Source organism: Streptomyces djakartensis (assembly GCF_014651075.1).
GTDB lineage: Bacteria > Actinomycetota > Actinomycetes > Streptomycetales > Streptomycetaceae > Streptomyces > Streptomyces djakartensis.
The window spans coordinates 1-114,546 of record NZ_BMWE01000010.1 but is presented as its reverse complement, the minus strand read 5'-3'; the positions used below and the strand labels follow the sequence as shown (position 1 = coordinate 114,546).

Genomic DNA, 114,546 nt, shown 5'->3' with positions numbered 1-114,546 from the left:
CCCGACCAGGGTAGTTCCCACCGCGAAGAACAACCGGGTGACGTCTTGTCACCGGCTGCAAGAGCATTAGCCTTGGTACCGGCGGGTCCGTACGACCCGCCCGAGTGCTATCAAGAGCCGTTTCCAGAAGCAGTTTTCCGACGAGTACGAGGACGAGGACAGACGTGCCTACCGGCAAGGTCAAGTGGTTCAACAGCGAGAAGGGCTTCGGCTTTCTCTCCCGCGACGACGGCGGTGACGTCTTCGTCCATTCCTCCGTCCTGCCCGCCGGAGTCGACACGCTCAAGCCGGGTCAGCGCGTGGAGTTCGGTGTCGTCGCCGGACAGCGCGGCGACCAGGCGCTGTCCCTGGCGATCCTGGATCCGACCCCATCGGTCGCCGCCGCGACCCGCAAGAAGCCGGACGAGCTGGCCTCCATCGTCCAGGACCTGACGACCCTCCTCGAGAACATCACCCCGATGCTGGAGCGGGGCCGCTACCCCGAGAAGACCGCCGGCAAGAAGATCGCCGGCCTGCTGCGCGCGGTCGCCGACCAGCTGGACGTGTAGGGCCCGTCCGGCGGACAGGCCCTGCCGCCGCTCAGGGAAAAGCGAGCGCGTTCGGGCCGAGGGGCGGCACGAGCCCCTCGGCCGCGGCACGGGTCAGCAGGCCGCGTACGGCGGCGTAGCCGTCCTCGCCGAGACCGGCGGTGAACTCGTTGACGTACAGCCCGATGTGCTGGTCGGCGACGGCCGGATCCATCTCCTGGGCGTGCTCCATGACGTACGGCCGGGACGCCTCCGGGTCGTCCCAGGCGGCGCGCACGGACGCCCGCACGGAGTCGGCCAGCAGCCGCAGCCTCTGCTCGCCCAACGACCGCTTGGCGATGATCGCGCCCAGCGGGATCGGCAGCCCGGTGGTGTTCTCCCAGTGCTCGCCCATGTCGGCGAGCTTGTGCAGGCCGTAGTCGCGGTACGTGAAGCGCGCCTCGTGGATCACGAGCCCCGCGTCGACCTTCCCGTCCCGCACGGCCGGCATGATCTCGTGGAACGGCATGACGACGATCTCGCCGACCCCGCTGCCCAGCGTGTCCGCGGCCCACAGCCGGAACAGCAGATACGCGGTCGACTTCTCACTCGGCACGGCCACGGTCCGCCCGGCGAGGTCGGCCCCCGCCTCCCGCGTCAGCACCAGCGGCCCGCACCCCCGCCCCAGCGCACCCCCGCAGGGCAGCAGGGCGTACTGCTCCAGGACGTACGGCAGCACGGCGTACGACACCTTCAGCACGTCGTACTCGCCGCGCTCGGCCATGCCGTTGGTGACGTCGATGTCGGCGAAGGTCACGTCCAGCGCGGGGGCGCCGGGGACGCGGCCGTGGGCCAGGGCGTCGAAGACGAAGGTGTCGTTCGGGCAGGAGGAGTACGCGATCCGCAGCTGCTCAACTGTCATGCCTGTTCCAACTCTCCAGTACGGGCACGAGCTTCCCGAAGCCCTCGGTCAGAGCCGCCAGGGCGTCGGGGATGCGCCAGGCGGCACGGTCCCGCGGGCCGACCGGGTTGGAGATCGCCCGCACCTCCAGCACGGGCACCCCGTGCGCGACGGCGGCCTCGGCGACCCCGAAGCCCTCCATGGCCTCGGCGAGGGCGGTGGGATGCCGTTCACGGAGCACGGCGGCACGTTCGGCGGTCCCGGTGACCGTGGAGACGGTGAGGACGGCACCGGCCCGGGCCCCGACCGCCGCGGCGGCCCGCCGCACCAGCTCCTCGGGCGGCCGATGCCTGACCGTCCCGAACCCGAGCTCGGTGACCGACAGAAACCCGTCCGGGGTCTCGGCCCCGAGATCCGCCGCGACGATCTCATCAGCGACGACGACCGACCCGACCGGCGCGTCCGGCTGGAACCCCCCGCCGATCCCGGCGGAGACGACGAGGCCGTAGGGGGCGCCCTGAAGGGCGGCCGCGGTGAGAGCGGCAGCGGCAGAAGCAGCCGCCAGCCCTGGCCCCACACCCGCGGCGATCACATCGATACCACCAAAACCGGCACGCCCAGCCGCCCCGCCGCCACCGCCGTGGGCAGCCGCGCCGCTACCGCCGTAGGCAGTCGTTCCGCTACCGCCGTGGGCAGTGGCTCCGTCACCGCCGCGGTCAGCCGCTCCGCTACCGCCGTAGGCAGTCGTTCCGCTACCGCCGTGGGCAGTCGTTCCGCCAGGGCGGAACGGGTGGGCACGGCCCGCAACGCCGAGCACCGATCCATCGGACCCCGGGGCCAGCGCCCCAAAGGCCCGTACCACCGCGTCCCTCTCCACAGGAACCGCGGTGGCGACAAGCACCCGGCCAAGCCCAGCGGCAGCGATCAGGCGTCCTTCTCGAGCTTGAAGTTCCAGAGCCCCGACGCGTCCTTCTCGCCCTGCTTGATGGAGACCAGCGTCGAGTTCCCCTGCGCCCCGTACTGCGCGTTGAAGAACACGCTGCCCGGAATGGTGCGGTACGTCTTCGTGCTGGAGTCGGTCAGCGGCTGCCCGTTCATCAGGATCGTCCAGCCCTCGTCGGCGATCTCCGGGTCGACACCAAAGCGCACCGTCTCGTCCGGGTCGACGGAGATGCTGTTGATGCCCTTGTCCTTCAGGCACTTCGTGAGATCGGCCGACTTCAGGGCCTTGCCCTCACCGCCACAGGTGGCCTCGGAGTTCACCGAGTCCTTGCCCACGGTGACCGTGGCCATCGGGGTCGGCTTGTCGCAGGCGGACAGGACGAGCAGTCCGGCGGATACGACGCCGGCGGCGGCGACGGCGCGGCGGCGTCGCACGGCACGGAATCCATCAGCGGCTACGCCGCGGGGCAACCTGGTCATGGGCGAAGGCTATCGGGCACGCGGGTCGGACCGCCCACGCGGGGTACGGCTCCCACGGAGATCCCCCAAGAGATCCACATAAGGTGTCCACCGGAAGATCCCTGGAGGATCCATCGGAGGGCACTACGCGACGCGCGGCCGCGCCGCCCCACCACGCCGGGCCGAGTCGACCAGCCCCCGCACGGTCGCCAGCCAGCCCGTGCCGACGATCGCCGCCCCCACGGCCAGCCCGGCCGTGCCGTTGAGCGGCATCACGATGCCGACCGCCCCGCCCAGCACCCAGGACATCTGCAGCAGCGTCTCGGAACGGGCGAAGGCCGACGTGCGGACCGGCTCGGGAACGTCCCGCTGGATCAGCGCGTCGAGGGACAGCTTGGCCAGGGCCTGCGCGAACCCGGCCACCGCGGCGAGGCAGGCCACCATGACCGCGCCGAAGAACACCGCCGCCGTGATCGCCGCGCCCAGCACACACGCCACGACCGTCACGATGATGATCTCCGGTGCCCGGGAGCGGAGCCACGCCCCGACCGCCGTGCCGAGCGCGTTGCCGGCGCCCGCCGAGACGCCGACGATCGCCAGGGACACGGCCGCGCTCTGCCCGGAGACCGGGTGCTCGCGGAGCAGGAAGGCGAGGAAGAAGATCAGGAAGCCGGTGAGACAGCGGATGGAGGCGTTGGCGGCCAGCGCGTGGGTGACGGCCGGGCCGACCGTGCGCAGCCCGGGGCGCTTGACGGGCCGGCGGTGCGGCCCGTGCAAGTGCTGTTCGTCCGCGGCCAGCAGGGCGGTGTCCTCGCCCTTGGCGGAGTCGACCTTGGACGGCAGCGTGAACGACAGGACCGTCCCCGCGACGAAGAGGACGAAGGCGCCGTAGAGCGGCCAGCGCGGCCCGATCTGCTGGAGTCCGGCGCCGACCGGCGCGGCGATGCCGGTGGCGAGGAGCCCACCGAGGGTGACCCGCGAGTTGGCCTTCACCAGGGAGAAGCCGGGCGGCAGCAGCCGCGGCACGACGGCGCTTCTGACCACCCCGTACGCCTTCGACGCGACGAGGACGCCGAGGGCCGCCGGGTACAGCTCGATGCCGCCGCTGACGACCGCGCCGGCAAGCACGATCGCGAGCAGCGCCCGGGCGAGCATCGCGCCGGCCATCGCCGCGCGGCGTCCGTGCGGAATGCGGTCGAGGAGGGGGCCGACGACCGGCGCGAGGAGGGTGAAGGGCGCCATCGTGATGGCGAGGTACAGCGCGACGCGCCCGCGGGCCTCGTCGGTGGGCACCGAGAAGAAGACCGTGGAGGCGAGCGCGACGGTGATCATGACATCGCCGGCGCCGTTCACCCCGTGCAGTTCGATCAGCTTGCCGAGGCCGGACTCGCCGGCGCCGTGCGCGTGGGTGGCCTTGCGGATGCCGCGGGCGGTTCCGGTGACCGGGAAGTGCAGGGCGCGCCCGATCGCGCGGAGAGGGCCGCCCACACGGCCCGGTCCGCTCAGCCGGCTGTTTCCCCTGACCCCTTTCGACCCACCGGTCCCGGTGGCGCCCGGGGGTGTCTTCGCCGCTGCCACGTCGTCATAGTGCCCCGAGAACGCCGCGGGTAGTGCCATTACCGCTTGTATAGGGCCTGTGGGGTGACTGTCCGGGTTGTCGGGTCATGGCACCGTCGGTGTACGCGAAGTGGGGCGGAAGGGTAGCGTGCCTATCTCAGCCATCCCGCAGAATGGATGAAGGACGTCGACGCGGTCCCCTGGTCCGCTCCGTCCGCCTTGGCGCTGGGAGTGGCGCACTCGCTAGAGACGGCGTATGGAGAGAAGCGATACCTGTGAGCGCAGCGACAACGCGAAGCCGCACCCCTGACCGTCTGTGCGCCGAGGCCGTGGACCTCGCACGCGGCGCCGCCGAGGAGGCCGCCGCGCCCGGTGTCGTCGGCGAGCACGTGGGGCTGGTCTCCGAGGGGGATCGCGTTGTCACGCACTTCTTCGAGTGCCGTGAGCTCGGATACCGGGGCTGGCGCTGGGCCGTGACGGTGGCCCGCGCCTCCCGCGCGAAGATCGTCACGGTGGACGAGGCGGTGCTGCTGCCCGGCCCGGACGCGGTGCTCGCGCCCGAGTGGGTGCCGTGGAGCGAGCGGCTGCGGCCGGGCGACATGGGCCCCGGCGATCTGCTGCCCACCGACGCGGAGGACCTCCGGCTGGAGCCGGGCTTCTCCGGCGAGGACGAGCCGGCGCCCAACTCGGCCGTGTCGCACGAGATGGCCGACCTGGTGGAGGCGGAGGACGCGGACGTCACCGACGGTCCCCCGGCCCGTCTCCCGGTCGCCCCGTCCCGCGGCTCGATCGCGGCGGTGGCCGAGGAACTCGGCATGCGCCGGGCCCGGGTGCTCTCCCGGTACGGCCTGCACACCGCTGCCGACCGCTGGGAGGAGGCCTTCGGCGCCAAGACGCCCATGGCCCAGTCGGCCCCCGCGGCCTGCGTCTCCTGCGGCTTCCTCGTCCCCGTCGGCGGCTCCCTGGGCCAGGCCTTCGGCGTCTGTGCCAACGAGTTCTCCCCGGCCGACGGCCGCCTCGTCTCCCTGGCCTACGGCTGCGGCGGCCACTCCGAGGCGGCGGTCATGCCCCGTCCCCCGCAGCCGGCCCCGCCGGTCATCGACGAGACACGCGTGGACCCCTTCCCGCTGCGCCCGGCACCGGACGCCGGCTCGGTGCCGACGACGACGGACGAGGACACGGAGGAACTGGGCCACTCGTAGCGGCGCCGCGACTGCCGGGCACGCCCTGCGCGCTGACGCCGGGCGGGCGCACACCCTGCGCCCGCCAAGCGGTACCTTCGTCCTCACGCCGACGAGGAAGAGGACCGGAACGTGAGCAGCAAGTTCGTGCGGCCCGCCGCCGAGGGGGCCGACCCGTTCGGTACGGCCCGCCTGCGGCGCGGTGTCCTCGACGCCTGGGCCACCAGCCCCGCCCGGTTCCGTGAGGACGCCAACGCCGAGGAGGACCTGGTCCTCGGCGGGTACCGGGACCGGCTCGTCGTCGAACTCGCGCAGAACGCCGCCGACGCGGCCGCCCGGGCCGGGGTGCCGGGACGGCTGCGGCTGACCCTGCGGGACGGGGTGCTCGTCGCCGCGAACACCGGCGCCCGCCTGGACGCGGCCGGCGTCGAGTCGCTGTCCACCCTGCGGGCCTCCGCCAAGCGGGAGACCCACGAGCACGCCGTCGGGCGTTTCGGTGTCGGCTTCGCCGCCGTCCTGGCCGTCACCGACGAGCCCGCCGTGGTCGGCCGGCACGGCGGGGTCCGCTGGTCCCTCGCCGAGGCCCGGGAACGGGCCGCCGACACCGCCCGGCACAGCCCCGGCCTCGGAGACGAGATCAGGCGGCGCGACGGACACGTGCCGCTGCTGCGGCTGCCGTTCGCCGCCGAGGGCTCCGCCCCCGACCCGTACGACACCGCCGTCATCCTCCCCCTGCGCGACACCCCCGCCGCCGACCTCGCCGAACGCCTGCTGCGCGCCGTCGACGACTCCCTGCTGCTCACCCTCGCCGGTCTCGAAGAGGTCGTCGTGGAGATCCACGGCGAGAACCCCCGGACGATCTCCCGCCGCACCGACGGCCCCTTCACCGTCGTCGACGACTCCGAGGGCGGCGTCACCCACTGGCGCACCTCCGCCGCGCACGGCCCCCTCACCCCCGACCTGCTCGACGGCCGTCCCGTCGAGGAGCGGCTGCGGCCCCACTGGTCGGTCACCTGGGCCGTGCCCGTCGACGCCGACGGCAGCCCGGTCCGGCCCCGCACCAGCCCGGTCGTGCACGCCCCCACCCCCAGCGACGAGCCGCTCGGCGTCCCCGCCCTGCTCATCGCCTCGTTCCCGCTGGACTCCACCCGCCGGCACGCCGCGCCGGGCCCGCTCACCGACTTCCTCGTCCAGCGCGCGGCCGACGCCTACGCCGGACTCCTCGGCGACTGGCGCCCGGTGACCGCCGGACTCGTCGACCTCGTGCCCGGCCCGCTCGGCAAGGGCGAGCTGGACGGCGCCCTGCGGCAGGCCATCCTGGAGCGGCTGCCGCGCACTGCGTTTCTCCCCCCCGCCCACCCGGCGTTCTTGCCGCCCGCAACAGAGCCCCGCGAGCAGGACGGCGACGACCTCCCCGAGTCGCTGCGGCCCCGCGACGCCGAGATCGTCGAGGGCGCGGGGGCGGACACGGTGCGGGTACTGGCGGAAGTCCTCCCCACCCTGCTGCCCGCCGGGCTGGAACGACGCACCGAGCTGCGCACCCTGGGCGTCGCCCGGGTCCCGCTGACCGACGCGATCGACCGGCTGGCCGGCCTTGAGAAGGAGCCCGGCTGGTGGCGGCGCCTGTACGACAGCCTCGCCGGGGTGGACCCCGACCGGCTGTCGGGCCTGCCGGTGCCGCTGGCCGACGGCCGTACGACGATCGGGCCGCGGCAGGTGCTGCTGCCCAGCCCGGAGGCCGCCCGGATCGACCCGGAGGTCCTCGCCCGGCTCGGCCTGAAGGTCGCCCACCAGGACGCCGCGCACCCGATCCTGGAGAAGCTGGGCGCCCTGCCCGCGACCCCGCGCGCCGTCCTCACCACCCCGCAGGTGCGGGCCGCCGTGGCCGCGTCCCTCGACGACGAGGGCGGCATGAGCTGGGAGGAGGACTCCCTCGACGCCGAGGAGCTCGCCGACACCGTGCTCGCGCTGGTGCGGGACGCCGGACTGGAGCCCGGTGACGAGCCCTGGCTCGGTGCGCTCGCCCTGCCCGACGAGGACGGCGAACCGGCGCCGGCCTGCGAACTCGTCTTCCCCGGCGGGCCCTTCGCCCAGGTCATGCGCGAGGGCGAACTGGCCGCGGTGGACGCCGAGCTGGCCGGCAAGTGGGGTGAGCAGCCCCTGGCCGCCTGCGGAGTGCTGGTGGACTTCGCGCTCGTCCGGGCCACCGACGTCGTGCTCGACCCGGACGAACTGGAGCCCCGCGAGAGCGACTTCGCGGAGCCCGACGACCCCGGCCTGCTGGACGCGGTCGACGTGTGGGCGGAGGACATCCTCGACCGTTTCCCGGACAGCCCGGTGCCACCGGTGGCGACCGAGATCATCGCCGTCCGCGATCTGGACCTGGTCGACGAGGACAAGTGGCCCCAGGCCCTGTCCATGCTGTCGCGGCCGCCGCTCAGGGACGCGATCGTCCAGCCGGTGCGGATCCTGCTGCACGACGGCACACACGAGGCCGTACGCCCGTACACCGCCTGGTGGTTGCGCGGGAACCCCGTCCTCGACGGCCGCCGCCCCGCCGGCCTCCGCTCGGCAGGCGGTGACCCCCTCCTCCGAGGCCTGTACGACGAGGCCGACGCCACCGGCTTCGAGGACGAACAGGTGCTGCGGGCGCTGGGCGTGCGCACCTCGGTCGCCGCGCTGCTGGACGAGCCCGGCGGGGCCGCCGAACTCCTCGACCGGCTCGCCGACCCGGAGCGCCGGGTGACCGACGCGCAACTGCACGCCCTGTACGGCGCCCTGGCCGAACTGGACCCGGAGCAGGTGACCCTGCCGGACGAACTGCGCGCCGTCATCGACGGCCGGGTGGAGGTCGTGGACGCGGCCGAGGCCGTCGTCTGCGACTCCCCGGACCTGCTGCCCTTCACCGCGGGAGTGCCCCTCCTCCCGGTCCGGCCCTCCCGCGCCGCCGAACTGGCCGAACTGTTCCAGGTACGGCGGCTGAGCGAGTCCGTCACGGGGCAGGTCACCTCCGAGGGCACCGAGCACGACGTACCGGAGCCGGTCCGGGTGCTCCTGGGCGGGCTGACCCCGTCCCGCTACATCGAGCACGAGGAACTCGTCGTCGACGGCGTCGAGATCGACTGGCGCCTGACGGACGACGGAGCCCTGCACGCCGCCACCCTGGAGGGCGTGGCAGCGGGACTGGCCTGGGCGGCGGGACAGTGGCCGCGGCGGTTCGAGGTGGCGGCGCTGCTGGAGGACCCGTCACGGACGGAGGAACTGGCACGGGACCGGTGGTTCGACTGAGCGGATGGACGACACGCTTCGCCATGAAGGCGCCAGGCGTTGTCCATCCGTGAGTCAACAGTGGTCGCGTGCGATAAAAACCGGTCACCCGGCTACAACCATTCGCGGCGGTCGTGAATCTGATCATGCGAGTCAGTCAGACTCCTAGATCACTTCTCCCCATAGGGGACGCACATGCGTATTCGCGCCACCGTGGCCGCCGTCGTCGGCGCCCTGGCACTCTCCGCCTCCGTCGTTCCGGCCGCGCACGCCACCGACGCGCCGTCCGGTGCGGAGGCCTTCGGCTCCGCCACGGCCGGTCCCGACTCGGCCCCCACCACCGCGTCGACCCTCGACGTCACCTTCTCCGACGTGAAGGTCAACAGCGGCAAGAACATCGTCGTCGGCACGACCAGCGTGGTCAGCTTCCCGGTCACGTACACGGTGACGCACCCCGCGAGCATGGACACCGGCTCCGACAACTTCGCCACCGGCCCGCTGATCCACCACGGCTCCTCGCTCGACGACTCGGACAACGTGCTGATCAGCGACGACCCGGCCACCTGCACCGCCGCCTCGTCGACCATGCTCAACTGCAAGGGCGTCATCTACGTCCGCCCGGCCGACGGCGACCTGTTCAACTCCGACGCCGGCACCTGGGGCGCCGGCGCCCTGGCCGTCACCAGCGACGGGGACGAGAAGGTGCAGGGCGGCCTGGGCAGCACCAAGGTGCAGCGCTACTCCAAGCTGACCGTCAACGCCGGCCCCGAGCCCGTCTACAAGGGCAGGACGATCACGTCCACCGGCAAGCTGTCCCGCGCCAACTGGGAGGACAACGCCTACCACGGCTACACCAACCAGCCGGTCAAGCTCCAGTTCCGCAAGGCGGGCACCAGCACGTACACCACCGTCAAGACGGTGTACTCCGACCAGTACGGCAACGTGAAGGCCACCGCCACCGCCGCTTACGACGGCTACTGGCGCTTCAGCTTCGCGGGCACGAGCACCACCCCGGCCGTCAACGCCACGGGCGACTACGTCGACGTGCAGTAGTCCGGCCCGAACGCCATGAAGCGGAACGGCTGCCCACGGGATCTCTTCCCCTGGGCAGCCGTTCCTCACAGCCGGGCTACGACGCCATGGCCCGCCCCAGCGCCGACGCGGCCTCCCGCAGGGCGGTCGCGTCCTCGGGCCGCAGGGCGACGGCGCCACCGGCGCGGTCGAGCAGCACGAGCGAGGTGCCGAGCAGCCCCTGCGCCAGTCCCCGAAGGACCTCGTTGGACGTGGACGCGTACAGGTCGTACAGCTGCTGGACGAAAGCCTGGAACGCCTCGCGATCCACCGCGCAGCCGCCCTGCGGAGTCTGCGTCAGCCCGGACGGCACGTCCAGGAAGCCGGCCGCTCCCCGGACGAGGGACGCGTACAGCTGTCCGCTGTGGTACCCCGCGTCCCAGAGCGTCTCGTCGCCGTACTCGAAGGGGTAACTCAATCTGCGATCTCCAGTCTCAGGTCGAGGTCCGGATACGTCTGCCTGAGCTTCTCGAACCGCTCCTCCAGCGCCGCCCGGAAACGCGGGTCCATCCCTGACTTGGTGAACCGGAAGCCGATCGGGGCGTTCTCGTAGCCCGGGAGCAGCGCACGGCACTTCAGGTAGTTGGCCAGCTTCTTGCTGACGTGTTTGTCCAGCCAGGTGCTCTCAGCGTAGATGGCGCTCTTGAGCTCCCACATCACGCCGTTCTCGAAGAGATCGATGTCGGTGATGATCTCGCCCGAGTGGGGGTCGTAGACCTTGTGGTCGGTTGCGCCCTCCAGACACCGGGGGACACCGTCGTTCGCGCCACGCGCCGACACGGTGAACGCGGCGAACGACGCCACCGATGCCTTCTTGACCACCTTGCAGCCGCGCTTGAGCAGCTTCAGCTTGTCGTAGACCCGGTCCAGAGCCCTCAGCTTGCTGCCCAGGAGCACATCCCCCGCCAGGCCCCCGCAATGCTCGAAGTCCTTGCTGTCCAGGCACTGCTCGAGCTGACCGAGACCCAGGAGCTCCTTCTCGGCGTTCCAGATGCCCTCCATGGCCGCGGCGAACTCGTCGCTGTGCGCAAGGATGTCGCAGTAGATTTCGTTGTGCTGGCACCAGCGGGCGAAGCCCTGGGGGTCGCACGGGATGTACCCCTGTCCGCAGCGGTACATCTCACGGGCACGTGCCCCGGCCTCGTTCTCGGCCTTCTCCTTGGCCGTGACCGCGGCCTTGCGCCGGGCCTCTTCCTCCTCCCGGTACTTCTTCACCGTGACCTTGAAGGCGTCGGTCGCCTCCTTGAGCGCCGCGTCGGCGTCCTTGCCGGCCGCGACCGCCGACTTGTACGCCTGGTCCGCGTAGTACGAGGCGTTGGACGCGGCGGCCTGGGCGACCTCCGAGGACAGCGTGGCGTCGGCCGCAGACCTGGCCGCGTCCGCCGCGGAGGCGTCGGCGCGCTTCGCCGCGTCCCTGGCCGTTCTCGCGGAGGCGGCGGCGCTCGCCGCGGACGCCTCGGCGTCCTGGGCGTACTTCTCGGCCTTCTTGGCGTGCTCGCGTGCCTCGGCCGCCGACGCGTCGGCCTTCTTCGCCCACTCGATGGCCTTGTCGGCCGCCTTGCGGGCCGTCGCGGCGACCTTCTGGGCGGTGGCCGCGTTCTGCTGCGCGGTGGCCGCGACCTTCGCCGAGTCCGCGATCAGCTTCTGGACCCGGGCGACGTGCGTGGCGGTCAGGTGATCCTTGCGCAACGCCTTGTACTGACCGGAGACGATGAAGGCGTGCAGTGCCTGCGTCGGCCCCTCGAGCGCGATCCGGGCAGCCGCCTTCACCTCGGGGGTGCCGCTGTCGACCAGTTGCGCGGCCCTGACCCGCTCGTCCTGGGTGCGCGCGGTGTGCTGCGTCCTGATCAGGAACTCGCTGAATTTCTTCGGGTCGCCCGTGGCCAGGGCGTTGCGGCCCGCCTCGGTGAGGACGGGCCCGGCGTCCGAGATCACCTGGGCGATGGCGACCCGCATGCCCTCGGAGCCCGCCTTGTACTGGCCGCTGTCGATGAACTCGGTGATGGCGGCGGCGTCGCCGTCCAGGGCGGCCTCGGCGGCGTCACGCACCGCCTTGTCCTCGCTCTCCTCGGCGAGACGCTCGACGTAGGAACGGTCGTCCTGCTGCTGGGCGGTCCTCCAGCCGTTGCGCAGGTAGTCGATGACGGCCTCGTCGCTGCCGGCCAGGGCGGCCTCGGCCGCGGCGCGTCCCCACGCGGTGCCCGCCTTCATCACCCGCACGGCCAGCTCGCGGCCCTGGTCGGCGACCGAGGCCAGGTCGGCGCCGGGCCTGCCGGCCTCGGCCACGAGCCGGTCCCGCTCGGCCTCCCGGTCCTTCGCGGCCTTCACCTGCTGCGCCTGCGCGGCGGTTCGGGCCTCCTCCTGCTGCTTGTAGTCCCTGGCCAGTTCGATGCCCGCGTTGGTACGGCCGAGAAGTTCGGCGGCCTCGACCTCGCGGGCGAGGGTGAAGACCTCATGGGCCTTGGCCACGGCGGTGGTGGAGGCGTTCGCCGCCTCGGTGGCCGCGTTGGCGTGCTCCGTGGACTTGGCGGCGGCCTGCGCGGCCTGCCCGGCGTTCTTCGCCGCCTCCTCGGCGGCGTCGCCGGCCTTCTTGGCGTGGGTGGCCGCCGACTTCGCGGCGTCCCGGGCCTCACGGGCGGCCCTCGCCGCCTTGCGGGCCAGGGACTCGGCGGCGGCCGCGGCGCGGTTGGCCTCAGCGGCGTGCCGCTTGGTGGCCGCCGCGGCGGCGCGTGCCTCGGCGGCGGCCGCGCTCGACTGGCCGGCGTAGTTGCCGGCCTCGATCGCGGCGTTGGCGGCGATATTGGCGTTGGCACCGGCGCTCGCCGCCGAACTCGCGGCGTCACCCGCCGCGTCGGCCGCCTTGGCCGCCTGGTCGGCCGCGTCGGCGGCCAGGTTGGCGCCCTCGGCCGCCTTGCGGGCGTCCTTGGCCGCCTGACGCGCGGCCTCCGTGTTCTTGGCGTCCACCGCCGCGTCGGCGGCGGCACCCCGGGCACGGGAAGCAGCCTGAGAGGCGCCCGCCGCGGCGGCCGCCGCCTGGGAGGCCGCGTTGGCGGCGACACGGGCCGAGTTGTTGGCGGCGTCGGCCGCGTCGATCGCCCGCTGCGCGGAGGCGGCGGCCTGGGAGGCCGCCTTGGCGGCCCGCTTCGCGGCGCGTGCGGCCCTGTCGGTGTCGTTCTTGGCCGCCTTGGCCTCGGCCTCCGCCTCCAGCGCCGCCTCCTTGGCGAGCTGCGCCGCCTGCACCGCCTTGGCGGACTCGGTCTTGGCGGAGGCGGTCTCCTTGGCGGCTTGTCTGCCCGCTTCCTTCGCCTGCTCGGCGAGCTCGGCGACGGTGGCGTGCTCCTGGTCCTTGGCGCGGGCCACGAACTGGCCGACCTCCAGGAACTCCCGGATGTCCGCCGCGCTGCCGCTCAGCGCGATGCGGCCGGCCGCGCGCACGTTGGTGCCGCCCACACTGACGATCTGGACGAGTTGCACCCGCTCGTCCTGCTCGCGCTGGACGTACTGACCCTCGCTGAGGAACTTCCGGACGTCCTCGGAGGTGCCGGCGAGCGCGGCCCGTCCGGCGTTCTGCACGTTGGGGCCGCCCGTGTCGATGATCTGGGCGACCCGGACCCGGTTGTCCTGGGCCATCGGGTCTTCCCAGCCGTCGTCCAGGAAGTCGTGCAGCTCGGCACGGGTCCCGGCCAGGGCCGCGCGTGCCGCGGCCAGCAGTTCGGGGCCTCCCACCGAGGCGATCTGGGCGGCACTGACCCGCTCGTCCTGGAAGGACAGGTCGTCCACGGCCTTCAGAAACGCCTCGGCCTCGGCGTCCGTACCGGTCAGCGCCACCTCGGCCGCCGCCTTGACGCCGGGTCCCCCCTCCTTCCAGTGGTCGACGATCAGCCCACGGTCGGCCGCGGTGACGGCCGACGCGGTGGCGATGGCGCGAACCCGGTCCGGCGCGGGCGCGGCGACCGCGGCGGGCACCGAACCCAGCAGGCTGCCGGTCAGGGCCAAGGGCAACAAACCCAGTGCCGTTCTACGTAGCAAGCGTGCCACTTTTCCGGCGCTATCGAGCTGGTCAGTTCTTCGATTCACTGAGCACCTGTCTCGGTCATCGGCGACGATCCCCACAATGCGCGTCACCGAATAGTCGACGGGTAAGCATAGCCCTCGTTTTTTCAAGCTGCGGATGTTGTATTCGGCCGCGCACGGAACGGGCGTATCGCCACTTTTTGACCGGGGCGTGAAGTGCTCGGGAAGATGTCGCGGGATTAGTGTTGACGTTCGAACCTCCGCCTGCATACCCTGTGCCCTGACTTTGGCTTTGCGATGCCCGGCTTGACCAGCCGGGGCCGCTCCAGACTCATATCTGCAGGGGGTTGAACGGGGGGACTCGCTTCGCGCGGGTCAAATGAGGCGTATCCGACGACTGCACGGCGGTCGCGTATGCCCGTCTTTCATTTCCAGTTTCTTTTCATTCGCATCCTGGCGGGTTCTCGCAGTGCGAGCTGCCGCGCCTGAAGGGACGCTTCGGTGCCTTTTCGTGCCCGAAAACTTGCCGCTTCCGTAATCGCTGCCGCTTGCGTCACGCTCGCCGGAATTTCTGTTGCGTTCGCCGATGACCCGCCGCAGCCTCCGCCCGCCTCGATTCCACCCGTGGCGGTCGAAAACTACGAATACCCAGGTGCCGACCGCATCCTCGCGGAAAAGGGAATCAAGCTGAAGAGGGGCGACGGGCACATCGTGCTCGCCGAATGCGACCAGGCCGCCCAGCAGATCCGGGTCATGACCGTCGAGGACGCCTCGGCCGGCCGTCGGGGCACCTACTGCTTCAAGGCCGTGGGCAAGACCGGCCGCCTCACGCTGGAACTTCCCCGCGTCTTCGCCGTGGAGGCCCCCGATCACCCGGTGAGCGCGGACCTCACCGCCGACGGCAGGACCACGACGGTCAACGTCCCCAAGGGCGGCTTCGAGTCCGTCGGGGAAGGCACGGTCGGCGGCGCCAGGTCGGTGCTGGTCGAGCTGCGTGTGACCGGTTGATCCGCTGATGTCCCAGCCCGCGCGGCATGCCGCACGGGCCCGCATTGCTCTCTGCACCCGCAGAGCACGTCTTTGATTCGAGGAAACGTGACCTACCCCCGTTCGCGCGCGAAGCGCACGGCATGGACCGCCGGGGTCCTGGCGGCCGGCCTCGCGGCCGGTCTCCTGAGCTCATCTCCGGCACAGTCCATGGGCGGCGACGAGGTGACGGGCGGCGCCGACCCGTTCGCCGTGAAGCTTCACCTCACCATCGGCAAGGACAACGACCGCGCCTGCTCCGGGACCCTGGTCGACGAGCAGTGGGTGCTCACGGCCGCCAGCTGCTTCGCGGCCGACCCCCGGACCGCGACGAAGATCGCGGCTGGGGCGCCGCCGTATCCCACGGTGGTGACCGCCGACGGCAACCGGCCCGCCGCGGCGCCCGAGAAGCAGAAGGTGCTGGAGCTGCTCCCGCACCCCGATCGTGACCTGGTCATGGCGCGCGTCGACGACCCGAGCGTCGAGAACCCGCTGGACGGCCCGTTCCCCGACAGGAACAGGGCCGACGTCGCCACGGTGGCACCGGCTCAGGGCGACCAGCTCCGTGCGGTCGGCTTCGGCCGTACCGGGAGCGACTGGGTCCCGGGGAAGGCGCACACCGGTGACTTCCGTGTCGACACCGTCGACTCCGCGACCCTGGGGATCTCGCCCACCTCCGGTGGCGCCGTGTGCCCGGGCGACGCCGGAGGGCCGGTGCTCAACGCCCGCGGGAAGCTGGTCGGCATCGTCACGGCCTCCTGGGGCGGCGGCTGCTTCAACTCCGACGAGACGCGCACCGGGGCGCTCGCCACCCGGGTGGACGACATCGCCGACTGGGTCCAGCGGGTGCGTATGACACACCGCAGGAAGTTCATCAAGGACGCCATGACGACCGCCGACTTCAACGGTGACGGCCGTACCGACGTCGCCTCCCACATGGCGGACGGCACCATCCAGGTCTTCTACAGCCGGCCCGACGGCACCCTGCAGTTCGGCACCTACCTGCCGGCGCTCGGCAACTCCCGGGTGCAGCAGATCCTCGCGGGCGACTTCGACGACGCGCCGGGCGTCGAGGTGATCACCGTGTGGGACAGCGGTGACGTGTTCATCGGAAGCAAGCGTGAACCGAGCCCCTTCTGGATCGGGAAGAAGCTCTGGACGGACACCACCTGGAAGCAGCTGCTGCCCGCCGCTGTCCTGCACAGCGCCACTCCGGCCCGTGACACACCGCTGTTCCAGTGGCCCGACGGCTCCCTCTACACCTACAAGCGGGACGCGGGCGGCGACCTGGTCAACCAGAAGAAGTCCATGTGGCCGGACAAGACCTGGAAGAAGGAGCGCATCGCCACGGCGGACTTCAACGGAGACGGCCGCGAGGACATCGCCGCCGTGGCCGCCGACGGTGCCCTGCACCTTTATCCGGGCAAGGCCGACGGCACCTTCGACAAGGCCCGCTCGATGTGGTCCGGCAAGGACTGGACGAGCTACCGGCCGCTGCTGAGCGGCGACTTCAACGGTGACGGGAAGGCCGACCTGGCCTCTGTGGAGGTCAACGGCGAGCTGAGGTGGTTCGCGGGCGACGGCAAGGGCGCACTGGCGGCCGGGAAGAGCATGTGGCCCAAGGTCTGATCCGTCACGGCGGACCTCTCACACGCGGAAGCGGCGGTCCACCCACCTCCACAGGAGTTCCAGGGTGGCCGCCGCGATCACGGAGATGCCGACAGCGGCCCACGGCATCGTCATCCCGACCAGCCGCAGCGCGAAGAAGTGCTGGAGCCCCGGCACGGCGAGGACGAGCAGGAACGCCCCGCCCATCGAGGCGACCAGGGCGATCCGCCACCAGGTGTACGGGCGGGCGATGATCGCGAGCACCCACAGCGAGATCAGGAACAGCGTGAGCGTCGCGACACTGGTCTCCGCGTTCAGCTCGCCCGGGCCCGTGTAGTACGTCCGTGCGATCAGATACGTCGCGAAGGTCGCCGCCCCGCCCACCACCCCGCCCGGGATCGCGTACCGCATGACCCGCCGCACGAAGTTCGGCCGAGCGCGCTCCCTGTTGGGCGCGAGAGCCAGGAAGAACGCCGGGACGCCGATCGTCAGCGTCGACAGCAGGGTCAGGTGGCGCGGCAGGAACGGGTACTCCACCTGGGAGCAGACCACCAGGACCGCCAGCAGCACCGAGTAGACCGTCTTCACCAGGAACAGCGTCGCGACGCGCGTGATGTTGCCGATGACCCGGCGGCCCTCCGCCACCACCGACGGCAGCGTCGCGAAGCTGTTGTTCAGCAGCACGATCTGCGCCACCGCCCGGGTCGCCTCCGAACCGGAGCCCATCGCGACACCGATGTCGGCGTCCTTCAGGGCGAGGACGTCGTTCACACCGTCGCCCGTCATCGCGACCGTGTGCCCGCGGGACTGCAACGCGCCCACCATGTGCCGCTTCTGCTGCGGGGTGACCCGCCCGAACACCGTGCCGTCGTCGAGCGCCCCCGCCATCCCGTCCCGCTCGGCGGGCAGCCGGCGCGCGTCCACGGTGGTACCGGACAGCCCCAGCTTGGCGGCGACCGCACCGACCGACACCGCGTTGTCGCCGGAGATGACCTTCGCCCGGACGTTCTGGTCGGCGAAGTAACGCAGTGTTTCGGCCGCGTCCGGGCGCAGCCGCTGCTCCAGTACGACCAGGGCGGTGGGCCGCGCCCCCTTGGCCACCTCGGGGTCGTCGAGGTCCCGCGCGACCCGGGCCAGCAGGAGGACGCGCAGACCCTGCTCGTTCAGCCGCTCGGTCTCGGCGAGGGCCGGGTCGTCGTCGGGAAGCAGGACGTCCGGGGCGCCCAGCAGCCACGTGCTGGACTGCCCGTCGCCCTCGCTGAACGCGGCGCCGCTGTACTTGCGGGCCGAGGAGAACGGCAGGGCCCGGGTGCAGCGCCAGCCGTCCACGGCCGGGTAGGTGTCGATGATCGCCTTGAGGGACGCGTTCGGCCGCGGGTCGGACTCACCGAGCGCGCCGAGCACCTCACGCACGTAGGTCTCGTCGGCACCCCGCAGGGGCCGCAGCCCGGTGACGTCCATGCCGCCCTCGGTGAGGGTGCCGGTCTTGTCGAGGCAGACCGTGTCGACCCGGGCCAGCCCCTCGATCGCGGGCAGTTCCTGGACCAGGCACTGCTTGCGGCCCAGCCGGATGACGCCGATGGCGAAGGCGACCGAGGTCAGCAGGACCAGCCCCTCCGGGACCATCGGCACGATGCCGCCGACCGTGCGGACCACGGAGTCGTCGAAGCCGTTCTCCTTCACGAACAGCTGGCTGACGACCAGGCCGATCGCGGTCGGGATCATCATCCAGGTGACGTACTTCAGGATCGTCGAGATACCCGAGCGCAGCTCGGACTGGACGAGGGTGAACCGTGAGGCCTCCTCGGCGAGCTGTGCGGCGTAGGCCTCACGCCCGACCTTCGTGGCCTGGAACGCCCCGCCGCCCGCGACCACGAAGCTGCCGGACATCACCTGGTCGCCGGGGTGCTTGACGACCGGGTCGGCCTCGCCGGTGAGCAGCGACTCGTCGATCTCCAGCCCGTCGGCCTCGACGCAGAGACCGTCGACGACGACCTTGTCGCCGGGCCCGATCTCGAGCAGGTCGTCGAGGACGATCTCGGAGGTGCTGACCTGCGCGGAGGCGCCGTCCCTGCGGACGGTGGGCCGCACCTCGCCGATCAGGGCGAGCGAGTCCAGCGTCTTCTTCGCCCGCCACTCCTGGACGATGCCGATGCCGGTGTTGGCGAGGATCACGAACCCGAACAGGCTGTCCTGGATCGGCGCGACGACCAGCATGATCAGCCAGAGCACGCCGATGATCGCGTTGAAGCGGGTGAAGACGTTCGCGCGGACGATGTCGACGAGGGACCGGCTGCTGCGCACCGGCACGTTGTTGACCTGGCCGCGCTGTACGCGTTCGGCGACCTGAGCACGGGTCAGGCCGGTCTCGCGTGAGGTGACCGTCGCCGGCCGGGTGGAGTCGAGCCGGGCACCCGCGTCGAGATGCGTCATGCATTCGACGGTACGTGCGGAACTGGCGGATCACCTGCCGAATGCGGGGGAGATCCGACCTGGGAAGGAGGGGCGCCGTGCCGTGGTGGTACGGGAGTTGTACGGGCCCGTCGCATTGTCGGGCCTGACGCCGCTCCCGCGGTGTCAGGCCGCCCGGCGGGCGGTGAGCAGCAGGTACTCCCACTCCAGGACGGTCCTGCCGGCGCCGGTGCCCAGGTCGGCGTCGCGCGCGAGGTCCGCGAGGTCGCGGTCCAGGGCGGCGACGCGCTCGGGGTCGCCGGCGATGTTCCTGTAGACGGTGATCGTGGGGCCGTAGCGCTCCTTGAAGTAGTCGCGGAACGCCTCGGGCGTGCTGAAGAGGTCGACCCTGACGGTCCGGCGCTCGGTGCTCACGTCGGTGACCCGGTCTCCGAGGAGCTCGCGCACATGGCTTTCCTCTCCCCACAGCGGGGGCGGCTGCGCGCCCGGGGGAGGAGGGGGCGCGTACGGCTTCATCACGGCGAACATCCGGCCGATGAAGCCCTGGGGCGTCCAGTTCAGCAGCCCGATGGTGCCGCCAGGGCGGCAGACCCGGACGAGTTCGTCGGCGGCCCGCTGGTGGTGCGGGGCGAACATGACGCCGACGCAGGACAGCACGGTGTCGAACTCCGCGTCGCCGAAGGGGAGGGCCTCGGCGTCGGCCTCCTGCCAGGTGAGACGTGCCCCCTGCCGCTCCGCGAACCGTTGGCCGGCCTCGAACAGCTCCGGGGTGAGGTCGGAGGCGATCACGTCCGCGCCCGCCAGGGCCGCCGGGATGGCGGCGTTGCCGCTGCCGGCGCCCACGTCCAGCACCCGCCGGCCGGGGGTCACTCCGCATGCCTCGACCAGTTCCGCCCCGAGGCCGGGGATGAGCTCGACGGCCAGGGAGGGGTAGTCGCCCTGGGCCCACATCGCCCGGTGCTTGGCCTTCAGCGCCCGGTCGGCCTCGATCGCGCTGTGCTGCGTCGTCATGGCTGCGCTCCTCACCGCTCGCTCCTCTTGAGCGTAGAGAGGGGGCGGGTGGGTGTCTTGTCGGAGACGCGGGTGCGCGGGCGTGCGTGCCGCTGGGTGGGGGGTCGGGGACGTGCCGGGGGGTGTCCGTCCTCGGAACGGCGCGATGGAGTCGGATACCGAGTGACTGTCCGTTGACGCGCCAACCGCTGCGGGCGGACACCCCCCGACACGTCCCCTTCCGTACGTAGGCGGCTGCCGGCCGTCCCAGCTGCCGGCCGTCCCAGCTGCGGGCAGCCGCCCCACCCCCGCTGCGGGCAGTCGTGCCGCCGCTGCGCCCACCCGTGCCGCTTGGGCGGCACGGGTGGGCGCAGCGGCACCCCGCGACGCCGGGTTGCGCAACGCCCCGCCCCTCGCACCAAGGCCGAGTACCTGGAACCGGCCGCCGCCGCCGCTGCGGGCAGTTGTGCCGCCGCTGCGGGCAGTCGTGCCGCTTGGGCGGCACGGGTGGGCGCAGCGGCACCCCGCGACGCCGGGCTGCGCAACGCCCCGACCCCCGCACCAACGCCAGGCACCTGGAACCGGGCGCTGCGGCTGCGGCAGGTCTACTGGGCCGAGGGCGTCGAGCGGGTCGGGGGAGCGTCGGGGGTGTCCGGCTGGGCGGCGGCCCGCTTGAGCGCGGCGTCGCGCTTGCGGACGTACCAGATGCCGATCAGGCCGAGGCCACCGCCGGCCAGGCAGGTCCACAGCCACCAGGTGTGGCCGTGGTCGTCGAACCAGCCGTAGAAGGGGAGCTGGACCAGGAACAGGACGAACCACAGGATCGTGCCGCCGGTGATCGTCGCGACCACGGGGCCCTCCAGGGGCTCCGGCGCCTCGTGTCTGGGGGTCCACTTCGCCATGGGGACAGCTTACGAGGCGATCAGATCTACGCGCGGAGATGTGCGATACGGACTTTATATGTTCATACTGAAACGGTTTGTGTCTGACCACTTCTATTCGTAGGAAACACCAAACCTATGTCGTCCTCGGCTCCCACCAAGGCCCCCGCCCCTGAACAGCCGGGAGCCGGGCCTGCTCACGGCGCGCTCGACCGCTTCTTCCGGATCTCCGAGCGGGGCAGCACCCTGTCCCGCGAGGTCCGAGGCGGCCTCGCCACCTTCTTCGCGATGGCCTACATCATCGTGCTCAACCCGATCATCCTCGGCAGCGCGAAGGACATGTACGGTCACCAGCTCGACAATGGGCAGCTGGTCACCGCGACGGCCCTGACGGCGGCGCTCACCACGCTCCTCATGGGCGTCATCGGCAACGTGCCGATCGCGCTCGCCTCAGGTCTCGGCGTGAACTCCGTCGTCGCCCTCCAGCTGGCCCCGCGCATGTCCTGGCCGGACGCGATGGGCATGGTGGTCCTCGCCGGGTTCGTCGTGATGCTGCTGGTCGCCACCGGTCTGCGTGAGCGTGTCATGAACGCCGTACCCCAGGGGCTGCGCAAGGCCATCTCCATCGGGATCGGCCTGTTCATCATGCTGATCGGGCTGGTCGACGCCGGGTTCGTCTCCCGGATCCCGGACGCCGCCCACACCACCGTCCCGCTCCAGCTCGGCGGCGACGGCCATCTGGACGGCTGGCCGGTTCTGGTCTTCGTCGCGGGTGTGCTGCTGACCTTCGCCCTCATCGTGCGGAAGGTGTCCGGCGCGATCCTGATATCGATCGTCGTGATGACGATCGCCGCGGTGATCATCGAGGCGGTGGCGAAGGTGCCCAGCTGGGGTCTCACCGCCCCGAAGTGGCCCGGCAACCCGGTCGCGAGCCCCGACTTCGGGCTGGTCGGGCAGGTCAGCCTGTTCGGCGGGTTCGGGAAGGTCGGCCTGCTGACCGGTGTGCTCTTCGTCTTCACCGTGCTGCTGTCGTGCTTCTTCGACGCGATGGGCACGATCATGGGCGTCTCCGAGGAGGCGAAGCTGACCGACGGTGAGGGGCAGATGCCCGGCATCAACAAGGTGCTGTTCGTCGACGGCCTCGCGGTCGCCGCGGGTGGTGCCAGTTCCTCTTCGGCGACCACCGCGTTCGTCGAGTCCACGGCGGGCGTCGGCGAGGGGGCGCGTACCGGTCTCGCGAACGTCGTCACGGGCGGCCTGTTCGCCGCCGCCCTGTTCCTGACGCCGGTCGCCACGATGGTGCCGTCCCAGGCGGCCACGCCGGCCCTGGTCGCGGTCGGCTTCCTGATCCTGGCCGGCTCGGTCAAGGAGATCGACTGGGCGGACTACACGATCGCCATTCCGGCCTTCGTGACGATGCTGATGATGCCGTTCACCTATTCGATCACCAACGGCATCGGCATGGGCTTCGTCACCTTCGTGGTGCTGCGCCTGGCGGCCGGGCGTGGCCGGGAGGTGCCGGCGGCGCTGTACGCGGTGGCGGCGGTGTTCGCGTTCTACTACCTGATGCCTGCGCTGGGCCTGACCTGATCCTCGCCGGGGTCGGGTGACCCGTAGAACCGCTCCGTCTCCTCGACGGCGGTCTGGAACCGCTGGTCGAAGTCATCTCGAATGAGCGTCCGGACGACATAGTCCTGGACGCTCATTCCCCTTTTCGCGGCTTGGTTCCGGAGCCGTTCGAGCAGGTCGTGGTCTATGCGCAGGCTGAGCACACTGGTCCCCATGACCATGAGGGTCGCGGCACGCTTCGGCGTGGTGTGTCCCGTTCCACTGTCAGATCACCCATATGAGTGATGTCACGGTTCAGTGGCCAGGGTCACGGGCGTTCCTGCGCGCCCGAGTAGTCCTTAGTCAGGGTAATGAGTTACGCTAAAGAACATGCCGGACCTCAGCCATGGCGACGATGTAGCCGCCGTGAACTCCCTCCGCTCCGCCGTGATGCGGCTGTCCCGTCGGCTCAAGCACCAGCGGGTCGACGAGTCGCTCAGCCCCACCGAGATGTCGGTGCTCGGCACCCTGTCCCTGTGCGGCAGCGCCACACCGGGCGAGCTCGCCCGTAAGGAACACGTCCAGCCGCCGTCGATGACCCGCATCGTGGCGCTGCTGGAGTCCAAGGGGCTGGTCCGGCTGGAGCCGCACCCCGAGGACCGGCGCCAGAAGGTGGTGACGCGCACCGAGCAGGCCGAGGCGATGCTCGAGGAGAGCCGCCGCAAGCGGAACGCCTTCCTCGCCTCGCTGGTGGAGAACCTCGACGACGACGAGTGGGCGAAACTCCGCGCCGCCGCCCCCGTGCTGGAGAAGCTCGCGCACCTGTAATGCCGTATGCCGTAAGGAGGCGAACCCTTTGAGTTCGGGACCCGGAACAGCTTCCGCCCCCGCAACCGAACCCCACGACTCCCCGCCCGCCCCCGACTCACCCGCCTCCGCCGCCCAGCCGGTCCGCAAGGCCTCGATGTTCTCCTCGCTCAGGGTGAGGAACTACCGCCTTTTCTTCCTGGGGCAGGTCGTCTCCAACATCGGCACCTGGATGCAGCGCATCGCCCAGGACTGGCTGGTGCTCAGCCTCACCGGCTCCTCCGCCGCCGTCGGCATCACCACCGCGCTGCAGTTCCTGCCGATGCTGCTCTTCGGCCTCTACGGCGGCGTGCTCGTCGACCGGCTGCGCAAGCGGCCCACCCTGCTCGTGACGCAGTCGTCGATGGCCGTCACCGCGCTCGCCCTCGCCGTCCTGACCCTCACCGGCCAGGTCCAGGTGTGGCACGTGTACGTCGCCGCCTTCGCGGTCGGCCTCGCCACGGTCGTCGACAACCCGGCGCGGCAGTCCTTCGTCTCCGAGCTGGTCGGCCCGCGGCAGCTGCAGAACGCGGTCAGCCTGAACTCGGCGAACTTCCAGTCCGCCCGCCTGGTCGGCCCCGCCGTCGCGGGCCTGCTGATCACCGGCGTCGGCACCGGCTACGCGTTCCTCTTCAACGGCCTGTCGTTCATCGCGCCGCTCGCCGGCCTGCTGCTGATGCGCTCCCGTGAGCTGCACACCGTCGAGCGCGCCCCGCGCGGCAAGGGACAGCTGAGGGAGGGCGTCCGCTACGTCACCGGCCGGCCCGAGCTGATCTGGCCGATCGTCCTGGTCGGCTTCGTCGGCACGTTCGCCTTCAACTTCCCGGTCTACCTGTCGGCCTTCGCGGACGACGTGTTCCACGCGGGCGCGGGCGCGTACAGCATGTTCAACACGCTGATGGCGGTCGGCTCGGTCGTGGGCGCACTGCTCGCCGCGCGGCGCGGCACCGCCCGGATGCGGCTGCTGATCGCGGCGGCCCTGGTCTTCGGCGCCCTGGAGATCGTGGCGGCCACGACACCCACCCTGTGGATGTTCGCCCTGCTCATGGTCCCGCTGGGCCTGTTCGGCATGACGGTCAACGTCACGACCAACAGCAGCATCCAGATGTCCACCGACCCGGCCATGCGCGGCCGTGTCATGGCCCTCTACATGATGGTCTTCCTCGGCGGCTCGCCGGTCGGCGCCCCGATCGTCGGCTGGGTCACCGACACGTACGGCGCGCGGGTCGGCCTCGCGGCCGGCGGCGCGGTGGCGGCCCTCGCCGCGGCGGTCATCGGCCTGATCCTGGCCCGGGCCGGCAACCTCCGCCTGTCGGTCGGCTGGCACCGCGGCCACCCGCGGGTGCGGTTCGTGCCCCGGGAGCAGCGGGAGGAGCTGGCTCCGGCGGCGTAGCGGGAGAGGGATAGGCGGGGTCAGTCGCGGGGAAACTCGCCGGTCTTGAGAACGAGGCCGACCACGGTGCCGGTCAGGTCCACGTCGTCCCCGAAGTCGAGACTCAGCTCGCCCCGGTACTCGCCGTCCTTGGGCTTGGTGTGCAGGTGCCAGCGGCCGGTGTACGGATCGACGATCAGGTATACCGGCACCTCGGCCGCGGCGTAGGCGTCCTTCTTGGGGCCGTAATCGTTCGCCGCGGTCTTCCTGGAGATCACCTCGGCGACGAACTCGACGTCCTGGTAGCGCCACAGCCCCTTGTCGTTCTTCGCCGCGCCCTCCGCCATCACGGTCACGTCGGAGGCGAAGCCGTTGAGGTGGCCCGGGTAGTCGACGCGGACGTCGGACTTCACGCGCTTGCGCGGGTACTTGGCGCGTAGCTGCTCGACGATGTCCAGGATGATGTCCCAGTGGGTGTCCCGCTGAGGCGCCATGAAGATGTTCCCCCCGACGATCTCGACCTTGTAACCCTCGGGGACGGGCATCGTCTCCACCCACTCGAACATCATGTCGAGGGTGAGTTCGCCGCTGCTTTCGGCCATCTCGATCCTGTCGTCAAGGACGGTCATCGTGGCGCTCCTCCCCGGCCGCACCCGTGGATGAATCCGGCCGCGCGGTACAACGATACGCACGGTGGCTGGGACACGCCCGGATCCGAGGGGCGGGGGCGGGCAGACTGGCCGCATGAGACTCTTCGCCGCCGTGCTGCCCCCTGACGAGGTGCGTCGTGAGCTCGGCGACGTGGTCGACGAGCTGCGGCGGCTGCCCGGTGCGGATGGGATGCGCTGGACCGGCCGCCCCGGATGGCACTTCACGCTGGCCTTCTACGGGGAGGTCGACGAGGGGCTCGTGCCGGAGCTGTCGGCCCGGCTGGAGCGGGCCGCGCACCGTACCCCCGCTTTCCCGCTGGCCGTCCGTGGCGGCGGTCAGTTCGGGCGCGGCAAGGCGCTGTGGGCCGGGGCCGAGGGTGACCTGGCGACGCTGCGGCTGCTCGCCGAGCGGGCGGAGGCGGCGGCGCGGAAGGCGGGGGTGCCGATGGGGGAGCACCGGCGGTACAAGGCCCATCTGACCGTGGCCCGGCGGCGGGAGTCAGGGGATGTGCGGGCTTACGTACAGGCTCTCGACGCGTTCGCCGGCCGGACCTGGACCGTGGACGAGCTGGCGCTGGTGCGGAGCAACCTGCCGACGTCGGGGGTTCCCGGGGAGCAGCCCCGGTACGAGGCGGTCGGGCGCTGGCCGCTCGGGGGCGCCGGTTAGGCTCGATGCCGTGGACCCGAAAACCCGCAACCGGATCATGGCCGGTGTGCTTGTGCTGATGTTCCTCGTCGTGGCTCTGGCTTCCGTGCTCGGCAGGTAGGGGGCGGGGACTGCTCGTCGCTTTCCGGCTGCGGGCCGGTGGGGGATGGTCGCGCACACGCGGCGGAGCCGCATATCGGCACAGCCCCGCGCCCCTGAAGAGGGCGTCCGCCCTCAAGGTGTCACCAGGCGAAGGCCTCCGGGGACGGACCCGGGCCCGGGAAGATCTCGTCCAGGCCGGTCAGGAGCTCCTGGGACAGCTCCAGTTCGGCCGCGCGGACGGCGGAGGCGAGCTGTTCGCCGGTGCGGGGGCCGACGATCGGGCCGGTCACGCCGGGCCGGGTGAGCAGCCAGGCCAGGGCGGCCACGCCGGGCTCGACGCCGTGCTTGTCGAGGAGGTCCTCGTAGGACTGGACCCGCGCGCGGACGGCGGGGTCGGCGAGCGCGTCGGCGGCACGGCCGGAGGCGCGGCGCTTGCCCTCGACCTCCTTCTTGAGGACACCGCCCAGCAGACCGCCGTGCAGCGGCGACCACGGGATGACGCCGAGGCCGTAGTCCCGCGCGGCCGGGATGACCTCCATCTCCGCGCGCCGCTCGGCGAGGTTGTACAGGCACTGCTCGCTGACCAGCCCGATGGTCCCGCCGCGCCGGGCGGCGATCTCGTTGGCCTGGGCGATCTTGTAGCCGGGGAAGTTCGACGACCCCGCATAGATGATCTTGCCCTGCTGGATCAGGACGTCGATCGCCTGCCAGATCTCCTCGAAGGGGGTGTTCCGGTCGATGTGGTGGAACTGGTAGACGTCGATGTGGTCCGTCCGGAGCCGCTTCAGGCTGGCGTCCACGGCCCGCCGGATGTTGACGGCGGAGAGCTTGTCGTGGTTGGGCCAGGCCGGGCCGTCGGCGCCCATGTTGCCGTACACCTTCGTGGCGAGGACGACCTTGTCGCGCCGCCCCGCGTCCTTGGCGAACCAGTTCCCGATGATGCTCTCGGTACGGCCCTTGTTCTCGCCCCAGCCGTACACGTTGGCGGTGTCGAAGAAGTTGATGCCCGCGTCCAGCGCCGCGTCCATGATGGCGTGGCTGTCGGCCTCGTCGGTCTGCGGTCCGAAGTTCATGGTGCCGAGGACGAGTCGGCTGACCTTGAGTCCCGTTCGTCCGAGCTGCGTGTACTTCATGGCCCGCACGCTAGCCGCGTGGAGTGCGCTCTAGGCAATCCCCAGCGCATTAATCAAGTTTGGCTAGTGCTGGAGTGAGGTAAGGTCCTTGCGGTAGCCCAGCTAGATAAATTTGATTAGTGAGGGGTTCGCGTGACTTTCCTGCCCGACACCGGATACACCGCGACCACCGAGGACCGCGCGAGCCTGGACGCCTGGTTCGCGGAGTACGACGCGGCGAGCGGCAAGCGTGACGTCGAGCGCATGGCGGACATGGCGGTGTTTCCGCTCAACCTCGTGAGCGACGACTCGGCGGCCGACGGCCGGTCGGCGCAGTGGGACCGTGAGCGGTTCGTGACGGCCATGACCCATGTGATGGGAGAGGGAAGCGAGGACATCACCTTCGAGTCCACCCGCACCCCGGTCTTCCTGTCCTCCTCGATGGCCGTGGTGTTCACGGATTCGACCATGACGGTGGACGGCCACTCCCGGCAGCTCAGGTACGCCGACATCCTGCTCAAGCGGGGCGGGAGGTGGGCGTTTCAGACCATGATCCAGGAGGGCTGGGGGGACAACCTCTAGCCCTCGGCACGTGTGTCGACGATCAGTCGCCGTAGTGATCGCCGACGTCCCACGCCTGGTACATCGCCTCCGCGAACGCCTCGGCGATCCTGTGCTCGCCGCTCGCGTTCGGGTGCGTGCCGTCGTAGGTGTCGAGATGGATGTCGTACGACGGTGGCGGGGAGGCCAGGAGGAGGGGTGAACGGGGCTCGTCCAGGTCGGCGACCGCCTTCGCGAGCAGTTCGTTGAAGCGGGTCACCTGCGCCGCGAAGGAGGCGTCCGACTCCGCCCGGACGTTCGGGATGACCGGGAGCACCACGATCCGCACCCGCGGGTTCGCCGCCCTCGCCTCCGCCACGAAGCGCCGTACGTTCTCCGCCGTCTGCTCGGCGTTCGTGTAGAAGCCCAGGTCGATCAGGCCCAGGGACACCAGGAGGACGTCGGCCCGGCACGACCGCACGGCCTCACCGATCAGCGGGGCCATGTGCAGCCAGCCCTCGCCCCAGCCGGCCAGGTGGGCGCGCGGGAAGCCCGGGTCGGCGTAGGCGTACGACGTGGGGGCGTCGGCGACCTTGTCGTAGAGCGTCTCTCGCGGGCCGACGAGGGTGAAGGGGCCGCCGTACGATCGGCGCAGGTGCTGCCACAGCCGGTGGCGCCAAGTGTGTTCGCCCGCGCTTCCGATCGTCATGGAGTCACCGACGGGCATGAACCTGAGCATCCGCTCATGATGCTGGATCAAGGAGCCGGGTGGGGTGTGAGTCGGGCCACGCGTGTCGGCCGGCCGCGTACGCTTTTGATCGGTCGCAGCCGCTGAACCGCCGAGCGGGGTGGCAGGCTTGGGGCATGCGCAGACCGTTCGCCCTGCTCGCCGCGGCCCTCCTCGTCGGTGCCTTCGCGGTGCCCGCCTCCGCCGCCGATGCCGACGAGGACTTCACCATCAAGGACCCGCGCATCACGGAGTCCAGCGGTCTCGCCGCATCCCGCCGGCATCCCGGCGTCTACTGGACGCACAACGACAGCGACGACGGGCCCTACATCTACGCCGTCGACAGCAGGACGGGCGAGACCGTCGCCCGCCTCACCCTCACCGGGGTGGGCACGCCACGGGACGTCGAGGCCATCTCCATCGGGCCGGGCGACCGGATCTACGTCGGTGACATCGGCGACAACCTCGGCGGCGGCTGGCCCCACGTGTGGATCTACGAGCTGCCCGAGCCGAAGACGCTGGAGGACCGGACGGTCCGGGCCACGCAGTACGTCGTGAAGTACTCCGACGGGGCCCGGGACGCCGAGTCCCTCGTGGTGCACCCGAAGACCGGACGGGCCTACATCGTCGACAAGAACGAGAAGGGCGGGCACCTCTACGAAGGACCCGCCCGTCTCTCCGTCTCCGGGACGAACGTCTTCAAGCCCGTCGCGTCCGTTCCCGACCTGGAGGCCACCGACGCCACGCTCTCCCCGGACGGTGAACACCTCGTCGTGCGCAGCTACTTCGGCGCGATCGCGTACGACTGGAACGGCGGGAGGATCAAGCGGGAGAAGCGGCTCGGCGTGCCGTTCCTCGGGCAGGGCGAGTCCGTCACCTACACCGCCGACGGGAAGCGGCTGATGTACGGCGCGGAAGGGGCAGACAGCCCCGTGGAGGGGCAGGAGGCTCCCGGGGGCGGCGGGAAGTCGTCGTCCGGCGGCGGGAGTTCGGCCGCAGGGGACGGCGCGGACAGCGGCGACGGACTGAGCGGCAACCTCAAGACCGGCGCCATCGCCGTGGCCGTGGCCTGCGTCGCCCTGCTCGGTCTGCGGGGGCTGCGGCGCAGGAGGTAGCGGACTGCGGCGCCGGGAGGCAGGCCCGGCAGCCCCGTTCCGGGCCGGGCCACTTCCCGGTCACCGGGTGCCGGTGCGCCTCTCGAGGCGGGTGCCGTCGCGAAGGGTGATCGACATCAGGTCGCTGGGGGCGTCCAGTTCCAGGCGGTGCCAGCGGCCGCGGGGGACGATCACGGCTGCGCCCGCTCGCAACCGCACCATCTCCTCGGCCCCGCCGGGCACGTCGGGACGGAAGTAGAGGCGGACGCCGCCGGTGAGACAGCACACCGCTTCCTCGGCCCGCGGGTGCATCTCCCAGTGGTCGGCGTGCACGTCGGCGTCGGTCTCGACGTGGAACGCGGCGATCTGCCAGGCGCCGGAGCCGCTGCCCGTCATCCGCCGCTCGACGGCCCGGACGTCGCCGTCGGAGTGGAAGAGCAGCGCCGAGGCGAACAGATCGATGGTGGGGGCCGTCATGACGGAGTTCCTTCCAGCTGGTTCTTCGCGGGGTCGGTGGACCGCGGCACCGGGGCCACGGCTCGGCGGCGCGGCAGTACGCCGACCGCCGTGACCGCCGCGAGCACGAAAACGGCGGCGGCGACGGCCAGGCCCAAGGCGTAGCCATCGTTGAGCGCGGCGGGGTCGGTGGCCGTCCCCGTGCGGTGCGCGGCGAGGGTGCCCAGGACGGCCAGGCCGATGGAACCGCCGAGTTGGCGGGAGCTGTTCATCAGGCCGGACGCCATACCGGCCTCACGCGGAGCGACGCCGGTGGTGGCCGCGGCGGCGACCGGAGCCAGGACCAGCCCGGCGCCGGCACTGGTGACGAGGGACGGTCCGAGGACGTCGGTGAGGAAGCCGCCGTCGGGGCTGATGAGGGCGAACCAGGCCAGGCCCGCGGCGGCCAGCAGGGCACCGGGCACCAGGGACGCACGGGGGGAGCGGGACGCGGTGACGCGGGTCGCGACCATGGTTCCCGCGACCAGGCCCAGGGAGAAGGGCAGGAACGCGGTGCCGGTCGCCGCGGCACCCATGCCCAGGACCTGCTGCATGTACAGGGACACGAAGTAGAACGCCGTGAACTGCCCGGCCGCGGCCAGGAACACCAGCACGTTCGCGCCGGCGACCCAGCGGCTGCGCAGCAGGCCGAGGCGCAGCAGAGGTGTGGCGACCCTCGCCTCGGCGAGAACGAAGGCGGCGAGCAGCACGGCCGCGGCGGCGAGGGTCGCCCACGTCACCGGGGAACTCCAGCCCAGGGTGTCGGTGCGGACGACACCGAGCACCAGGAACCCGACTCCGCCTGTCGCCAGGACGGCGCCCAGCGCGTCCAGCCTCTCGCGCCGGGCGGGTGACGCCCCGGCCGGCACACCCGCGAGGACCAGCGCGAGAGCCACCGCGACGATGGGCAGGTTGATCAGCATGACCCAGCGCCAGGTCGCGTACTCGGTCAGCAGTCCACCCACCAGCACACCCAGTGCTCCGCCCGCGGCGTTCACCGCGCTCCACACCCCCAGCGCCCGGACGCGCCGGTGGCCTTCGGCGAAGGTGGTGGTGAGCATCGCCAGCGCGGCCGGCGCGGCTGCGGCGGCGCCCAGTCCCTGTCCGGCCCGGGCGGCGACCAGTTGCCCGGGGTCCTGGGCCAACCCTCCCACCAGCGAGCAGAGCCCGAAGACGGCCAGCCCCAGCACGAACATCCGACGCCGGCCGTAGAGGTCGCAAGCGCGTCCCCCCAACAGCAGGAACCCGCCGAACGCGAGCGCGTACGCGTGCACGACCCACGACAGGTCGAGCGGCGCGAAGCCCAGCGCCGTGCGGATCTCGGGTAACGCGACGTTGACCACGGACATGTCCAGGGCGACGACGAACTGGGCGACGGCCGCCGCCGCCAGCACCACTCCGGGCCTCCCGCGAGAGTTTCTATACATGTACGAAAACTTAGCCTCGGAGTTCGGCGTTGTCGACACCTGCGCGATGATGGGCGGCATGCCGCAACCGTCCGCACCACGCAAGACCCCGGGCCGGCCGCCCCGCATCTCCCGCGAGGAGATCCTTGCGGCGGCCCGCCGGATCGTGGATGAGGCAGGGGTGGACCGGCTGACCATGCGGCGGCTGGCCATGGAAGTCGGCAGTACGCCGATGGCGCTCTACCACCACGTCCGCGACAAGGAGGAACTGCTCGTCCTCCTGCTGGACGACCACGCCGCCCGGACCCTGCGCCGGCCGGAGCTGCCCGCCCACCCCCGCGAGCGGGTCGTCGTGGCCGCCACCGCCATCCACGCGGCGCTCGCGGCCTGTCCATGGAGCGTGGAGGTGCTGACCGCCGATGACCTGCTCTCCACGAGCGCGCTGTGGTTCGTCGAGCAGATCGTCGACGGCCTGGTCGAATGCGGCCTCTCGCCCGACCGGGCCGTGCACGGCTACCGTGCGATCTGGTACTACACCGCCGGGGAGCTCGTGGTCAGGACGGCGGCGGCCCGCCGGCGCGCGAGCGACGACCGTGTGACCTACCGGGAGCAGGTCTTCGCCGATCTCGACCCGGGCGAGCTCCCCCGCTTGGCGCAGCTCGCGGACCGTTGGGCTCCCCTGACCGCCGAGGACACCTATCAGGAGGGGCTCCGGGCCCTGGTGGACGGGCTTCTCGCCGGCCGCTGACGGGAGCGCGCCGTGGGCGGTGATCCTTGCGGTGCTCGGTCCCGGAGGCTTGACGTGCTCATGGTGCATCAGTTCTCTGGGAGGTGCGCGGCTTCATGGGAGCGCTCCCATGTGCCGCGCCTCCCCCTCCCAGAGGAACCCGAGAGGAAGCAGCCACATGTTCCGCACTCTGCGCAGAGCGCTGTGTGTCGCCGCGGCGCTCCTGTTACCGCTGGCGGGTGTGCACTCGGCACACGCCGACGTGGACGCGAAGGCCGCCGGCGCCGGTTACTGGCACACCAGCGGCCGGCAGATCCTCGACGCGGCCGGGCAGCCGGTCCGCATCGCCGGCATCAACTGGTTCGGCTTCGAGACCGACACCCACGTCGTCCACGGCCTGTGGGCCCGCGACTACAAGAGCATGATCGACCAGATGAGGTCGCTGGGCTACAACACCATCCGGATGCCCTACAGCGACGACATCCTCAAGCCCGGCACCATGCCCGACAGCATCAGCCACGACGGCAAGAACACCGACCTGCGCGGGCTGACGTCCCTCCAGGTCCTGGACCGGATCGTGGCCTACGCGGGCCAGGCCGGACTGAAGGTCGTCCTCGACCGGCACCGCCCGGACGCGGCGGGCCAGTCGGCGCTCTGGTACACGGCGTCGGTCCCCGAGTCGACGTGGATCGCCAACCTCAAGGCCCTGGCGGCCCGGTACCAGGGCAACTCCACGGTCATCGGCATCGACCTGCACAACGAGCCCCATGACCCGGCCTGCTGGGGCTGCGGCGACACGGCCCGGGACTGGCGCCTGGCCGCCCAGCGGGCGGGCAACGCGGTGCTGTCGGTCAACCCCGAGCTGCTGATCATGGTCGAGGGCGTGCAGTCGCACAACGGCGCGAACGGCTGGTGGGGCGGCAACCTGATGGGCGTCGCCCAGCACCCGGTCCAGCTCGACGTCCCCGGACGGCTGGTGTACTCGGCCCACGACTACGCCACCTCGGTGGCCCAGCAACCGTGGTTCGGCGACCCGTCCTTCCCCTCCAACCTGCCGGGCATCTGGGACAAGTACTGGGGCTACGTCTTCAAGCAGAACATCGCCCCGGTGTGGCTGGGCGAGTTCGGTACGACACTCCAGCCGGCGGTCGACCAGAAGTGGCTATCGGAGCTGGTGAAGTACCTGCGCTCGACCTCGGCGTACGGCGCCGACAGCATCCACTGGACGTTCTGGTCCTGGAACCCCAACTCCGGTGACACCGGGGGCATCCTGAAGGACGACTGGCAGACCGTGGACACCGTGAAGGACGGGTACCTCTCGGCCGTCAAGGCGCCGGGCTTCGGGGGCGGCGGCACCGGGCCCGGCCCGGGCGGCCCGGGTGACCCCGGCGGCGGCACGGCCCGCTGCACCGCCGCGTACACGGTCAGCAGCGACTGGGGCGGCGGCTTCAACGCCGAGGTGAAGGTGACCAACACCGGGACCGTTCCGCTGAAGTCCTGGAAGGTCACCTGGACATGGAGCGGCTCCCAGAAGGTCACGAGCATGTGGAACGCGTCGCACACCCAGAGCGGGGCGACCGTCGCCGCCGTCAACGCCGGGCACAACGGGAGTGTGCCGGTGGGAGGTTCGACGAGCTTCGGGTTCGGGGGCTCGCCCGGGGGCGGGGGCGTGCCGGAGGTGAGCTGCACGGCTGCGTGACCGGTGTGCGCGTCCCCTCGGCCTGTCGGTTTCATCGGTCGGGAGGGCACGGCATTGGGCAGCGGTACGAAAAGAGCGGCACCAGAAGAGCGGTGGGCGCCCGGGGTTCGCGGGGGGCCCACCGCACGTTCGAAGACTCGGTTCGGTCAAATCTTGTCGAAGACGTTCTTTCGGCACCCGCTCTTCCGAAAGGATGCGGCAACGGCCCGCGTCACTCGCGGGTCTGAACCCCCCTCACCGTTCTGAGAGAACTCCATGAGAAGAAGCGCAGCCGTACTGTGCGGCGCCACGGTCGTGCTGGCCGGGACGCTCACCGCCGCTCCCGCCAGCGCCGACGCGTCGCAGTCCGCGAACACCGCCCTGACGACCGCGGCGGCGAAGGTCACTTGGAAGAAGTGCGGTACGGACGACTCCCCGACGCTCCAGTGCGCGTCGGTGAAGGTGCCGCTCGACTACGCGAAGCCCGCGGGCAAGCAGATCACGCTGGCGCTGTCCCGCGTGCCGCACACCGCGTCGAAGTCCCAGGGCCCGCTGCTCGTCAACCCCGGCGGACCCGGCGGCAGCGGCCTGTCACTGGCCTCGTTCGTCGCGTCCTCGCTGCCCAAGGAGGTCGCCGCCCAGTACGACGTCGTCGGCTTCGACCCGCGCGGCGTGGGCAAGAGCCGGCCCGCCCTCGACTGCAAGCCGGGCCACTTCGATCCGGTGCGCCCCGACTCCGTGCCCGGCACGCCGGCGATCGAGAAGGCCAACCTCGACCGTGCCAAGGCCTTCGCCCAGGCCTGCGGCAGGAAGTACAAGGACGTCCTGCCGTACATCGACACGGTCAGCGCCGTGAAGGACATGGACTCCATCCGCAAGGCCCTCGGCGCGTCGAAGATCAACTACTTCGGCTACTCGTACGGCACCTACCTGGGCGCGGTCTACGCCAAGATGTACCCCGAGCGGGTGCGGCGCCTGGTGCTGGACTCGATCGTCGACCCGACCGGCGTCTGGTACGACGACAACCTCCAGCAGGACTACGCCTTCGACAAGCGCCACAAGGCGCTGATGGCGTGGATCGCCAAGTACGACTCCACCTACAAGCTCGGCACCGACCCGAAGAAGATCGAGGCCAAGTGGTACGCCATGCGGGCGGCCCTGGCCAAGAAGCCCGCGGGCGGCAAGGTGGGCGCCTCCGAGCTGGAGGACATCTTCATACCCGGCGGCTACAACAACGGCTACTGGCCCACGCTCGCCCAGACGTTCTCGGCGTACGTCAACAAGAAGGACACCGCCGCGCTCGTCAAGGCGTACGACGACATCGCCGCCATCGACGCCTCCGGTGACAACGGCTACAGCGTCTACACCTCGGTGCAGTGCCGTGACGCGTCCTGGCCGCGCGACTGGAAGCAGTGGCGCAAGGACAACTGGGCGGTGTACGAGAAGGCCCCCTTCATGGCCTGGAACAACGCCTGGTACAACGCGCCGTGCGCGTTCTGGCCGACGAAGTCGCTGAAGCCGGTGAACGTCGCCAACGCCAAGCTTCCGCCGGTCCTGCTGTTCCAGGCGACGGACGACGCGGCCACCCCGTACCAGGGCGGTGTCACCATGCACCGGCTGCTGAAGGGCTCCAGCCTGGTGGTCGAGCAGGGCGGCGGCAACCACGGCATCACGCTGAGCGGCAACGCCTGCCTCGACAAGCACCTCGCGGCGTACCTCACCAACGGCAAGGTCCCGCAGGGCAACGGCGTCGCCGACGCGGTCTGCAAGAAGAACCCCGACCCGAAGCCGCAGTCGGCCGTCGCGGCGGCCGGTGACAGCCTGCGGGGGATTCTGGGGTCCGGCCGGTGAGGGTACGGTCGTGAATCGGTCGTGACTCTCGCATGAGCTGAAGAGCGCAGGGGTGCCCGGCGATGCTCGCCGGGCACCCCTCTCGTTGTTGACGAGGGGTGGGGTGTGCGGAACGAGATGGTGGCCGTACCGGCGGGACGCGTCGCGCTGTCCGACCGGCGGACCGAACGCAGTTGGACCGTCGAGGTCGCGTCGTTCCGGATGTCGGCCGTGCCGGTCACACAGGGCTGGTACGCCCGGGTCACCGGCGAGTGGCCGGGTTCGGCCCGCGGTGACCGGCTGCCCGTCGAGGGCGTGTCGTGGTGGGACGCGGTCCGCTTCTGCAACACCCTGTCCCGGGCGGAGGGACTGACCCCCGCTTATCACCTGCGGCCCGAGGCCGGGATGGCCGACTGGGACACCTCCGCCGACGGCTACCGGCTGCCCACCGAGGCCGAGTGGGAACACGCCTGCCGGGCGGGCAGCACCGGCCCTCGCTACGGCCGGCTCGAGGAGATCGCCTGGTACGGCGGCAACTCGGACGACCGCATCCACGCCGTGGGCGGTAAACAGCCCAACGCCTGGGGTCTGTACGACATGCTGGGCAATGTCTGGGACTGGTGCTGGGACCTCTACGACGCCGAGGTCTACGGCACCTACCGGGTGCTCCGCGGCGGCGGCTGGTCCGACGAGCACTGGAGCTGCCGTGCTTCGGTACGGCGCCGCAGCCATCCGACGTTCCGGATCGACGACGTGGGTTTCCGTGTCGTGCGCCCGGACCCCCGGCAGACGTCCTAACCGCGGCCGGGGACGATGCCCGAGCTGGGCTTGACCATCACCGGGCAGACACCGCACTGCGGCCGAGTGCGCGCACCCGGTACGCGTAGAGACCCCCACGCCCGCCGCGGCGTCCGGCTGCGAACGCATCTGTCATCTCGGTCTCCGCCACGTCCTCACACTGCCACGACCCGCGGGTACAGTCGCGGTTCCGCAGCCGACGATTCGAGCGGAGCCACTAGCCCTCCAGCCCCGCCCCCTCCAGCGCCGCCGTCTTCTTGCGGCCGCGGCCGCCACCGACCTGGGTCCGTACCGCGCCCATGCTCGCCGCGATGACGAGGGCGATCGCCGCGGCCTGCATCGCCGTGAGGGCCTGGTCGAGGACGAGGAAGCCGGCCGTCGCGGCGAGGGCCGGTTCGAGGCTCATCAGGATCGCGAAGGTGGAGGCGGGCAGACGGCGCAGGGCGAGGAGTTCGAGGGTGTAGGGCAGGACGGAGGAGAGCAGGGCCACCGCCGCGCCCAGGCCCAGCGTCACCGGGTCGAGCAGCTTCGCACCCGACTCGGCGATGCCCAGGGGCAGGAACAGCACGGCCCCGACCGCCATCGCCAGGGCCAGGCCGTCCGCCTGCGGGAAGCGGCGGCCCGTGCGGGCGCTGAAGACGATGTACGCCGCCCACATGGCGCCGGCGCCCAGGGCGAAGGCCGCACCGGTGGGGTCGAGGCTGTCGAAGCCTCCGCCGCCGAGGAGGAAGACACCGGCGAGGGCGAGTGCCGCCCAGACGGCGTTGATCGCTCGGCGGGACGCCAGGACCGAGAGGGCGAGCGGGCCGAGGACCTCCAGGGTGACCGCGGGACCCAGCGGGATGCGGTCGACGGCCTGGTAGAAGAGGCCGTTCATCCCGGCCATGGTGATGCCGAAGACGACGACCGTGCCCCAGTCGGTGCGCGAGTGGCCACGCAGCCGCGGACGGCAGACCAGCAGCAGGACGACCGCCGCGACCAGCAGACGCAGCGCCACGACGCCGAGGGCACCGGCCCTCGGCATCAGCGTCACCGCCAGCGCGCCGCCGAACTGCACGGAGATCCCGCCGGCGAGTACCAGGCCCACGGGCCCGAGGGAGCCGAGGCGGTGCGAGGCACCGGCCGGTGCCGGGCTGACGGAGGGCGCGGGCCGGGACGTGGTGGCGGTGTCGGGGGTGGTCACGGGCGGTCCTGTTACTGGGCTCGGGGGCGTAGGTACACCGCCTTGCACGGTGGTGTACAGCGGGATGTACTCTCAAGTCGAGAGTAATGGACTCGGTCAGGTGCGTAAACCGATTACGCCACTGTCTCGCGATGCGGTCGGGTCAGCGCCGCGCCAGGTACAGATTCAGCGCCTTGTGGAGCAGCCGGTTGAGCGGGAAGTCCCATTCGCCGAGGTACTCGACGGCCTCGCCGCCGGTGCCCACCTTGAAGCGGAGCAGTCCGAGCAGGTGGCTGGACTCCTCCAGGGTGTCGGTGATGCCGCGCAGGTCGTATACGGCGGCGCCCAGTCCGTGCGCGTCGGTCATCATGCGCCACTGCACGGCGCTGCTCGCCTGGACCTCGCGCCGGCGGCCGGTGGAGGCGCCGTAGGAGTACCAGACGTGCTCGCCCACGGTCAGCATGATCGCGGCGGCCAGCACCTCTGAGTCGTGGTGTGCGAGGTAGAGCCGCATCCGGTCGGGGTGCTCGGCGGTGAGCGCGTTCCACATGCGCTGGAAGTAGGGCAGCGGTCGGGACAGGAAGCGGTCCCGCTCGGCGGTCTCCGTGTACAGCGCGTGGAAGACCGGCAGGTCCTCGTAGCCGCCGCGCTCGACCTTCACGCCCGCCTTCTCCGCCTTGCCGATGTTGCGCCGCCACTGCTGGTTCAGACCGCCGCGGATGTCGTCCAGCGAGCGCCCGGCGAACGGCACCTGGAAGACGTACCGGGGCTGGCCCGCGGCGAAGCCGCCCTCACCAGCGGGTTCGGTCTGGCGCCAGCCCATGCCGCGCAGGGCGTCGGCGACCTGCCCGGCGCCGGGGTCGTACGACGTCGCCGGAACGTCCCCCAGCCGCCGGGCCGCCGGGTCCGCGATGGCGGCCTTGACCGTCCCGGCGTCCCAGCGGCGCACCACGACCGGCGGGCCCATACGCACCGTGAAGGCGCCGCGGCCGCGCAGGTACTCCAGCATCGGCTCCAGCAGCCCCGCCAGACCGGGCGACCGCCAGTCGATCAGCGGGCCCTCGGGCAGGTAGGCGAGGTACCGCCGCAGCCCGGGCACCTTCGGCCCGGGCACCGGGCGCAGCAGTGCCAGTCCGGTGCCGATCAGCCGCCCGCTCTCGTCGAACCAGCCGAGGCTCTCCGGCCGCCAGTCGGGTTTCACCTCGCCCCAGGACGGGACCTGGGTGTGGCTGGCGCAGGGGCGGGCCGTGACGAACGTCAGGTGCTCGTCGCGGGTGATCGGCTGGACGCGGACGCTCATGAGCGGGCTCCTTCGGCAGGCTGTGCCGCGAGCCTAGAAGCGGCTTCGGCCGTCCCACGGCCGAGACACTCAGGTCCGCCCGTCCGGTGGCCCGAACGCCTCAAGCCCGTCCGCGTTCCTCCGCCAGCGCGTCCGCGAGCACCTCCGCCAGATGCCTCCCGCGCACACCCGCCAGCTGCTCCAGCTGCGTACGGCAGGAGAAGCCGTCGGCCAGCACCACCGTGCCGTCCGGGGCGTCCCGCACCGACGGCAGGAGCCGCTCCTCCGCGCACGCGGCGGACACCTCGTAGTGGCCCTTCTCGAAGCCGAAGTTCCCCGCGAGACCGCAGCAGCCGCCGCTGAGGTCACCGGAGAGCAGGGCGGCCGCACGCAGCCGGCGGTCGGCGGCGTCGCCCAGCACCGCGTGCTGGTGGCAGTGGGTCTGGCCGGCCACCGGGCGGTTCACGCGCGGCGGCGTCCAGTGCGGGGCGTGGCGTTCCAGCGTCTCGGCGAAGGTGAGGACCTTCGCGGCGAGGCGGGCCGCGCGCGGGTCGTCGTGCAGCAGCTCGGGTACGTCCGTGCGCAGGGCCGCGGCGCAGCTCGGCTCCAGGACCACCACCGGGGCGCCGGTCTCCAGCACCGGCTCCATCAGGTCCAGCGTGCGGCGCATGACGGTCCGGGCGCGGTCCAGCTGGCCCGTCGACACGTACGTCAGCCCGCAGCACACCCGGCCCCGGCCCCGCAGCAGCGACAGCGGGTCGAGCGCGACCGTCCGGCCGTCACCCACCGGCGGCTTCTGAAGACGCACGGTCGGCGGCAGCGCCACCCGCAGCCCGGCCGCCTCCAGAACCCGGACGGCGGCCTGCCCGACGGAGGGCGAGAGGTGCTCGGTGAAGGTGTCCGGCCACAGCACGACGAGGTCGCCGGTTCCGGCGGACGGGCGATGCGCGGCGTCCGTGCCGCCGTGGGTGTCCGTGGCGCCGTGGGTGTGCTTGCCGCCGTGGGTGTGCGTGCCGCCCTGGGTGTCCGTGCCGCCGTGGGTGTCCGTGCCGCCCTGGGTGTCCGCGCCGCCGTGGGTGTCCGTGCCGCCGTGGACGCCCGCGCCCCGCTGGGCGCCGGTGCCGTCGGGCGCCCCGGTGCCACTCGGGGTGGGGAGGCCGGCTCCAGCGGTCGCGCCGTCCCCGGCGCTCCCGGCGTCCTCGGCGATCCCGCTGTCCTCGGCGCTCCCGGGGCTGTTGGGAATCCGGCTGGCATCGGCGCTCCCGGCGCCCTTGGGAATCCCGCCGTCCTCGGCGATCCCACCGCCCCCGGCGACCCCGTAGCCCCCAGCGGCCGTCTCACCCCGCCGCCGCTCCCACCACCGGCTGAAGGTCGTCCTCGCCACCGCCGGGAGCTCCCGCTCCGGCGCGATCCCGCCCAGCCGTTTCGCCGTCCACGCGAAGGGCCGTACCCGGGCGAGCGCGTTGACCAGCGGTGCCGTGCGCGTGCGGGCGACCGCCCGGAGCCACACCGGCAGCCGGCCCATCGCGTAGTGCGCGGCGGGCCGCAGCCGCCCGGCGTAGTGGTGGTGCAGGAACTCCGCCTTGTACGTGGCCATGTCGACCTCGACCGGGCAGTCCGACCGGCAGCCCTTGCAGGACAGGCACAGGTCCAGCGCGTCCCGCACCTCCCTGGAGCGCCAGCCGTCGGTCACGACCTCACCGGCGAGCATCTCGTGCAGCAGCCGGGCACGCCCCCGGGTGGAGTGCTCCTCCGCGCCGGTCGCCCGGAAGGACGGGCACATGACGGAGGAGCCGGACACCGACGTCGTACGGCACTTGGCGACGCCCACGCAGCGCCGCACCGCCGCCGAGAAGTCACCCCGGTCGGAGGGGTAGCCGAAGGCGACGTCGACGGGCTCGCGCGGCAGGACGGAGAAGCGCAGGCCGGCGTCGAGCGGCGCGGGGCGTACCAGCATCCCGGGGTTGAGGAGGTCGTCCGGGTCCCACACCCCCTTCACCCGCTCGAAGAGGCCCACCATCTCCTGCCCGTACATCCTCGGCAGCAGCTCCGCGCGCGCCTGCCCGTCCCCGTGCTCACCGGACAGCGACCCGCCGTGCGCCACCACCAGCTCGGCGAGCTCCTCGGAGAAACGGCGGAACCGGGCGACGCCGGCCCGCGTCAGCAGGTCGAAGTCGATCCGGACGTGGATACAGCCGTCCCCGAAGTGCCCGTACGGCGTGCCGCGCAGCCCGTGCGCCGCCGTCAGCGCCCGGAAGTCGCGCAGATACGCCCCGAGCCGGGCGGGCGGCACCGCGCAGTCCTCCCACCCCGGCCAGGCCTCGGTGCCGTCCGGCATCCGCGTCGCCGTACCGCTCGCGTCCTCCCGGATCCGCCACAGCGCCCGCTGCCCGGCCGGGTCCGTCACCACCAGGGCGTCGACGACGTCGGCCGCCCGCACGATCGCCTCCGCACGGGCGCGGGCCTCGCCCGGCGACTGCCCACCGGTCTCCACGAACAGCCAGGCCCCGCCCTTCGGCAGGGCGGTGGCTGAGGGCACCAGGTCGGCCGCCATGCCCTCCACGGTCAGCGGGGCGAACGGCAGCAGTCCGGCGGCGGCCTCCGCCGCGGCGCCCTCGTCGGCGTACGCCAGCACGGCCAGCGCACGCGCCCGGGGCGCCTCGACCAGGCCTACGACCGCCTCCGTCAGCACGCCCAGCGTGCCCTCGGAACCGCAGAAGGAGCGGGCCACGTCGGCGCCCCGCTCGGGCAGCAGCGCGTCCAGCGCGTATCCGGAGATGCGGCGGGGCAGGTCCGGGAAGCCCGTACGCAGCCGGGCCAGTTCACCGCCCGCCAGTTCCCGCAGCCCGTCCGGCGCCCCGGCCCAGTCCCGCCCGAGCCGCAGCCGCCGCCCCCGCGCGGTGACGACGTCCAGCTCGCGCACACTGTCCGCGGTCGTCCCCCACGCCACCGAGTGCGAGCCGCACGAGTTGTTGCCGATCATGCCGCCGAGCGTGCAGCGGCTGTGGGTGGAGGGGTCGGGGCCGAAGCGGAGCCCGTGCGGGGCGGCGGCCTCCTGAAGCCGGTCGAGCACCAGCCCCGGCTGCACGACGGCCGTACGCGCCCCGGGATCCAGCGACACGAGCCGGTTCATGTGCCGGGTGAAGTCCAGCACCACGCCCGTGCCCGTCGCCTGCCCCGCGATCGACGTCCCGCCGCCTCTCGCCACGACCGGCACACCCCGCCCCCGGCACACCGCGAGGACCGCCGCCACGTCGTCGGCGTCACGGGGGGCGACCACACCCAGCGGCACCCGCCGGTAGTTGGAGGCGTCCATGGTGACCAGCGCCCGGGAGGTGACGTCGAAACCCACGTCACCCCGGACGACCCGGCGCAGCTCCGCCTCGAGGGCGGTCAGATCCCCGGCATCCGTCATGCGTCCAGCATGCCCCGGTGGATCAGCCCTTGACGGCCGAGCTGGCCACACCCTCGACGAACCAGCGCTGGAAGAACGCGAAGACGATCAGTACGGGCAGCACCAGCAGCACGCCGAAGGCGAGGATCTGGCCCCAGTCCGGGGGCTGCTGCCCCTGGAAGACGCTCATCTCCAGGGGGAGGGGACGCACCGACGGGTCGGACACCATCAGCACCGGCCACAGGAAGGAGCCCCACTGGATGAGGAAGGTGAGGATCGCGACCGAGGCGAACACCGGCCGGGACATCGGCACGATGATCGCGAAGAAGGTCCGCCAGGGGCCGGCGCCGTCCAGCCGGGCCGCCTCCTCGATGCTCGGCGGGATCTTCTTGAAGAACGTGTGGAACTGGTAGATCGCGAAGGCGTTGGCGACGAACGGCAGCGCCTGGATGAAGATCGTGTTGCGCTGGCCGTTGAACATGTAGAACAGCGGCACCGCCACCGACTCGAACGGGATCAGCATCAGCAGCAGGACCAGGGTGAACACCGCGTTCTGCCCCCGCCACTTCAGCCGGGTCAGCCCGTAGGCGGCCATCGAGTTGACGATCAGTCCGCCCGTGACCACCACGAACGACAGCAGCACCGACACGCCCATGAACTGCCAGAAGTAGCCGGTGCTGTCGGAGTTCAGGCTGTCGAGGACGGCCGTGTAGTTGTCGAAGGAGAGGTGGGTGGGCAGGAAGCCGGACAGGCCGTTCAGGACCTCGCCGGACGGCTTGAGGCTGCCGAGGAAGAGGTAGAGCGCGGGGAGGGCGAAGACGAACGCCAGGACGCTCAGGACGGTGTAGTCGAGGACGCGGCGTACGGGGGTGCGGGTCATGGCCATGGTGGAGTCAGTCCTCGTTGTCGGGCCGGACGACGCGGCGCTGGACGATCGTCAGGACGACGACGATCAGGAAGAACACCACCGTGACGGCCGAGGCCTGGCCGATGTTGTTCTGGTCGAAGGCCGTGGTGACGGCCTGGTACATCACGGTGCGGGTGGCGTCCTCGTCCAGGCCGCCGCCGCGGATCAGGATGTACACCTGGTCGAAGACGCGGAAGGACAGCACCGAGGTCAGCATCGCGACGAACACCAGGGTGCCGCGGATGCCGGGCAGCGTGACGTGCCGGAACTGCTGCCAGCGCGAGGCCCGGTCCAGCTGGGAGGCCTCGTAGAGCTCGCCCGGGATCTGCTGGAGGCCGGCCAGCAGGATGACCATCTGGAAGCCGACGCCCTGCCACACCGACAGCACGATGATCGAGCCCATCGCGGTGAGACCGTCACCGAGCCAGTCGAAGGCACCCCAGTTGCCGAACGTGACCACGTCCAGCACGGAGTTGAGCATGCCCTGCTCGCTGCGGGCGAGGATCAGCCGCCAGATCACGGCGACCAGCGCCATCGGGAAGACCACCGGCATGAAGAAGAAGGACCGGAACACGCCGATCGCCTTCAGCTTGCGGTTGAGCAGGATCGCCAGCGCCAGCGCCAGCCCCGTCTGGAGCGGTACGACGACCACGGCGAAGGCCAGGTTGTTCAGCAGCGCCCGCAGGAACGGGCCGGACAGGTCGGGGTCGGTGAACAGCCGCCGGTAGTGCTCCACGCCGAAGAAGGTGGGCTCCAGCGGTGAGCCGAGGCGGACGTTGTAGAAGGAGAGCACCACGGCGTAGCCGAACGGGATGCCGACGAAGGCGATCAGCCCGCCGACGGCCGGGGCGGACATCAGCAGCCCGTGCAGCCAGTCGCGGTTGCCGCGCGACGGACGCGAGGGCTTCGCGGAGGGCGCGGACGAGGCGGCCTGCGCCCGGCCAGGGGGCGCGGCGTGCGCGTGTTCCACGGTTTTCACGGGAGGGTCCTTCCCGGCGGGGCGGGCCCGGCCGGCACGGGGCAGCGTCGTCGCGCTGCCCCGTCGCCGGCGGCCCGCCCGGGCCGATGCGTGCTGCGGGTTACGGGATCTCGTAGCCGGCGTTGTCGGTGAAGTCCCGGTCGATGGCGCGGGCGGCCTTCTGCAGGGCTTCCTTGGGGTCGGCGCCGCCGTAGATCGAGTTCAGGGCCGTGCTGAACTTGGCGGTGATGGTGGGGTATCCGGCGGTCACCGGGCGGGTGACGGCGACGCAGGAGCTGCTGATGTCGCTGTCGCCGCACGGCTTGGCCAGCTGGTCGGCGAAGAGCTGGAGCGGGCCGCCCTTCTTGTACAGCTCGCTCTTGGCGAGGGCGGACTTGGTGGCGGGCACCGCGCCGTTGGCCTTCGTCATCGCGCCGACGTTGGTGTCGTTCAGCAGGTAGTCCAGGAACGTGCCGGCGGCCTTGCCGTTCTTGCTGGCGGCTCCGATGCCCCAGGCCCAGGAACCCTGGCCGGCCTTGGGTCCGTTGCCGAAGTCCGGCAGCGGCAGGACGGCGAGGTCGTCACCGAGCGCCTCGCTGTACGCCGGGTAGTTCCAGTGGCCGACCCAGCTCAGCGCCACCTTGCCCTTGGCGAAGGCGTTGCCGTCGGTGTTGGCGTCGACGTACGGCTTCCAGGACTGGAAGGTCTTCATGGCGGAGACGACCTTCGGGCTGTCCAGGGTGCCGGCCGCCTTGCCGTCCTTCAGCAGGCCGCCGCCGGCCGACCAGACGATCGGGGAGAAGCCGAAGGTGCCCCACTCGGAGGCCAGACCGTACTGCTCCGAGATGTCGAGGACCTTGCCGTCGGAGTCCTTGCCCTTCAGTGCCTTCAGCGCCTTGCCGAACTCCTCGGCCGTCCAGGCGTCGTCCACGCTCGTCGGGTACTTCACGCCGGCCGCGTCCAGCAGCTTCTTGTTGGCGTACATACCGAGCCCGGCGTCGAACATGCCCAGGCCGTAGTGCTTGCCGTCGATCTCGCCCTGCGCCTTGATCGCGTCGGTGGCGTTGGAGAGGGTCTTGGCGGAGACGTGGCCGTCGACCGGGGCGAGCTTGCTGTTGAAGACGAAGTTCGCCATCGTCGGGCCGTCGAACTCCAGGACGTCCGGCAGTTCCGAGGCGTCGGTGGCGGTGATGGTCTTGGTGTAGTCCTTCTCGGGTATGAGCTTCAGCTCGGCCTTGATCTCCTTCTGCGAGGAGTTGAAGGACTTCACCGCGTTCTGCAGCGCGGTCGCCTCGCTCGCCTGGCCCTGGTGAGCCCAGACGCTGATGGTGCCCTTGCCGCTGCCCTGTTCGGCGGAGGTGTCCTTGCCGCCGCCACCCCCGCCGCAGGCGGCCAGCGCGGCCAGGGGCAGCAGGGCGAGGGCCGTCAGGCCTGTACGACGGTGTTTTCCGTGACCGGTGATCATGTGATGTCTCCGTGCGTGGGTGCGGGTGGGTACGCGGACGGTGGGCAGGGACCGGGGGCCGGAACGGCGCCCCCGGCGGCGGGCGGGGAGGGAACGGGGGAGGGTGGGGCTACCGCTGCCGGCCGGTGTTCGGAGGAGCGGTGGTCTCGCGCAGGACGAAACGGATGGGCATCTCGACGGGGTGCGGCGGCCCGGCGTCCGGATCGTCCAGCCGCGCCAGCAGCAGCCGGGCCGCCTCCCGGCCCTGGGCCGCGACCGGCTGGGCCACGGTGGTCAGCCCGACCACCTCGGACAGCCCGTGATCGTCGAAGCCGACGACGGACACGTCCTCCGGAACCCGCAGCCGGTGCCGGCGCAGGGCGCGCAGCGCGCCCATCGCCATCTCGTCGGACTGGGCGAACACGGCGGTCGGCGGGTTGCGCAGCGCCAGCAGCTCGGTCATGGCCCGCTCGCCGCCCTCGACCGTGTAACCGCCGTCCGACTCCAGGCCCGGGTCGGGCTCGATCCCGGCGTCGGCCAGCGCGTCCAGATAGCCCTGCCGGCGATCGAGGGGCGTGGTCCAGTGCAGCGGCTCACTGGCCCCGGAGATCATGCCGATCCGCCGGTGGCCGAGGTTCACCAGGTGCCGTACGGCGCTCTCCGCCCCGCCCCGGTCGTCGATGCCGACCACCGTGAAGCCGGGCCGGGCACCGCCGACCGTGGTCGCCAGCGGCACGTCGAGGGACCGCAGGGCGGCGGCCTCCTCCGGGTCCGGGATCAGCAGGGACAGCACGGCGTCGACCCGCTTGCGGATCGGCAGCTTGGTGAAGAAGCGCTTGCGGGCCTCCGGTGAGCCGAGGTTGTACAGCAGGACGTCGTAACCGGCGGCGCTGAAGACCTTCTCGGCGGCGTCCAGCACGGTGCCGAAGAACCAGCGGCCCACGTACGGGACGACGACGCCGATGGTGTGGGTGCGCCCGCTGGCCAGGCTGGACGCCGAGCGCGAGGCGATGTAGCCCAGCTCGGCGGCGACCTCGACGATCCGGGCCCGCATCTCCTCCGACACTCCGGGACGCCCGCGCAGGGCCCGGGACACGGTGGACGCCGAGACCCCGGTGGCCGCTGCGACATCGGTGATGCTGACCGTCACGGGACGCTCCTTGGTCGGGTGCACGCGGCGTGCCCGGGTTCGTCCGGAACACATCGGCGTGTGGGGGAGTGACGAGACCGTAAACCCGCCCAAGCGGTTGCGCAAGCGTTTGCGTTCGGGTTTTACTTCGGCTGACTCTCAGAGAAACCCTCGCCAGCCAGATCACAGCGCACACGCTTGAGTGCCGCTGTCGGCAGACAGGACCTGTCCATGCGATACGCGCCGCCCGGCCTCTGCGTGAACGACTTCGACCTCCTGCGCCACGCGGACGGCACCTACACAGCGCTGCACCTGCAGGGCCCGTGGACGGCCGAGTTCGACCACCTGCGCATGGAGACCTCCTACGGCCGGGCCACCTCCACCGACCTGGTCCACTGGGAGCCGCAGGGCACGGCCTTCGGCAACGGCCTGCCGGGCCGCTTCGACCAGCAGGCGGTGTGGACCATGCACGCCTTCCCGCACGGCACCGGCATGGCGATGCTCTACACCGCCGTCTCCGGCCTCACCCCCGGCGGCTGGCCCCTGCAGTCGGTCGGCCTGGCCCACTCCGACCGCACCGACGGCACCGGCTGGCGCCGCCACGGCACGGGCCCGGTCGCCGAGGCCGATCCGCGCTGGTACCGCACGGGCGAACGCATGGGCTGGCGCGACCCCTTCGTCGTACGCGACGACGAGTCCGACGGCTGGGTCATGGTGGTCTGCGCCGCCGACGCCTCCCTGCCGGTCGAGGTCAGCGGCTGCGTCGCCTGGGCCACCTCCGACGACCTTGAGCACTGGACCGTCCACCCGCCGCTCATCTCCCCCGGCGACGTCGACGAGCTGGAGTGCCCGGTCCTGGAACGCCTCGACGACGGCGGCTGGCTGCTGCTCGGCTCCATCGGCGCCACCCGGGGCTTCGAGGCGTGGACCGCCCCGCGGCTGCGCGGCCCGTGGACCCGCCGCGGCCCGCTCGGCCCGACGGGCGCGTACGCCCCGCGCGTCGTCACCGCCCCCGACGGCTCCCGCGTCGTGCTGCACACCACCCCGCGCCGCGTCGGCCTCACCGACACCGGCGACCGCTGCCGCGGCATGCTCGCCCAGCCCAAGGCCCTCGTCGTACCGCCGGACGCGGCGCCCCGCCTGGAATGGTGGCCGGGCCTGGACCCGTGGCTCGGCGAGGAGACCTACCACGCCCACCTGAACGCGGTCGGTGACGTCACCCTCTCCGGCCGCACCGAGATCACCCTGCGCACCCATGTCTCCGACGGCGACCGGCCCGCGCTCACGGTCACCTGCGACGGCAAGAACCTCCAGGTCACCGGCCCCGAGGGCGCCCCGCTCGGCGAGACCCTCCTGCCGGAACCCGCCGCCGGCTTGCGCATCCTCACCGTCGGGGAGTACGTCGAGGTCTACGCCGACGGCGTCTTCGTCCTCACCACCCTGTGCTACTCCGGCCGCCCCGCCCCCTGGACGGCCGTCACCGAGGGCCGCGTCCGCCCCGTCCCCGTCCGCCCGGTCCGGCTGCCCGCCCCGCACCGCGACGACGCCTCGGCCGTCTGGCCAGGCGTGTGAGGGGCGAGGGCTGCCCGAACGCCGTCTCACCCGACGGACGACGTTTCGCCCGCGTTTCCGGAAACGGCTACGCTCCACTCCGTGGCTGAGATCCAGATTCCCTCTGACATCAAGCCCGCGGACGGACGTTTCGGCGCGGGTCCCTCCAAGGTGCGGACGGAGGCGCTGGACGCCCTCGCCGCCACCGGCACCTCCCTCATGGGCACCTCCCACCGCCAGGCTCCCGTCAAGAACCTGGTCGGCAAGGTCCGCGAGGGCATCAGCGAGCTGTTCCAGCTCCCCGACGGCTATGAGGTGGTCCTCGGCAACGGCGGTTCCACCGCGTTCTGGGACATCGCGACGCACGGCCTGATCGAGAACAAGTCGCAGCACCTCACCTTCGGCGAGTTCTCCTCCAAGTTCGCCAAGGCCGCGAAGCTCGCCCCGTGGCTCGCCGAGCCGGACGTCATCTCCGCCGACCCCGGCACGCACCCCGAGCCGGTCGCCGCGGCGGGCGTCGACGTCTACGCCTTCACCCACAACGAGACCTCGACCGGCGTCGCCATGCCGATCCAGCGGGTGGCCGGCGCCGACGAGGGCGCCCTGGTCCTGGTCGACGCCACCTCCGGCGCCGGCGGTCTCCCGGTCGACATCGCCGAGACGGACGTCTACTACTTCGCCCCGCAGAAGTCCTTCGCCTCCGACGGCGGCCTGTGGATCGGCGTCTTCTCCCCGGCCGCCATCGAGCGGGCGGAGCGCGTCCACGCCTCCGGCCGGCACGTCCCGGAGTTCTTCTCGCTGCCGACCGCGATCGACAACTCCCGCAAGAACCAGACGTACAACACCCCGGCCCTCGCCACCCTGTTCATCCTCAACGAGCAGCTGGAGTGGATGAACGGCCAGGGCGGCCTGGACTGGGCGGTCCGCCGCACCGCGACCTCCGCGCGGACGCTGTACGGCTGGGCCGAGGACGTCAAGTTCGCGAACCCGTTCGTCACCGACCCGGCCAAGCGCTCGCAGGTCATCGGCACGATCGACTTCACGGACGAGGTGGACGCCGCCGCCGTCGCCAAGGTCCTGCGCGCCAACGGCATCGTCGACACCGAGCCCTACCGCAAGCTCGGCCGCAACCAGCTGCGCGTCGCGATGTTCCCGTCGATCGACCCCGCGGACGTCGAGGCGCTGACCAAGTGCGTCGACTACGTGATCGAGAAGCTGTGACCTTCTCCCGCACGTGAGCGAGGGCGCCCCGCCTGTGCGGGGCGCCCTCTCTCGTGCTCCGGCAGCCGCTCCACCGTTCGGCCGGCGCGGCACTTCAACGGCAGGCGTACTTCTGGAGGATCTGCGCGGCCAGCTGCCGAATGCGCTCGCGCGCTTCCACGGGGGCGGTCACGGTGAGGCTGTCACCGAACTGCAGGAGCTGACGGACGTCCTCCACGTTCCGGCCGGTGACCGTGATGCTCACGCGCCCCTCTCCGGCGGTGTCCCGAACGGTCAGCTTACGGCCGAGGATGCGCTTCGCCCGGCCGAGGTGCCGCGAGTCGAGTTCGGCGTGGATCGGGAAGGTCCTGGGGTTCTCCCAGTCCGCCGTCAGCTCTGCCGCGACGCTGTCCAGGGTCGCGTCCGGGCGCAGCCGGCGAGCCGCCCGCATCGGCTCCCAGTCGACAAGCCTCTCGAGCGCGTGGAGCCGGGGACGGCCCGCGCAGTCCGCCACGAGATACCACCTCCCGGCCTTGGCCAGCAGACCGTACGGGTCGACGACCCGCCACGTGGCCTCGGTCTCCGCGGACCGGCGGTAGGAGATGCGCAACCGCACACCGCGCCGCAGGTCACCGACGAGCGCCGCCGGGGGCATGCCCTCGGAGTCCGGGGAGAACCACGGTCTGTTGTCGGTGGTGACGACCGCGCTCAGCGGTAGCCCACCGGTGCTCGACGCTCCCGCCCGGGGGCGCACCTTCTGACGCGCGCGCCGGGCGCCGGCGGCGGCTCCGAGTTGCTCGCGTTGCTCGTCGTCGAGGCCGTAGAGGACGAGGTGGTCCCGTTCCTCCGGAGTGAGCCGTGACGTGTCGAGCAGACCACCGGGCAGCAGAGTCACCCCGCCCCAGCGGCCGCGCCGGACCAGCAACGGGAAACCCGCCTCCTGCAGCCACCGCAGATCGCGCACGACGGTACGCACCGACACGCCGACCTGAGCCGCCAGGTCGGCGGTCGTCGTGGTCTCCCTGGACTGCAGCGCCAGCAGCAAGGTGAAGAAACGATCCGGAGTCACGGGATCGAGAATCCCAGAAAACATGACGGAATCCGTCATGAATGACCGGCACGCTCCAGTCGCAGGCAAGACCGACCGAAGGAGCGAGACATGCCGAGCCCGATCGTGTTCATCGTCTACGTCAACGACGCCCCCGAAGCCGCCCGTTTCTACGCGGACCTTCTCGAGATCAAACCCGGTTTCGAGACTCCCCGGTACATCACCTTCGACCTCGGTGGCGGCGCGGAACTCGCGCTGTGGAGCGGGCACGCCGAGGGCCTGACTCCCGAGGTGCGGCGGACCAGTGAGGTCTGTCTCGTGCTGACGGGCGGACCGGACGTGATCGACCGTCGGTTCGAGCAGTGGGTCGCGAAAGGCGTGCGAGTGGTCAGTGAGCCCCACGACGAGGCCTTCGGGCGCACGTTCGTCGTGACGGATCCGGACGGCAACCTGATCCGAGTCGCTCCCGTCGACTGACGACCGGCTGCCGACGACCGCGGCGATACCCACGGGGCGGCGGGCCGCAGCCGCCCCGTGGTCTTGCTCCCTCCATTTTTCATGCAAGCACGCTTGATTGTTTCTTGTGCCCCTGCCATGCTCCTCAGCACGCCGCACCGCCCCGCACACCGTCGTGCCCCGAGGGGAGCGCCCGTGCCCGATCCGACGTCCGTGATCGACGACCTGCACGAGGAGAGCGAGGAACTCGACCGCCTCGTGGCCGGGTCGAGTGCGGGCCGCTGGGCGCTCGCGACTCCCGCGCCCGGCTGGACCGTGGCCCACCAGATCGCCCACCTCGCCTGGACCGACCGCTCGGCGCTGCTCGCCGTCACGGACGCCGACGGCTTCCGCGCCCTGGCCGAGAAGGCCCTCGCGGCGCCGTCCTCCTTCGTCGACGAGGGCGCCGAGGAGGACGCCGGACTCCCGCCCGCCGAGCTGCTCACGCGGTGGCGTGCCGGGCGCGCGGCGCTGGAGCAGGCGCTGCGGGCCGCCCCGCCCAGGGCGCGTTTCCCCTGGTACGGCCCGCCGATGTCGGCCGCCTCCATGGCGACGGCCCGCCTCATGGAGACCTGGGCCCATGGACAGGACGTGGCCGATGCCCTGGGTGTGGTGCGCCCACCCACCGACCGACTGCGGCATGTGGCCTGGCTCGGGGTGCGGACCCGGGACTTCGCCTACGGGGTGCACGGGCTGACCCCGCCCGCCGATCCCTTCCGGGTCGAACTCGTCGCGCCCTCAGGCGACTTGTGGACGTACGGGCCGCAGGACGCCCCGCAGCGCGTCACCGGGCCCGCCCTCGACTTCTGCCTCCTCGTCACCCAGCGCGCCCACCGCTCGGACCTCGCCCTGCGCGCCGACGGCCCCGACGCCGACCGCTGGCTGGACATCGCCCAGGCCTTCGCCGGCCCGCCGGGCAGCGGCCGTGCACCGGAGGGAGAAGCCGGGTGACGCTTCGCATCGGCAACGCCTCCGGCTTCTACGGCGACCGTTTCGACGCCATGCGCGAGATGCTCACCGGCGGTGAACTCGACGTCCTCACCGGCGACTACCTCGCCGAGCTGACCATGCTGATCCTCGGCCGGGACCGGCTGAAGGACCCCGGCGCGGGATACGCCCGCACCTTCCTGCGGCAGCTGGAGGAGTGCCTGGCACTGGCCCATGAGCGGGGCGTGCGGATCGTCAGCAACGCGGGCGGGCTCAATCCGGCCGGGCTCGCCGACGCCGTGCGGGCCCTGGCCGGCCGCCTGGGCGTCCCCGTGCGGGTGGCCCATGTCGAGGGCGACGACCTCACCGCCGCGTACCCCCACAGCCTCGCCGCCCACGCCTACCTCGGCGGCTTCGGCATCGCGGCCTGCCTGCGGGCGGGCGCCGACGTCGTCGTGACCGGCCGGGTGACGGACGCGGCACTCGTCACCGGGCCCGCCGCCGCCCACTTCGGCTGGGGGCCGGGGGACCTCGACCGGCTGGCGGGCGCCGTCGTCGCCGGGCACGTACTGGAGTGCGGGACGCAGGCCACCGGCGGCAACTACGCGTTCTTCCGGGACGGCGACGTCCGGCGGCCCGGCTTCCCGCTCGCCGAGCTCCACGAGGACGGCGGCTGCGTCATCACCAAGCATCCCGGCACCGGCGGCTTCGTCGACGTCGGCACGGTCACCGCCCAGTTGCTGTACGGGACCGGCGGCGCCCATTACGCGGGGCCGGACGTCACCGCCCGGCTGGACACCGTACGGCTCGCCCAGGACGGGCCCGACCGGGTGCGGATCGAGGGCGTGCGGGGAGAGGCGCCGCCGCCCACCCTCAAGGTCGGGCTCAACAGGCTCGGCGGCTTCCGCAACGAGGTCGCCTTCGTGCTCACCGGCCTCGACATCGAGGCGAAGGCCGCCCTGGTACGGGAACAGATGGAACCCGCCCTCGGCAAGGTCGCCGACGCGCGCTGGGAACTGGTGCGCACCGACCGGCCCGACGCCCCGAGCCAGGAGACCGCGAGCGCGCTGCTGCGGCTCGTCGTCCGGGACCCGGACCAGGGGGCCGTGGGACGGGCGCTGAGCGGGGCGGCCGTGGAGCTGGCGCTCGCCAGTTACCCCGGCTTCCATGTGCTGGAGCCACCCGGGAAGGGCTCGCCCTACGGGGTCTTCGAGGATGTGTACATCCCCCATGGTGAAGTCGACCATGTGGCCGTCCTCCACGACGGACGGCGGGTTCCCGTGCCGCCGACCCAGGAGACCCGCGTACTCGACGCCGTACCGGAGCCGCCCCTGCCGGAGCCGCTTCCCCCCGGGCCCGCCAGGCGGGCCCCCCTCGGCCTCGTCGTGGGCGCCCGCAGCGGCGACAAGGGCGGCGACGCCAACGTCGGTGTGTGGGCGCGCACGGACGACGCCTGGCGGTGGCTCGCCCACGAGCTGACGGCCGACAGGTTCCGGCAGTTGATACCCGAGAGCCGTGAACTGCCGGTCACGCGACATCTCCTGCCCAACCTCCGCGCCCTCAACTTCGTCGTCGAGGAGATCCTCGGCCAGGGCGTCGCCGCGCGGCACCGCTTCGACCCGCAGGCCAAGGCCCTCGGCGAATGGCTCCGCTCCCGCCATCTGGACATACCGGAGGCCCTGTTGTGACCGTCCTGACCTCCGCCCTCGACCCGGACACCCCCGAGTACCGGGCCAACCGCGAGGCCATGCTCGCCAGGCTCGCCGAACTCGACGCCGAGCACGCCAAGGCCCTCGCCGGCGGCGGCGAGAAGTACGTCGAACGGCACCGCGGGCGCGGCAAGCTCCTCGCCCGCGAGCGCGTCGAGCTGCTGCTCGACCCCGACACGCCCTTCCTGGAACTGTCCCCGCTGGCCGCCTGGGGCAGTGACCACACCGTCGGCGCGTCCCTCGTCACCGGCATCGGGGTCGTCGAGGGCGTGGAGTGCCTGATCACCGCCAACGACCCGACCGTGCGCGGCGGAGCGAGCAACCCCTGGTCGCTGAAGAAGGCCCTGCGCGCCAACGACATCGCCCTCGCCAACCGGCTGCCCTGCATCAGCCTGGTGGAGTCAGGCGGCGCCGACCTGCCGTCCCAGAAAGAGATCTTCATCCCCGGCGGCGCCGTCTTCCGGGACCTGACCCGGCTGTCCGCCGCCGGCATCCCCACCCTCGCCGTCGTCTTCGGCAACTCCACCGCCGGAGGCGCCTACATCCCCGGCATGTCCGACCACGTGATCATGGTCAAGGAGCGCGCCAAGGTGTTCCTCGGCGGTCCGCCGCTGGTGAAGATGGCCACGGGGGAGGAGAGCGACGACGAGTCCCTGGGCGGCGCCGGGATGCACGCGCGGGTGTCGGGCCTCGCCGACCACTTCGCCGCCGACGAGCACGACGCGCTCCGCCAGGCCCGGCGCGTGGTCGCCCGCCTCAACCACCGCAAGGCCTACGACGATCCCGCCCCGGCCGAACCCCCCGAGTACCCCGCCGAGGAACTCCTCGGCATCGTCCCCGGCGACCTGAAGAGCCCCTTCGACCCGCGCGAGGTCATCGCCCGCGTCGTCGACGCCTCCGACTTCGACGAGTTCAAGCCGCTGTACGGAACCAGCCTCACCACCGGCTGGGCGACCCTGCACGGCTACCCCGTGGGCGTACTGGCGAACGCCCAGGGGGTCCTCTTCAGCGAGGAGTCCCAGAAGGCCGCCCAGTTCATCCAGCTCGCCAACCAGCGCGACATCCCGCTGCTGTTCCTGCACAACACCACCGGCTACATGGTCGGCCGGGAGTACGAGCAGGGCGGCATCATCAAACACGGCGCGATGATGATCAACGCCGTCAGCAACTCGAAAGTCCCCCACCTGTCCGTCCTCATGGGCGCCTCCTACGGCGCCGGCCACTACGGCATGTGCGGACGCGCCTACGACCCCCGCTTCCTCTTCGCCTGGCCCAGCGCCAAGTCGGCCGTCATGGGCCCGCAGCAGCTCGCCGGTGTGCTGTCGATCGTCGCCCGCCAGTCGGCCGCCGCCAAGGGGCAGCCGTACGACGAGGACGCGGACGCCGCCCTGCGCGCCATGGTGGAGCAGCAGATCGAAGCCGAGTCGCTGCCGATGTTCCTCTCGGGGCGGCTGTACGACGACGGCGTCATCGACCCGCGCGACACCCGCACCGTCCTCGGCCTGTGCCTGTCCGCCATCCACACCGCCCCCTACCAGGGCGTTCGCGGCGGCTTCGGCGTCTTCCGGATGTGAGGCAGAGAACCCAGATGATTTCCACCCTGCTGGTCGCCAACCGGGGCGAGATCGCGTGCCGCGTCTTCCGCACCTGCCGCGAACGGGGCATCCGCACGGTCGCCGTGCACTCGGACGCCGACGAGAACGCCCTCCACACGCGGGTGGCCGACGCGAGCGTACGACTGCCGGGAGCCGCGCCCGCCGACACCTACCTGCGCGGCGACCTCATCGTGAAGGCCGCCCTCGCGGCCGGCGCGGACGCCGTGCACCCCGGCTACGGCTTCCTCTCCGAGAACGCCGGCTTCGCCCGCGCCGTCCAGGACGCGGGCCTGGTCTGGATCGGCCCGCCCCCGGACGCCATCGAGGCCATGGCCTCCAAGACCCGGGCCAAGCGACTCATGGGCATCCGGCCCCGCACCGAGGTCACCGAGATCACCGAGGCCGACCTGCCGGTCCTGGTGAAGGCGGCCGCGGGCGGCGGCGGACGCGGCATGCGCGTCGTACGGCGCCTGGCCGACCTGGACGCCGAACTGGCCGCCGCACGCGCCGAAGCGGCCGCCGCCTTCGGCGACGGCGAGGTCTTCGTCGAGCCGTACGTGGAGAACGGCCGCCACGTCGAGGTCCAGATCCTCGCCGACACCCACGGCACCGTCTGGACCCTCGGCACCCGCGACTGCTCCCTCCAGCGCCGCCACCAGAAGGTGATCGAGGAGGCCCCGGCCCCCTCACTCGCCGACGGGCTCGAACGGGAACTGCACGCCCTCGCCGTACGGGCCGCCCGAGCCGTCGACTACGTGGGCGCCGGCACGGTCGAGTTCCTCGTCGCCGACGGCAAGGCCAACTTCCTGGAGATGAACACCCGCCTCCAGGTCGAACACCCCGTCACGGAAGCCGTGTTCGGGCTCGACCTGGTGGCGGAACAGATCCGAGTCGCCGAAGGCCACGCCCTCGAAGCCGGCCCGCCACACGCGCGCGGCCACGCGATCGAGGCCCGCCTGTACGCCGAGGACCCCTCCCGAGACTGGTCCCCGCAGACCGGCCGCCTGCACCGCTTCTCCGTCCCCGAGCCGGTCCGGCTGGACACGGGCTACACCGACGGCGACACGATCGGCGTCCACTACGACCCCATGCTCGCCAAGGTCGTGGCCCACGCCCCCACCCGGGCGGAGGCCCTCCGCAAGCTCGCCTCCGCCCTGGAACGCGCCGCCATCCACGGCCCCGTCACCAACCGCGCCCTGCTGGTCCGCTCCCTGCGCCACCCGGAGTTCCTCGCGGCCCGCATGGACACCGGCTTCTACGACCGCCACCTGCCGGAGCTGACCGAGCCGTCCCCCGACCCGCACGCCCCCCTGGCCGCCGCCCTCGCCCAGGCCGTCGGACGCTCCCGCTTCGGCGGCTGGCGCAACCTCCCCTCACAGCCGCAGACCAGGCGGTACCTGATGGGAGGCGAGGAGCACGAGGCCCGCTACCACCACACGAGGCAGGGCCTGGAGGCGGACGGGGTGCGGGTGGTGCACGCCGCCCCACACCTCGTGGTCCTCGAACTGGACGGAGCGCAGCGCCGGTTCGAGGTGTCCCGCTACGGCGACCAGGTCTACGTCAACACCACCGCCCTGACCGCCCTGCCCCGCTTCCCCGACCCGGCCACCCAGCATGCCCCCGGCTCCCTCCTGGCCCCCATGCCCGGCACGGTCGTCCGAGTCGCCGACGGACTGACCGCCGGAACCCCCGTGAAGGCCGGCGACCCCCTCCTCTGGCTGGAGGCGATGAAGATGCAGCACAAGATCACCGCCCCAGCCACAGGAACGCTGAGCGAGCTCTGCGTCATACCCGGACAACAGGTCGACCCAGGCGCGCTACTGGCAGTCGTGACGGAGACCTGAAGGGGCGCGGGGAACTGCGCGACCAGCCACGTACAGCCCGCACCCGAAAGGACACCGATGGACACCGAACACCACAAGGCCCTACGAGAAGCCGTCGCCGCGTTCGGCAAACGCCACGGCCGCGCAGGCGACACCCAGCAACTCTGGACCGACGCAGGCAAACTCGGCTACCTCGGCGTCAACCTCCCCGAGGAACACGGAGGCGGCGGCGGAGGCATCTCCGAACTCTCCATCGTCCTCGAAGAACTCGGCGCGGCCGGCTGCCCCCTGCTCATGCTGGTGGTCTCACCGGCCATCTGCGGCACGGTGATATCCCGCTTCGGCACGGACGCCCAGAAACAACAGTGGCTCCCGGGCCTCGCCGACGGCACCCGCATCATGGCCTTCGGCATCACCGAACCGGACGCCGGCTCCAACAGCCACCGCATCACCACCACCGCCCGCCGCGACCAGGACACCGGGGACTGGATCCTCAAAGGCCGAAAGGTCTTCATCTCCGGCGTCGACATCGCGGACGCGACCCTCATCGTCGGCCGCACCGAGGACGCCCGCACCGGCCGCCTCAAGCCCTGCCTGTTCATCGTCCCGCGCGAGGCCCCCGGCTTCACCCGCCACCCCATCGACATGGAACTGAACGCCGCGGAGAAGCAGTTCGAGCTGACGCTCGACGACGTGCGGCTGCCCGCCGACGCCCTCGTCGGCGACGAGGACGCGGGACTCCTCCAGCTCTTCGCCGGTCTCAACCCCGAGCGCATCATGACGGCCGCCTTCGCGATCGGCATGGGCCGCCACGCCCTCGCGAAAGCGGTCGAGTACGCCCGCGACCGCACCGTCTGGAACACCCCCATCGGCGCCCACCAGGCCATCGCCCACCCCCTCGCCCAGGCGCACATCGACCTCGAACTCGCCCGCCTGATGATGCAGAGGGCGGCGAGCCTCTACGACGCCGGCGACGACACGGGCGCCGGGGAGGCCGCCAACATGGCGAAGTACGCGGCCGGGGAAGCCTGCGTGAAGGCGGTCGACCAGGCCGTGCACACCCTCGGCGGCAACGGCCTCACCCGCGAGTACGGCCTCGCCCGTCTGACAACGGCCGCGCGGGTGGCCCGTATCGCCCCGGTGAGCCGGGAAATGATCCTCAACTACGTCTCCCACCAGACCCTGGGCCTGCCCAAGTCGTACTGAGCACCGGGACGGCCCACGCGCCGGAGGAGGAACCACACGATGCACGCCTTGGTGAGCAGGGCACGCACACGTGCCGTCGAAACCCTCACCCTCGACTCACCGGACAACCGCAACGCCCTCTCGGCGGCCCTGGTCGGCGAACTGGCCGACGCGCTCACCGACGCCGGCGAGGACACCGGAGTCCGCGCGGTCGTCCTCACCCACACCGGCAACACCTTCAGCGCGGGCGCCGACCTCCGCGACCCCCCGCCCCCCGAGGCCCTCACCGGCCTGCTCCGGCAGATCATCGAACTGCCCAAACCGGTCGTCGCCCGCGTCACCGGCCACGTCCGCGCCGGCGGCCTCGGCCTGCTGGCCGCCTGCGACATCGCGGCCGCCTCCACCGAGGCCACCTTCGCCTTCACCGAGGTCCGCATCGGCGTGGCCCCCGCCGTCATCTCCCTGCCGCTCCTGCCGCGCACGGACCCGCGCGCCCTGGCCCGCTACTACCTCACCGGCGAACGCCTCGACGCCGCCGCGGCCACCACGACCGGCCTGATCACCACCCACGGCGACGACGTCGACGCGACCCTGGCCCCCGTCCTGGACGGCCTGCGCCGAGCGGCCCCCGACGCCCTGGCCGAGACGAAACGGCTGCTCACGGCTAGGGTGCTGGAGGCCTTCGACCGGGACGCGGCACACCTCACCGCGCTCTCGGCCCGGCTGTTCTCCTCCCCGCAGGCCCGCGAGGGGATGACGGCCTTCCTCGAACGACGGGATCCGGCATGGGCGGTGCGATGACATGGGCGGTGTGAACACGGCCGACCGAGCGGAGCGAGTCCCCAAGCAGGACCGCAGCCGGGCCACCCGGCAGCGGCTCCTGGAAGCCGCCGTCGCCTGCCTCGCGGAACACGGCTGGGCCGGCTCCACGGTCTCCGTCGTCGCCGAACGCGCCGGTGTCTCCCGCGGCGCCGCCCAGCACCACTTCCCGACCCGCGAGGACCTCTTCACCGCGGCCGTCGAGTACGTCGCCGAGGAACGCTCCACGGCCCTGCGCGCCCTGTTCCCGCAGGGCGCCGCCGGAGACCGCCACGCGGTCGTCGCCGCCCTGGTCGACCTCTACACCGGACCGCTGTTCCGCGCGGCCCTCCACCTCTGGGTGGCCGCCTCCGACGAGGACCAGCTCCGCCCCCGCGTCACCGAACTCGAATCCCGCGTGGGCCGCGAAACCCACCGCATAGCGGTCGACCTCCTCGGCGCCGACGAGACCCGCCCCGGCGTCCGCGAAACCGTCCAGGGCCTCCTCGACATGGCCCGCGGCCTCGGCCTCGCCAACCTCCTCACCGACGACACCTCCCGCCGGGAACGGGTGGTGGCGCAGTGGGCGGGACTGCTGGAAGAGGCACTGCGACGCCCGTAGGAGCCCCGGCAGCCGTCAGGGACCGAGCCGCTCCACCCGCCAGCTCCCGTCCGGCCGCTCCACGTACCGCAACCGGTCGTGCAACCGGTTCTCGCGGCCCTGCCAGAACTCCACCGACCGCGGGGCAACCCGGAAACCGCCCCAGTGCGGCGGCACCGGCACCTGCTCGCCCTCCGGGTAGCGCGCGGCCAGCTCGGCGTACGCCGCGTCGATGTCGGCGCGCGTGGCGACCACCGACGACTGCGCACTGGCCCACGCGCCCAGCTGCGAACCGTGTGGCCGGGTCCGGAAGTACGCCGCCGTCTCCTCCCGCCCGGTACGCCGCGCCACTCCCGACACGATGACCTGCCGGGCCATCGGATGCCAGGGGAACAGCAGCGAGACGTACGGGTTGTCCGCCAGGTCGCGCGCCTTGCGGGAGCCGTAGTTCGTGTAGAACACGAAGCCCTGCTCGTCGAAGTGCTTCAGCAGCACCGTACGGGAGCTGGGCCGCCCCTCGGCGTCGGCCGTCGAGACGACCATGGCGTTCGGCTCGAAGAGCCCGCCGTCCGTCGCGGCCTGTTTGAACCAGCGCGCGAACTGCTCGACGGGGGTGGCGGCCAGCTCGGTCTCGGAGAGGCCCTCGGCCCGGTAGTGCTTGCGCATCGAGGCCAGATCGAAGGGGACGGCGTCGCGGTCGGTCACCCGGTCATCTTGCCGTACGGACGGTGTCCTTCGTCACTGAGTGGCACTGAGTGCCGCGAACTCTCCCCAACAGTGGCACTCAGGGATATCGTTTCGGTGCCGTTCCGGTTGGGTGACCGCCAGCCGCACGGGGCATCACAGGGGGGAGACCGGCCCGGACCGCGAGTCGCCGCGCACGACCGTGGATCCACCGGACGGCCGCCCGCTTCGCAAGCTGACTGGCACATGGTCCGTCGTCCCACCCCACATCAACACCATCCGTCACTCACATCACGAGGAGCCGCCTGATGTCCGACTTCGTACCCGGGCTCGAGGGAGTCGTCGCGTTCGAGACGGAGATCGCCGAACCGGACAAGGAGGGCGGCGCCCTCCGGTACCGGGGCGTCGACATCGAGGACCTCGTCGGCCACGTCTCCTTCGGCAACGTCTGGGGGCTGCTCGTCGACGGCGCCTTCAACCCCGGCCTCCCGCCCGCCGAGCCCTTCCCCATCCCCGTGCACTCCGGCGACATCCGCGTGGACGTCCAGTCCGCCCTGGCCATGCTGGCCCCCGTCTGGGGCCTGAAACCCCTCCTCGACATCGACGCCGAAGAGGCCCGCGAGGACCTGGCACGAGCCGCCGTCATGGCCCTGTCCTACGTCGCCCAGTCCGCCCGCGGCCAGGGCCTGCCCATGGTCCCGCAGCGCGAGATCGACAAGGCCCACTCCGTCGTCGAACGCTTCATGATCCGCTGGCGCGGCGAGCCCGACCCCAAGCACGTCGCGGCGGTGGACGCGTACTGGACGAGCGCCGCCGAGCACGGCATGAACGCGTCCACCTTCACGGCCCGCGTGATCGCCTCGACCGGCGCGGACGTCGCTGCGGCCCTCTCCGGCGCCGTGGGCGCCATGTCCGGCCCGCTGCACGGCGGCGCCCCCTCCCGGGTCCTCGGCATGATCGAGGAGATCGAGCGCACGGGAGACGCCGAGGCCTACGTCAAGAACGCGCTCGACAAGGGCGAACGCCTCATGGGCTTCGGCCACCGCGTATACCGCGCCGAGGACCCGAGGGCCCGGGTCCTGCGCCGCACCGCCCGCGAACTGGGAGCCCCCCGCTTCGAGGTCGCCGAGGCCCTCGAAAAGGCCGCCCTCGCCGAACTCCACGCGCGCCGCCCCGACCGCGTCCTCGCCACCAACGTCGAGTTCTGGGCGGCCATAGTCCTGGACTTCGCCGAGGTCCCGGCCCACATGTTCACGTCCATGTTCACCTGCGCCCGCACGGCCGGCTGGTCCGCCCACATCCTCGAACAGAAGCGCACGGGCCGCCTGGTCCGCCCCTCGGCCCGCTACACCGGCCCCGGCCCCCGCAATCCGCGCGAGATCGAGGGGTACGGGGACATCGCCCACTGACCTGCCCCACCCACGGCCTCACCCGCCTCCGGGTGAGGCCGTCCGCACGTCTCACCCCGTAAGCCGGTCCAGCTCCTCACCGAGCGTCTCCCGCAGCGGACCGTGCCGCGCCCCGAGCGCATACCGCTCCTCGGTCCACATCTCCCGCGGGTAGAGCCACACGGGCCGCCGCACCAGCTCCTCGGGCTCCCACTCGTACCGCGGCCACACATGCGCGTGCAGGAACCCGTCGGCGTTTCCGAGAATCTCCAGGTTGACCCGGCGAAACCCCGTGTCCACCCGCCGACAGGCCCGCTCGACGGCTTCCCCCAGCCGCTCCATGTCCCCCAGGAACGCCAGCCGCCTGCTCCGCGGCAGTTCCGACAGCCGCTCCACTGAGGGATCGTCGGTCAGCAGCACCGAGTAGCCGGGCAGAAACTGCACATCGCCGATCACCGCGAACCCGGCGTCGAGCCTTCGCATCACGGCCGGATTCCGGCCTCGCAGGGCACTGCCGATCCGATCGGTGCGCCAGTCATCCACCACCATCGCCCCCTGAGAACGCAGACGACCCGCGAGTCTGGTTCCTCCGGAGAGGAGCCGGCCGGACGTACCGGCGACTCGCGGGTCGGGTGACTGCTGGAGATTGGGCCGGCTGCGCGCTCGCTCACGCGCTGGTCCGGCACCGCACTGTGTGTGGTGTCGGGCCGCTAGCCCGCAGCCACCTCACGCGTCCGGGATTCATACATCTGCCGGATCACCTCCTTTCGGGTGTGAGCCACAGAGTAGGAACCACCCCGGCCACCGATCAACCCATTTTCCGAGAGGTTGACCGTGACGGTTCGGGGCGGACGCCCCACCCGTATCCGTCACCCCGTTGGAGAAGCCGGAGATTCCGGTGGGAGACGTTGATCCGCCCTGTGGGTGTGGTGAGGCTGTGCTGCCCCCTGGCCCGCACCGATACCCGACCGGTCCAGGTCCCAGCCCACTTGCCGGTGGGTATGACAGCGCGTACGAGATCTCCGGTGACGTATCCGTAGTGCTGCTTGGCTCGAGTCCGCAGCAGACGGGGGAACCCGTGCTTGTCCGGCGTGGTGCGGGCGTAGGAGCCGCGCCCATTGGCCTTGGCCGTCAGCACCTGGCGGCTGAAACTTACGATCCGGTCGCCAGCCGCGCGATCAAGAGGTCCAACGCACAGGGCATCCAGGGTGTGGGTCTTGTCGAGGCCTGTGGCGAGGCGGTTCGTCTTGGTGAGTCGGCTGTTCCAGCCGTCCACGGGTCTGCCCAGGCCCGCCAGCGCGTGTGTGAGCTGTTGGCTTGTGGCGTTCATGGCGGCGGCGTCATCGAGCGGCACCTTCGCCTGGGACAGGATCGTCGCAAGACGGTCGGGACGAAGAGCCAGGAAGGTCTCGACCGGCATGTTGCCCTTGGCCTTGTTGCATGGAACGCAGGCAACGACGAGGTTGGAAATTCGGTTTGAGCCGCCTCGACTGCGAGGCCGGAGATGCTCGACGTTCAAGGGCACGCCGGACATGCCGCAGTACGCACACCCAGCGTTCCACCTTGCTCGCAGGTGTGCGCGCACGGTGGTCCCCGTCAGAGGACCGTGCTGGTACTCGGTTCCGTGCAGGAATCTGCCCGCGCTCAGCGAGTGGGTGTCGAAGGCGGCGCGTTCCACGTGGATCTCTGTCACGGGCGCCCAGCGACACAGCCGGTCGGCCAGAGAGAAGGTCGTCTCGACGCGATGGCGCAGGGAGGGTGGCAGCCAGCCTGCCCGGCGAGCACGGTTGGCCGACCGGGACGACCGGTAGCGGAGGTTTGCTCTGCGCCTGCGGCGTCGATATCCGGCGCGTTGGCGTAGGCCGGCCCGGATCTGGTCGCCGCGGTGCTGCAGCTCGATCGCAACCAAGCCACGCCGAACGGTAATGACGGCACCACCCTGGTCGTGGGACTCCTTCTTTTCATCGGTGAGGACGAGGCCAGTGCCTTTCGAGCCGGGGTCGATGCGCAACTGCACCCCCTGGACCTCCGACTCGTCGCGCGTGCGGTCCTTCAGACGGATCACGAAGGGCACCTGCCGGACGACCCTTGCCCGTCCCTTGTGCAGTAGTTCGCGCGCACGGGCGGGATGGCAGGGCATGAGAGGGTGCCCCTCCCTGGACAACACGAAGACCCTGCCTGCACCGATCCCGCCTGTGTAGGACCGGTCGTCCCGGTCCAACGTGGGAACGTCACCGTTCCCGGTCGCTGCCTCCTGCGCCGCCGGAACGGCGCTCGTGGCGTGACGCCGACGGGCCGTGGCGCCGGGCCCGTCAGTCTCCCCTCGCCCATGTCCCCTGCCGGTGTCCCGCTTGGCAGCGGGATGTCCGTGAGCCGTTTCGTCGCTGCTCCCAACGTTGTCTGCTCCCACGGATTCCAGAGCAGGCTGCTGAGGAAGCACAGCCTGGTGGGTCTGCTCGCCCACAGGGAACGTAGTCATCGGGTTGCGCCTCCCTGATCCAGCGGATCGTGATGACTGGGGCTGGTCACTCGACGGCCTTCTGGCCCGGGAGCGAGTGACCTCCTCTCTCGTGTGGGTACCGAAACTAGTGATCGGTGCTGCGCGGAAAGGGCGTTATCCCTCAGAGACGCTCATTCGTGCGAATTGCAGCAAACCGCCGAAAGTTCAGGCGATCTTCCTGCTACTCCCGCAGAAAGATCCGAGGTCGAGATGGAGCCCTACGTGCGGTGGGGGAAGGGGTAGCGAGAACCGTCCCCGGGACGTTGACGTGGCGCTCCCCGTACAACGATTCCTGCAATGTTGTGGGAACCCGGTGTGCGTTGGGTCACGTTCCAGTTGAATGATTGCAAGTAGCGAACCGACGTGCCGTACGTGCGGACGCAGCCTGCAGGGGGTCCAGGTGAGTGCTTCCCGGCGTAGTGGGACCACCGACGAGCTGGGGCCGGACGAGCCCGAGCGGGAGGGTTCGGGTCCGGGTGGTCCGGATCTGCTCGCCGCTCTGCTCGACGGGATGGACGCGGCGCTGTGCGCCTTCGACGCCGACGGGGTGGTGACCCATTGGAACCGTGAGGCGGAGCGGATCCTGGGGTGGAGCGCGGAGGAGGCCGTGGGGCGGCGCGGGCTGGCCGGGTGGGCGGTGCGCAGCGCGGACGCCGAGGAGGTCGAGGGCCGGCTGCTGGCGGCGATGCACGCCCCGGGGCGTCAGGTGCACGAGTTCGCGCTGCTGACGAAGGACGGCGGGCGGGTGCTCGTGCGGACGCAGTCGGCGGTGGTGCGGGGGCCGGACGGCAAGCCCACGGGGGTGTACTGCGCCTTCAGCGAGGTGCACACGCAGATCGACCTGGAGCGGTCGATCGCGTTGAGCGAGGCGCTGTTCGAGGACGCCGGCTGGGGCGTCGTGCTGGTGGACGCCGATCTGCGGCCGGCCGTGGTGAACACGCACGCGGCGCGGGCGCTGGGTACGGGGCGTACGTCGGTGCTGGGGCGGCCGCTCGGGGAGCTGCTGTCGCAGGGTGTGGAGGAGCTGGAGAGCGCGCTGCAGCATGTGCTGGCGGAGGGTGCGCCGCCGGCGCCCGCCGAGGTGTGGGTGACGGTGCGCACGCCGGAGGGGGAGCGGCGGCGCTGCTGGCGGAGCGGGTTCCTGCGGCTGGCGTCGCCGCTCGCGGAGGAGCCGGTGCCGTTGGGTGTGGGCTGGCTGTTCCAGGACGTGACGGAGGCCAAGCAGGGCGAGCAGGAGGCGTCGCTGCTGCGGTTCCGTGCGCAGCAGTTGCACCGGGCGTCGCGGGCCGCCGCCGAGTGCGAGGATCCGGCGGAGGCGGCGACCGTCCATCTGGACTTCGCGCTGGCCGGTTTCGCGGACCACGCGCTGATAGACCGGGTGGCCGGGGGCGCGCTGGCCGACGCGGAGGCCGGGGGGCCGCCGGTGCGGCTGGTGCGGGTGGCCGCGACCCCGTCCGGTGCGCCGGGGCCGAGCAAGCTGGCGGGCCGGGCGGGCCTGCCCGTGCGGTATGCCGAGGGGCATCCGGCGTTGCAGTGTGTGGAGCGGGCCGGGGCGCTCCGGGCGAGTGCGGGCGCGGTGCCGGCCGAGGAGGCGCGGGAGTGGGCCCTGGCCCGGCAGTGGCCGCCGGACGCGGTGCACGCGCTGTGCGCGGTGCTGCGCAGCCGGGGCCGGACGCTGGGCGTCGTGACGTTCCTGCGGGGCGCGGGGCGCAGTGCCTTCGAGCGGTCCGACGCGATGTACGCGGAGGACGTGGCGGTCCGGATCGCGGCGGCGCTTGATCTCGCGGGGCTGTCAGGCGCGCGGTGACGCGGCGGGGTGGCCCCGGGCCGGGGCGGGTCGTCTCAGTGGCGGTAGAAGATGCGGTCCGCGTACTGCTCCATCACCCGCGCGTTCCAGTCGTGGCCCCCGTCGACGTTCCCGGAGCGCAGCAGCGGGGGTTCGGTGCCGCGGTCGGCGAGGGCGGCGGCCGTGGTCGCCATGACGGCCTGGAGGAGTGCCGAGGTGACGACCGTGGAGGCGGGGGCGAAGGGCGCGGGCACCTTGTCGTGGGTGAGTTCCGCGTCGCCGACCGCGATCTTCGTGTCGAGGACGAGGTCGCAGTGGTCCTTGAGGAAGGTGCCCGAGGCGTGCCGGGACTCGGTCTGCGAGGCGTACGCCACCGAGGTCACGCCGATGACCTTCACGCCCAGGGCGCGGGCGTGCTGGGCCATTTCCACGGGGAGGGGGTTGCGCCCGGAGAGGGAGATGATCAGCAGGGCGTCGCCGGTGCGGAGCGGGGAGCTGTCCAGGACGGCGCTCGCGAGGCCGTCGACGCGTTCCAGGGCGGAGCCGAGCGGTGCGGGCATGACGTCGACGCCGACGGCGCCCGGCACGGCGAGCAGGTTCACGAGGGCGAGGCCGCCGGCGCGGTAGACGAGGTCCTGGGCGGCGAGGGAGGAGTGTCCGGCACCGAAGGCGAAGAGGCGGCCCCCGTCGGTGACGGTGTCGGCGAGGAGCGTCCCGGCTGCCGCGATGCTGTCGGCCTCCTCGTCGCGGACCCGCTGCAGCAGGCCGATCGCGGCGTCGAGGAACTGGCCGGCCGGGGCGCGATCGCTCATTCGGGGTTCCCTTCGGGGCGGCCTCGGTGGGCTTGTGTCGCGGATCACGGTGCGGTCTGGACCAGTGCGGTGTCAATACGGCCGTGGGAGCGCGTCCCGGGTGCCGGGAAGTTCCTGGAGGGGGCGGCTGTACCCGTTTCCGGGGCTTCGTAACCTTCGCGGTGCCTCCGGCGGCACGGTTGTCGGTGGTATCCGGCAGAATTGGTGGCAGGGCCAGCGCACGCGCCGGTGAGCCGTCCAGCCTCCGGCAGATCTCATTCGAGGGGCACGTATGTCCGGACTGATCGACACCACGGAGATGTATCTCCGCACCATCCTCGAGCTTGAGGAAGAGGGTGTGGTCCCCATGCGCGCCCGTATCGCCGAGCGGCTGGATCAGAGCGGGCCGACGGTGAGCCAGACGGTGGCGCGGATGGAGCGTGACGGTCTGGTGTCCGTCGCCAGCGACCGGCATCTGGAGCTCACCGACGAGGGCCGTCGTCTCGCCACGAGGGTGATGCGCAAGCACCGGCTCGCCGAGTGTCTGCTGGTCGACGTGATCGGTCTGGAGTGGGAGCAGGTCCACGCCGAGGCGTGCCGCTGGGAGCATGTGATGAGCGAGGCCGTGGAGCGCCGCGTGCTGGAGTTGTTGCGGCATCCGACGGAGTCGCCGTACGGCAACCCGATTCCGGGTCTGGAGGAGCTCGGCGAGAAGGACGGCGCCGATCCGTTCCTGGACGAGGGCATGGTGTCGCTGGCCACGCTGGACCCGGGTGTCGAGGGCAAGACGGTCGTGGTGCGCCGGATCGGCGAGCCGATCCAGACGGACGCGCAGCTGATGTACACGCTGCGCCGGGCGGGCGTGCAGCCCGGCTCGGTGGTGAGTGTGACCGAGTCGGCGGGTGGTGTGCTGGTCGGCAGCGGCGGTGAGGCGGCCGAGCTGGAGTCGGACATCGCTTCCCACGTGTTCGTCGCCAAGCCCTGAGCCGGCTGTCCGTCGGTGCGGGGCAGGCGCCGGCCTGTGTCCCGCGGAGGACTCCTTGACGGGGTCGGCGGGGCGTTGGCGTGATTGCGTCGGATCCGGTCTTCGGTTCGTCGAAGGGCAGCGCTCGTGCGGTTCCCGTGCGACGCTGTCGCGTGAGGCATATGACCTGAGGGGCTCTTGGCCGTGGCTCGACAGCGATGTCGCCCGGCCGGGGAGGGGGCGGGAGGATGTGCCGTCGGGATGTGGAAGGCCCCGGCGCCGTGTGGCGCCGGGGCCTGTCCTCCCCTGTGCTGACCCGGAGCCCCGAGCTCTCAGGGTCATTCCCCTCGGACCGGTTTCCCCGAGCGGTCCGCCTCCCGCTGAAGATCTCCCCCCGGCAGCGGCGATCAATCCCCGGGGAGGGTCACTCGAACGAGGGGTGTTGCCCGCGAGAAGCGCATTCTCGAATGGGCATTCGATAGTCTGCATGCGGACGCAGGGCCCAGATACCCCGCGGTCACAGCCGATGAGATCACCGACAGCACACCACTGACAGCACACCACCGGCAGCACGGCAAAAGGCACGGCAGGCAGAACACGGTTCACAGGACCGACCGGCCCGAGACGGCCGCGGTCCGCGCGAAGCTTGGGGGGTGCCAGGACATGGCGCGACGCATCGACGTGACCGGGACGGGCGGCGTACGCCTCGCGGCCTGGGAGTTCGGCGACCCGCCCAAGCCCGATCCGGCACAGGGCACGCTGGACGCGCGCGGCCCGCGGGACGACCAGGGCACACAGATCGGGCATCCCGCGCCGGAGGGCTCCCCGGGCGTGCTGTTACTGCACGGCCTCATGGGCCGCGCCTCGCACTGGGCGTCCACCGCGCGCCGGCTCTCCGGCCGGTACCGGGCGGTCGCTCTCGACCAGCGCGGCCACGGCCGCAGTGACAAACCCCCGCACGCGTCCTTCACCCGCGGCGCCTACGTCGACGACGCCGAGGCCGCTCTCGAACAGCTCGGCCTCGCGCCGGTCGTCCTGATCGGCCACGCGATGGGCGCGCTGACCGCCTGGCAGCTCGCCGCCCGGCGTCCCGACCTGGTCCGCGGCCTGATCATCTGCGACATGCGGGCCTCCGCGCTCGGCGCCGCGTCACAGCGCGAGTGGGCCCAGTGGTTCGACTCCTGGCCGCTGCCGTTCGCCACCCTCGCCGACGTCCGCAAGTGGTTCGGCGAGGACGACCCCTGGGTGGAGCGGCCCAATCCGGCCCGCGGCGAGTTCTACGCCGAGGTGATGGCCGAGTCCCCGGACGGCTGGCGCCCTGTCTTCGATCCGGAGCAGATGCTCCGCTCCCGCGAGACCTGGGTGTACGACGCGCACTGGGAGGAGCTGGCCCAGGTCCGCTGCCCGGCCCTGGTCGTGCGCGGCCTCGACGGGGAGCTGGGCCGCGCCGAGGCCCAGGAGATGGTCCGCGTCCTGCCCCGCGGCCAGTACGCGGAGGTCGCCGACGCCGGGCACCTGGTGCACTACGACCAGCCGGAGGCCTGGTACGCGGCCATTCAGCCGTTCCTGGACGGCCTCGACACCGACTGAGTCCGGGCCGGAAGCCCGGGTCAGCCCTTGCTGACCGCCGCCAGGATCTCCGGCAGCCGACGTGCCGTCGGCGGAGCGGCCAGCCGCAGTCCCACCGCGGTGAGCACCGCCCCGTACGCCGTGCCCACCGGGAACACCAGCCACGTCCAGTCGTCACCCCGCGCGCTCACGTTCAGCCAGATGGTGAGCGCGATGACGGGCGCGCACAGCACCGCGGCCGCGATCGTCCCGCCGAAGACGGAGATCCAGGCGAGCCCGGCCTGCCCCGGGGCGACGTTCTTGTAGCCCTCCTGCGGGATGGAGTAGGGGAAGCGGGCGGACGTCCAGGCCCCGGTCGCGAGCATCGCGCCGAGCAGCGCGAAGGACAGCCCCAGCGCCTCGGGCAGCCGCCGCCAGTCGCCGAGCACGGCGGTCGTCAGCACGGTGACGAGCGTGGCGTACGGCAGGGTGATCAGCAGCAGGGCCAGCGCGCGGGCGCGCAGCTCCACGTAGGCGTCGCGGGGCGACGAGATGGTCAGCGCGACGATCCAGAACGCGGAGGTGTCCTGCCCGAACTGGTTGTACATCTGGACGCCGAGCATCCCGGCGGCGAAGCACGCGAAGTACACCGACCCGGTGCCCTGCCAGGCGTTGAAGACCGGCACGAGCAGCCCGATGGCCAGCGATGTCACCCAGGCCGCCTTGGTCTTCGGGTCGCGCCACACGTACCGCAGACCGCGCTCCATGACCGTGCCCGTGCGGCCCGGGGGCAGCAACCGCCCGAGCCCGGCCGACGACCGTTCGCGCACGGCCGTCTCGGTGCCTGCCAGGGTCGACTCGTCGGGCGAGGTCATCAGCTTGGTCAGATGCCGTGACCACACCGCGAGCAGCGCCACCAGCGCGCCCGCGGTCAGCGTCAGTTGGACGACGGCCCGCCCGTACGACCCCTCGCCCACCGCGTGCACGGCCGCGATCGCCGAGGCGGGCGGCACCCACTGCAGCACGTTCCCCACCGGGTCCAGCTCGCCGAGCCCCGCGGCTCCGAGCCGCTGCGCGCCGAAGTTGACGATCTGCGCGCCGACCGCGATGACGAGCCCGCTCAGCACCGCGAGGTCCCGGCCCTTGCGGCTGGCCAGCAGCCGTACGTTGGCCGCGGCGACGGCCCGCGCCAGGGCCAGGCACACCAGCAGCGCCAGGACGACCGCGAGGACACCGGTCACGAACGCCGCACCGCCCCGGGCCACCGCGGCCACGGAACCGATCAGCAGCAACAGCGTGAACAGCGGCCCGATGCCGACCAGCGAGGCCGTGAGCAGGGCCCGCACCAGCGGCCGGGGGCGCAGCGGCAGCATCACCAGCCGGGTCGGGTCGAGGGTCTCGTCACCGCTGGGGAAGAACAGCGGCATCACCGCCCACCCGAGCCCCAGCACCGCCACGGCGGGCACGACCAGCGACTCGACGTGCGCGTGCCCGCGCAGCGCGATCAGACCGATCAACTGCAGTGCGGCGAACAGCAGGGCGAAGACGGCCGAGGCGATGTAGGCGGCCTTGCGTCCGCCCGACCGGCGCAGCCCGTTGCGCAGCAGCGACAGCTTCAGCCGTACGAAGACGGGGGTGATGGGCGAGGCGCTCACCGGGACCCGCCGCCCAGCCAGTCGAGGTCGGACCCGGCGTCCCGCCCCTGCGCGCCGACGAGTTCGAGGAACGCCCGCTGCAGCGAGGGCGCGTCGCCCCGCACCTCGGTGAGGGGCCCGGCGGCGCGGATCCGCCCGGCGGCCATCACGGCGACCCAGTCGCACAGCGACTCCACGAGCTCCATGACGTGGGAAGAGAACACGACCGTGGCGCCCGAGGCGGTGTACCGCTCCAGCACGCCCCGGATGGTCTGCGCGGAGACGGGATCGACGCCCTCGAACGGCTCGTCCAGGAACAGCACTTCGGGATTGTGGAGGAGAGCGGCGGCGAGCCCGATCTTCTTGCGCATGCCGGTCGAGTAGTCGACGACCAGTTTGTGCTGGGCCCCGGCCAGATCAAGAACGTCGAGGAGCTGAGTGGCCCGCTTGTCGACCTCGGCACCGGGCAGCCCGCGCAACCGCCCGGTGTACGCCAGCAGTTCCCGCCCCGACAGCCGCTCGAACAGCCGCAGCCCCTCCGGCAGCACCCCGATCCGCGCCTTCACCTCGACGGGGTCCCGCCACACGTCGTGCCCGACCACCTCGACGCTGCCCTGGTCGGGCCTGAGCAGCCCGGTCACCATCGACAAGGTCGTGGTCTTCCCGGCCCCGTTCGGCCCGACGAGCCCGATGAACCTGCCCGCCGGCAACTCGAGATCGATTCCCGCGACAGCGACCTGCTGCCCGAACCGCTTCCACAGCCCCCGCACCCGCACAGCGCTGGATCCCACCGCGCCTCCCTCCGTCACCCTGCACCCTACGGCGGGGGACCGAACCCGAGGGGCGCGGGGGACTGCGCGACAAACCACGAACTACCCGCAGCCGCCGCCGCAACGGCGACCACGCAGACGATCAGGCGCTACCGATCCCTACCGCACGCGTAGGCCAACGGCGAGATCAACTCCTCCGCGTCCGGCAGCCACCGATTCGCCGGCGTGGGCCGGCAGGCCCACTGCACAGCCCCGCGGGACCCGAACCGGGTGGGCGGCGCGGCCACGTACGCCCCTTCCCCCAGCACGGTCAGATCCAACGACGCGGGCGACCACCCCAGCGTGCGCACCAGATCGGGCACCTTCGCGGAAGCCCCCGGCAGCACGAAGAACTCCATCCGCCGATCCGGGGTCAACGTCACCGGCCCGAGCGTCAGCTCCATCCGCTCCATCCGCGCGAGCGCGAGAAACCCGGCCGTCTCCGGCACGGAGATCGCGTCGAACGTCCGCCCCGTCGGCAGCAGGATCGACGCCGTCGGCTGCTTCTGCCACATCCGCCGCGCGACGGTCGCGCTGCCCGTCGCCTGCGTGGCCCAGTCCGGGCGCGCCGGGTGCGAGCCGGGTGCCGGGCACGCCGCGTCACCGCAGGAGCAGCGCTGGCTGCCGTCGGCGGCTTCCAGCCAGGTGCCGGGGAACACGTCCCAATGGCGTTCCTCGGCGTAGCGAACGGCGGTCTCCAGCAGCGATTCCCCGCGCTGCTTCGGGATCTGAGCGGCTTCGGTGCCGGCGATCGTCTCTTCCACGATGAGCACAACTCTGGTCGTCACCAGGGGTTACGCCCCGCCCGCGTGCGCGGGGAGGAGCACCGGCGCCGACCTCGGGGCGCATGGGTGCATGTCCGGGGGCGCGCAGGAGGGCCGACGGCCCGAGGTGGGTAGCCACGAGTGGGGCCGGCGCCAGCCGTCACCCCGGCAATCCTCACATGTCTCGCATTTTCGACTGTTCGGCGGGGCATTGATCTTCACGGCCGGATCTTTTCGCCGGGACGTGAGGGGTTCGGCCGCGGAAGACACGTCAACTCGGTGCGTGGGCAGGCACCGCAGCCTCAGGGGGTACGCCATGGCCGCAAGGCCTCTCGTCGCCCGTCAGCCGAACGAACGGCTGCAGGCGCTCATCCAGGAAGCCGGATGCTCCAACGCCGGCCTCGCCCGCCGGGTCAACATGTGCGGCGCCGAGCACGGTCTCGACCTGCGCTACGACAAGACGTCGGTGGCGCGCTGGCTGCGCGGGCAGCAGCCGCGGGGCCGGGCTCCGGCGATCATCGCCGAGGCGCTGGGCCGCAAGCTGGGCCGTACGGTCACGATCGACGAGATCGGCATGGCCAACGGCAAGAACCTCGCCTCGGGCGTCGGTCTGCAGTTCTCGCCGACGGTACTGGGCGCCATCGAGCAGGTCTGCGAGCTGTGGCGCAGTGACGTGGGGCGACGGGACTTCCTGTCCGGCTCCTCCGTCGCCGCGTCCGCGCTGGTCGAACCCAGCCGCGACTGGCTGATCTCCGCGCCCGACGGCCAGGTGTCGCGCACGGCGGGCCCGCGGGTGGGGCAGTCCGACGTGCAGGCGGTGCGGGCCATGACGCAGGCACTGGTGGATCTCGACCACCAGTACGGCAGCGGGCATGTGCGCCCCGTCGTCGTGCACTACCTCAACAGCGTCGTCTCCGGGCTGCTGGCGGGCTCGTACCGGGAGGCGGTGGGGCGGGACCTGTTCGCGGCGGTGGCGCGGCTGACGGAGCTCGCCGGGTACATGGCCGTGGACACCGGCCAGCCCGGTCTGGCCCAGCGCTACTACATCCAGGCGCTGCGGCTGGCCCAGGCGGCCGGGGACCGGGGGTACGGCGGCTATGTGCTGGCCGCCTCCATGAGCCATCTCGCGGCGCAGCTCGGAAACCCGCGGGAGATCGCCCAGTTGGCGCGGGCGGCGCAGGAGGGGGCGCGGGGGCGCGTGACACCTCGCGCGGAGTCCATGTTCCTCGCGGCGGAGGCGCGCGGGCACGCCCTGATGGGTGATGCGCGCGCCGCCCAGGAAGCGGCCGGGCGCGCGGTGAGCGCCCTGGAGGCGGCCGACCCGGCCGCCGGGGACGACCCGGTGTGGATCGCGCACTTCGACCAGGCCTATCTCGCCGACGAGTTGGCCCACTGCCACCGGGACCTGGGGCAGGCCGACGCGGCGGCGCGGTGCGCGCAGGAGTCGCTGGCCGGACACCCCGAGTCGCGGGCGCGCCGCCGGGCCATCGGCTATGTGCTGCTGGCCACGGCGCAGGTGCAGCAACGCGAGATCGAGGAGGCGTGCAGCACCGGCATGAAGGCCGTGGAACTGCTGGAACGGCTGCGCTCGAACCGGGGCGCCGAGTACCTGGAGGACTTCCAGCAGCGGCTGGAGCCGTACCGGGACGAGGCGGTGGTACGGGAGTTCGGGGCGCGGCTGGACCTGCAGACGGCGGCGTGAACACAGGGGAGGCGGATGCGTGAACGTGCGGGAAACGGCCGACCGGCGCGCGGGAGGTGGGATGAGCGGCGCGCCGTGACCCGCCGGTGTTATCGCGCTCACAGGGCAGGAGGCAGGGCCCGGTGCTGCGTGGCACGGGGCTCTGGGGACCCGGTAGCGTGAGCCGACGATTCACAAGGTCCCCCACAAGTAGGAGTCCCGGTGACGCAGAGTGGACGGGGCGAGGAGCCCTCGGCGCGCCCCGCGCGCGAAGGCATCGTGCTGCCCTCCGACGGTGGCGAGCCCCTGCTGCCGGGCATGACGGGCGGACCCGCTGACGCCCACGCCGGCCGGCCCTCGGCCGGCGGTCCCCAGCCCAGCGCCCCCGCGGAGGGCCAGACCTGGGGCCAGCCGTGGGGCCCCGACCAGGAGACCCCGCCCCCGCCGCCGGGCCAGAGCTGGCAGGCCCCGCCGGCCCAGCAGTGGACGGAGCCCCCGGCCTGGGGCGCGCCCGGCCCGGGAGCGCTCCCCGAGCAGCCCCCGAACCCGTACGGCGCTCCCGCCGGAGGAGTCCCGCTGCCTCCGGAGGGCGCCGGTCCCGCCGGCGGACCCGACGCCTACGGAACTCCTGCCTCAGGCGCGCCGGGCGGGTACGGACCCGCCGCCGGCTCCGGTGCGTACGGACCTGCCGCGGGGGGCGGCCCCCAGCCGTCGGCCGCCGACCCGTACAACTCCCCTGCCGGGGACGGCTCCCTGCCGCCGCACGCCGGCTCGTACGGGTCTCCCGCCGGGCACGGCATGCCGCCGGGCCCGGGGGCGTACGGGCCTGCTGCGGGGGGCGGTTCGCAGCCGCACGGGCAGGCACCCGCAGGTGCCCCGCAGGGGGCGCACGGGGCGGCCGCGGGTGCTCCCCTGCCGGCTGCCTACGACGAGGGGGCGACCCAGTATCTGCCGCCCGTCAGGGCCTCCGCCGACGAGGGGGCGACGCAGTACATACCCCCGGTGGGCCCGGGCGCCCTGCCGCCCGAGATGCCCGCCGCCCAGGACCCCGAGGCGACCACGTTCCTGGGGACCGGGCCGCGCGCCGGGGCCGGGCCGATGCCGCCCGCCTCCAACCCGGACGCCGAGGCCACGCAGTACATTCCGCCGGTCACCGGCGGGGACCAGCAGCCGCCCGCCGGTTTCGAGAACCTCTTCCGCGGCGAGCGGGGTACGGACAGCCCGGCGGGCGCCACCCAGCAGATGCCCCGCATCGAGCAGCCCCCGCCCTCGTACGGTGCTCCCCAGCCCTCCTACGACCCCCACGACGAGCCCCGCGGCGGACGATCCGGCCGCGGTGGCCGCGGTGGCTCCCGCGTGCCCGTCATCGCGGCCGTCGGCATCGGCATCGCCGTCCTCGGTGTCGGCGCCGGCGCGATGCTCGCCGGTGGGGGAGGCGGTGAGGACGACGGCGGCGACAAGAAGACGGTGGCCGCCTCGGCGCCCGCCACCGACGACTCCGCCTCGCCGTCCGCCGACCCGGCCCGGGCACAGGCGGTCGAGCTCGACAAGCTGCTCGCCGACAGCGGCGACAGCAGGAGCACAGTGATCAACGCGGTGGCCGACGTCAAGGGTTGCGACAACCTCGCCCAGGCCGCCAGGAACCTGCGCGACGCGGCCAGGCAGCGCACCGACCTGGTCACCCGGCTCTCCGGCATCACCGTCGACAAACTGCCCGACCACGCCGCGCTGACCACGGCCCTCACCAAGGCGTGGCAGGCCTCGGCCTCGGCCGACAACCACTACGCGGCCTGGGCCGACCAGACCGCCGGCAAGAAGGGCTGCAGGAAGGGCCAGGCCCGGGTCACCGGCCAGACCCAGGCCGGGAACCGGGCCAGCGGTGTCGCGAGCACCGAGAAGGCCAAGGCGGCCGGTCTGTGGAACGGGATCGCCAAGCGGTACGGGCTGACCGAGCGTCAGCCGACGCAGTTGTGACGTGAGGTGATGCGGCGTGAACCGCCGGGCGCCTAGTAGTTCACGTCGGCGTCCTGGAGCGTTCGCGTCGTGTCGACGAAGCCCTTGCGCGCCGACACCAGCCGCCCGTCCCGCACCACCTGGAGCGTCACGTTCGCGTTGACCAGCCGCGGGAAGCCGACGGAGGCGAGCTCGTCCTGGAACCGCCACCGCAGCGTCGGCGTGAGCCCGCCCGTGGTGACCTCCAGGCCGTCGTCGAGGGCCTCGGTCACCGTGTCGGCGGTCACATCCCCGGTGCCGAGCGACTCGACGACCTGGTGGAACACGGTGTAGGCGATCCACGTGGTCTGCACCCCGGCGTCCGCGGCGTCGATGCGGTTGTCGCCGAAGGCCTCCTGCTCGATCACCCGCTTCATCCTGTCCCAGCGGGCATCGCTCGCCACGGGATACCAACCGGTGATGTACGAGCCCTCGTACGGCCCCGACGCCCCGCCGGTCGCGTCGATCACCGTCTGGTCGACACTGCCGAGCACGGCCGCCGTCCGTACGTCGGGATAGTCCTCGCGGGCCCGCCGGAAGGAGTCCATGAAGTTGCCGTTGCGGTCCCCGAGCGCGGGCACCACACACCCTTCCTCGCCCCGCTCTGCGGTCGTCGTACGCAGCGCCCGCGCGGCCTGGCCGTCGTACTCGGTGGCGTCCTCCGCGGCCCGCTGGTCCTTCGAGGCCGGGTGCCCGCCCGCCTTCAGGCCGGAGTCGAGCAGCGGGGGCAGCTGGTCGCCGGCGATGGTGTCGGGCCGGATCAGCGCGACCGGCCCGCAGTCGGCGAGGGCGCGGCCGAGCCCGGCCAGCAGCGCGGGCTGGCCGCCGTTCACGGGGTAGGACAGGGGGCTGGTGAACTCGGCGTTGGTGATGCCGTAGCCACCGATGTAGGGGATGCCCGCGCCCTCCAGGGATGGGAAGAAGGAGTCGGCGTACTGGCTGTAGGAGCCCACGACCGCGACCGCGTTCTCCTTGGCGGCCCGCCGGGCGCACTTCGCCGCGGCCACGCTGTCGTTGTGGTCGTTGCAGGTCAGCACGTTGAGCTTGCGTCCGTTGATTCCGCCCTTGGCGTTGACCCAGCGGGCATAGGCGCGGGCGAAGGCGGGCATGCCGGGCTTGTTGGTCGCCTTGGTGTCCTGGGGGGCCCAGGTCATGACGGTGATCGGCTCGTCCCCGGTACCCCCCGTGGTGCCGGGGACGACGCCGCAGCCGGCGAGCAGCGACGCGCACGCGACCGCGGCCCCCGCGGGGAGGACGCCTTTTCTGGCGTGACGGGTGAGGAGGCCGGGGAGGAATGTGCTGCGCTTGCGTCGCCTGCCGGTCATGGGTCCCCACGCTTTCGCCACACGGCTAACCCGTGAGTGATCCAGGGGTAACAATCGGTGACGCGCAGGTGAATTGCGGGGGTGGATGTGCCCGATGTGGAAGGGAACGTACGATCGATGACCGTGCAAGCTTCGGAGAACTCTTCCCGTCGTGGCCGTCGCTCATCCACCATGGGCGGCATGCCTGCCAATGACATGCCGTGGTGGCGCTGGCGCAGCAACGTGCGCTCGGCGCTGCACATGCTTTCCGATCCCGCGTTCCAGCGGGACGTCTGGCTGGCCGGCGTGGACGGCTACGGCGACGTGACCGACGCGGTGTACCGCCTGGTGGAGGACACCTGGCTGGACCACTGGTCCGCCGAGAAGTACGTCGGCACGATCTTCCGCGACCCGGAGGAGGCGGCCCTCGTCGACACCGCCGTGCTGCGGGTGCTGCGGATCATGCACCAGGTCGGGCCGGACGCGCCGGTCGCCGCGTATCTCGAGCACCAGGGGTGGCCGGAGGCGGTCCGGGCGGCCCGGGACGCGCATCTGCGGCTCGCCACGAGCGACGGTGAGGAGCCGGACGCGCCGCCGCGCAGCCTCGAGGTGCTGCGGATCATGACGAGGTCCGCGTAGCGGGACGGTTGCCGGTGCTCTCGTCCCTTGTGGGACCCTGTCCTGCATGAACGAGCAGTCCACCAGCGCCGCGGTCCCGGCCGACCAGTACGTCCTCACCCTTTCCTGCCCGGACCGGAAGGGCATCGTGCACGCCGTGTCGAGCTACCTGTTCATGACCGGCTGCAACATCGAGGACAGCCAGCAGTTCGGTGACCACGACACGGGTCTGTTCTTCATGCGCGTCCACTTCTCGGCGGACGCGCCGGTGAGCCTGGAGAAGCTGCGGGCCAGCTTCGCGGCGATCGGTGACTCCTTCCAGATGGAGTGGCAGATCAACCGGGCCGACGAGAAGATGCGCATCCTGCTGATGGTCAGCAAGTTCGGGCACTGCCTGAACGACCTGCTGTTCCGGGCGCGGACGGGGGCGCTCCCCGTGGAGATCGCCGGTGTGGTCTCCAATCACACGGACTTCGCGGAGCTGGTGAGCTCGTACAACATCCCCTTCCACCACATTCCGGTGACCAAGGACACGAAGGCGGAGGCGGAGGCCCGGCTGCTGGACATCGTGCGGGAGGAGGGTGTCGAGCTCGTCGTCCTGGCGCGGTACATGCAGGTGCTGTCGGACGACCTGTGCAAGGCGCTCTCCGGGCGGATCATCAACATCCACCACTCGTTCCTGCCGAGCTTCAAGGGGGCGAAGCCGTATCACCAGGCTCACGCCCGGGGTGTGAAGCTGATCGGGGCCACTGCTCACTACGTGACGGCTGATCTCGACGAGGGGCCGATCATCGAGCAGGAGGTCGAGCGGGTGGGGCACGACGTGACGCCGGAGGGGCTGGTCGCGATCGGGCGGGACGTGGAGTGCCAGGCGCTGGCGCGGGCGGTGAAGTGGCATGCGGAGCGGCGGATTCTGCCGAATGGGCGGCGGACTGTGATTTTCGCCTGACAGCTCGGTTCGTCCTGTTTCGTCGGCGGGTGCCGGTTGGTTGTGGCTTGTCGCGCAGTTCCCCGCGCCCCTGAGGGCGTGCCCCTGCGGTCCGTTTCTACATCCTGCTCAGTGAAGCGGCGGCGAACAGGACGTCTCTGATCGCTTCCTTGTCTCCCACCTGACCGGCCGCCGCCTCCTGGGGAGGTACGTGGCCCGCTGCCAGGTGGCAGAACTCGACTCCGTCCAGGGCGACGTGGGCCACCTCGTGTTCGGCGGAGCCCTTGGCCGCGGGGGAGTCCAGCGGGATCAGCCACTCGCCGCCGCCCGAGCCCTCGATCTCCAGGCGGAGGCTGCGGCCCGGTTCACCGGCCGCCACCAGGCGTTGCCGGGCGGGGGCGGCGAGGCCCGTGCTGCGACGGTGGGCCAGGGCGATCGGGAGCATGCGGGCCGCCAGGTCGATCATCCGGTGCAGATGGCGCGGGGACGGCGGGTCGAAGGGGTAGTCCACGGCGTCCGCGATGTCCTCCGCGTGCACCCAGCACTCGAAGGCCCGGTCGAGCATCGCGTCGTGCAGGGGCAGCTCGAAGTCGCCGTACCGCACGCGCGTCCCGTCGAAGCCGCCGCCCGTGAAGGACACGGTGCGGACGAGGCGGTGGCTCTGTTCCCGCCAGGGCACCCGCACCGCACGGGTGGGCGGGAAGTGGGAGGCGCGCCAGTACGCCTCGGTACGGGCCGCCGGGGTCGGGTGCGGGGACGCGACGTCGCCCAGGGGGTCGTCCAGGCCGAGCGCGACCGCCACCAGCCCGTCGACGCTGAGCAGGTGGGCGATGACCCCGGCGACGGTGGTGCGCCGGCTGGTCGGCTCGTCGCCCCGGAACCAGCGCAGCCGTACCGGCGCGTGCCACTCGGCGTCACCGAAGTCCTGGAGCAGGGCGTCCAGGCGCGCGGTCTCCGCGTCGTACGCGACCGCCCAGTCCGGCACCGGGACGCGTGGCGGACGCCGCTCCAGGCAGGACTCCAGGACGCGGGTGCGCAGTCCCGGGTCCAGGTCGAGACTCTCCGGGCGCTGCAGCAGCCCGACCGCCTCGCGCAGCCGCCGTGCCTCGTCGGCACACGCGCCGCACTCGCCGAGGTGCGACTCGACGGCCGCGGCCTCCTCGGCCGGGCACGCGGCCAGCGCCCAGGCGCCGAGCAGGGACTTCAGCACGGGGTGTTCGAGCACGGGCCGTACCGGCGGCGGGGGTGCGGGCAGCGGCAGCGAGCCGTCCTCGACGGAGGCCCGGGGCATGGGTATTTGCGGCGGCTGCCGGTCTCCGGCTCCCTGCTCGTCGCCGGGCCCGGGTCCCCCTGGCCCGCTTTCGCGCCTTTCATCCCGAATGCCGTTCTCGTTACGGATGTTGTCCCGCTTCTCATGGCCGCCGAGCTCCTCGTGGCTGTCCTCTCCCTCGTGGTCGTCGTACGCCTCGAACCGGTCCGGCCCGTTCACGCCGCACCCCCGTATCCGGGCGGTGCGCCCGGAGCCTCGGAGTCGTGGGCGGTGGACAGCAGTTGCAGGCCGAGGCGGAGGCGACGGCGGGCCTCCTCCTCGGTGATGCCGAGGTCGGCGGCGGTCTGGTGGTAGTCGCGGCGCTGGAAGTAGGCCCGCTCCAGGGCCGAGCGGAGCGGGACCGGCATGGACTGGACGATGTAGTCGGCCCGGGCGGCGACCGAGGCCCGGCGCACCCTGCGCTCCAGTTCCTCCGTGGTGCCGGAGCCTTCGCGGGCGAGGGTGGCGGTCTCGGTGGCGCGCAGGCGCTGGACGGCCAGGCGCTGGGTCAGTGCGGCGACCCAGGTGCGCAGGGGGCCCTGCTGGGAGTCGTAGGAGTCCGGATGCTCCCAGATGTGGACGAAGACCTCGCGCGTGATGTTGTCGGCGGCGCGTTCGTCGCCGAGCACGCGGTGGGCGAGGCCGTGCACGAGGGAGGCGAACCGGTCGTAGAGCTCCCCGAGGGCGGCCGCCTCCCCGCGGGCCAGCCGCTGCTGCATCCTGCGGTCCCAGCGAGGCGGTACGTCCCTTTTCGCCATGCGGCTCCCTCACCCCCTGCTCGTGTTCCGCGCCGGTGCGCTGTCCAGCCTGTGGCCGACGTCTCCCCGAAATGTAGTCGGCACGTCCGAGAGCGCACGCCCCTTTGTGGCAATGTGCGCCCCCTGGTCGGCCGCAGGTGGTAGGGGGCCGCCTACCCACCCGCTCCCCGATCAGACGTGTCTGGTTAGGATCGAATCGGATCGAAGTCGACCAAAACAAGCCGCTTCTGAGGGGCAGCCGTTTTCTGCGTAGCGTTTCGGGGAACGGCCCGCTGGGCAGCCGCGCTGCAAGGAAGCGTAGGCATTGCTTCCGTTTTGGCGAGCGAAGGGCGTGGTGGTGACCTTCAAAGTGACCGGCGGCGAGCAGGGCGAATGGGCCGTGCTCCAAGTGTCGGGCGAGCTGGATCTGGTGACGTCGCCGGTGCTGCGTCAGCGCGTGCACGACGTAGTGGCCGAGGGGCACCACTGCCTTGTCCTGGACCTGTCCGAGGTGTTCTTCTGCGACTCCAGCGGCGTCGGCGTGCTCATCGCCGCCCGTCGCCTGATCCGCTCCTGCCAGGGCCGGCTGCGGCTGGTGCTGCCCGCCCGGGGCGCGGCCGACGGGTCGCATGTGAACCGCGTCCTCGGCGCACTGGGCGTACGCAGGCTCTTCGACGTCTACGGCGATGTGGACGCCGCCCTGGGTGACGAGGGCGAACCCCTGTCCGCGTGACGCGCCGATGACGCACGGTAGGCGGAGTGTCGCCGTTCTGACACGCTGTTGTCCTGGAATTCCCCCGGTCTTGGCACAAGTGACGTTTTCCCGCGCCCGAGCGGCCCCCTCCGTCGTACGCTCCGAGCGAGACGCACCACACCCGACGTAAGGCGGCCTGAAAGAGACATGGTCAGCAGCGAGTACGAGCGCAAGATCGCCGCCCGGTTCGCCATTTTCGACCAGGACGGCAACGGCTACATCGACCGTGAGGACTTCATGGGGGCGGCCAAGGCGCTCCTCACGGAGTTCGCCGTCACGGCCCGGTCCGACAAGGGACAGGCGCTGTACGGCGGCGCGGAGGCGTTCTGGCAGGGCATGGCGGGGATCGCGGACCGCGACGGCGACCAGCGCATCACGCGCGAGGAGTTCGTGGGCGGCGCGGTCAAGCGCCTGCGTGACAACCCCGACCGGTTCGCCGAGATCGCCCGCCCCTTCCTGCACGCGGCCCTGGACGTCGCCGACACCGACGGCGACGGCGCCGCGACGGCCGAGGAGGCCGCCCGCGTCCTGAAGTGCCTCGGCGCCCCCGAGGACGTCGCCCGCGCGGCCGCCGCCACGCTCGACGCGGACGGCGACGGCAAGGTCGGCGAGAGCGAGGTCGTCCCCGCCTTCGCCCGCTACTTCACCGTGCCCGAGTAGGGCCACGCCTCCGCGGGATGCCGGCGCCCCTTCGCCGTAGGGGTTCGGGTTCTTCTCGGGCGGGCGGCTGCGGGCTGTCGGTGGTTGTTCGCGCGGTTCCCCGCGCCGCTGGGAGGCCGGCCCGCAGCGGGTCACGTACCCGAGTAGCGCTCACGCAGCTTGTACTTCAGCACCTTCCGCAGGGTCTCGCCCCGCGGAAGGGCGTCCACCACTTCCAGCCGCTCCGGCAGCTTGTGCACGGACAGCCCCTCGGCGCGCAGGTACGCGGTGACGGCCGGGAGCGTCAAGGGCTCGGCTCCCGGCGGCTGTTCCACCACCGCGCACACCAACTCCCCGCGCCCGGCGTCCGGCAGCCCGATCACCGCCACGTCCCCGACCGCCGGATGCCGGTGCAGCAGGTCCTCGATCTCCCGGGCCGAGATGTTCTCCCCCTTGCGGATGATCACGTCCTTCAGCCGGCCGGTGAGGACCAGGTGCCCGGTCTCCGTCAGGTGCCCGAGGTCGCCGGTGCGCAGGAACCCCTCCTCGTCGAAGGCCTCCGCCGTCTGGCCGGGATCCAGGTAGCCGCGGCACACGGCCTCCCCGCGCAGCCGCACCTCCCCGTCGACGATCCGTATCTCCATCCCCTCCGGCGGCCGCCCCTCCGTCGTCGCCAGCAGCTCGGGGTCGTCGTCCGGCGCCCCCATGGTGATCATCGGCACCTCGGTCATGCCGTAGCCGTGGGTGAGCCGCACACCCATCTCGCGCACCACCGCGTGGTACAGCTCCGGCGGCTTGGGCGCCCCGCCGCCCGCCAGCAGCCGCAGGGACGGGACGATCGGAGTCCCGGGCTGCCCCCGCTGCTCCGCCAGCAACATCGAGTAGAACGCCGTCGACCCGCCCGCCATCGTCACGCCGTGCGCGCGGTAGTCCTCCAGCGCGTCCGGTAGCGCGAACTGCTCGAACAGCACCGCCGGGAAGCCGTACAGCAGCAGCATCACCGTGTAGTCGGGGCCGCCGATGTGGGCGTACGGGAAGGCGATCGACCCCACGTCGTCCGCCGAGGGCCGCAGCGCGTGCGCCAGGCAGGAGCCGCCCGCCAGCAGGGAACGGTCCGTGTGCAGCACGCCCTTGGGGTCGGAGGTCGTGCCGGACGTCCAGTAGATCCAGCGGACGGCGGTGCCGTCGCGGGGCGGGGGCGGCAGCACCGACGGATCGCCGTCGGGCAGGTCGTCGTACGCCTCGAACACGCCCCTCGCGCCGAGCCGCCGGGCCATCTCCGCGTGGTCGAAGCCGCGCCAGGTGCCGGGCACCGCGAAGAACTCCGCCTTGGACTCCCGCAGCGCGAAGCCGACCTCGCGGTCCCGGTAGAAGGGGATGACCGGGCTTTGCACGGCGCCGAGGCGGGCCAGCGCGAAGGAGAGGAGAACCGTCTCGACACGGGTGGGCAGCTGCCAGGCGACCACCGTCCCGGGGCGTACGCCCATGCCGTACAGACCGGCCGCGACCCGCTCGCCCCGTGCCCGCAGTCCGTCGAAGGTCAGCGTGCGGCCGTCCTGGAGGAGGAGCGGGCGGTCGGGGCTGAGGGCGGCCCGGCGGACGACCAGCTCCCACAGGGTGCGGGACGAACTCAGGGTGTGCGGGGTCTCGTTCACGGTCGCCCCCTGCTCCTTGGCTGACGGGTCGTCAGATGGGATGCTAACTGACAGGGCATCAGATAAGTACCGTCCGGCGGAGGGGACCCATGGCGACCGAACTGCCCCGCATCATCAGCGTCGACGACCACGTGATCGAGCCGGCCCACCTCTTCGACACCTGGCTGCCGGCCAGGTACCGCGACCGCGGGCCCCGGCCGCTGACCGCCGGAATCGGGGAACTCGCCTACATCGGCGGCAAGTACCGGATCACCATGGACCCGGACGGCCCGCCCACCGACTGGTGGATCTACGAGGACCTGAAGTTCCCGTACAAGCGCAACATCGCCGCCGTCGGCTTCGACCGGGACGAGATGACCCTCGAGGGCATCACCCGCGAGGAGATGCGACCCGGCTGCTGGGACCCCAAAGAGCGCCTCAAGGACATGGACCTGAACCACGTCGAGGCGAGCCTCTGCTTCCCCAGCTTCCCCCGCTTCTGCGGCCAGACCTTCGCCGAGGCGCACGACAAGGAGGTCGCCCTGGCCTGCGTGCGCGCCTACAACGACTGGATGGTCGAGGAGTGGTGCGGGGACAGCGGAGGGCGGCTCATCCCGCTGTGCCTGATCCCGCTGTGGGACGTCGAACTGGCGGTCGCCGAGATCCGGCGCAACGCCGCGCGCGGGGTGAAGGCCGTCACCTTCTCCGAGATCCCCACCCACCTCGGGCTGCCGTCCATCCACTCCGGCTACTGGGACCCCTTCTTCGCGGTCTGCCAGGAGACCGGGACGGTCGTCAACATGCACATCGGGTCCTCGTCCCAGATGCCGGCCGCCTCCCCGGACGCCCCGCCCGCGGTCCAGGCCTCGCTCAGCTTCAACAACGCGATGGCCTCGATGATGGACTTCCTCTTCAGCGGGGTCCTGGTGAGGTTCCCGCGCCTCAAACTCGCCTACTCCGAGGGCCAGATGGGCTGGGTGCCGTACGCCCTGGAACGCGCCGACGACGTGTGGGAGGAACACCGCGCCTGGGGCGGCGTGCGGGACACCATCCCCGAGCCGCCCTCCACGTACTACTACCGGCAGATCTTCTGCTGCTTCTTCCGCGACAAGCACGGGGTCGCGTCGATCGACGCCGTCGGCCGCGACAACGCCACCTTCGAGACCGACTACCCGCACGTCGACTCGACCTTCCCGCACACCAAGCAGGTCGCCCTCGACCACGTCCGGGGCCTCGACGACGAGACGGTCCACAAGCTCATGCGGGGCAACGCCATCCGGATGCTCGACCTGGACCTCGACCGCTGATGGACCTGTCGTACACGCCCGAGGAGGAGCAGTTCCGGGCCCGGCTGCGGGAGTGGCTCGCGAAGACGCTCCCCGCTCTCCCGCCCGCACCGTCCCCCCACGACTGGCCCGGGCGGCGGGCGTACGACCTCGGCTGGCAACGCAGGCTGTACGACGCCGGATACGCCGCAGTCCACTGGGACGCCACGCCGAGTGTCCGGCTGATCTTCCTGGAGGAGACCGAGAAGGCCGGAGCGCCCTACGTGGGGGCCAACTTCGTGGGCCTGCTGCACGCCGGGCCGACCGTCGCCGCCGAGGGCACGGACGCACAGCGGTCCCGCTGGCTGCCGCCCATCCTGCGCGGCGAGGAGGTGTGGTGCCAGGGCTTCAGCGAACCGGAGGCCGGCTCCGACCTCGCCGCCCTGCGCACCCGCGCGCGGCGCGACGGTGACGAGTACGTGGTGACCGGCTCCAAGATCTGGACGTCGCACGCGGAAGTCGCCGACTGGTGCGAGCTGTTGGTCCGCACCGACCCGGACGCCCAAAAACGCCGGGGCATCACCTGGCTCGCCCTGCCCATGGACGCGCCCGGCGTCACGGTGCGGCCCCTGCGCACGCTCACCGGGACGGCCGAGTTCGCGGAGGTCTTCCTCGACGAGGTGCGCGTACCGGTGGGTAACCGGGTCGGGGACGAGAACGACGGCTGGCGCGTCACGATGGTGACACTGTCCTTCGAGCGCGGCACGGCCTTCGCCGGCGAGGTCGTCGCCTGCCGTCGCGTCCTCGGCGAACTGGCCGTCGAGGCGCGCGGGAACGGCCGCTGGGACGACCCGGCGCTGCGGCGCCGGCTGGGCAGGCTCAACGCCGAGTTCCGGGCGCTGTGGCGGCTGACGCAGTGGAACGTGAGCGCGGCGGAGGCGTCGGGCGGCGTGCCCGGTGCCGGGGGCTCGGTCTTCAAGCTCCGGTACTCGCACGCCCGCCAGGAGCTGTACGACGCCGCGGCCGAGGTCCTGGGCGCCGACTGCCTCGACCTGGACCGGCCGTGGGCGCTCGACCGGCTGGCCTCGCTGTCGTACACGATCGCGGCCGGCACGTCGCAGATCCAGCACGGCATCATCGCCGAGCGGATCCTCGGCCTGCCGAAGGGACGGTGACGGTCGGTGCGGTTCCGGCTGACGGACGACCAGCGGGCCCTGCGGGCCGGTGTACGGCAGGTGCTGGCGCGGCACTTCGACGGCGAGGCGCTGCGGGCGGCCGCGGGCGATGGCGGTCCGGGCGGTGGCGGGGTGGGCGGTGGCGGGGTGGGCCGTACCGTCCGGCCCGCCGGTCCGGACCGGGCGCTGTGGCGGGCACTCGGGGATGCCGGGTTCTTCGCGCTGCGGCTGCCTCAGTCGGACGGCGGGGTCGGACTCGGGCTGCCGGAGGCGGTCTTGGTGTTCGAGGAGGCGGGGCGGGCGCTGCTGCCCGGGCCGCTGGTCGCCACCCACCTCGCGGCCGGCGTCGTGCCGGGAGCCGCCACCGGGGAGGCCGTCGTGACGGCCGTGCACGGCGGGCTGGTGGAGTGGCTTGCCGAAGCCGACGTCGTGCGCGGCGACGCCACCGGAGCCGTACCGCTGCGCTCCCTCGACCCGCTGACCCCCCTGCACCGGGTGCCCGGCGCGGCATCCGCCCCGGACCCGGTCGCCACCCTCCTCACCGCCGCCGAGCAGCTCGGCACGGCCGGCCGGGTCTGCGAACTGGCGGCGCAACACGCCCGGGCCCGCGAGCAGTTCGGCCGCCCCATCGGGGCCTTCCAGGCCGTCGCTCACCTGTGCGCCGGGATGCTGGTCCGGACGGAGACGGCCCGTGCCGCGGTGTACGGGGCCGCGGTCACCGCTGACCCGGTCGACGTCGCCGCGGCCCGGCTGCTCGCCGACGAGGCCGCCGTGCGCGGCGCCCGCGACTGTCTCCAGGTGCACGGCGGTATGGGCTTCACCTGGGAGTCCGAGGTCCATCTGCATCTGAAACGCGCATGGGTTCGAACGCAACGCGCCGGGGAAGTCACGGAGAGTGAGGAGGTGCTCGCGGCGGACCTGTGGCCGGGAGCGCCCTGACGGGCCCGCTGGCTGCGGCGTAGCAGGGCGAGCCCGCGATCATGTCGCGGATCGTGGCATGCCGGAACTACGGAGAGTTGATACCGGGTCGTGTCCTCCGTGTGACTCGTCACAGCCCGGAGTCGGCCGCCCGCTCCGGTACCTTGTGTGAGATGCGAGTGGCTCTGAGTGCAGCGCGGCCCGGTGGCGCCGCCTGTTCGACTGCCCACGGCGAGCGTCGCACAGTATGCCGCACGGGTACTCCTTCGCGCTGGAATATGCCCGAAGCGCTTGTTGGGGTGACTGTACGTCAACCATGCTGTCCCACAAGGGATTCACGTTCCGTGATCTCTGCCCCGGCCGTTGTTCTGGCCATGCAGAAAATGGCTACGATCGTGGCCTTCGTGAGGCGCGAGCCTAAGTGTCCGCCGGTTCGGATGGTGTGAGCGGTGCAGGTGCTTCAAGTGCAGCTGGAGATCCGGCCCGACCCCGCAGAAGTGGGGCGGGCCCGGCGGTGGGCCCGCTCGCGCCTGGCCGGGTCGGGCATACAGGCCGACGAGCCGCTCGCCGAGACGCTGATCCTGCTCGTCTCCGAGCTCGTCACCAATGCCGTGGTGCACACCGGGTGCCCGGCCGTGCTGCGGCTTTCGCTGCCGGGTGCGGCGGCCGGTGAGGCCATCGTCCGCCTCGAGGTCGCCGACCGCAGCGTCCGCGCCCCCGTGCCCCGGTGGGCGGACGACGACGCGACCGGCGGGCGCGGCCTGGCTCTCGTCGACGGTCTCGCCGACCGCTGGGGATGGACCACCGAGGGTGCCGGCAAGCGCATCTGGTGCGAGCTGGACTGCGGCGCCGGATCACGCGGTGCCGCCGCCTGCGGGAGTGGCGTGGTGCCGTACGGCGGGGCCGCGGCGGCTCGCGAGGGGATCACCTACGAGGCGGTGTAAGGCAACCGGCGTCAGGCGTGGTGACTGAGGTGTACGGGTGCACGGCGACTGAGCGGCCCTGTCCTGCCGCGATGCGGTGCGCCGGGGCGTGCTTCCGTGCGCGCCTGGATCAAAAGGGTCATAAGTGGCGAACCCTCGAACGGGTGTTGACGCGTCGTGATGGTTTGATCACGCTGGTGGGAGCGATTCGCCGTGAGGGGACGACGAGGGCTTCGGCGACGGGAGTCCTCGGCGAGTGTGGGTCGTGATCCGTGTCGGTCGGCTCAGGGCCGGGGAACTCTGGGCGGAACGCCGGATCGGGGTGGCGGCGCGGACTGCCGGGCTCGGGGTGCGCAGTGCCGCGTCGTCGGACGTCCTTCCGCAGGGGGGTTGGTGAAGGGCGCGAGAACCGTCCCGGGCCGGAGGGATCCGGCCCGGGACGGAGCGGACGCCGCCGCCGGTCAGATGACGGGGGCCGCGATCCGGGTGTAGGTGACGGGGCTGCTCGTGCCGGCGGGAGTGGTGACCCGGACCGAGACCGGTCCCGCCGGCCCGGTGGGGGCCACGGCGGTGATCTGGGTCGGTGAGACCACGGTGAACGAGGCGGAGGCCGTACCGAACTGGACGTCGGTGGCGGTGGCGAGGCCGGTACCGGTCAGCGTGACGACGGTGACGGCGTTCGCCGGTCCGCGATCGGGCACGAGCGTGCTCAGCGTCGGGGACGCGAGGTAGACATATCCGATGGGGTCACTGGTGCCGCCGGGGGTGGTCACGGTCACCGACGCGGTGCCGGCCGCACGGGGCGGCGTGACCGCCGTGATCTGGGTGGCGGAATCGACGGTGAACGAGAGCGCCGCCACCCCGTCGAACCGCACCGCAGTCGCATTGAGCAGGTTGGTTCCGCTCAGCGTCACCGGTGTGCCGCCGGCGGTGGCACCGGAGGGGGGAACAACGGAGGTAAGCGCGGGCCGGGCCACATAGAAGAAGTACGCCTGCGGGACGTTGGGGTTGCTGGTGCCGCCGGGGGTGGTGACGGTGACCGGTGCGGCGCCGGGGGTGTTCGGTGGGGTGGTGGCGGTGATCTGGGTGGCGGAGTTGACGGTGAACGAGGCTGCCGGTGTGCCGCCGAAGGAGACGGCTGTCGCGCCGGTGAGGTTGGTGCCGGTGAGGGTGACGCTGGTGCCGCCGGAGGTGGGGCCCTGGCTGGGGGACAGTCCGGTGAGGGTGGGTGCGGCGAGGTAGGTGAAGGTGAGGGCGTTGCTGGTGCCGCCGGGGGTGGTGACGGTGACCGGTGCGGTGCCGGGGGTGTTCGGTGGGGTGGTGGCGGTGATCTGGGTGGCGGAGTTGACGGTGAACGAGGCTGCCGGTGTGCCGCCGAAGGAGACGGCTGTCGCGCCGGTGAGGTTGGTGCCGGTGAGGGTGACGGTGGTGCCGCCGGAGGTGGGGCCCTGGCTCGGGGACAGTCCGGTGAGGGTGGGAACGGCAGCGGTGACATAGGTGAACGTCACCTGCTGACTGCTGGTGCCCTGACTGGTGGTGACGCTGACGTTGACCGCACCCGTGCCGGACGGCGTGACAGCGGTGATCTGGGTACTGCTGTTGACGGTGAACGAGGTCGCGCTCTTCGCGCCGAACCGGACGGCCAGGGCGCCGGTGAAGTCGGATCCGGTCACCACGACGGTCGTACCGCCGGAGGCCGGCCCCTGGTTGGGGCTGACGGAGGAAACCACCGGAGCGGCCAAAGCTGTACTCCTTCGCATGGGACACGCCTGCAAACGAACGGGACCCGTCCGGGCGGAGGGGGGCCGCCGCCCGGACGGGCGTCATCGCCTCCGCCGCGCGGAGGCCGCCAGGTGGATCAGATGCCGGGCCCGGCGACGTAGGTGAAGGCGCCGGTGGCGGTGTCCGATCCCGCGGGGTTGGTCACCACCACGTCGGCCGTGCCCGCCGTGCCGGGCGGGGTCACCGCCGAGAGGGTCGTGGTGTTGATGACCGAGAACGGTGCCGCGGCACCGTCGAAGGTGACCGAGTCGGTGCTGTCGAGGTTGGTGCCGGTGATCGTGACCGCGGTTCCGCCCGAGGTCGGACCCGAGGTCGGGGTGAGGGCCGTGACCGTAGGGACGTCGACGTAGGTGTATGTCAGACCGTTGTTGGTGCCGCCCGCGGTGGTGACGCTGACCGCGACCGGCCCGGCCGCCGCGCCGGCGGGAACCGCGACACTGAGCGAGCTGTCGGAGTTCACGGTCGGCGTCGCGGTGATCCCGCCGAAGGAGACACTGGTGGCCGTCGACAGCCCCGTGCCGCTGATGCTGATGGTGTTGCCCCCGGCCAGCGGCCCGGACGACGTGCCCAGGGACGACTTGAAGGGGGCGCCGACGTAGAAGAACGGAATCGGGTTGCTGGTCCCGCCGGGCGTGGTCACGGTCACCCCGACCGTGCCGGTGCCCGAGGGCGAGACGGCGGTGACCTGGGTCGGCGAGACGTTGGTGACGTTGGTGGCCGGCTTGCTGCCGAACTTCACCGCGGTGGTGTTCGACAGGTTCGTGCCCGTGATCGTCACCAGCGTCCCGCCGCCGGTGGATCCCTGGTTGGGAGAAATGGGCATGAGGCACTCCTCACTGGTTGATGGAGACGTGCGAGGAACCGGCAAGGGGCATCCGGTGATCAGGCGCTGTCATCGCTGCCGGGCCCTGGACGGGCGAAGAGACAGGTCCGGTACGTCCCCTGGGCAAGGAGAAAACCGGCATGAGCTGCCTCGACGTCCCCCGGCTCGAGGATGGGCAGCCCGCCGGTTCGTACTCTCAGTGACCCACAGGGCCAACCGAGTGACAAGGGGACGTCAATGCACGTCACTCGGACGGAGTAATGGGCGGTGGGTGCGCGCAGGGCTCAGGCATGGCGTCGGCCGGTGCCGTAGGCGACACCGGCCGACTGGATCCAAGTCCCCACCAGGGGTGCCCATCGCGGTCTGCCAACATTCACTCCCGGCTTCTCCGGAGAAGCCGCAGGTGGTGTGACTGCCGCATCCCCCGGTGAGGATGGGCAGCCCACCGGTTGGATCTCTTTCAGTAATCCACCTTCGCCACGGGACCGGCAAGGCGCTGCATGCCCTGTCACGCGAATGGCCCAGTGGAATATGCGGCTTGCCCGGCACGGATCTCACTCATCCGGCTTGCCCTGAGTGCGGCCGATCGACGGTCACGGTCAAGTGGGACTGCCGTGAGTCGGTCCGGCGCACCAACGAAGGGAGACCCCGTGCTGACCGTGAAGAACGTGCGCTGCCTGGCGCTGGCCGCGCTGCTGGGTACGTCGGTGGCGGGTACGGTGCCACAAGCCGCGGCCGGAAGCCTCGGCTCACGCCGGGCGGCGCCGGTGCCGTGCGGGAACGTGACCGCGCTGATCCAGGAGATCAACCAGGCCAACAGCCGTGGTGCCGGGTCCATCTCCCTCACACCGGGCTGTGACTACCCGCTCTCCGGCCCCGCCCAGACCCCCGGCCCGAACGGCCCCAACGGGCTTCCCGTGATCACCGCGAGCCTGGTCATCAGCGGCACCTCCTCCAGCATCACCCGCGCCACCGGCACGCCGTTCCGCATCGTCGAGGTCGCCGCCGGGGGATCCCTCACGCTCAGCGGGGTCACCCTGGCGAACGGCAGCGCCACGGCCACCCCGGAAGCGTCCGGCGGCGGCATCCTCACCCGGGGGACCCTGTCGCTGAGCAACTCCCGTGTCACCGGTGGCACGGCCTCGCGGCTGGGCGGCGGGATCGCCGTCGCGGCCGGCGGGACCGCGCGCCTGGACAACAGCGTCGTCTCGGACAACACCGCCTCCGACGGCGGCGGCGTCCACGTCGACACCACCGGCCGGCTGACCGTGAACGGCGGTTCCGTGACGGAGAACACCGCCACCTACACCGGCGGTGGACTGGTCACTTACGGAACCACGACGCTCGGCGGCGTGACCGTCGGCGACAACGACACCGAGACCTTCGAAGGCGCGGGCGTCTTCGCCGGAGCCGGGGCCCTGACCGTCAACACGGCCCGGATCGTGGAGAACTCGGCGGCCTCGAACGGCGGCGGCATCGCCAACTTCGGCGCCACCGTGCGGCTGACGAACACCGCAGTGGCGGACAACGCGGCCGCACTCGGCGGCGGCGGCCTGTACAACTTCGCCGGGGTCTCCACCCTGACCGGCGGCACCGTCACCGGGAACACCGCGGGCGAGCAGGGCGGCGGTGTCCTCCGTGACGGCGGTACGGTCGTCCTGACCGGCGCCACCGTCACCGGCAACACACCCGACCAGTGCGCCCCGCCCGGGGCGGTCCCCGGCTGCGCCCAGTGACCGAAAAACGACGGGCTCCAGGGCTAGTGCCGCGGCAGGCGACGTTCGCCCCGTCGCGACGCCCGGCACTAGCGGGTGTCCGCCTAGAGGACTGCCACGGGTGCCACCGGGGCGCCCGTGGCACCCGTGAACGGCTCGGGTGTCGCGGTCAGCAGGAAGGCGTAACGGCCCGCTTCTCCACAGACTGTGGACAACTCTTCGAGATTCCAGTTCTGGCCCTGCGGCATCCCCATCTCCACGAGATGCAGGGCGTGCACCGGCAGCCACAGTCCGTCCACCTCGGGCGGGAACACCTCGAAGGTCAGGGTGTCGTTGGCGACGGCCCCGACATCGCGCGCGTGGAACCACTCGGGCGTCCGGATCGACAGTCCCGGTGACGGATAGGCGTACGCGTGCCGGTCCCCGCTCAGGCAGAGCCGGACCTGCCCGGTCCGAACGAGCGCGATGTCGCCGGCCCGCACCCGCGTACCGGCCAGCTCCTCGGCGGCGTCCAGGTCCTCGGGGGTCACGGCGTACCCGCCGTCGAGCCGGTCGGTGCCCCGGACGCGCGCCACGTCGAGCAGCACCCCGCGCGAGACGACCTGCCGGACCTTGTCCATGCCGCTGAACCCGGCGCCGCCGTGCGGGGTGATGGTGTCCGCGGGGCGGCCGTTGTAGATCCGGCCCGAGTGCGACACGTGCGGTAGCGCGTCCCAGTGGGTGGCGGCCTGCAGCCCCATGGTCACAGCGTCGTCGCTGCAGGCGACCGTGCCCGGGCCGAAGAGCTCCTGGTTGATCTGCACCATGACGTGCAGCGGGTCGATCCGTCCCGGGATCACGCCCGTCTGCACGCCGTCGCGCCGCAGCGGCAGTGCGAGCGGGATCCGGCGCCCGGAGCGGACCGTCGCCGCCGCCTCCCGCACGACCTCGTCGGTGATCAGGTTCAGCGTGCCCAGTTCGTCGTCGGCTCCCCAGCGGCCCCAGTTGTTCACGCGCCCCGCGATGTCGTGAAACGCGTTCGGCAGCGACATGAGTCCTCCCCGGGGCTTGTCTTCCCGTATCTGACGGGCCGTAAAATCTGGGCAACCGCACAATCTAACGGTCCGTCAGAAACCGTGGGACGGGAAGGGGCCGGGCGTGGGGAACTTCTTGGCAGGCAAGGTCGTCGCCGTCACCGGCGCCGGACGGGGCATCGGCCGGGCGGTCGCGCTCGCGGCGGCGGCCGAGGGAGCGAGGGTCGTCGTCAACGACTACGGCGTCGCCGTCGACGGGGCCTCGCCGGCCGGTGAGGTGGCCGAGGCGGTCGTCAAGGAGATCGAGGCGGCGGGCGGGCACGCGGTGGCGGTCGCCGACGACATCTCCACCATGGCGGGCGGGCAGCGGGTCGTCGATGTGGCGCTGTCGTCGTACGGGCGGCTCGACGGGGTCGTCTGCGTGGCCGGGATCCTGCGCGAGCGGATGCTGTTCAACATGACCGAGGAGGAGTGGGACCCGGTCGTCGCCACGCATCTGAAGGGCACGTTCACGGTGTTCCGGGCGGCCTCGGCGGTGATGCGCCGGCAGCGGGCCGGCACGCTGATCGGTTTCACCAGCGGCAACCACCAGGGGTCGGTGTCGCAGGCCAACTACAGCGCGGCCAAGGGCGGGATCATCTCGCTCGTGCGGAGCGCCGCGCTGGGGCTGCACAAGTACGGGGTGACCGCGAACGCGGTGGCGCCGGTCGCGCGGACCCGGATGTCGGCGGGTGTGCCGACGGAACTCGCGGAGATCGGGGAACCGGAGGATGTCGCCGCGCTGGTGGTGTACCTGTTGTCCGACGCGGCGCGGGAGCAGGGGATCACCGGGCAGGTGTACACGGTCGCCGGGGCGAAGATCGCGGTGTGGGCGCAGCCGAGGGAGCTGCGTGCGGCGTATGCCGCCGGCGGATGGACCGTGGAGAGGATCGCGGAGTTCCTTCCCGGGTCGGTGGGGGTGGATCCGATGCCGATGCTGGAGCGGTTGCGGGAGATGGAGGAGGCGGCGGCGGAAGGACGGCGGCCGAACGCCCAGTAGCTCGGGGGGAGTTGTTTACGGGCGGCTGCGGGTTGAGTGTGGTTGTTCGCGCAGTTCCCCGCGCCCAGTCCAGCCGCGGGCAGTCGTGCCGCTTGGGGCGGCACGGGTGGGCGCGGGCGGCACCCCGTAGCGCCGGGTTGCGCACCCCCCCGGCCTCAGCTCCATCGTCCAGTCACTCGAATCAAGGCGGCCCAACCGTGGAGTTCGGTTTCACGCAAGCAGACGAGGACTTCCGTATCGAGGCCCGGGCCTGGCTCGCCGAGCACGCCGAGGAGGCGACGGACCGCCGCAGTTGGGAACGCAGGCTGGGAGCAGCCGGCTGGATCGGCCTCGGCTGGCCCCAAGCCGGGTACGGCAACCGCACGGCCACCCTCACTCAACAGGTCGCCTGGGCCGAGGAGTACGCCCGCTCGGGCGCCCCGCCGCGCTCCGGCCACATCGGTGAGAACCTGCTCGCGCCCACGCTGATCGCCCATGGCACCGACGAGCAGAAGGCGCGCTTCCTCCCCCCGATCGCCGCCGGCGAGGAACTCTGGTGCCAGGGTTACAGCGAACCCGGCGCGGGCTCCGACCTGGCCGGTGTCCGCACCGCGGCCGTACCCCGACCGGACGGCCGTACCTTCAGCGTCACCGGCCAGAAGATCTGGACGTCGCTCGCGCACGAGGCGGACTGGTGCTTCGTGCTGGCCAGGACCGAACCCGGCTCGGTGCGGCACCACGGACTGACCTTCCTGCTCGTCCCCATGGACCAGCCCGGGCGGATCGAGGTGCGTCCCATCCGGCAGATGACCGGGACCAGCGACTTCAACGAGGTCTTCTTCGACGGCGCGCACGCCGAACAGGCCGTCGGCGGTGTGGGCGACGGCTGGCGCGTCGCCATGAGTCTGCTCGGTTTCGAGCGAGGGGTCTCCACGCTGGCCCAGCAGATCGGGTTCGCGCGGGAGCTCGAGACCGTGGTGCGTACCGCCGTGCAGACGGGGGCGGCGCGTGATCCCGTCGTACGGGAACGGCTGGTGCGGCAGTGGGCCGAACTGCGCACGATGCGCTGGCACGCCCTGCGGACGCTGGGGGGCTCGGGCGACCCGGGCGCCCCGAGTGTCGCGAAGCTGCTCTGGGCCGGCTGGCACCAGCGGCTCGGGGAGCTGGCGGTGCTGGTGCGCGGTGCGGCGGCGAGCGCCGGTCCGGCGGACTGGTCGGCCTCGTCGCCGTACCGGCTCGACGCGGCACAGCACCTGTTCCTCTTCACCCGGGCCGACACCATCTACGGCGGCTCGGACCAGATCCAGCGCACGATCATCGCCGAGCGGGTGCTCGGACTGCCCAGGGAGCCCAAGGGAGCCGTGTGATGCGAGGTGTGGTCTTCGACGGGAAGCGGGTCCGGGTCGTCACGGATCTTCAGGTGCGGGAGCCGGGGCCGGGGGAGGTGCGGGTCGCGATCCGGGCGGCCGGGCTGTGCCACAGCGACCTCTCGGTGGTGGACGGGACCATACCCTTCCCCGTTCCCGTGGTGCTGGGCCATGAGGGGGCGGGCGTCGTGGAGGCGGTGGGTGGGGGTGTCACCCATGTGGCGCCCGGTGACCCTGTCGCGCTGTCCACCCTCGCCAACTGCGGCGCGTGCGCGGAGTGCGACCGGGGGCGGCCGACGATGTGCCGGCGGGCGATCGGCCGCCCGGGCCGGCCGTTCCGTCTCGACGGGCAGCCGGTCCACCAGTTCGCCGCCACTTCGGTGTTCGCGGAGCGCACGGTCGTGAAGGCCGTCCAGGCGGTCCGGATCCCCGACGGCATTCCCATGCCGTCGGCCGCGCTCATCGGGTGCGGCGTGCTGACCGGAGTGGGCGCCGTACTGAACCGGGCACGGGTGGACCGGGGGGACAGCGTCCTGGTGATCGGGACGGGTGGCATCGGGCTGAACGTGCTGCAGGGGGCCCGGCTCGCGGGCGCCCTGCGGATCGTGGCCGTCGACGCCAACCCGGCGAAGGAGGAGGCCGCACGCCGGTTCGGCGCGACCCACTTCCTCACCTCGGCCGAGGGTGTGCGGGACATCCTCCCCACGGGCGCGGACCACGCCTTCGAATGCGTCGGCCGGGTGGAGCTGATCCGCCAGGCGATCGACGCGCTGGACCGGCACGGCCAGGCGGTCCTCCTCGGGGTGCCCCCGGCCGCCGCCGAGGCGTCGTTCCGGGTCTCGTCGATGTACCTGGACAAGTCCGTCCTGGGCTGCCGCTACGGCTCCTCCCGCCCCCAGCGGGACATCGCCCTCTACGCCGACCTGTACCGCCAGGGCCGCCTGCTGCTCGACGAACTGGTCACCACGACCTATCCGGTCGAGGACTTCGAGAAGGCGGCGCAGGACGCGGAGGCGGGGCGGGTGGCACGCGGAGTGCTCACGTTCTGAGGGGCGCTCATGTCCTGCGGGCCGCGGCCCGGTCCCGTCCGGTGCGGAAGGTCCGCCGGTAGGCGGTCGGTGTGACGCCGAGCGCCGCCTGGAGGTGCTGGCGCATCGACTGGGCCGTGCCGAAGCCGGCGTCGCGGGCCACCTGGTCGACGGAGCGGTCGGTGGACTCCAGCAGGTGCCGGGCCCGTTCCACGCGCTGCTGGACGAGCCACTGGCCGGGGCTGACGCCGGTCTCCTCGCGGAAGCGGCGGGTGAAGGTGCGGACCGACATGGCCTCCTGGGCGGCCATGTCGCGCAGCTGGATCGGCTCGTGGAGGCGGCCCAGGGCCCAGGCCCGTGCGGCGGTGGTGGACGCCTGCTGCGGATCGGGCACCGGCCGGGCGATGTACTGCGCCTGCCCGCCGTCGCGGTGCGGCGGTACGACCGTACGGCGGGCCACCTCGTTGGCGACGGCGGCGCCGTGGTCTCGGCGCACGATGTGCAGGCATAGGTCGATGCCGGCCGCGACACCGGCGGACGTCAGCACGTCACCGTCGTCGATGAACAGCACGTCCGGGTCGACCTCGACCTGCGGGAAGAGCCGCTGGAAGCGGTCGGCGTCGGCCCAGTGGGTGGTGGCCGGGCGGCCGTCGAGGAGGCCGGCGGCGGCGAGGACGTAGACACCGGTGCAGATGGAGGCGAGCCGGGTGCCGGGGCGGAGGCGGGTGAGGGCGGCGGCCAGTTCGCCGGTCAGCACGCCCTCCGTGTAGACCGGCCCGAGTTCGTACGACGCCGGGACGATCACCGTGTCGGCGGTGGCCAGTGCCTCCGGGCCGTGCGCGACGTGGATGGCGAAGTCGGCGTCCGTCTCGACCGGTCCCGGTGGCCGGACCGAGCAGGTCACGACCTCGTACAGGTGCCGTCCCCGGGCGTCCGTCGGGCGGCCGAAGATGCGGTGCGGGATGCCCAGTTCGAAGGGGAGCAGGCCGTCGAGGGCGAGGACGACGACGCGGTGGGGGCGCGAGCCCGCCGAGGGTGAGGTGGCTGCTGCCATGGCCCGATCCTAACCAATGCTGTCCTTCAGGCCACTCGATGAAGCAGGCCGACGGACGGAAGCTCTATGGCGTGACACAGACAACCGAAGCCGTCGTCGTACAGCAGACGCCGAAGCCGTTCCGAGGGCGGGTGCACCGGGCGTGGTTCGTCGCCGCCGTCACCTTCGTGACGATCATCGGTGCCGCCGCCTTCCGTTCCGTGCCGGGGCTGCTCATCGACCCCCTCCACGAGGAGTTCGACTGGTCACGCGGCACGATCGGCGCCGCGGTCTCCGTCAATCTCGCGCTGTACGGTCTGACGCCCCGTTCGCGGCGGCCCTGATGGACCGCTTCGGCATCCGCCGGGTGGTCGCGGTCGCGCTCACGGTGATCGCCCTCGGCTCCGGGCTCACGGTGTGGATGACGGCGGCCTGGCAGCTGATGCTGTGCTGGGGGCTGCTGGTCGGCCTCGGCTCCGGCTCCATGGCGCTGGCCTTCGCGGCGACCGTCACCAACCGCTGGTTCACCGAGCGGCGCGGACTGGTCAGCGGCATCCTGACCGCCGCGTCGGCCTCCGGCCAGCTGATCTTCCTGCCGCTGCTGTCCTGGATGGTCGAACGCCACGACTGGCGCCCGGCGGCCGTGACGGTCGCCCTCGCGGCCCTCGCGGTGGTGCCGTTCGTCTGGCTGCTGCTGCACGACCACCCGGCCGACGTCGGCCAGAAGCCGTACGGCGCGAAGGACTTCGTGCCCAAGCCCGCGCCCGTCCCCGGAGCCGCCCGCAGGACCCTGGCCGTCCTGTTCTCGGCCGCCCGCACCGGCCCGTTCTGGCTGCTCGCCGGCACGTTCGCGATCTGCGGTGCCTCCACCAACGGCCTGATCCAGACCCACTTCGTGCCCGCCGCCCACGACCACGGCATGCCCCTCACGGCGGCCGCCTCGCTCCTCGCGGTCATCGGCGTCTTCGACGTCGTCGGAACCATCGCCTCCGGCTGGTTCACCGACCGCTTCGACGCGCGCCGGCTGCTCGCGGTGTACTACGCGCTGCGTGGTGTGTCGCTGCTGTTCCTGCCCTTCCTGCTGGCGCCCGGCGTCCACCCCCCGATGGTCTTCTTCATCGTCTTCTACGGTCTCGACTGGGTCGCCACCGTCCCGCCCACCCTCGCCCTGTGCCGCGAGCAGTACGGCGAGGACAGCGCGATCGTCTTCGGCTGGGTACTCGCCTCCCACCAGGTCGGCGCGGCCCTCGTCGCCTTCCTCGGCGGCGTCGCCCGCGACACGTTCGGCTCCTACGATGTGGTCTGGTACGCGTCGGGAGCGCTGTGCGCGGTGGCAGCGCTGATGGCGTTGGTCATCCGGCGGCGGCCGATGGCGGGGCAGGCGATTCTCCCGGGTAGGTCGTCAGCAGCCGGTTGAATCCGGCGAGTCGAGGTGAGACGAGGAAGGGGAAGGACTCACCGTCGGGCGTCTTGAGGGCCGCCACGATGTCGTCGTCCGGCTCACCGAACACCTCGAAGTGCTGAACGGTGCAGTGCTTCATCACCTCACGGATGTACGGGTCCGACAGCTTCCAGTGGGTTCGGATGGCGTCGGAGTCGCGGTAGAGCTGGAAGCTGTGCGCCAGCATCCGTTCCTCGTCGATGAAGACCTCCACCATGAGCTGGGGCCCGTGCGCTCGGGCGAAGCCGACCGCCCGCGTGATCGCCTGCCGGAACCCGTCGAGGTGGCCGTCGGTGACGCGCATGGTGTTGCGGAAGAGGATGGTGCCGCTGTCTGTGATCTCCATACGAGCAGTGTCCGACCTCAACCAATGTTGAGGTCAAGGGACCGGTCCGGCGGGGTCCGGTCCCGGCCGGTGGCCGCGAGCGGTGGGGGCGTCCGCAGCTCCGCTACGGGTGCGTCAGCCCGGTGAAGTGGCCTCGGTGGAAGAGCAGCGGGCCGTCCGGGTCGTCGTCGGCCGCGCCGAGGGCGTTCACCCGGCCGACCACGATGAGGTGGTCGCCGCCGGAGTGGACGGCGTGGACGGCGCAGTCGATCCAGGCGACGGCGCCCGCCAGGCGTGGTGAGCCGGACACCGGTGCCGCGTCGTACGCCACGCCCGCGAACTTGTCCGCGCCGCTGACCGCGAAGGCGCGGCACAACTCGCCCTGGCGGGCTCCCAGAACGTTCACGCAGAACACGCCCGCGCGGGCGATACGCGGCCAGGTCGTCGACGTACGGCCGACCATGAAGGCGACCAGGGGCGGGTCGAGGGAGAGGGACGTGAAGGACTGGCAGGCGAAGCCGGCGGGGGAGTCGGCGGGGGTGGCGGGGGGTGCGGTGACGACCGTCACGCCCGTCGCGAAGTGCCCGACGACGCGGCGGAATTCCCGCTGGTCCAGGGGAGCGCGTTCGTCGGCGGCGACGCACCGCAACTCGGGTCGTGGCAGCGCCTCGACGGGCTCCGGTGTGCGGGCCGACCTGAGGTAGCGGACGGCGGCCTCCGCCATGCCTGCTTGTCCCATCACACCCGCCATTGAAACTGACGGAACGTCAGATAGGAAGGGTCAGCGGCCCCTGAACTCCGCGTCCCGCCGCTCCACGAAGCTCCGCACGCCGTCACGCGCGTCCACCGTCGTCATGTTGATCTCCTGCGCGGCGGCCTCGGCCGCGAAGGCGGTGGCGCGGTCAGTGTCGAGGGAGGCGTTGACGAGCTGCTTGGTGAGGGCGAGGGCGCGGGTCGGGCCGGAGGCGAGGCGATCGGCCCACGCCCGGGCCGTCCTGTCCAGGTCGTCGTCGGGGACGACCCTGTTGACCAGGCCCAGGCGTTCGGCGTCCGCCGCCGTGAGCGCGTCACCGAAGAACATCAGCTCCTTGGCCCGCTGCGGGCCGATCAGGCGGGGAAGCAGGTAGGCGCCGCCGCCGTCCGGCACCAGACCGCGTCGTACGAACACCTCGATGAAGCGGGCCGATTCGGCGGCCAGGACGAGGTCGCAGGCGAACGCGAGGTGCGCGCCGAGGCCGGCCGCCGTGCCGTTCACCGCCGCGATCACCGGCTTCTCGCAGTCGAGGACGGCGGCGATCAGGCGCTGGGCGCCGGTGCGCAGGGTGCGCGCCACGTCCCCTGCGACCCGTTCGCCGGCCGTGCCGGTGCCGCGCAGATCGGCCCCGGCGCAGAAACCCCGGCCCGTCCCGGTGATCACGACGGCTCGTACCTCCGGCGTCGCGGACGCCTCCGACAGCAACCGGACGATCTCGTCCCGCTGGCCGGGGCTGAGGGCGTTGAGGCTCTCGGGCCGGTTGAGGGTGAGGGACAGCACGTGGTCACCGGTCGTGCGCAGGACAGCGGCCCCGGTCATCAGCGGCACACCGCCAGCGCGTCCAGCGCCACCGCCCCCTGCCCCCGGGGCAGCACCATCAGCGGGTTGATGTCCAACTCGGCGAGCTGGTCTCCGAGTTCCAGCGCCAGGCGCTGCACCCGCAGGACGACCTCGACCAGTGCGTCCAGGTCGGCCGGTGGGCGGCCGCGGACCCCGTCGAGCAGGGCCCGGCCGCGCAGCCCGGCGAGCATGTCCCGCGCCTGCTCCTCACCGAAGGGCGGTACGCCCACGGCGGTGTCGCGCAGGACCTCCACGAGGACGCCGCCCAGACCGACGGTCACGGTCGGGCCGAACAGGTCGTCATGGGTGACGCCGACGACCGTCTCGACGCCCTGCTCGACCATCTGGCAGACCAGCACGCCGTCCAGGGAGACCTCCTCGTAGCGGGCGATGTCGGTCAGCTCGCGATAGGCGTCGCGGACCTGGCTCGCCGAGGTCAGGCCGATCTTCACCAGCCCCAGTTCGGTCTTGTGCGCGATGCGGGCGCCCGAGGCCTTCATCACCACCGGGTATCCCACGAGGCCGGCGGCCCGCACGGCCGCCGCCGCGCTGGTCACCAGCTGCTCGCGCGGCACCCGGATGCCGTAGGCCCGCAGCAGCTGCTTCGCCGCGTGCTCGCTGAGCCGCTCGCCGGGCCGCATCAGTGCCTGTGCCTTGCGGTAGGACGGCGACGGGGAGCGCGGGGCGTCGTCGAAGGGGGAGCGGTAGCCGGTCGTGAAGCGGTGGTGGGCGAGGTGGGCGCGGACGGCGGTGAGGCAGTTGCCGACCGTACGGAAGGTGGCCACGCGGGAGGAGCCGAGCAGGACCTCGCGGTACGCCGGCTCGGTGCCGACCGGCGAACCCCACACCACGCACACCAGCTTGTCCGTCTCCTCGGCCGCGTCCACCAGATCCCTCACGAGCCGGTCGCTGAGCGGGGGGAACGGCCCGGTGATCGGGCAGATCAGCACGCCCACCTCGGGGTCGGCGAGGATGGCGTCGATGATCTTCCGGCCGCGCCGGTCGCCGACCGGGTGCCCGCCGTTGTCCACGGGGTTGGCGACGCTGAGGTACTCGGGTATCCACTGGTGCAGCTCGGCCTGCTTGGCCTCGGACAGCACCGGCAGCCGCAGGCCCGCCCCCGTCGCCAGGTCGGCGACGTGGGCGCCCGTACCGCCCGAGATCGAGCAGACCACGACCCCGTCCGCGCGGGGCGGCCGGGCACGGGCCAACAGGGCGGCTGTGTCCTGGAGTTCGTCGAGACCGTCCACCCGTATCACGCCGTACTGGCGCATCGCCGCGTCGATCACGTCGTCCGCGCCGGTCAGTTTGCCGGTGTGGGTGGCGGCCGTGCGGGCGCCGGTCTCGGTACGGCCCACCTTGACCGCGACGACGGGCACACCGCGCCGGGCGGCGCGGTCGGCGGCGAGCAGGAAGGAGCGGCCGTCCTTCAGCCCTTCGAGATAACAGGCGATGACACCGACCTCGGGCCGCTCGGCGAAGTAGGAGAGGAAGTCGGCGGCCTCCAGGTCGGCCTCGTTGCCGGTGGGCGCCCAGTGGGAGAGCCGTATGCCCAGCTCCTGGAGTGCGAAGACCGGGCGGCCCTGGTGACCGGACTGGGTGATGAGCGCGATCGCCGGGCCTTCGAGGTCGTCGCGGAACCGCTCGAAGGCGTTGAGGTTGGTGTTGGGCCCGAGCAGCCGTAACCCCGACCGCTCGACGACGTCCGTCAGCCGCCGCTGCGCGGCCGCGCCTGCCTCGCCGGTCTCCGCGAAACCGGAGGCGAAGACGACCGCGAACCGCGCCTTGGCTTCGGCCAGTTCCTCGATCACGGGCAGCGGATCGCCGACCAGCACCACGGCCAGGTCGACCTGTTCGGGCAGGTCACCGACCGAGGGGGAGCAGGGGATGCCGAAGACCGACGGCCGGTTCGGATGCACCGGATGCAGCCGGGCGCCGACCCGGTCGGCCCAGTCGGCCAGTTGCCGTGTGATGCCGGTGTTCGGGCGCCCCTCGGCGTCCGAGGCGCCGATCACGGCGACCGACCGGGGGCGGAAGAAGCGGTCCAGATCGGGTACCTCGGCGTGCAGCGGACGCCCGCTGACGTCGAGGTCGCCGACCTGGGCCGGCCTGCCGTGCACGACTGGCCCGGACCGCTCGCCACAGGCGATGGCCCGGGCCCGGCGGGAGTCGGTGGTGAGGGTGCCGTGAGTCGATCCAAGCATCGTTTCCGCCCGCTCCTGTGAGACAGCCGCTAACTGACGCTCTGTCAGATTATCCGAACCGGCAGGACGTCAGGAATGGGCGTGACCGGCCGAAGTGCGGGCGGATACAGGGCATTTCCACTACAGGCCCTATCCCGGCAGCCGCGCCACCCTCCCCGCCCCGTCCCGGGCGATGGCCTTCGCGATCCTCACCGCGTCGAGCGCCATCTCACGGAGGTTGCCGCTGATCGGGTTCGTGAAGCCGGTGAAGTACAGGCCCGGGGCGTTCACCGGGGTGCGGGCGCCGTGGACGACGGGGTTGCCGCGGGCGTCGAGGACGTCGAGGTGACCGACGAGGCCCTCCAGGGCGCGGACGTATCCGGTGGCGGCGATCACGGCGTCCGGGGAGATCCGGGTACCGTCGGCCAGCGCGATCTTGCCGCCGTCCTCGAAACCGTCCACGGCGGCCACGATCTCCACCCTGCCCTTGCGCACCGCGTCGATCAGGCCGACGTCCTGGACCGGGATCGCCCCCTGTCTCACCCGCGTGTACAGCCCGGTGTCGGGGCGTGGCAGGCCGTACGCCGAGAGGTCGGGCACGGCCACCTTGGCCTGCACCCGGCTGAGCCGGTCGACGAGGCCGACCGGCAGCCGCCGTACGAGGACGGCGCTGTACTGGGCGGCCCAGCCGGCGGTGGTGCGGCGCACGATGTGCGGAGCGGTGCGCACCGCCAGCCGGACCCGCGACGCGCCGCTCTCCACGAGGTCGACGGCTATCTCGGCGCCGGTGTTGCCGACCCCGACGACGAGGACGTCCCGGCCCGCGTAGGGCTTGCCGTTGCGGTACTGGCCGGCGTGCAGGAACTCGCCGGTGTAGGAGTCGCGGCCGGGCCAGTCGGGCACGCGGGGCGTGTGGTTGTACCCGGTCGCGACGACGACCGCGGCGCCGGTCAGCTCCCGGCCGCCGGTGGCGTGCAGCAGCCAGCCGGTGCCGTCGGGCGCGCGCTCGACGCGGGACACCTCGACGCCGGTGACGATCTCCAGGCGGTGGTGCTCGGCGTACTTCTCCAGGTACCGCACCACGTTGTCCCGGGACACCCACCGCCCGAACCGGCGTGGGATCGGCAGCCCGGGCAGGGCCGAGAGGCGGCGGGTGGTGTGCAGGTGCAGCCGGTCGTAGTGGCCGCGCCAGGAAGCGCCGACCCGGTCGGACTTCTCCAGCACGACCGCCCGTACGCCCCGGGCGCGCAGCGCGTGGGCGACGGAGAGTCCGCCGGGGCCACCACCGATGACGTAGACGGGGCGGTCCGGTGTGGGGGGTGCGCAGGAGTGTGGGGGTGGTGTGGACTCGGCCATGAGCGGGAGCGTAGTCAGAGGGTGGCTTGATGGGTCTCGGTCAAGACCGGAATTGGTTTCGGATTGATTACGGCTGTGGAGCGCGTGGGTGGGGGGGCGGTCCGGAGGCGTCGCGGGGTCTTGCGCATCACCTGATCTGACGTACCGTCAGATTCTATGGACACGATCTGGCTCACCGGTCCGCAGTGGCTGGCCGTGCTGCGGATCGGGCTCGGGCTGTGGTGGCTGGAGAGCTGGCGGCACAAGGACCGCAAGGCGTGGTTCGAGCGCGGCACCGGCATCGCGTGGGCGGCGGGCATAGCGGCCGGGCACCGCTGGAGGGCGGTCCGCTCGGGTTTCGAGGCGGCCGTGGCACCGCGCCCGCGCCTGATGGCGTACGTCGTCGTCTACGCGGAACTCGCCCTCGGCGCTGGCCTGATCACCGGCTTCCTGACCCCGGTCGCCCTGGCCGGCGGGTTCCTCCTCAACGCCCTCTACTTCACCCTCATGATCCACGACGTGGCCGAGCAGGGGCAGAACTCCATGATGGCGCTGATGTCGGTGGTCGGGCTGTTCGGCATGTCCTGGCAGACCTGGTCGCTGGACAGCGCGCTGGGGCTCATCTGATGGCCGGGCGCCTCGACCTGCCCGAGCCCGACGCCTTCACCCGCACGTACTGGGACGCCGCCGCCGAGGGCCGGCTGCTGATCCGCCGCTGCCGGGCCTGCGGCCGGGCCCACCACTACCCGCGCGAGTTCTGCCCCCACTGCTGGAGCGAGGACGTCAGCTGGGAAGCCGCGAGCGGCCGCGCCACCCTCTACACCTGGTCCGTCGTCCACCGCAACGACCTGCCGCCCTTCGCGGAGCGCACACCGTACGTCGCCGCCGTGGTGGACCTGGCCGAGGGGCCGCGGATGATGACGGAGGTCGTGGGGGCGGGGGAACTGTCGGCCGGGGCGGAACTCGAGGTGGTGTTCCGGGAGGGCGTCCCGGTGTTCCGGGTCGCGCGGGGCGCCGCCACGGGGTGAGCCGAACTCGGGTGAACGGCGCCGCCCCACCCGCTTCAATGTCCCCATGCCCCCGATACACGACCGGTCCCGCACCGGCCCCCCGCCCCCGGAACCGCACGGCCTCGGCCTTCACCTGCGCCCCTGGGACGCGGCGTCCGGCTCCGACGTCGAGACGTGGCTGCGCGGCCTGCGGGATCCGGAGTTCCGGCGCTGGAACACCCCGCTGCGGCCGGTCACGGACCTCAAGAGCGCCAGGGAGTCGCTGCTCGCGCGGGCCCAGAGCGCGGCGGAGGGCACGTCGATGTCGTTCCGGGTCGCCGACGCGCGCAGCGGTACGGCCCTGGGCCACATCGGCGTCAACGAGATCAAGTACCACCTGAAGTCCGCCCGCGTCGGCTACTGGGTGCTGCCCGAGGCCCGCGGCCAGGGCGTCGCCACCCGGGCCCTGCTGCTCGCCACCCGCTGGGCGCTGACGGAACTCGGCCTGCATCGACTGGAGCTGGACCACGCCGTCGGCCACGACGTCTCGTGCCGGATCGCCGAGCGGTGCGGCTTCGCGTACGAGGGCACCCTGCGCGGGGCGATCTTCCAGGAGGACCGGCACGACGCCTTCCGCGACGCCCACCTGCACGCGCGCCTGGCGACGGACCCGGAGCCGGACGGGTACCCGGGGTCCGGCGCGTAATACGGAGGCGTACCCGTGCGGGACGCGGCACCATGGGGCATGCCCTCCGCCACCTGGCACCTCACCCACGGCCTCGACGACTTCCTGACCCGCGCCGACGGCTTCCTGCGCTCCCGACCCGCGCTGCACACCGTCCCGTTGACCGTCACGGAGACGCTGCGCACCCGTGGACCGCACGTGTACGGCGACGGCATACCGGAGTTCGGCGTCCTGGAGCGGGACGGGACGGTCCGGGCGGCGTTCTTCCGCACGCCCCCGCACTGGCTGAACCTCACCTCGCTGACCGCCGAGGAGGCCGGCACCCTGGCCGCGCGGCTGGCCGCACTCGGGCGGCCCCTGCCCGGTGTGAGCGCCGACCGGGACACGGCCGGCGCCTTCGTCGAGGCCTGGCGGCGGCACACGGGAGCCACGGCCGTACTCCGCCAGCGCCAGCGGCTCTACCGGCTCGGCACCCTGAACGTGCCCCGGCCGCTGCCGCCGGGCGGGCCCCGGACCGCCGTCGAGTCGGACCGCGAACTCCTCGTCCACTGGCACGAGGAGTTCGCGGAGGCCGTCGGCGCGGGCACCGTCCGGGACGCCGAGGAGTGGGCGGACGCCCGCATCGCCCACGGCGGCATCACCCTCTGGGTGACCCCCGACGGCGCCCCCGTCGCCATGGCCGGGACGACACCCCAGGTCGCCGGCCAGACCCGCGTCGCCCCCGTCTACACCCCGCCCCACCACCGCGGCCGCGGCTACGCGGGCGCCGCCACGGCCGAGGTCAGCCGCGCCGCCCTGGCCGCCGGGGCGCGGGAGGTGGTCCTCTTCACCGACCTGGCCAACCCGACCAGCAACGGCCTCTACCAGCGGATCGGATACCGGCCGGTGGCGGACTTCGCGGTGTACGACTTCACGCCGAGGGCCGGGTAGCGGGGCGCGCTCAGGGCCACAGCAGTTCCCGCGTCCACCCCTCCTCCGCGCGCCGGTAGCGAAGCCGCACATGCCGCCGCGCCTCGTCGCCCTGGAAGAACTCCACCTCCTCGGCCCGCAGCCGGTACAGCGTCCAGGACGGCACCGGTGCATCGGGCTCCCGCGCGGCCCGCTCCCAGGCCGCCTCGGAGGCGCGTACCAGCTCCTCCACCGAGCCGAGGACCTCGCTCTGCCGCCCGGTCAGGGCCGCCGCCAGCGCGCCCGTCGAGCGGGCGTGGAGGTCGCCCTGGGCGTCGGCCGACGGGGCCGCCGACACGGGGCCGCGCACCCGCACCTGCCGGCCCAGCACCGGCCAGTAGAAGCCGAGCGCGGCGTACGGGCGGGCGGCGAGGTGGCGGCCCTTGCGGCTGCCGGCGTGGGACGCGAAGGACCAGCCGGTCTCGTCGGCGCCGTGCAGCATCACGATCCGCACGTCGGGCAGGCCGGACTCGTCCGAGGTCGCCAGCGACATGGTGTGCGGCTCGCACTGCCCGGCGGCCACCGCCGCCGCGAACCACTCGGTGAAGAGCTCCAGCGGGGTGACGGGGGCGGCCCCGGGGTCGAAGGGCGGCAGCTCGGTGACCTCCGGGTCCCAGACCCGCAGGGACCTCAGCAGCTGGTGAAGATCGGTAGCCATCCCCCGATTGTCACCCGGGGCTCGTCAGACCTGCCCGAGGTCCGACGACACCCACCGCTCGGGCCGCATGCGAAGCACCACCATCTCGCCGTGGTTCTTCCAGGAGTAGTCGACATAGCCCTCGACCCTCTCGGCCGGCAGGTAGCGCGCCGAGATCTCCCGGAGCTGGTCCAGGGTGGCGGGGGAGGTGTCGACGACCGGGCCCTCGACCGACACGTACCTGATGGTGGGCTCCAGCCGGTCCACCATCAGCGAGAACCGGCCCGCCGCGCTGATCAGCTCGTTCTTGCGGGAGTCGAGGCCGGTCATGATCCAGATGTCGCCGCCCGGCTCGTACTGGTACCAGATCGGCACGGTCAGCGGGGCCCGGCCCGGTCCCGCGTCGACGGCCAGTGCGGCGATGTGGGGCTCGGCCAGGAACTGCTCACGCTCTTCGCGGGTCAGGGCCATTCCGGTCTCCTTCTGCAAGGCGGTCGCGACAAGGCGGTTCGGCGTTCGGAACTTCTCAACACCCCTGTGGGCCCCCGGTGTTCCCCCCGACCCCGGTCCGTCCACCAGCCCAGCCGGGTCACCCCGCGCCCAGCACCACCGTCCCCGAGGAGCAGAACCATCCGCCCGTACCCGACGCCACCGCCAGTCGCGGCAGAGCCCCGTCCCCCCGCCGCACCTGCCGGTCTCCGCCCGCCTCTCCCCGTAGCTGCCGCACCGCCTCCACCAGCAGGAACAACCCCCGCATCCCCGGGTGCTGAGCCGACAGCCCGCCCCCGTCGGTGTTCACCGGCAGCTCCCCGCCCCCGACCCGCAGCCGCCCCTGCTCCACGAACGCGCCGCCCTCGCCCTTCCCGCAGAAGCCGAGGTCCTCCAGCGTCACCAGCGTCATGTAGGTGAACGCGTCGTAGATCTCCGCGAGGTCCATCTCGTCCGGCCGCACACCCGCCCGCTCGAAGGCCAGCCGGCCGCTCACCGCCGCCGGGGAGACCGTGAAGTCCGGCCACTCGGACATGGCGGCGTGCGAGACGTACTCCCCGGTCCCCAGCACCCACACCGGTGCCGTACGGCAGTCCCGTACGTACTCCTCCGCCGCCAGCAGCACCGCCGCCCCGCCGTCGGAGCGGACGCAGCAGTGCAGCTTGGTGAAGGGTTCCGCGATCATGGGGCCGGCCAGGACCTCGTCCACCGTGACCGGGGTGCGGAACATCGCCTCCGGGTTGAGGGCCGCGTTGGCCCGCGCCTGGACCGCCACCTGTGCCAGCTGTTCGATCGTCGTGCCGTACTCGGTCATGTGGCGGCGGGCCGCCATGGCGTACTTGGCGATCAGGGTGTGGCCGTACGGGGCCTCGAACTGCAGGGGGCCGCGGCTGCCGAAGGACAGCGTGCCGGTACGGCGGCCGGCGCGGATGTCGGCGCGGGCCGTCGAGCCGTAGGCCAGCAGCACCACGCGCGCGTGCCCGGCCGCGATCGCGTCCGCCGCGTGGGCGGCCATGACCTCCCAGGCGGAACCACCGACCGAGGTGGAGTCGACCCAGGCGGGACGCAGGCCCAGGTACTCGGCGACCTCGACGGGCGCCAGGGTGCCCAGCCCGGCGGAGGCGAAGCCGTCGACCAGGGACCGGTCGAGACCCGCGTCGGCCAGGGCGCGGCGGGCCGCCTGGGCGTGCAGGGCGTACGGGGTCGCGTCGTCCACCCGGCCGCAGTCCGAGAGGGCCACGCCGACGACGGCCACTTTCCTCCGGGCAACCATGAATCTGACGGTACATCAGATATCGCCGCCCACAAGCGCGCCGGGGCTCTGGGCTTCCCCGCCCCTCCGCCCTAATATGACGCACCGTCAGATGCGGAGGTGGTACCCCCATGGACGCCCGCTTCACCGCCGAACAGGACGAGATCCGCCGCACCCTGCGCGAACTGCTCGGCAAGCGGTGCGGCCCCGAGGAGCTGCGGGCCGCCGTCGACACCCCGGCCGGGCACGACCCGGCCCTGTGGACCGCCCTCGCCGAACAGCTCGGCCTGCCCGGACTGGCACTCCCGGAGACCTACGGCGGTGTCGGCTGCTCGGTCACCGAGCTGGCCCTGGCCTGCGAGGAGACGGGCCGGGCGCTGGCCCCCTCGCCCCTGCTCACCACGGCCGTGCTCACGGCACCCCTGCTGCTCGCCCTCGGCACCGGTGCCCAGCGGTCCGGCCTTCTCACCCGCATCGCCTCCGGCGGGCTCACCGCCGCCCTCGCCGTACCGGGCCCCGCCCTCGCCACCGCGCTCGCGCTCACCGGCCACGACCGCAGCGGTGAGTGGGCGGGCGGCGGACGGGCCGGGGGCGTGCAGGCCCGGTGGGCGGACGGTGGCTGGCGGCTGTACGGGCAGGTCGAGCAGGTCCTCGACGGGCACAGCGCGCAGCTCCTCCTGGTCGCCGCGCACGCCGGGGGGTTCGCCCGCTCCCGTGTCCTGCTCTTCCTCGTACGCGGCGACGCGGCCGGGCTCACCCGCGTACGGCAGACCGCGCTGGACGCGACCCGTCCACAGGGACGCGTGCAACTGAGGGACGTGGAAGGTGAGTTGCTCGGGCGGGACGACGGGGACGTCCTGCCCGCCCTCGCCCGGCTGGGCGCCACCGCTGCCGCCTGTCTGGCCGCCGAGGCCGTGGGAGCCGCCGACCGGGTGCTGGAGCGGACCGTGGGGTACGTGGGGCAGCGCGAGCAGTTCGGGCGGCCGGTCGGGTCCTTCCAGGCGGTCAAGCATCGGCTGGCCGACGTGTACGTGCGGGTGCGGGCGGCCCGCTCGGCGGCGTACTACGCGGCCTGGGCCGCCGCCCGGGAAGGCCACGGGGAGCAGGCCGGTGGGCTCGCCCTCGCCCAGGCCCTCGAGGCGCTCGCCGCGGCCGCCGCCGAGGGGATCCAGCTGCACGGCGGCATCGGTTTCACCTGGGAGCACGAGGTTCACCTGTACTTCAAGCGTGCCGCGGGCGACGAGCTGCTGTTCGGGCCGGTGCACCGGCTGCGGGCGCACGCCGCCGACGCGGCGCACGTCTTCGAGGAGGCCGGCCGATGAGGGGCGTGCGGTTCGTGCAGAAGGTGTCGTCCACCCCGGGGTTCGCGCGGGTCGCACCCCATGTCTTCCCGGCTCTCGACCGGGCCGTGCACCGGCTCACGCGAGGAAAGGTGCTGCTCAGCGCGCAGCTCCTGCCGGGTGTGGTGCTGACCTCGACCGGGGCGCGCAGCGGGCGGGCCCGCCGCACGCCGCTGGCCTGTATGCCGGAGGACGGCGGACGCGGCTGGATCCTGGTCGGGTCCAACTTCGGACGGCCGGGGCACCCCGCCTGGAGCCACAACCTGCTGGCCCACCCGGACGCCGAGATCAGCTGGAAGGGCCAGGACATCCCGGTGACGGCCCGGCTGCTGCGGGGGCGGGAGCGGGCGGCGGCGTGGCAGGCGGTGCTGGCGTTCTGGCCGCCGTACGCGGCGTACCAGGCGCGGGTGGACCGGGAGATCCGGGTGTTCCGGATCGTGCGGCGGTGAGCAGTGGGAACACGGCGCAGGCGGCGAAAAGCACAGGCGGCGGCCCACTCGGGTGGACCGCCGCCTGCCAGACAGGACTTCGGTACGGAAAAAGGGCCGGGCTCGCCGGGCCGGGCTACTTCGTGGGCTTCCTGCCCGTGACGCCCAGGTGCACCAACATCGCGAGGTTCGGCTTCAGTTCGGCCTGCTTCACGCCCCAGGAGGAGAAGCCCTTCTGGTGGGAGGCGACGGCCGCGAGCATCGCGACCAGCGAGCCGGCGACGGCCGCCGGGTTCACGTCCTTGTCGACCCTGCCCTTGGCCTGGAGCCCGGCGACGGCGTCCGCGAGGGAGTTGTTCACCGAGTTGAGGATCTTCATGCGGAGCTTGTAGAAGCGCTTGTCGCCCTCGGCGGCGCCGAGATCGACGACCCGGAGGATCGCGTCGTTCCGGCGCCAGAACTCCAGAAACCCGTCGACCAGTTCCTGCGCCGTCTGCCAGCCGGCCTTGCCGGCCCAGGAGCGGCCTTCCAGGAGCTCGGTCAACGCGGCGCCCTCGGTCGCCATTTGCTCGGCGATCTCCAGGACGGCGCCCTCGACGTCCGGGAAGTACTGGTAGAAGGTCGCGGGCGAAGTCCCCGCCTTCCGGGCGACATCGATGACCTTGACGTCCCGGTAGGGGGAGGAGCTGAGCATCTCGCTGAGGCAGTCGAGCAGCTTCTGCCGGGTCGCCTGCCCACGCCGACCGGCCACGCGGCCGTCGACGGTACGCACTTGTCCTGTCATGACGTCAGCTTACCGAGGCGGGATCGGGGCGCGATTCGGCCGACTGCAAATGGGGTGCGAGGAAGTACGGAGCCGGGTGTGCCTGGTCTGCGGGCCGCGGCCGTCGCGGTTACGTTGGCGGCATGGCCGAAAACAGGGCATCGGTGTACGCGGAGGGCGTCCCCTGCTGGGTGGACGCGCAGCTTCCCGACGTCGAGGCGGGCAAGCGGTTCTACGGTGAACTTTTCGGGTGGACGTTCGAGGACTGGTTCGGCTCCATCACGCGGGCACTGAAGGACGGCGAACCCGTGGCCGCCCTGGTCCGCAAGACGGACGGCCGGCTGCCCACCGTCTGGACCGTGTACTTCGCGACCCCGGACGCCCCCGCCCTGGCCCGGCGCGTCCGGGGGGCCGGCGGGCAGGTCATCTCGTCGCCGGTGCCGGCCGGGGAGCTGGGTGTGACCGCCCTGGTCACCGACCCCGAGGGTGCCGTCTTCGCGCTGTGGCAGCCCGGCGAGCACCCCGGCTTCGGCAGGCGGCACGAGCCGGGCACCTTCGCCTGGGCCGAGCTGTACGCGCGGGACACCGAGGCGGCCAACGCCTTCTACGGCGATCTCTTCCAGGAGGCCCTGTTCGGGCCGGACGCCGACCCCGACTTCGGCCGCGCCCCGGTCTCCGACGTCTTCCCGGCCGAGATGCCGCCCCACTTCCTCGTCCACTTCGCCGTCGAGGACGTACCGGCCGCGATGGACGACGTGACCCGGCTGGGCGGCCGGGTGCACGCCCCGCCTTTCGGGACCTCGTACGGCACGGTCGCCGTCGTCACGGACGATCAGGGGGCGTCCTTCGCGCTGCTGCACCGCTGAGCGGACACTGTTTGGGTATTGTTTGCTCTCCTCTGCCCCGAGACACCCCAATTGTCACCGGGTTCGCCACCACGGCTCCGGCCAGGAAGAATCGGGGTGCGTGCCGCCATGGCGGTGCGGTGGTGAGACGCTGCACGGGGTCGCGTGGAACATGTGGCTTGGCGCGGCTCGTACGGGGAGGTGGCAGGCAGAGTGGTGGATCAGCTGACGCAGCACGATCCGCGGCGGATCGGGCCGTTCGAGGTGCTGGGACGGCTGGGGGCCGGCGGCATGGGGCTGGTCTATCTCGCGCGTTCGGCGTCCGGCCGGCGGGTGGCGATCAAGACCGTCCGGACGGAGCTGGCGGAGGACCAGCTGTTCCGGGTCCGCTTCACGCGTGAGGTGGAGGCGGCCCGCGCCGTCTCCGGCTTCTACACGGCCGCGGTCGTGGACGCCGACCCGCGCGCCGCCGTGCCGTGGCTGGCCACCGCGTACGTCCCCGCGCCCTCGCTCGAGGAGATAGTGAACGAGTGCGGGCCGCTCCCGGCCCAGGCGGTGCGCTGGCTGGCCGCCGGTGTGGCCGAGGCGCTCCAGTCCATCCACGGTGCCGGGCTCGTGCACCGGGACCTCAAGCCGTCGAACGTCCTCGTCGTCGAGGACGGCCCCCGGGTGATCGACTTCGGGATCGCGTCGGGCGTTTCGAACACACGTTTGACAATGACGAACGTCGCCGTCGGAACGCCCGCCTACATGTCACCCGAGCAGGCCAAGGACTCCCGCAGCGTCACGGGCGCGAGCGACGTCTTCTCCCTCGGCTCCATGCTGGTCTTCGCCGCCACCGGACACCCGCCCTTCCACGGCGCCAACCCGGTGGAGACGGTCTTCATGCTGCTGCGCGAGGGGCCGGACCTGGAGGGCCTCCCGGACGAGCTGCGTCCGCTCATCGAGTCCTGTATGCAGATGGACCCCACGGCCCGCCCCAACCCGGCCGACCTCCAGGCCCAGCTCGCCCCCCACCTCTTCGGCTCCGGTTCCGACGACAGCGGCACGGCCTCGGCGTGGCTTCCGGAACGGGCCGTCGGCCTGATCGAGACCCGCCGCAACGGCCGCCCGGCCGGCAAGCCCGCCCCCGGCGCCGGCCGCAGCAGCAGCGGACGCCCCGCCCGGGCCCTCGGCC

General features: G+C 72.1%; 100 protein-coding genes and 1 pseudogene (1 of these 101 only partly in view). 53 read left to right on the top strand and 48 right to left on the bottom strand.

Annotation, left to right across the window (positions count from 1 at the left end; translation table 11 throughout):
• A protein-coding gene (locus IE212_RS18670; RefSeq protein WP_190199012.1) for a hypothetical protein crosses the window boundary here: on the bottom strand, nt 1 shows a 1-nt sliver of it. The gene continues 242 nt to the left of window position 1, outside the view; just 1 of its 243 coding nucleotides falls inside the window; the start codon is cut by the window's left edge — 1 of its three bases falls inside, at nt 1; its stop codon lies off the left edge, out of view.
• Between the two features lie 163 nt (nt 2-164).
• On the opposite strand from IE212_RS18670, the gene IE212_RS35540 reads away from it, so the two are divergent.
• A complete protein-coding gene (locus IE212_RS35540; RefSeq protein ID WP_033312231.1) occupies nt 165-548 on the top strand; it encodes a cold-shock protein in 384 nt (127 codons plus the stop codon).
• A gap of 31 nt (nt 549-579) precedes the next feature.
• Here IE212_RS35540 and IE212_RS18660 read toward each other — a convergent pair whose 3' ends face one another.
• The 4 genes from IE212_RS18660 to IE212_RS18645 form a co-directional block, all read right to left on the bottom strand.
• The gene (locus tag IE212_RS18660) at nt 580-1,428 is read right to left on the bottom strand and encodes a 1,4-dihydroxy-6-naphtoate synthase (RefSeq protein WP_190199011.1); all 849 of its coding nucleotides are present in this window, start codon (nt 1,426-1,428) and stop codon (nt 580-582) included.
• The gene (locus tag IE212_RS18655; RefSeq protein WP_373301404.1) at nt 1,418-2,308 is read right to left on the bottom strand and encodes a futalosine hydrolase; all 891 of its coding nucleotides are present in this window, start codon (nt 2,306-2,308) and stop codon (nt 1,418-1,420) included. Before IE212_RS18655 ends, IE212_RS18660 begins: the two co-directional genes overlap by 11 nt.
• 23 nt (nt 2,309-2,331) lie before the next feature.
• A complete protein-coding gene (locus tag IE212_RS18650) occupies nt 2,332-2,829 on the bottom strand; it encodes a DUF2771 domain-containing protein (RefSeq protein WP_190199010.1) in 498 nt (165 codons plus the stop codon).
• A 123-nt stretch (nt 2,830-2,952) separates the two neighbouring features.
• Entirely contained in the window at nt 2,953-4,386 is a 1,434-nt protein-coding gene (locus IE212_RS18645) for an MFS transporter (RefSeq protein WP_190199191.1), read from the bottom strand.
• 254 nt (nt 4,387-4,640) lie between these two features.
• Here IE212_RS18645 and IE212_RS18640 point away from each other — a divergent pair, with 254 nt between their 5' ends.
• The 3 genes from IE212_RS18640 (at nt 4,641) to IE212_RS18630 (ending at nt 9,866) form a co-directional block, all read left to right on the top strand.
• Nucleotides 4,641-5,567, top strand: a complete 927-nt coding sequence (locus tag IE212_RS18640) for a DUF3027 domain-containing protein (protein ID WP_190199009.1) — start codon at nt 4,641-4,643, stop codon at nt 5,565-5,567.
• A 111-nt stretch (nt 5,568-5,678) separates the two neighbouring features.
• Nucleotides 5,679-8,834 carry a sacsin N-terminal ATP-binding-like domain-containing protein gene (locus IE212_RS18635; RefSeq protein ID WP_190199008.1) on the top strand — a complete coding sequence of 1,052 codons (3,156 nt, stop codon included), beginning with the start codon at nt 5,679-5,681 and terminating at the stop codon, nt 8,832-8,834.
• 174 nt (nt 8,835-9,008) lie between these two features.
• Nucleotides 9,009-9,866 (top strand): hypothetical protein, encoded by an 858-nt coding sequence (locus IE212_RS18630; RefSeq protein ID WP_190199007.1) that lies wholly within the window; start codon nt 9,009-9,011, stop codon nt 9,864-9,866.
• A gap of 76 nt (nt 9,867-9,942) precedes the next feature.
• On the opposite strand, the gene IE212_RS18625 is transcribed toward IE212_RS18630, so the two are convergent.
• On the bottom strand, nt 9,943-10,302 hold the full coding sequence (locus IE212_RS18625; RefSeq protein ID WP_190199006.1) for a DUF6086 family protein: 360 nt from the start codon (nt 10,300-10,302) through the stop codon (nt 9,943-9,945).
• Nucleotides 10,299-13,886, bottom strand: coding sequence for an ALF repeat-containing protein (locus IE212_RS18620; protein WP_190199005.1), 3,588 nt, complete (start codon nt 13,884-13,886; stop codon nt 10,299-10,301). The genes IE212_RS18625 and IE212_RS18620 overlap by 4 nt, the downstream gene beginning before the upstream one ends.
• Before the next feature lie 636 nt (nt 13,887-14,522).
• On the opposite strand from IE212_RS18620, the gene IE212_RS18615 reads away from it, so the two are divergent.
• Together IE212_RS18615 and IE212_RS18610 are read left to right on the top strand one after the other, a co-directional pair.
• The gene (locus IE212_RS18615) at nt 14,523-14,906 is read left to right on the top strand and encodes a hypothetical protein (protein WP_229864429.1); all 384 of its coding nucleotides are present in this window, start codon (nt 14,523-14,525) and stop codon (nt 14,904-14,906) included.
• Between the two features lie 87 nt (nt 14,907-14,993).
• Nucleotides 14,994-16,553, top strand: a complete 1,560-nt coding sequence (locus IE212_RS18610) for an FG-GAP-like repeat-containing protein (protein WP_190199004.1) — start codon at nt 14,994-14,996, stop codon at nt 16,551-16,553.
• Between the two features lie 18 nt (nt 16,554-16,571).
• Here the strand turns inward: IE212_RS18610 and IE212_RS18605 are convergent, their stop codons facing one another.
• From IE212_RS18605 to IE212_RS18595, 3 genes are all read right to left on the bottom strand, one after another.
• Nucleotides 16,572-18,965 carry a cation-translocating P-type ATPase gene (locus tag IE212_RS18605; RefSeq protein ID WP_190199003.1) on the bottom strand — a complete coding sequence of 798 codons (2,394 nt, stop codon included), beginning with the start codon at nt 18,963-18,965 and terminating at the stop codon, nt 16,572-16,574.
• A gap of 144 nt (nt 18,966-19,109) precedes the next feature.
• Complete coding sequence (locus tag IE212_RS18600) at nt 19,110-19,955, bottom strand: class I SAM-dependent methyltransferase (protein ID WP_190199002.1); 846 nt, start codon at nt 19,953-19,955, stop codon at nt 19,110-19,112.
• 584 nt (nt 19,956-20,539) lie between these two features.
• Nucleotides 20,540-20,836: a DUF2530 domain-containing protein gene (locus tag IE212_RS18595; protein ID WP_190199001.1), complete on the bottom strand. Its 297-nt coding sequence runs from the start codon at nt 20,834-20,836 to the stop codon at nt 20,540-20,542.
• A 117-nt stretch (nt 20,837-20,953) separates the two neighbouring features.
• On the opposite strand from IE212_RS18595, the gene IE212_RS18590 reads away from it, so the two are divergent.
• Entirely contained in the window at nt 20,954-22,405 is a 1,452-nt protein-coding gene (locus tag IE212_RS18590; RefSeq protein ID WP_190199000.1) for an NCS2 family permease, read from the top strand.
• Here the strand turns inward: IE212_RS18590 and IE212_RS18585 are convergent.
• Nucleotides 22,375-22,605: a CopG family antitoxin gene (locus IE212_RS18585; protein ID WP_190198999.1), complete on the bottom strand. Its 231-nt coding sequence runs from the start codon at nt 22,603-22,605 to the stop codon at nt 22,375-22,377. The genes IE212_RS18590 and IE212_RS18585 overlap by 31 nt on opposite strands.
• A 148-nt stretch (nt 22,606-22,753) precedes the next feature.
• Between IE212_RS18585 and IE212_RS18580 the strand changes: the two genes are divergently transcribed.
• Both IE212_RS18580 and IE212_RS18575 read left to right on the top strand, forming a co-directional pair.
• Nucleotides 22,754-23,191 carry a MarR family winged helix-turn-helix transcriptional regulator gene (locus IE212_RS18580; protein ID WP_190198998.1) on the top strand — a complete coding sequence of 146 codons (438 nt, stop codon included), beginning with the start codon at nt 22,754-22,756 and terminating at the stop codon, nt 23,189-23,191.
• A 28-nt stretch (nt 23,192-23,219) separates the two neighbouring features.
• The gene (locus tag IE212_RS18575; protein ID WP_190198997.1) at nt 23,220-24,602 is read left to right on the top strand and encodes an MFS transporter; all 1,383 of its coding nucleotides are present in this window, start codon (nt 23,220-23,222) and stop codon (nt 24,600-24,602) included.
• Between the two features lie 20 nt (nt 24,603-24,622).
• Here IE212_RS18575 and IE212_RS18570 read toward each other — a convergent pair whose 3' ends face one another.
• Nucleotides 24,623-25,210 (bottom strand): Uma2 family endonuclease, encoded by a 588-nt coding sequence (locus IE212_RS18570; RefSeq protein WP_190198996.1) that lies wholly within the window; start codon nt 25,208-25,210, stop codon nt 24,623-24,625.
• Nucleotides 25,211-25,325: 115 nt separating this feature from the next.
• On the opposite strand from IE212_RS18570, the gene thpR reads away from it, so the two are divergent.
• Nucleotides 25,326-25,898 carry an RNA 2',3'-cyclic phosphodiesterase gene (thpR, locus tag IE212_RS18565; RefSeq protein ID WP_190198995.1) on the top strand — a complete coding sequence of 191 codons (573 nt, stop codon included), beginning with the start codon at nt 25,326-25,328 and terminating at the stop codon, nt 25,896-25,898.
• Nucleotides 25,899-26,119: 221 nt separating this feature from the next.
• Here thpR and IE212_RS18560 read toward each other — a convergent pair whose 3' ends face one another.
• Nucleotides 26,120-27,112 carry an aldo/keto reductase gene (locus tag IE212_RS18560; protein ID WP_190198994.1) on the bottom strand — a complete coding sequence of 331 codons (993 nt, stop codon included), beginning with the start codon at nt 27,110-27,112 and terminating at the stop codon, nt 26,120-26,122.
• A 132-nt stretch (nt 27,113-27,244) separates the two neighbouring features.
• Here IE212_RS18560 and IE212_RS18555 point away from each other — a divergent pair, with 132 nt between their 5' ends.
• Nucleotides 27,245-27,673: a DUF4440 domain-containing protein gene (locus IE212_RS18555; RefSeq protein WP_190198993.1), complete on the top strand. Its 429-nt coding sequence runs from the start codon at nt 27,245-27,247 to the stop codon at nt 27,671-27,673.
• Between the two features lie 22 nt (nt 27,674-27,695).
• Here IE212_RS18555 and IE212_RS18550 read toward each other — a convergent pair whose 3' ends face one another.
• On the bottom strand, nt 27,696-28,370 hold the full coding sequence (locus IE212_RS18550; RefSeq protein ID WP_190198992.1) for an SGNH/GDSL hydrolase family protein: 675 nt from the start codon (nt 28,368-28,370) through the stop codon (nt 27,696-27,698).
• A gap of 125 nt (nt 28,371-28,495) precedes the next feature.
• On the opposite strand from IE212_RS18550, the gene IE212_RS18545 reads away from it, so the two are divergent.
• Entirely contained in the window at nt 28,496-29,473 is a 978-nt protein-coding gene (locus IE212_RS18545) for a WD40 repeat domain-containing protein (protein ID WP_190198991.1), read from the top strand.
• A gap of 60 nt (nt 29,474-29,533) precedes the next feature.
• On the opposite strand, the gene IE212_RS18540 is transcribed toward IE212_RS18545, so the two are convergent.
• The gene (locus tag IE212_RS18540) at nt 29,534-29,929 is read right to left on the bottom strand and encodes a cupin domain-containing protein (RefSeq protein WP_190198990.1); all 396 of its coding nucleotides are present in this window, start codon (nt 29,927-29,929) and stop codon (nt 29,534-29,536) included.
• The gene (locus IE212_RS18535) at nt 29,926-31,374 is read right to left on the bottom strand and encodes an MFS transporter (RefSeq protein WP_190198989.1); all 1,449 of its coding nucleotides are present in this window, start codon (nt 31,372-31,374) and stop codon (nt 29,926-29,928) included. Before IE212_RS18535 ends, IE212_RS18540 begins: the two co-directional genes overlap by 4 nt.
• Before the next feature lie 58 nt (nt 31,375-31,432).
• On the opposite strand from IE212_RS18535, the gene IE212_RS18530 reads away from it, so the two are divergent.
• The 4 genes from IE212_RS18530 (at nt 31,433) to IE212_RS18515 (ending at nt 36,386) form a co-directional block, all read left to right on the top strand.
• Nucleotides 31,433-32,101: a TetR/AcrR family transcriptional regulator gene (locus tag IE212_RS18530; protein WP_190199189.1), complete on the top strand. Its 669-nt coding sequence runs from the start codon at nt 31,433-31,435 to the stop codon at nt 32,099-32,101.
• 157 nt (nt 32,102-32,258) lie between these two features.
• Nucleotides 32,259-33,779 (top strand): cellulase family glycosylhydrolase, encoded by a 1,521-nt coding sequence (locus tag IE212_RS18525; RefSeq protein WP_190198988.1) that lies wholly within the window; start codon nt 32,259-32,261, stop codon nt 33,777-33,779.
• A 255-nt stretch (nt 33,780-34,034) separates the two neighbouring features.
• On the top strand, nt 34,035-35,609 hold the full coding sequence (locus IE212_RS18520) for an alpha/beta hydrolase (RefSeq protein ID WP_190198987.1): 1,575 nt from the start codon (nt 34,035-34,037) through the stop codon (nt 35,607-35,609).
• 117 nt (nt 35,610-35,726) lie between these two features.
• A complete protein-coding gene (locus tag IE212_RS18515; RefSeq protein WP_190199188.1) occupies nt 35,727-36,386 on the top strand; it encodes a formylglycine-generating enzyme family protein in 660 nt (219 codons plus the stop codon).
• Between the two features lie 217 nt (nt 36,387-36,603).
• Here the strand turns inward: IE212_RS18515 and IE212_RS18510 are convergent, their stop codons facing one another.
• The 7 genes from IE212_RS18510 to IE212_RS18475 all read right to left on the bottom strand — a co-directional run bounded on the left by IE212_RS18510 (nt 36,604) and on the right by IE212_RS18475 (nt 46,680).
• The gene (locus IE212_RS18510; protein ID WP_190198986.1) at nt 36,604-37,569 is read right to left on the bottom strand and encodes an EamA family transporter; all 966 of its coding nucleotides are present in this window, start codon (nt 37,567-37,569) and stop codon (nt 36,604-36,606) included.
• 142 nt (nt 37,570-37,711) lie between these two features.
• Nucleotides 37,712-38,848 carry a lipid II:glycine glycyltransferase FemX gene (locus IE212_RS18505; RefSeq protein ID WP_190198985.1) on the bottom strand — a complete coding sequence of 379 codons (1,137 nt, stop codon included), beginning with the start codon at nt 38,846-38,848 and terminating at the stop codon, nt 37,712-37,714.
• A gap of 100 nt (nt 38,849-38,948) precedes the next feature.
• Nucleotides 38,949-42,242 carry an FAD-linked oxidase C-terminal domain-containing protein gene (locus tag IE212_RS34980; RefSeq protein ID WP_229864427.1) on the bottom strand — a complete coding sequence of 1,098 codons (3,294 nt, stop codon included), beginning with the start codon at nt 42,240-42,242 and terminating at the stop codon, nt 38,949-38,951.
• 22 nt (nt 42,243-42,264) lie between these two features.
• Nucleotides 42,265-43,107, bottom strand: coding sequence for a carbohydrate ABC transporter permease (locus IE212_RS18490; protein WP_190198984.1), 843 nt, complete (start codon nt 43,105-43,107; stop codon nt 42,265-42,267).
• 7 nt (nt 43,108-43,114) lie between these two features.
• Nucleotides 43,115-44,107 carry a carbohydrate ABC transporter permease gene (locus IE212_RS18485; protein WP_190198983.1) on the bottom strand — a complete coding sequence of 331 codons (993 nt, stop codon included), beginning with the start codon at nt 44,105-44,107 and terminating at the stop codon, nt 43,115-43,117.
• A 100-nt stretch (nt 44,108-44,207) separates the two neighbouring features.
• On the bottom strand, nt 44,208-45,551 hold the full coding sequence (locus IE212_RS18480; protein WP_190198982.1) for an ABC transporter substrate-binding protein: 1,344 nt from the start codon (nt 45,549-45,551) through the stop codon (nt 44,208-44,210).
• A gap of 109 nt (nt 45,552-45,660) precedes the next feature.
• Nucleotides 45,661-46,680, bottom strand: coding sequence for a LacI family DNA-binding transcriptional regulator (locus IE212_RS18475; protein ID WP_190198981.1), 1,020 nt, complete (start codon nt 46,678-46,680; stop codon nt 45,661-45,663).
• 210 nt (nt 46,681-46,890) lie between these two features.
• Here IE212_RS18475 and IE212_RS18470 point away from each other — a divergent pair, with 210 nt between their 5' ends.
• Both IE212_RS18470 and serC read left to right on the top strand, forming a co-directional pair.
• Complete coding sequence (locus IE212_RS18470; protein ID WP_190198980.1) at nt 46,891-48,231, top strand: glycoside hydrolase family protein; 1,341 nt, start codon at nt 46,891-46,893, stop codon at nt 48,229-48,231.
• 81 nt (nt 48,232-48,312) lie between these two features.
• Nucleotides 48,313-49,431 (top strand): phosphoserine transaminase, encoded by a 1,119-nt coding sequence (serC, locus tag IE212_RS18465; protein WP_190198979.1) that lies wholly within the window; start codon nt 48,313-48,315, stop codon nt 49,429-49,431.
• Nucleotides 49,432-49,525: 94 nt separating this feature from the next.
• Here serC and IE212_RS18460 read toward each other — a convergent pair whose 3' ends face one another.
• Complete coding sequence (locus IE212_RS18460) at nt 49,526-50,479, bottom strand: helix-turn-helix transcriptional regulator (protein WP_190198978.1); 954 nt, start codon at nt 50,477-50,479, stop codon at nt 49,526-49,528.
• A 90-nt stretch (nt 50,480-50,569) separates the two neighbouring features.
• On the opposite strand from IE212_RS18460, the gene IE212_RS18455 reads away from it, so the two are divergent.
• From IE212_RS18455 to IE212_RS18420, 8 genes are all read left to right on the top strand, one after another.
• A complete protein-coding gene (locus IE212_RS18455; RefSeq protein WP_190198977.1) occupies nt 50,570-50,935 on the top strand; it encodes a VOC family protein in 366 nt (121 codons plus the stop codon).
• 174 nt (nt 50,936-51,109) lie between these two features.
• On the top strand, nt 51,110-51,904 hold the full coding sequence (locus IE212_RS18450; protein WP_190198976.1) for a TIGR03084 family metal-binding protein: 795 nt from the start codon (nt 51,110-51,112) through the stop codon (nt 51,902-51,904).
• The gene (locus IE212_RS18445; RefSeq protein WP_190198975.1) at nt 51,901-53,568 is read left to right on the top strand and encodes an acyclic terpene utilization AtuA family protein; all 1,668 of its coding nucleotides are present in this window, start codon (nt 51,901-51,903) and stop codon (nt 53,566-53,568) included. The genes IE212_RS18450 and IE212_RS18445 overlap by 4 nt, the downstream gene beginning before the upstream one ends.
• Nucleotides 53,565-55,163 (top strand): acyl-CoA carboxylase subunit beta, encoded by a 1,599-nt coding sequence (locus tag IE212_RS18440; protein ID WP_190198974.1) that lies wholly within the window; start codon nt 53,565-53,567, stop codon nt 55,161-55,163. The genes IE212_RS18445 and IE212_RS18440 overlap by 4 nt, the downstream gene beginning before the upstream one ends.
• Before the next feature lie 14 nt (nt 55,164-55,177).
• On the top strand, nt 55,178-57,028 hold the full coding sequence (locus IE212_RS18435; protein ID WP_190198973.1) for an acetyl/propionyl/methylcrotonyl-CoA carboxylase subunit alpha: 1,851 nt from the start codon (nt 55,178-55,180) through the stop codon (nt 57,026-57,028).
• 57 nt (nt 57,029-57,085) lie between these two features.
• Entirely contained in the window at nt 57,086-58,213 is a 1,128-nt protein-coding gene (locus tag IE212_RS18430) for an acyl-CoA dehydrogenase family protein (protein WP_190198972.1), read from the top strand.
• 39 nt (nt 58,214-58,252) lie between these two features.
• Nucleotides 58,253-58,993, top strand: a complete 741-nt coding sequence (locus IE212_RS18425; protein ID WP_190198971.1) for an enoyl-CoA hydratase family protein — start codon at nt 58,253-58,255, stop codon at nt 58,991-58,993.
• 1 nt (nt 58,994) lies between these two features.
• The gene (locus IE212_RS18420) at nt 58,995-59,612 is read left to right on the top strand and encodes a TetR/AcrR family transcriptional regulator (protein ID WP_190198970.1); all 618 of its coding nucleotides are present in this window, start codon (nt 58,995-58,997) and stop codon (nt 59,610-59,612) included.
• 15 nt (nt 59,613-59,627) lie between these two features.
• On the opposite strand, the gene pdxH is transcribed toward IE212_RS18420, so the two are convergent.
• Nucleotides 59,628-60,296 (bottom strand): pyridoxamine 5'-phosphate oxidase, encoded by a 669-nt coding sequence (gene pdxH, locus IE212_RS18415; protein WP_190198969.1) that lies wholly within the window; start codon nt 60,294-60,296, stop codon nt 59,628-59,630.
• 287 nt (nt 60,297-60,583) lie between these two features.
• Between pdxH and IE212_RS18410 the strand changes: the two genes are divergently transcribed.
• The gene (locus IE212_RS18410; protein ID WP_190198968.1) at nt 60,584-61,684 is read left to right on the top strand and encodes a citrate synthase 2; all 1,101 of its coding nucleotides are present in this window, start codon (nt 60,584-60,586) and stop codon (nt 61,682-61,684) included.
• 51 nt (nt 61,685-61,735) lie between these two features.
• Here the strand turns inward: IE212_RS18410 and IE212_RS18405 are convergent, their stop codons facing one another.
• Entirely contained in the window at nt 61,736-62,209 is a 474-nt protein-coding gene (locus IE212_RS18405; protein ID WP_190199187.1) for an HIT family protein, read from the bottom strand.
• 262 nt (nt 62,210-62,471) lie between these two features.
• A complete protein-coding gene (gene iscB, locus IE212_RS18400) occupies nt 62,472-63,830 on the bottom strand; it encodes an RNA-guided endonuclease IscB (protein ID WP_268250737.1) in 1,359 nt (452 codons plus the stop codon).
• A gap of 673 nt (nt 63,831-64,503) precedes the next feature.
• On the opposite strand from iscB, the gene IE212_RS18395 reads away from it, so the two are divergent.
• Complete coding sequence (locus IE212_RS18395; protein WP_190198966.1) at nt 64,504-65,970, top strand: PAS domain-containing protein; 1,467 nt, start codon at nt 64,504-64,506, stop codon at nt 65,968-65,970.
• 35 nt (nt 65,971-66,005) lie between these two features.
• On the opposite strand, the gene IE212_RS18390 is transcribed toward IE212_RS18395, so the two are convergent.
• Nucleotides 66,006-66,761 (bottom strand): SIS domain-containing protein, encoded by a 756-nt coding sequence (locus IE212_RS18390; protein ID WP_190198965.1) that lies wholly within the window; start codon nt 66,759-66,761, stop codon nt 66,006-66,008.
• Between the two features lie 271 nt (nt 66,762-67,032).
• On the opposite strand from IE212_RS18390, the gene IE212_RS18385 reads away from it, so the two are divergent.
• Both IE212_RS18385 and IE212_RS18380 read left to right on the top strand, forming a co-directional pair.
• Nucleotides 67,033-67,725: an iron-dependent transcriptional repressor DtxR gene (locus IE212_RS18385; RefSeq protein ID WP_190198964.1), complete on the top strand. Its 693-nt coding sequence runs from the start codon at nt 67,033-67,035 to the stop codon at nt 67,723-67,725.
• A gap of 642 nt (nt 67,726-68,367) precedes the next feature.
• Complete coding sequence (locus IE212_RS18380; RefSeq protein ID WP_190198963.1) at nt 68,368-69,294, top strand: alpha/beta fold hydrolase; 927 nt, start codon at nt 68,368-68,370, stop codon at nt 69,292-69,294.
• A 20-nt stretch (nt 69,295-69,314) separates the two neighbouring features.
• Here the strand turns inward: IE212_RS18380 and IE212_RS18375 are convergent, their stop codons facing one another.
• The 3 genes from IE212_RS18375 to IE212_RS18365 form a co-directional block, all read right to left on the bottom strand.
• Nucleotides 69,315-70,907 carry a transporter gene (locus IE212_RS18375; protein WP_229864421.1) on the bottom strand — a complete coding sequence of 531 codons (1,593 nt, stop codon included), beginning with the start codon at nt 70,905-70,907 and terminating at the stop codon, nt 69,315-69,317.
• The gene (locus IE212_RS18370; protein ID WP_190198962.1) at nt 70,904-71,695 is read right to left on the bottom strand and encodes an ABC transporter ATP-binding protein; all 792 of its coding nucleotides are present in this window, start codon (nt 71,693-71,695) and stop codon (nt 70,904-70,906) included. The genes IE212_RS18375 and IE212_RS18370 overlap by 4 nt, the downstream gene beginning before the upstream one ends.
• 110 nt (nt 71,696-71,805) lie before the next feature.
• A complete protein-coding gene (locus tag IE212_RS18365; RefSeq protein ID WP_190199185.1) occupies nt 71,806-72,468 on the bottom strand; it encodes a bifunctional DNA primase/polymerase in 663 nt (220 codons plus the stop codon).
• Nucleotides 72,469-72,775: 307 nt separating this feature from the next.
• On the opposite strand from IE212_RS18365, the gene IE212_RS18360 reads away from it, so the two are divergent.
• Both IE212_RS18360 and IE212_RS18355 read left to right on the top strand, forming a co-directional pair.
• Entirely contained in the window at nt 72,776-74,161 is a 1,386-nt protein-coding gene (locus IE212_RS18360; RefSeq protein ID WP_190198961.1) for an NsdA family TPR-like regulatory protein, read from the top strand.
• 201 nt (nt 74,162-74,362) lie between these two features.
• Entirely contained in the window at nt 74,363-76,114 is a 1,752-nt protein-coding gene (locus tag IE212_RS18355; protein ID WP_190198960.1) for a hypothetical protein, read from the top strand.
• A gap of 32 nt (nt 76,115-76,146) precedes the next feature.
• Here IE212_RS18355 and IE212_RS18350 read toward each other — a convergent pair whose 3' ends face one another.
• Complete coding sequence (locus IE212_RS18350) at nt 76,147-77,457, bottom strand: ABC transporter substrate-binding protein (RefSeq protein ID WP_190198959.1); 1,311 nt, start codon at nt 77,455-77,457, stop codon at nt 76,147-76,149.
• A 117-nt stretch (nt 77,458-77,574) separates the two neighbouring features.
• Between IE212_RS18350 and IE212_RS18345 the strand changes: the two genes are divergently transcribed.
• Both IE212_RS18345 and purU read left to right on the top strand, forming a co-directional pair.
• On the top strand, nt 77,575-78,075 hold the full coding sequence (locus tag IE212_RS18345; protein WP_190198958.1) for an SCO4402 family protein: 501 nt from the start codon (nt 77,575-77,577) through the stop codon (nt 78,073-78,075).
• Between the two features lie 46 nt (nt 78,076-78,121).
• Nucleotides 78,122-79,003, top strand: coding sequence for a formyltetrahydrofolate deformylase (gene purU / locus IE212_RS18340; protein WP_190198957.1), 882 nt, complete (start codon nt 78,122-78,124; stop codon nt 79,001-79,003).
• A 97-nt stretch (nt 79,004-79,100) separates the two neighbouring features.
• On the opposite strand, the gene IE212_RS18335 is transcribed toward purU, so the two are convergent.
• Nucleotides 79,101-80,471 (bottom strand): zf-HC2 domain-containing protein, encoded by a 1,371-nt coding sequence (locus IE212_RS18335; protein WP_190198956.1) that lies wholly within the window; start codon nt 80,469-80,471, stop codon nt 79,101-79,103.
• On the bottom strand, nt 80,468-81,049 hold the full coding sequence (locus IE212_RS18330) for a sigma-70 family RNA polymerase sigma factor (RefSeq protein WP_190198955.1): 582 nt from the start codon (nt 81,047-81,049) through the stop codon (nt 80,468-80,470). The genes IE212_RS18335 and IE212_RS18330 overlap by 4 nt, the downstream gene beginning before the upstream one ends.
• A 331-nt stretch (nt 81,050-81,380) precedes the next feature.
• Between IE212_RS18330 and IE212_RS18325 the strand changes: the two genes are divergently transcribed.
• Together IE212_RS18325 and IE212_RS18320 are read left to right on the top strand one after the other, a co-directional pair.
• Complete coding sequence (locus IE212_RS18325; protein WP_030849533.1) at nt 81,381-81,761, top strand: STAS domain-containing protein; 381 nt, start codon at nt 81,381-81,383, stop codon at nt 81,759-81,761.
• A gap of 168 nt (nt 81,762-81,929) precedes the next feature.
• A complete protein-coding gene (locus tag IE212_RS18320; RefSeq protein ID WP_190198954.1) occupies nt 81,930-82,442 on the top strand; it encodes an EF-hand domain-containing protein in 513 nt (170 codons plus the stop codon).
• A 131-nt stretch (nt 82,443-82,573) separates the two neighbouring features.
• Here IE212_RS18320 and IE212_RS18315 read toward each other — a convergent pair whose 3' ends face one another.
• The gene (locus tag IE212_RS18315; protein WP_190198953.1) at nt 82,574-84,076 is read right to left on the bottom strand and encodes a class I adenylate-forming enzyme family protein; all 1,503 of its coding nucleotides are present in this window, start codon (nt 84,074-84,076) and stop codon (nt 82,574-82,576) included.
• A gap of 89 nt (nt 84,077-84,165) precedes the next feature.
• On the opposite strand from IE212_RS18315, the gene IE212_RS18310 reads away from it, so the two are divergent.
• From IE212_RS18310 to IE212_RS18295, 4 genes are all read left to right on the top strand, one after another.
• A complete protein-coding gene (locus tag IE212_RS18310) occupies nt 84,166-85,362 on the top strand; it encodes an amidohydrolase family protein (RefSeq protein ID WP_190198952.1) in 1,197 nt (398 codons plus the stop codon).
• The gene (locus IE212_RS18305; RefSeq protein WP_190198951.1) at nt 85,362-86,495 is read left to right on the top strand and encodes an acyl-CoA dehydrogenase family protein; all 1,134 of its coding nucleotides are present in this window, start codon (nt 85,362-85,364) and stop codon (nt 86,493-86,495) included. The genes IE212_RS18310 and IE212_RS18305 overlap by 1 nt, the downstream gene beginning before the upstream one ends.
• 6 nt (nt 86,496-86,501) lie before the next feature.
• Nucleotides 86,502-87,434, top strand: a complete 933-nt coding sequence (locus IE212_RS18300; protein WP_190198950.1) for an acyl-CoA dehydrogenase family protein — start codon at nt 86,502-86,504, stop codon at nt 87,432-87,434.
• 443 nt (nt 87,435-87,877) lie between these two features.
• Entirely contained in the window at nt 87,878-88,357 is a 480-nt protein-coding gene (locus IE212_RS18295; protein ID WP_190199184.1) for an ATP-binding protein, read from the top strand.
• 440 nt (nt 88,358-88,797) lie between these two features.
• Here the strand turns inward: IE212_RS18295 and IE212_RS18290 are convergent, their stop codons facing one another.
• On the bottom strand, nt 88,798-90,078 hold the full coding sequence (locus tag IE212_RS18290; RefSeq protein ID WP_229864420.1) for an IPT/TIG domain-containing protein: 1,281 nt from the start codon (nt 90,076-90,078) through the stop codon (nt 88,798-88,800).
• Between the two features lie 116 nt (nt 90,079-90,194).
• Complete coding sequence (locus IE212_RS18285) at nt 90,195-90,941, bottom strand: IPT/TIG domain-containing protein (RefSeq protein ID WP_190198948.1); 747 nt, start codon at nt 90,939-90,941, stop codon at nt 90,195-90,197.
• Between the two features lie 650 nt (nt 90,942-91,591).
• Here IE212_RS18285 and IE212_RS18280 point away from each other — a divergent pair.
• Nucleotides 91,592-92,677, top strand: coding sequence for a right-handed parallel beta-helix repeat-containing protein (locus IE212_RS18280; protein WP_190198947.1), 1,086 nt, complete (start codon nt 91,592-91,594; stop codon nt 92,675-92,677).
• Nucleotides 92,678-92,760: 83 nt separating this feature from the next.
• On the opposite strand, the gene IE212_RS18275 is transcribed toward IE212_RS18280, so the two are convergent.
• The gene (locus IE212_RS18275) at nt 92,761-93,687 is read right to left on the bottom strand and encodes a cyclase family protein (RefSeq protein WP_190198946.1); all 927 of its coding nucleotides are present in this window, start codon (nt 93,685-93,687) and stop codon (nt 92,761-92,763) included.
• A 106-nt stretch (nt 93,688-93,793) separates the two neighbouring features.
• Between IE212_RS18275 and IE212_RS18270 the strand changes: the two genes are divergently transcribed.
• The 3 genes from IE212_RS18270 (at nt 93,794) to IE212_RS18260 (ending at nt 97,103) form a co-directional block, all read left to right on the top strand.
• A complete protein-coding gene (locus IE212_RS18270; protein ID WP_190198945.1) occupies nt 93,794-94,708 on the top strand; it encodes an SDR family NAD(P)-dependent oxidoreductase in 915 nt (304 codons plus the stop codon).
• A gap of 197 nt (nt 94,709-94,905) precedes the next feature.
• Nucleotides 94,906-96,054 (top strand): acyl-CoA dehydrogenase family protein, encoded by a 1,149-nt coding sequence (locus tag IE212_RS18265; protein WP_190198944.1) that lies wholly within the window; start codon nt 94,906-94,908, stop codon nt 96,052-96,054.
• The gene (locus IE212_RS18260; RefSeq protein WP_190198943.1) at nt 96,054-97,103 is read left to right on the top strand and encodes an alcohol dehydrogenase catalytic domain-containing protein; all 1,050 of its coding nucleotides are present in this window, start codon (nt 96,054-96,056) and stop codon (nt 97,101-97,103) included. The genes IE212_RS18265 and IE212_RS18260 overlap by 1 nt, the downstream gene beginning before the upstream one ends.
• A gap of 7 nt (nt 97,104-97,110) precedes the next feature.
• On the opposite strand, the gene IE212_RS18255 is transcribed toward IE212_RS18260, so the two are convergent.
• Nucleotides 97,111-98,136 carry a GlxA family transcriptional regulator gene (locus IE212_RS18255; protein WP_190198942.1) on the bottom strand — a complete coding sequence of 342 codons (1,026 nt, stop codon included), beginning with the start codon at nt 98,134-98,136 and terminating at the stop codon, nt 97,111-97,113.
• 71 nt (nt 98,137-98,207) lie between these two features.
• Here IE212_RS18255 and IE212_RS18250 point away from each other — a divergent pair.
• Nucleotides 98,208-99,532, top strand: a pseudogene (locus IE212_RS18250) (MFS transporter).
• On the opposite strand, the gene IE212_RS18245 reads toward IE212_RS18250, so the two are convergent.
• The 5 genes from IE212_RS18245 to IE212_RS18225 form a co-directional block, all read right to left on the bottom strand.
• Nucleotides 99,468-99,902: a TopoII/MutL transducer domain-containing protein gene (locus IE212_RS18245; RefSeq protein ID WP_190198941.1), complete on the bottom strand. Its 435-nt coding sequence runs from the start codon at nt 99,900-99,902 to the stop codon at nt 99,468-99,470. The pseudogene IE212_RS18250 and the gene IE212_RS18245 sit on opposite strands and share 65 nt — an antisense overlap.
• Nucleotides 99,903-100,005: 103 nt before the next feature.
• The gene (locus IE212_RS18240) at nt 100,006-100,620 is read right to left on the bottom strand and encodes a flavin reductase family protein (RefSeq protein ID WP_229864451.1); all 615 of its coding nucleotides are present in this window, start codon (nt 100,618-100,620) and stop codon (nt 100,006-100,008) included.
• Nucleotides 100,621-100,662: 42 nt separating this feature from the next.
• Nucleotides 100,663-101,454, bottom strand: a complete 792-nt coding sequence (locus tag IE212_RS18235; RefSeq protein ID WP_190198940.1) for an enoyl-CoA hydratase/isomerase family protein — start codon at nt 101,452-101,454, stop codon at nt 100,663-100,665.
• Nucleotides 101,454-103,679, bottom strand: coding sequence for an acetate--CoA ligase family protein (locus IE212_RS18230; RefSeq protein WP_190198939.1), 2,226 nt, complete (start codon nt 103,677-103,679; stop codon nt 101,454-101,456). The genes IE212_RS18235 and IE212_RS18230 overlap by 1 nt, the downstream gene beginning before the upstream one ends.
• Nucleotides 103,680-103,808: 129 nt before the next feature.
• Nucleotides 103,809-105,014: a flavin-containing monooxygenase gene (locus IE212_RS18225; RefSeq protein ID WP_190198938.1), complete on the bottom strand. Its 1,206-nt coding sequence runs from the start codon at nt 105,012-105,014 to the stop codon at nt 103,809-103,811.
• Nucleotides 105,015-105,170: 156 nt separating this feature from the next.
• Here IE212_RS18225 and IE212_RS18220 point away from each other — a divergent pair, with 156 nt between their 5' ends.
• Genes IE212_RS18220 through IE212_RS18205 form a run of 4 tightly spaced genes read left to right on the top strand, consistent with a single transcriptional unit; the run spans nt 105,171 to nt 107,597 of the window.
• Nucleotides 105,171-105,620 (top strand): DoxX family protein, encoded by a 450-nt coding sequence (locus IE212_RS18220; RefSeq protein ID WP_190198937.1) that lies wholly within the window; start codon nt 105,171-105,173, stop codon nt 105,618-105,620.
• Nucleotides 105,620-106,021: a Zn-ribbon domain-containing OB-fold protein gene (locus tag IE212_RS18215; protein ID WP_190198936.1), complete on the top strand. Its 402-nt coding sequence runs from the start codon at nt 105,620-105,622 to the stop codon at nt 106,019-106,021. Before IE212_RS18220 ends, IE212_RS18215 begins: the two co-directional genes overlap by 1 nt.
• 46 nt (nt 106,022-106,067) lie before the next feature.
• Nucleotides 106,068-106,688 (top strand): GNAT family N-acetyltransferase, encoded by a 621-nt coding sequence (locus tag IE212_RS18210; RefSeq protein WP_190198935.1) that lies wholly within the window; start codon nt 106,068-106,070, stop codon nt 106,686-106,688.
• Between the two features lie 39 nt (nt 106,689-106,727).
• A complete protein-coding gene (locus tag IE212_RS18205; RefSeq protein ID WP_190199182.1) occupies nt 106,728-107,597 on the top strand; it encodes a GNAT family N-acetyltransferase in 870 nt (289 codons plus the stop codon).
• A gap of 10 nt (nt 107,598-107,607) precedes the next feature.
• Here IE212_RS18205 and IE212_RS18200 read toward each other — a convergent pair whose 3' ends face one another.
• From IE212_RS18200 to IE212_RS18190, 3 genes are all read right to left on the bottom strand, one after another.
• Nucleotides 107,608-108,273 (bottom strand): pyridoxine/pyridoxamine 5'-phosphate oxidase, encoded by a 666-nt coding sequence (locus IE212_RS18200; RefSeq protein ID WP_190198934.1) that lies wholly within the window; start codon nt 108,271-108,273, stop codon nt 107,608-107,610.
• Between the two features lie 24 nt (nt 108,274-108,297).
• Nucleotides 108,298-108,723, bottom strand: a complete 426-nt coding sequence (locus tag IE212_RS18195) for a pyridoxamine 5'-phosphate oxidase family protein (protein WP_190198933.1) — start codon at nt 108,721-108,723, stop codon at nt 108,298-108,300.
• Nucleotides 108,724-108,841: 118 nt separating this feature from the next.
• Nucleotides 108,842-110,014: a thiolase C-terminal domain-containing protein gene (locus IE212_RS18190; RefSeq protein WP_190198932.1), complete on the bottom strand. Its 1,173-nt coding sequence runs from the start codon at nt 110,012-110,014 to the stop codon at nt 108,842-108,844.
• A 110-nt stretch (nt 110,015-110,124) separates the two neighbouring features.
• Here IE212_RS18190 and IE212_RS18185 point away from each other — a divergent pair, with 110 nt between their 5' ends.
• Both IE212_RS18185 and IE212_RS18180 read left to right on the top strand, forming a co-directional pair.
• A complete protein-coding gene (locus IE212_RS18185; protein WP_190198931.1) occupies nt 110,125-111,315 on the top strand; it encodes an acyl-CoA dehydrogenase family protein in 1,191 nt (396 codons plus the stop codon).
• Nucleotides 111,312-111,782, top strand: coding sequence for a nitroreductase family deazaflavin-dependent oxidoreductase (locus tag IE212_RS18180; RefSeq protein ID WP_190198930.1), 471 nt, complete (start codon nt 111,312-111,314; stop codon nt 111,780-111,782). The genes IE212_RS18185 and IE212_RS18180 overlap by 4 nt, the downstream gene beginning before the upstream one ends.
• A gap of 115 nt (nt 111,783-111,897) precedes the next feature.
• Here IE212_RS18180 and IE212_RS18175 read toward each other — a convergent pair whose 3' ends face one another.
• Nucleotides 111,898-112,545: a TetR family transcriptional regulator gene (locus IE212_RS18175; protein ID WP_229864417.1), complete on the bottom strand. Its 648-nt coding sequence runs from the start codon at nt 112,543-112,545 to the stop codon at nt 111,898-111,900.
• 122 nt (nt 112,546-112,667) lie between these two features.
• On the opposite strand from IE212_RS18175, the gene kbpA reads away from it, so the two are divergent.
• Together kbpA and IE212_RS18165 are read left to right on the top strand one after the other, a co-directional pair.
• Nucleotides 112,668-113,390 carry an AfsK-binding protein KbpA gene (gene kbpA / locus IE212_RS18170; protein ID WP_190198929.1) on the top strand — a complete coding sequence of 241 codons (723 nt, stop codon included), beginning with the start codon at nt 112,668-112,670 and terminating at the stop codon, nt 113,388-113,390.
• 192 nt (nt 113,391-113,582) lie between these two features.
• Nucleotides 113,583-114,546 (top strand): serine/threonine-protein kinase (locus tag IE212_RS18165; RefSeq protein ID WP_190198928.1); only part of this gene is annotated, 964 nt, incomplete at its 3' end.

Excerpts from the sequence above, each read along its gene's own strand:
- IE212_RS18660 (WP_190199011.1), bottom strand. The coding sequence starts at position 1,428 with ATGACAGTTGAGCAGCTGCGGATCGCGTACTCCTCCTGCCCGAACGAC.
- IE212_RS18650 (WP_190199010.1), bottom strand. The coding sequence starts at position 2,829 with ATGACCAGGTTGCCCCGCGGCGTAGCCGCTGATGGATTCCGTGCCGTG.
- IE212_RS18630 (WP_190199007.1), top strand. The coding sequence starts at position 9,009 with ATGCGTATTCGCGCCACCGTGGCCGCCGTCGTCGGCGCCCTGGCACTC.
- IE212_RS18605 (WP_190199003.1), bottom strand. The coding sequence starts at position 18,965 with ATGACGCATCTCGACGCGGGTGCCCGGCTCGACTCCACCCGGCCGGCG.
- IE212_RS18600 (WP_190199002.1), bottom strand. The coding sequence starts at position 19,955 with ATGACGACGCAGCACAGCGCGATCGAGGCCGACCGGGCGCTGAAGGCC.
- IE212_RS18595 (WP_190199001.1), bottom strand. The coding sequence starts at position 20,836 with ATGGCGAAGTGGACCCCCAGACACGAGGCGCCGGAGCCCCTGGAGGGC.
- IE212_RS18590 (WP_190199000.1), top strand. The coding sequence starts at position 20,954 with ATGTCGTCCTCGGCTCCCACCAAGGCCCCCGCCCCTGAACAGCCGGGA.
- IE212_RS18585 (WP_190198999.1), bottom strand. The coding sequence starts at position 22,605 with ATGGTCATGGGGACCAGTGTGCTCAGCCTGCGCATAGACCACGACCTG.
- IE212_RS18580 (WP_190198998.1), top strand. The coding sequence starts at position 22,754 with ATGCCGGACCTCAGCCATGGCGACGATGTAGCCGCCGTGAACTCCCTC.
- IE212_RS18570 (WP_190198996.1), bottom strand. The coding sequence starts at position 25,210 with ATGACCGTCCTTGACGACAGGATCGAGATGGCCGAAAGCAGCGGCGAA.
- thpR (WP_190198995.1), top strand. The coding sequence starts at position 25,326 with ATGAGACTCTTCGCCGCCGTGCTGCCCCCTGACGAGGTGCGTCGTGAG.
- IE212_RS18560 (WP_190198994.1), bottom strand. The coding sequence starts at position 27,112 with ATGAAGTACACGCAGCTCGGACGAACGGGACTCAAGGTCAGCCGACTC.
- IE212_RS18550 (WP_190198992.1), bottom strand. The coding sequence starts at position 28,370 with ATGCTCAGGTTCATGCCCGTCGGTGACTCCATGACGATCGGAAGCGCG.
- IE212_RS18545 (WP_190198991.1), top strand. The coding sequence starts at position 28,496 with ATGCGCAGACCGTTCGCCCTGCTCGCCGCGGCCCTCCTCGTCGGTGCC.
- IE212_RS18540 (WP_190198990.1), bottom strand. The coding sequence starts at position 29,929 with ATGACGGCCCCCACCATCGATCTGTTCGCCTCGGCGCTGCTCTTCCAC.
- IE212_RS18535 (WP_190198989.1), bottom strand. The coding sequence starts at position 31,374 with ATGTATAGAAACTCTCGCGGGAGGCCCGGAGTGGTGCTGGCGGCGGCG.
- IE212_RS18530 (WP_190199189.1), top strand. The coding sequence starts at position 31,433 with ATGCCGCAACCGTCCGCACCACGCAAGACCCCGGGCCGGCCGCCCCGC.
- IE212_RS18525 (WP_190198988.1), top strand. The coding sequence starts at position 32,259 with ATGTTCCGCACTCTGCGCAGAGCGCTGTGTGTCGCCGCGGCGCTCCTG.
- IE212_RS18520 (WP_190198987.1), top strand. The coding sequence starts at position 34,035 with ATGAGAAGAAGCGCAGCCGTACTGTGCGGCGCCACGGTCGTGCTGGCC.
- IE212_RS18515 (WP_190199188.1), top strand. The coding sequence starts at position 35,727 with ATGGTGGCCGTACCGGCGGGACGCGTCGCGCTGTCCGACCGGCGGACC.
- IE212_RS18505 (WP_190198985.1), bottom strand. The coding sequence starts at position 38,848 with ATGAGCGTCCGCGTCCAGCCGATCACCCGCGACGAGCACCTGACGTTC.
- IE212_RS34980 (WP_229864427.1), bottom strand. The coding sequence starts at position 42,242 with ATGACGGATGCCGGGGATCTGACCGCCCTCGAGGCGGAGCTGCGCCGG.
- IE212_RS18490 (WP_190198984.1), bottom strand. The coding sequence starts at position 43,107 with ATGGCCATGACCCGCACCCCCGTACGCCGCGTCCTCGACTACACCGTC.
- IE212_RS18480 (WP_190198982.1), bottom strand. The coding sequence starts at position 45,551 with ATGATCACCGGTCACGGAAAACACCGTCGTACAGGCCTGACGGCCCTC.
- IE212_RS18470 (WP_190198980.1), top strand. The coding sequence starts at position 46,891 with ATGCGATACGCGCCGCCCGGCCTCTGCGTGAACGACTTCGACCTCCTG.
- IE212_RS18455 (WP_190198977.1), top strand. The coding sequence starts at position 50,570 with ATGCCGAGCCCGATCGTGTTCATCGTCTACGTCAACGACGCCCCCGAA.
- IE212_RS18435 (WP_190198973.1), top strand. The coding sequence starts at position 55,178 with ATGATTTCCACCCTGCTGGTCGCCAACCGGGGCGAGATCGCGTGCCGC.
- IE212_RS18430 (WP_190198972.1), top strand. The coding sequence starts at position 57,086 with ATGGACACCGAACACCACAAGGCCCTACGAGAAGCCGTCGCCGCGTTC.
- IE212_RS18425 (WP_190198971.1), top strand. The coding sequence starts at position 58,253 with ATGCACGCCTTGGTGAGCAGGGCACGCACACGTGCCGTCGAAACCCTC.
- IE212_RS18420 (WP_190198970.1), top strand. The coding sequence starts at position 58,995 with ATGGGCGGTGTGAACACGGCCGACCGAGCGGAGCGAGTCCCCAAGCAG.
- IE212_RS18410 (WP_190198968.1), top strand. The coding sequence starts at position 60,584 with ATGTCCGACTTCGTACCCGGGCTCGAGGGAGTCGTCGCGTTCGAGACG.
- IE212_RS18395 (WP_190198966.1), top strand. The coding sequence starts at position 64,504 with ATGATTGCAAGTAGCGAACCGACGTGCCGTACGTGCGGACGCAGCCTG.
- IE212_RS18390 (WP_190198965.1), bottom strand. The coding sequence starts at position 66,761 with ATGAGCGATCGCGCCCCGGCCGGCCAGTTCCTCGACGCCGCGATCGGC.
- IE212_RS18385 (WP_190198964.1), top strand. The coding sequence starts at position 67,033 with ATGTCCGGACTGATCGACACCACGGAGATGTATCTCCGCACCATCCTC.
- IE212_RS18380 (WP_190198963.1), top strand. The coding sequence starts at position 68,368 with ATGGCGCGACGCATCGACGTGACCGGGACGGGCGGCGTACGCCTCGCG.
- IE212_RS18360 (WP_190198961.1), top strand. The coding sequence starts at position 72,776 with ATGGCCGCAAGGCCTCTCGTCGCCCGTCAGCCGAACGAACGGCTGCAG.
- IE212_RS18350 (WP_190198959.1), bottom strand. The coding sequence starts at position 77,457 with ATGACCGGCAGGCGACGCAAGCGCAGCACATTCCTCCCCGGCCTCCTC.
- IE212_RS18345 (WP_190198958.1), top strand. The coding sequence starts at position 77,575 with ATGACCGTGCAAGCTTCGGAGAACTCTTCCCGTCGTGGCCGTCGCTCA.
- purU (WP_190198957.1), top strand. The coding sequence starts at position 78,122 with ATGAACGAGCAGTCCACCAGCGCCGCGGTCCCGGCCGACCAGTACGTC.
- IE212_RS18330 (WP_190198955.1), bottom strand. The coding sequence starts at position 81,049 with ATGGCGAAAAGGGACGTACCGCCTCGCTGGGACCGCAGGATGCAGCAG.
- IE212_RS18320 (WP_190198954.1), top strand. The coding sequence starts at position 81,930 with ATGGTCAGCAGCGAGTACGAGCGCAAGATCGCCGCCCGGTTCGCCATT.
- IE212_RS18310 (WP_190198952.1), top strand. The coding sequence starts at position 84,166 with ATGGCGACCGAACTGCCCCGCATCATCAGCGTCGACGACCACGTGATC.
- IE212_RS18305 (WP_190198951.1), top strand. The coding sequence starts at position 85,362 with ATGGACCTGTCGTACACGCCCGAGGAGGAGCAGTTCCGGGCCCGGCTG.
- IE212_RS18285 (WP_190198948.1), bottom strand. The coding sequence starts at position 90,941 with ATGCCCATTTCTCCCAACCAGGGATCCACCGGCGGCGGGACGCTGGTG.
- IE212_RS18275 (WP_190198946.1), bottom strand. The coding sequence starts at position 93,687 with ATGTCGCTGCCGAACGCGTTTCACGACATCGCGGGGCGCGTGAACAAC.
- IE212_RS18260 (WP_190198943.1), top strand. The coding sequence starts at position 96,054 with ATGCGAGGTGTGGTCTTCGACGGGAAGCGGGTCCGGGTCGTCACGGAT.
- IE212_RS18255 (WP_190198942.1), bottom strand. The coding sequence starts at position 98,136 with ATGGCAGCAGCCACCTCACCCTCGGCGGGCTCGCGCCCCCACCGCGTC.
- IE212_RS18245 (WP_190198941.1), bottom strand. The coding sequence starts at position 99,902 with ATGGAGATCACAGACAGCGGCACCATCCTCTTCCGCAACACCATGCGC.
- IE212_RS18240 (WP_229864451.1), bottom strand. The coding sequence starts at position 100,620 with ATGGGACAAGCAGGCATGGCGGAGGCCGCCGTCCGCTACCTCAGGTCG.
- IE212_RS18235 (WP_190198940.1), bottom strand. The coding sequence starts at position 101,454 with ATGACCGGGGCCGCTGTCCTGCGCACGACCGGTGACCACGTGCTGTCC.
- IE212_RS18230 (WP_190198939.1), bottom strand. The coding sequence starts at position 103,679 with ATGCTTGGATCGACTCACGGCACCCTCACCACCGACTCCCGCCGGGCC.
- IE212_RS18225 (WP_190198938.1), bottom strand. The coding sequence starts at position 105,014 with ATGGCCGAGTCCACACCACCCCCACACTCCTGCGCACCCCCCACACCG.
- IE212_RS18220 (WP_190198937.1), top strand. The coding sequence starts at position 105,171 with ATGGACACGATCTGGCTCACCGGTCCGCAGTGGCTGGCCGTGCTGCGG.
- IE212_RS18215 (WP_190198936.1), top strand. The coding sequence starts at position 105,620 with ATGGCCGGGCGCCTCGACCTGCCCGAGCCCGACGCCTTCACCCGCACG.
- IE212_RS18210 (WP_190198935.1), top strand. The coding sequence starts at position 106,068 with ATGCCCCCGATACACGACCGGTCCCGCACCGGCCCCCCGCCCCCGGAA.
- IE212_RS18205 (WP_190199182.1), top strand. The coding sequence starts at position 106,728 with ATGCCCTCCGCCACCTGGCACCTCACCCACGGCCTCGACGACTTCCTG.
- IE212_RS18200 (WP_190198934.1), bottom strand. The coding sequence starts at position 108,273 with ATGGCTACCGATCTTCACCAGCTGCTGAGGTCCCTGCGGGTCTGGGAC.
- IE212_RS18195 (WP_190198933.1), bottom strand. The coding sequence starts at position 108,723 with ATGGCCCTGACCCGCGAAGAGCGTGAGCAGTTCCTGGCCGAGCCCCAC.
- IE212_RS18190 (WP_190198932.1), bottom strand. The coding sequence starts at position 110,014 with ATGGTTGCCCGGAGGAAAGTGGCCGTCGTCGGCGTGGCCCTCTCGGAC.
- IE212_RS18185 (WP_190198931.1), top strand. The coding sequence starts at position 110,125 with ATGGACGCCCGCTTCACCGCCGAACAGGACGAGATCCGCCGCACCCTG.
- IE212_RS18180 (WP_190198930.1), top strand. The coding sequence starts at position 111,312 with ATGAGGGGCGTGCGGTTCGTGCAGAAGGTGTCGTCCACCCCGGGGTTC.
- IE212_RS18175 (WP_229864417.1), bottom strand. The coding sequence starts at position 112,545 with ATGACAGGACAAGTGCGTACCGTCGACGGCCGCGTGGCCGGTCGGCGT.
- kbpA (WP_190198929.1), top strand. The coding sequence starts at position 112,668 with ATGGCCGAAAACAGGGCATCGGTGTACGCGGAGGGCGTCCCCTGCTGG.